The sequence below is a fragment of the Streptomyces sp. NBC_01498 genome (assembly GCF_036327775.1).
Taxonomy (GTDB): Bacteria; Actinomycetota; Actinomycetes; order Streptomycetales; family Streptomycetaceae; genus Streptomyces.
The window spans coordinates 57,672-173,014 of the sequence record NZ_CP109598.1 but is presented as its reverse complement, the minus strand read 5'-3'; the positions used below and the strand labels follow the sequence as shown (position 1 = coordinate 173,014).

At 73.3% G+C, this 115,343-nt stretch carries 61 protein-coding genes (2 of these 61 cut by a window edge); 36 read left to right on the top strand and 25 right to left on the bottom strand.

What is annotated here, in order from left to right; genetic code table 11:
• Both OG875_RS00540 and OG875_RS00535 read right to left on the bottom strand, forming a co-directional pair.
• Nucleotides 1-417: the start of a hypothetical protein gene (locus OG875_RS00540; RefSeq protein ID WP_330172203.1), read on the bottom strand. The gene continues 531 nt to the left of window position 1, outside the view; 417 of the gene's 948 nt are visible here — the first part of the coding sequence; the start codon lies at nucleotides 415-417; its stop codon lies beyond the left edge, outside the window.
• A 554-nt stretch (nucleotides 418-971) separates the two neighbouring features.
• The gene (locus tag OG875_RS00535) at nucleotides 972-1,352 is read right to left on the bottom strand and encodes a winged helix-turn-helix transcriptional regulator (protein ID WP_330172202.1); all 381 of its coding nucleotides are present in this window, start codon (nucleotides 1,350-1,352) and stop codon (nucleotides 972-974) included.
• A gap of 119 nt (nucleotides 1,353-1,471) precedes the next feature.
• Here OG875_RS00535 and OG875_RS00530 point away from each other — a divergent pair, with 119 nt between their 5' ends.
• Entirely contained in the window at nucleotides 1,472-2,332 is an 861-nt protein-coding gene (locus OG875_RS00530) for an SDR family oxidoreductase (protein ID WP_330172201.1), read from the top strand.
• Nucleotides 2,333-2,932: 600 nt separating this feature from the next.
• The gene (locus OG875_RS00525) at nucleotides 2,933-3,700 is read left to right on the top strand and encodes an NPP1 family protein (protein WP_330172200.1); all 768 of its coding nucleotides are present in this window, start codon (nucleotides 2,933-2,935) and stop codon (nucleotides 3,698-3,700) included.
• Between the two features lie 185 nt (nucleotides 3,701-3,885).
• Here the strand turns inward: OG875_RS00525 and OG875_RS00520 are convergent, their stop codons facing one another.
• The 6 genes from OG875_RS00520 to OG875_RS00495 form a co-directional block, all read right to left on the bottom strand.
• On the bottom strand, nucleotides 3,886-6,705 hold the full coding sequence (locus tag OG875_RS00520) for a hypothetical protein (RefSeq protein WP_330172199.1): 2,820 nt from the start codon (nucleotides 6,703-6,705) through the stop codon (nucleotides 3,886-3,888).
• On the bottom strand, nucleotides 6,702-7,814 hold the full coding sequence (locus OG875_RS00515; protein WP_330172198.1) for an ATP-binding protein: 1,113 nt from the start codon (nucleotides 7,812-7,814) through the stop codon (nucleotides 6,702-6,704). Before OG875_RS00515 ends, OG875_RS00520 begins: the two co-directional genes overlap by 4 nt.
• A gap of 12 nt (nucleotides 7,815-7,826) precedes the next feature.
• A complete protein-coding gene (locus OG875_RS00510; RefSeq protein ID WP_330172197.1) occupies nucleotides 7,827-9,338 on the bottom strand; it encodes a VWA domain-containing protein in 1,512 nt (503 codons plus the stop codon).
• Nucleotides 9,335-10,756: a hypothetical protein gene (locus OG875_RS00505; protein ID WP_330172196.1), complete on the bottom strand. Its 1,422-nt coding sequence runs from the start codon at nucleotides 10,754-10,756 to the stop codon at nucleotides 9,335-9,337. Before OG875_RS00505 ends, OG875_RS00510 begins: the two co-directional genes overlap by 4 nt.
• A complete protein-coding gene (locus OG875_RS00500; RefSeq protein ID WP_330172195.1) occupies nucleotides 10,726-11,229 on the bottom strand; it encodes a hypothetical protein in 504 nt (167 codons plus the stop codon). The genes OG875_RS00505 and OG875_RS00500 overlap by 31 nt, the downstream gene beginning before the upstream one ends.
• A 253-nt stretch (nucleotides 11,230-11,482) precedes the next feature.
• The gene (locus OG875_RS00495) at nucleotides 11,483-12,412 is read right to left on the bottom strand and encodes an SDR family oxidoreductase (protein ID WP_330172194.1); all 930 of its coding nucleotides are present in this window, start codon (nucleotides 12,410-12,412) and stop codon (nucleotides 11,483-11,485) included.
• Nucleotides 12,413-12,714: 302 nt separating this feature from the next.
• On the opposite strand from OG875_RS00495, the gene OG875_RS00490 reads away from it, so the two are divergent.
• The 4 genes from OG875_RS00490 to OG875_RS00475 all read left to right on the top strand — a co-directional run bounded on the left by OG875_RS00490 (nucleotide 12,715) and on the right by OG875_RS00475 (nucleotide 42,707).
• Entirely contained in the window at nucleotides 12,715-18,138 is a 5,424-nt protein-coding gene (locus OG875_RS00490) for an SDR family NAD(P)-dependent oxidoreductase (protein WP_330172193.1), read from the top strand.
• Nucleotides 18,138-22,904 carry a type I polyketide synthase gene (locus OG875_RS00485; RefSeq protein WP_330172192.1) on the top strand — a complete coding sequence of 1,589 codons (4,767 nt, stop codon included), beginning with the start codon at nucleotides 18,138-18,140 and terminating at the stop codon, nucleotides 22,902-22,904. Before OG875_RS00490 ends, OG875_RS00485 begins: the two co-directional genes overlap by 1 nt.
• 64 nt (nucleotides 22,905-22,968) lie before the next feature.
• Nucleotides 22,969-38,631 carry a type I polyketide synthase gene (locus OG875_RS00480; RefSeq protein WP_330172191.1) on the top strand — a complete coding sequence of 5,221 codons (15,663 nt, stop codon included), beginning with the start codon at nucleotides 22,969-22,971 and terminating at the stop codon, nucleotides 38,629-38,631.
• A gap of 128 nt (nucleotides 38,632-38,759) precedes the next feature.
• Complete coding sequence (locus OG875_RS00475) at nucleotides 38,760-42,707, top strand: type I polyketide synthase (protein ID WP_330172190.1); 3,948 nt, start codon at nucleotides 38,760-38,762, stop codon at nucleotides 42,705-42,707.
• A gap of 66 nt (nucleotides 42,708-42,773) precedes the next feature.
• Here the strand turns inward: OG875_RS00475 and OG875_RS00470 are convergent, their stop codons facing one another.
• Complete coding sequence (locus OG875_RS00470; protein ID WP_330172189.1) at nucleotides 42,774-42,932, bottom strand: hypothetical protein; 159 nt, start codon at nucleotides 42,930-42,932, stop codon at nucleotides 42,774-42,776.
• A gap of 469 nt (nucleotides 42,933-43,401) precedes the next feature.
• Between OG875_RS00470 and OG875_RS00465 the strand changes: the two genes are divergently transcribed.
• The 4 genes from OG875_RS00465 to OG875_RS00450 are packed head-to-tail and all read left to right on the top strand — an operon-like array spanning nucleotide 43,402 to nucleotide 48,741.
• Nucleotides 43,402-44,205: an ABC transporter ATP-binding protein gene (locus OG875_RS00465; protein ID WP_330172188.1), complete on the top strand. Its 804-nt coding sequence runs from the start codon at nucleotides 43,402-43,404 to the stop codon at nucleotides 44,203-44,205.
• On the top strand, nucleotides 44,205-46,730 hold the full coding sequence (locus OG875_RS00460) for an FtsX-like permease family protein (RefSeq protein ID WP_330172187.1): 2,526 nt from the start codon (nucleotides 44,205-44,207) through the stop codon (nucleotides 46,728-46,730). Before OG875_RS00465 ends, OG875_RS00460 begins: the two co-directional genes overlap by 1 nt.
• Nucleotides 46,727-48,133 (top strand): sensor histidine kinase, encoded by a 1,407-nt coding sequence (locus tag OG875_RS00455; protein ID WP_330172186.1) that lies wholly within the window; start codon nucleotides 46,727-46,729, stop codon nucleotides 48,131-48,133. The genes OG875_RS00460 and OG875_RS00455 overlap by 4 nt, the downstream gene beginning before the upstream one ends.
• Complete coding sequence (locus tag OG875_RS00450; protein ID WP_330172185.1) at nucleotides 48,097-48,741, top strand: response regulator transcription factor; 645 nt, start codon at nucleotides 48,097-48,099, stop codon at nucleotides 48,739-48,741. Before OG875_RS00455 ends, OG875_RS00450 begins: the two co-directional genes overlap by 37 nt.
• A 112-nt stretch (nucleotides 48,742-48,853) precedes the next feature.
• On the opposite strand, the gene OG875_RS00445 is transcribed toward OG875_RS00450, so the two are convergent.
• Genes OG875_RS00445 through OG875_RS00430 form a run of 4 tightly spaced genes read right to left on the bottom strand, consistent with a single transcriptional unit; the run spans nucleotide 48,854 to nucleotide 52,403 of the window.
• Complete coding sequence (locus OG875_RS00445) at nucleotides 48,854-49,615, bottom strand: thioesterase II family protein (RefSeq protein ID WP_330172184.1); 762 nt, start codon at nucleotides 49,613-49,615, stop codon at nucleotides 48,854-48,856.
• Between the two features lie 28 nt (nucleotides 49,616-49,643).
• Nucleotides 49,644-49,835, bottom strand: coding sequence for a ferredoxin (locus tag OG875_RS00440; protein ID WP_330172183.1), 192 nt, complete (start codon nucleotides 49,833-49,835; stop codon nucleotides 49,644-49,646).
• A gap of 46 nt (nucleotides 49,836-49,881) precedes the next feature.
• Complete coding sequence (locus OG875_RS00435; RefSeq protein ID WP_330172182.1) at nucleotides 49,882-51,117, bottom strand: cytochrome P450; 1,236 nt, start codon at nucleotides 51,115-51,117, stop codon at nucleotides 49,882-49,884.
• A gap of 59 nt (nucleotides 51,118-51,176) precedes the next feature.
• Complete coding sequence (locus OG875_RS00430; RefSeq protein WP_330172181.1) at nucleotides 51,177-52,403, bottom strand: cytochrome P450; 1,227 nt, start codon at nucleotides 52,401-52,403, stop codon at nucleotides 51,177-51,179.
• 384 nt (nucleotides 52,404-52,787) lie between these two features.
• Here OG875_RS00430 and OG875_RS00425 point away from each other — a divergent pair, with 384 nt between their 5' ends.
• The 10 genes from OG875_RS00425 (at nucleotide 52,788) to OG875_RS00380 (ending at nucleotide 83,087) form a co-directional block, all read left to right on the top strand.
• The gene (locus OG875_RS00425) at nucleotides 52,788-53,684 is read left to right on the top strand and encodes a proline iminopeptidase-family hydrolase (protein WP_330172180.1); all 897 of its coding nucleotides are present in this window, start codon (nucleotides 52,788-52,790) and stop codon (nucleotides 53,682-53,684) included.
• Nucleotides 53,685-53,815: 131 nt separating this feature from the next.
• Nucleotides 53,816-54,799, top strand: coding sequence for an ACP S-malonyltransferase (locus OG875_RS00420; protein ID WP_330172179.1), 984 nt, complete (start codon nucleotides 53,816-53,818; stop codon nucleotides 54,797-54,799).
• Nucleotides 54,800-54,848: 49 nt separating this feature from the next.
• Nucleotides 54,849-55,100 carry a phosphopantetheine-binding protein gene (locus OG875_RS00415; protein ID WP_330172178.1) on the top strand — a complete coding sequence of 84 codons (252 nt, stop codon included), beginning with the start codon at nucleotides 54,849-54,851 and terminating at the stop codon, nucleotides 55,098-55,100.
• A 14-nt stretch (nucleotides 55,101-55,114) separates the two neighbouring features.
• Nucleotides 55,115-56,812, top strand: coding sequence for an AMP-binding protein (locus tag OG875_RS00410; protein WP_330172177.1), 1,698 nt, complete (start codon nucleotides 55,115-55,117; stop codon nucleotides 56,810-56,812).
• The gene (locus OG875_RS00405) at nucleotides 56,809-58,356 is read left to right on the top strand and encodes an AMP-binding protein (RefSeq protein ID WP_330172176.1); all 1,548 of its coding nucleotides are present in this window, start codon (nucleotides 56,809-56,811) and stop codon (nucleotides 58,354-58,356) included. The genes OG875_RS00410 and OG875_RS00405 overlap by 4 nt, the downstream gene beginning before the upstream one ends.
• Nucleotides 58,353-59,600, top strand: coding sequence for a type III PLP-dependent enzyme (locus tag OG875_RS00400; protein WP_330172175.1), 1,248 nt, complete (start codon nucleotides 58,353-58,355; stop codon nucleotides 59,598-59,600). The genes OG875_RS00405 and OG875_RS00400 overlap by 4 nt, the downstream gene beginning before the upstream one ends.
• Nucleotides 59,601-59,602: 2 nt before the next feature.
• Nucleotides 59,603-60,082, top strand: a complete 480-nt coding sequence (locus OG875_RS00395; protein WP_330177541.1) for a cobalamin B12-binding domain-containing protein — start codon at nucleotides 59,603-59,605, stop codon at nucleotides 60,080-60,082.
• Nucleotides 60,079-61,389, top strand: coding sequence for a methylaspartate mutase (locus tag OG875_RS00390; protein ID WP_330172174.1), 1,311 nt, complete (start codon nucleotides 60,079-60,081; stop codon nucleotides 61,387-61,389). Before OG875_RS00395 ends, OG875_RS00390 begins: the two co-directional genes overlap by 4 nt.
• 91 nt (nucleotides 61,390-61,480) lie before the next feature.
• The gene (locus OG875_RS00385; RefSeq protein WP_330172173.1) at nucleotides 61,481-72,319 is read left to right on the top strand and encodes a type I polyketide synthase; all 10,839 of its coding nucleotides are present in this window, start codon (nucleotides 61,481-61,483) and stop codon (nucleotides 72,317-72,319) included.
• Between the two features lie 118 nt (nucleotides 72,320-72,437).
• The gene (locus OG875_RS00380) at nucleotides 72,438-83,087 is read left to right on the top strand and encodes a type I polyketide synthase (RefSeq protein ID WP_330172172.1); all 10,650 of its coding nucleotides are present in this window, start codon (nucleotides 72,438-72,440) and stop codon (nucleotides 83,085-83,087) included.
• A gap of 162 nt (nucleotides 83,088-83,249) precedes the next feature.
• Here OG875_RS00380 and OG875_RS00375 read toward each other — a convergent pair whose 3' ends face one another.
• Both OG875_RS00375 and OG875_RS00370 read right to left on the bottom strand, forming a co-directional pair.
• On the bottom strand, nucleotides 83,250-86,117 hold the full coding sequence (locus OG875_RS00375; protein ID WP_330172171.1) for an AAA family ATPase: 2,868 nt from the start codon (nucleotides 86,115-86,117) through the stop codon (nucleotides 83,250-83,252).
• An 878-nt stretch (nucleotides 86,118-86,995) separates the two neighbouring features.
• On the bottom strand, nucleotides 86,996-87,976 hold the full coding sequence (locus OG875_RS00370) for a GlxA family transcriptional regulator (protein ID WP_330172170.1): 981 nt from the start codon (nucleotides 87,974-87,976) through the stop codon (nucleotides 86,996-86,998).
• Between the two features lie 112 nt (nucleotides 87,977-88,088).
• Between OG875_RS00370 and OG875_RS00365 the strand changes: the two genes are divergently transcribed.
• From OG875_RS00365 to OG875_RS00355, 3 genes are read left to right on the top strand one after another with little or no spacing between them, the layout of a single operon-like run.
• Nucleotides 88,089-88,268 carry a hypothetical protein gene (locus OG875_RS00365; protein WP_330172169.1) on the top strand — a complete coding sequence of 60 codons (180 nt, stop codon included), beginning with the start codon at nucleotides 88,089-88,091 and terminating at the stop codon, nucleotides 88,266-88,268.
• An 11-nt stretch (nucleotides 88,269-88,279) separates the two neighbouring features.
• Nucleotides 88,280-88,861 (top strand): 3'-5' exonuclease, encoded by a 582-nt coding sequence (locus OG875_RS00360; RefSeq protein ID WP_330172168.1) that lies wholly within the window; start codon nucleotides 88,280-88,282, stop codon nucleotides 88,859-88,861.
• Between the two features lie 6 nt (nucleotides 88,862-88,867).
• Nucleotides 88,868-89,815, top strand: coding sequence for an aldo/keto reductase (locus OG875_RS00355; protein WP_330172167.1), 948 nt, complete (start codon nucleotides 88,868-88,870; stop codon nucleotides 89,813-89,815).
• Nucleotides 89,816-89,858: 43 nt separating this feature from the next.
• On the opposite strand, the gene OG875_RS00350 is transcribed toward OG875_RS00355, so the two are convergent.
• Both OG875_RS00350 and OG875_RS00345 read right to left on the bottom strand, forming a co-directional pair.
• Complete coding sequence (locus OG875_RS00350; RefSeq protein ID WP_330172166.1) at nucleotides 89,859-90,458, bottom strand: dihydrofolate reductase family protein; 600 nt, start codon at nucleotides 90,456-90,458, stop codon at nucleotides 89,859-89,861.
• Nucleotides 90,455-91,420: a metalloregulator ArsR/SmtB family transcription factor gene (locus OG875_RS00345; protein ID WP_330172165.1), complete on the bottom strand. Its 966-nt coding sequence runs from the start codon at nucleotides 91,418-91,420 to the stop codon at nucleotides 90,455-90,457. The genes OG875_RS00350 and OG875_RS00345 overlap by 4 nt, the downstream gene beginning before the upstream one ends.
• 639 nt (nucleotides 91,421-92,059) lie before the next feature.
• On the opposite strand from OG875_RS00345, the gene OG875_RS00340 reads away from it, so the two are divergent.
• A complete protein-coding gene (locus OG875_RS00340; RefSeq protein WP_330172164.1) occupies nucleotides 92,060-93,235 on the top strand; it encodes a macrolide family glycosyltransferase in 1,176 nt (391 codons plus the stop codon).
• Nucleotides 93,236-93,322: 87 nt separating this feature from the next.
• Here OG875_RS00340 and OG875_RS00335 read toward each other — a convergent pair whose 3' ends face one another.
• The 7 genes from OG875_RS00335 to OG875_RS00305 form a co-directional block, all read right to left on the bottom strand.
• A complete protein-coding gene (locus OG875_RS00335) occupies nucleotides 93,323-93,895 on the bottom strand; it encodes a dihydrofolate reductase family protein (RefSeq protein ID WP_330172163.1) in 573 nt (190 codons plus the stop codon).
• A gap of 150 nt (nucleotides 93,896-94,045) precedes the next feature.
• Nucleotides 94,046-94,789, bottom strand: a complete 744-nt coding sequence (locus OG875_RS00330) for an SRPBCC family protein (RefSeq protein WP_330172162.1) — start codon at nucleotides 94,787-94,789, stop codon at nucleotides 94,046-94,048.
• Nucleotides 94,786-95,532 (bottom strand): ArsR/SmtB family transcription factor, encoded by a 747-nt coding sequence (locus tag OG875_RS00325; protein ID WP_330172161.1) that lies wholly within the window; start codon nucleotides 95,530-95,532, stop codon nucleotides 94,786-94,788. The genes OG875_RS00330 and OG875_RS00325 overlap by 4 nt, the downstream gene beginning before the upstream one ends.
• 174 nt (nucleotides 95,533-95,706) lie before the next feature.
• Complete coding sequence (locus OG875_RS00320; RefSeq protein ID WP_330172160.1) at nucleotides 95,707-96,600, bottom strand: S1 family peptidase; 894 nt, start codon at nucleotides 96,598-96,600, stop codon at nucleotides 95,707-95,709.
• Nucleotides 96,601-97,475: 875 nt separating this feature from the next.
• Nucleotides 97,476-98,456 (bottom strand): threonine ammonia-lyase, encoded by a 981-nt coding sequence (locus tag OG875_RS00315; RefSeq protein WP_330172159.1) that lies wholly within the window; start codon nucleotides 98,454-98,456, stop codon nucleotides 97,476-97,478.
• 165 nt (nucleotides 98,457-98,621) lie between these two features.
• Nucleotides 98,622-99,671, bottom strand: a complete 1,050-nt coding sequence (locus tag OG875_RS00310; protein ID WP_330172158.1) for an alpha/beta hydrolase — start codon at nucleotides 99,669-99,671, stop codon at nucleotides 98,622-98,624.
• A gap of 180 nt (nucleotides 99,672-99,851) precedes the next feature.
• A complete protein-coding gene (locus OG875_RS00305) occupies nucleotides 99,852-100,169 on the bottom strand; it encodes a putative quinol monooxygenase (protein ID WP_330172157.1) in 318 nt (105 codons plus the stop codon).
• Between the two features lie 146 nt (nucleotides 100,170-100,315).
• Here OG875_RS00305 and OG875_RS00300 point away from each other — a divergent pair, with 146 nt between their 5' ends.
• The 6 genes from OG875_RS00300 to OG875_RS00275 all read left to right on the top strand — a co-directional run bounded on the left by OG875_RS00300 (nucleotide 100,316) and on the right by OG875_RS00275 (nucleotide 106,212).
• Nucleotides 100,316-101,221: an AraC family transcriptional regulator gene (locus tag OG875_RS00300; protein ID WP_330172156.1), complete on the top strand. Its 906-nt coding sequence runs from the start codon at nucleotides 100,316-100,318 to the stop codon at nucleotides 101,219-101,221.
• Between the two features lie 154 nt (nucleotides 101,222-101,375).
• Nucleotides 101,376-102,125: an SDR family oxidoreductase gene (locus OG875_RS00295; protein ID WP_330172155.1), complete on the top strand. Its 750-nt coding sequence runs from the start codon at nucleotides 101,376-101,378 to the stop codon at nucleotides 102,123-102,125.
• A 489-nt stretch (nucleotides 102,126-102,614) separates the two neighbouring features.
• Complete coding sequence (locus OG875_RS00290; protein WP_330172154.1) at nucleotides 102,615-103,256, top strand: mycothiol-dependent nitroreductase Rv2466c family protein; 642 nt, start codon at nucleotides 102,615-102,617, stop codon at nucleotides 103,254-103,256.
• 54 nt (nucleotides 103,257-103,310) lie between these two features.
• Nucleotides 103,311-104,264 carry an EamA family transporter gene (locus OG875_RS00285; protein ID WP_330172153.1) on the top strand — a complete coding sequence of 318 codons (954 nt, stop codon included), beginning with the start codon at nucleotides 103,311-103,313 and terminating at the stop codon, nucleotides 104,262-104,264.
• Nucleotides 104,265-104,358: 94 nt separating this feature from the next.
• Nucleotides 104,359-105,573, top strand: a complete 1,215-nt coding sequence (locus OG875_RS00280; RefSeq protein WP_330172152.1) for an MFS transporter — start codon at nucleotides 104,359-104,361, stop codon at nucleotides 105,571-105,573.
• A gap of 246 nt (nucleotides 105,574-105,819) precedes the next feature.
• Entirely contained in the window at nucleotides 105,820-106,212 is a 393-nt protein-coding gene (locus tag OG875_RS00275) for a VOC family protein (protein WP_330172151.1), read from the top strand.
• A gap of 1,114 nt (nucleotides 106,213-107,326) precedes the next feature.
• Here OG875_RS00275 and OG875_RS00270 read toward each other — a convergent pair.
• Nucleotides 107,327-107,638: a hypothetical protein gene (locus OG875_RS00270; protein WP_330172150.1), complete on the bottom strand. Its 312-nt coding sequence runs from the start codon at nucleotides 107,636-107,638 to the stop codon at nucleotides 107,327-107,329.
• A gap of 545 nt (nucleotides 107,639-108,183) precedes the next feature.
• Here OG875_RS00270 and OG875_RS00265 point away from each other — a divergent pair.
• The 6 genes from OG875_RS00265 to OG875_RS00240 form a co-directional block, all read left to right on the top strand.
• A complete protein-coding gene (locus tag OG875_RS00265) occupies nucleotides 108,184-108,963 on the top strand; it encodes an alpha/beta fold hydrolase (RefSeq protein WP_330172149.1) in 780 nt (259 codons plus the stop codon).
• A gap of 167 nt (nucleotides 108,964-109,130) precedes the next feature.
• The gene (locus OG875_RS00260) at nucleotides 109,131-109,829 is read left to right on the top strand and encodes a type 1 glutamine amidotransferase domain-containing protein (protein WP_330172148.1); all 699 of its coding nucleotides are present in this window, start codon (nucleotides 109,131-109,133) and stop codon (nucleotides 109,827-109,829) included.
• Between the two features lie 91 nt (nucleotides 109,830-109,920).
• Nucleotides 109,921-110,613: a phosphoribosylanthranilate isomerase gene (locus OG875_RS00255; protein WP_330172147.1), complete on the top strand. Its 693-nt coding sequence runs from the start codon at nucleotides 109,921-109,923 to the stop codon at nucleotides 110,611-110,613.
• Nucleotides 110,614-110,618: 5 nt separating this feature from the next.
• A complete protein-coding gene (gene upp, locus OG875_RS00250) occupies nucleotides 110,619-111,290 on the top strand; it encodes a uracil phosphoribosyltransferase (RefSeq protein WP_330172146.1) in 672 nt (223 codons plus the stop codon).
• 108 nt (nucleotides 111,291-111,398) lie between these two features.
• Nucleotides 111,399-112,073: an NAD(P)H-dependent oxidoreductase gene (locus tag OG875_RS00245; protein WP_330172145.1), complete on the top strand. Its 675-nt coding sequence runs from the start codon at nucleotides 111,399-111,401 to the stop codon at nucleotides 112,071-112,073.
• Between the two features lie 129 nt (nucleotides 112,074-112,202).
• On the top strand, nucleotides 112,203-115,343 hold the 5' portion of the coding sequence (locus OG875_RS00240) for an amino acid adenylation domain-containing protein (RefSeq protein ID WP_443079029.1). The gene runs 915 nt beyond the window's last position; 3,141 of the gene's 4,056 nt are visible here — the first part of the coding sequence; the start codon lies at nucleotides 112,203-112,205; its stop codon lies off the right edge, out of view.

Here is a 115,343-nt window from a genome sequence, read left to right as displayed (position 1 = left end):
GAGGTTCCCGCCGACCGTCGAGTCGACCGCGTAGAGGAAGCCGCCGGTGGCGGTGACCGCCTTGACGTTGGCCTTCTCCAGGTGCGTGCCGAAGGCGGACTCGGTGGTCAGCGTGCCCTTGACGGTGGTGTCGGTGAGGTCGAGGTAGGCGTTCTCCTCGACGGTGACCGCGCCGTTGAAGGTCGCGCCGGCCGCCACGAGGTCGGCGCCGGCCTCGACCGTCACCGAGCCCTTGACTCTGGTGCCGGTGAGGGTGCAGGACTTCCCGGCCGGGACGACCAGGTCGTTGGTGACCGTCACGGCGCCTCCGTCACCGACGCAGGTGGTGTAGAGAGCGGCCTGCGCCGAGCCCGAGAAGGCCACCAGGCTCCCGGATGCCACCAGTGAGGCCGTGGCGATGAACGTACGGATCTTCATGTCGCTTCCCTTCCGCTGCGGTCACGGCAGAGTCGGTGACCCGGCCGGTTTCCCGTCGTGTCGACGGGGGTGCTGCACGGTGCGTGAGCGACGACCGCCGTGACGGCGGTCGCGCGGCGCCTCGTGACGGGCGGGGCCCGGCCATGGGGGGAGAGACGTGGAAAGACTCGTGGGACGAACGGTGTTGATGTGAACTCTGAATGCCTGCGGTGTTACCGAGACGAAACGCATGTCTCGGTGGGCCGAGACATTAGAGCGCCGTGTGAAGGCTGTCCAGAGGTTCGGTACGAATCCCTTCAACTTTCTAATGTTTCATCAAAAGGTGTGCCATGGGGGAGCGCGGGGCGCCGGGCCCGGAGGCGCGCGCGGGGGAGCGCCCACAACGGCGTTGCCGTGCCGACGCGTTCGCGGTCGCGAAACTGAGTTGCCGAAGCGGCCGGTCGGCCCGTCGTCGGGCGCTCGTTGCCGATCACTCGTCGTCGGACGCCGGTTGCCGGACGCGGCGAGGGCTGGTGCTGGGGCGCGCGAGCCCGGCAAGATCTGAACGACGGGCTCTAGGAGTGGGCGTGGTCCTCGTCGTACGCGTCCCGGGCCGCGAGCACCGCGTCCAGCCGCTGCTCGGTCCAGCGCGCCAGCCCCCACACCCGCTCGGCCGCCTCGCGGCCGAGGTCCGTCAGCGAGTAGTCCACGCGGGGCGGGATCGCGGGCAGGGCGTCGCGGTGCACGAAGCCGTCGCGTTCCAGGGTGCGGAGGGTCTGGGCCAGCATCTTCTCGCTGACTCCTTCGATCCTGCGGCGCAGTTCGCCGAAGCGGTACGAGCGCTCCAGCAGGGCGGCCAGCACCAACACGCCCCAGCGGCTGGTGACATGTTCCAGCACGAGCCGGGAGGGGCACGCCCGGCGGTTGACGTCCGGGGAGAGGGCGCTCTGGTCCATATGGGTAGCTTACTTCAAGGTGGGTACTTCCCTTCGGTTAGTGGGAATTCTATGGTTGATCATGCACGCCACGAAACGTGTCAATCCTCGCGAACGCCAACGGAACGGATGGACCTTCCATGAGCATCGTCGTCACCGGAGCGACCGGACATCTCGGCCGGCTCGTCATCGACTCCCTGCTGTCGGCCGGAGTGCCGGCCGGTGAAATCGCCGCCGTGGCGCGGGACGAGGGGAAGGCCGCGCCGCTGGCGGCCCTGGGGACCGAGATGCGGATCGCGGACTACGACAGCCCCGGGACGCTGACGGACGCCTTCCGGGCCGGCGACCGCGTGCTGTTCGTCTCCGGCAGCGAGGCGGGCCGCCGGGTGCCGCAGCACACCGCCGTCATCGACGCCGCGCGGGCGGCGGGCGTGGCCCAACTCGCGTACACCGGCGTCCTCGGCGGCCCCGCCGCCGACTTCGAACTGGCCGCCGAGCACCAGGTCACCGAGCGGCTGATCCTGGACTCGGGGCTGCCGTACACCTTCCTGCGCAACGGCTGGTACAGCGAGAACTACACGGAGAACCTGGGCCCCGTCCTGGAGCACGGCGCCGTTGTCGCCGCCGCGGGCGAGGGGCGGGTGGCGAGCGCGGCACGCGCGGACTACGCGGCGGCGGCAGCCGCCGTCCTGACCGGCGAGGGGCATCTGAACACGGCGTACGAGCTGTGCGGCGACACGGCCTGGTCCTTCGCGGAGTACGCGGCGGAGCTGTCGCGGCAGACGGGCCGCACGATCGTCCACACCGACGTCCCCGGCGAGACCCTCCGGGGCATCCTCGCCGGCGCCGGGGTGCCGGAGCCGATGGCCGGGATCCTCGTGGACGTGGACAGGGCCATCGAACGCGGCCTTCTCGTCGGGACGTCGGGCGACCTGTCCCGTCTCGCGGGCAGGCCCACGACGCCCCTCGCGGACTCGATCGCGGAGGCGCTGAAGAACTGAGGCGCTGAAGAACTGAAGAACTGAAGAACTGAGGGGCCGAGGGGCCGAGCGGCCGAAGAAGCGCCGAAGGGCCCGCGCGGCCGGGTCGTTGACCGGTCTCCGACTGTTCGCGAACGCGAAGTGGTCGGGTCGGTGGGAGGGGGCGGACGCGGCTCCCGGGCATCCTCGGGGGTTCTCGGGGACCCTCGGGGGTTCGCGCGGCGGGGAGACGTGGTGTCCGGCGTCGCGGGCCGGGCGGGGTCGTACCGCCTCCCGGGGGACGGTGAGGCGCGGGAGCCGGTGCCGCCCGGGGGCCGGGCGCGGCGCGGCCCCGGTCCCGGCTCCGCCCGCGTTCCGGGCGCGGCGCGACCTCGGCGGTGCGGCAGGCCAAGTCGACCGCCGGCCGCGCTCGTGTTCCCGGGCGCGGCGCGGCCCCGGTCCCGGCTCCGCCCGCGTTCCGGGCGCGGCCCGGGGCGTCAAGTCGCCTGCCCCCTCTATTGGTTGATCTTTCATCGCACCGACACCTCCTGACATCGGGCATGTCAACAAGAGCCGGAAAAGATGATCCGGCCATGTCAAAATGACCGACGCCCCCACGTTGTGGTCGATCAGGAGGACGCAGTGAAGAAAAGCTCGCGCACCCGCAAGGTCTCGTTCACCCTTGGCAGTGCGCTCGCGCTGGTCGTCGCCTTCCCCGGCAGCGCACTGGCCGATCCCCCCAGCGGGCTGCCCGCCAACGCGGACGCTCAGGAGCAGACGTTCCAGCCCGCCTTCGACTACGACACGGACGGCTGCTACGCCACCCCCGCCATCGGGCAGGACGGGACCATCAACCCCGGCCTCAACCCGAGCGGCGCGCTCAACGGCCAGTGCCGCGACTCCTGGGACCTCGACAACACCAACAGCTACTCCCGGGCCAAGTGCAACAACGGCTGGTGCGCCATCATGTACGGCCTCTACTTCGAGAAGGACCAGGCCCTGCCGGGCAGTTCGCTCGGCGGGCACCGTCACGACTGGGAGCACGTCGTGATCTGGACGCAGAACGACCAGCCCCAGTACGTCGCCACCTCGGCCCACGGCAACTTCAACATCCACACCCGCGACCAGATCCGCTGGGACGGCACGCACGCCAAGGTCGTCTACCACAAGGACGGCATCAGCACGCACGCCTTCCGCGCCGCGAACAACAACGACGAGCCGCCGGAGAACCACCACGGCACCTGGCAGTTCCCGCGCCTCGTCGGCTGGAACGGCTACCCGGCCGGGCTGCGCGACAAGCTGAGCCAGGCCAACTTCGGCAGCGCCACCTTCGGCCTGAAGGACGGCAACTTCAACGCCCACCTCCAGAAGGCCAAGCCCGCCGGTATCCCGTTCGACCCCAACGCCTGACCGCCGGGACACGGGACGCGCACCCCCGACCGCGCGTTCCGTGTCCCGGTGCGGGACTTCCGGCAGACCGTGACGGCCCGCCCGTCACGGTCTCCCGGTGTCCCCGGCCGGGGTGACCACGCCGCTTCCCGCCGGAGTCGTCGACGCTTTCCGGCGGGCCGTCGACGCGCGAGCGCCCGCGGACCTCAGCGGCCGGCCAGCAGGGTGTCCAGCGCCGCCGCCGTCTCCGGGTGACGGGCCGCCAGGACCGCACCCGGCGGGCCGGGGTCGGCGGCCTCCCACCGGCCCTCGCAGCCCAGCAGCCCCGCCGCCGCGTCGCACGTCGCCGGATGCGCGGCGAGCAGCGCGGCGCCCGTACCGCCCCCGCCGCCGGAGACGGTGGACCGGGCCGCGCTCTCCCCGGCGGGCGGCTCCGCCAGCCAGGGCGGTACCCACGCGTCCAGTGCCGCGAGCCGGCCCGGGAAGACACGTCCCGCCTCACGGATCAGCAGCGGCGCCAGCTCGGCGCCCTCGGCGCGCAGGGTGCCGATCAGGGTCGGCAGCCAGGGCAGCAGCACCGGGTCCGGCAGCCGGGCGAACGCGTGCGACACCGCCTCCACCACGAAGTCCGCCAGCTGCGGCACCGGCTCCAGCGCGTGCAGGAACCCGCTGAGATAGCGTGGATAGGCTTGCACCACCAGGGGATTGCCCAGCAACTCGTCGCAGCGCGAGCGCAGTTCGGCACGGGAGAGCTGCCCGAGCTGGACCCGGGCCGCCCACAGCAGCGCCACCTTGGCCGGCTCCCGGGGATGCGACTGCGCGAACGCGAGATCCAGCTGTGTCCGGTCACAGCCCAGCGACAGCGCCAGACCCTCCATGCTGAACAGGAAGCCCAGCATCGCCGCGACCTGCCGCACCGTCGCGTCCTCGTCGGTGACCGCCGTCGGCAGCAGCGTGCAGTAGTGCGCGTACCCCGCCGTGACGAACGACTCGATCCACGGCGGCAGCACCGGCTCGGTGGTGCGGTAGTACGCCAGCAGCCGGCGCACCCGGCGCAGCACCTCAGGCGCCCCGTCGACACCGCGCTCGGTCGCCAGCACCTCCAGGGCGCGGGTGCCCAGTTCGTCGGCGAGGCGGCGGCCCCGCAGATACAGCAGCGCGTCCTCCACCGCCTCCAGCACGTCGGCCGTGGTCGCCCCGGGGTCGTACGCGCGCCGCCGCAGCCGCTGCTCCAGGACCTGCTCGACACTGACGCCCTCGTAGCCCAGCTCGATCAGTGCCCGCTGGTGCGTGCCCAGCGCCAGGTCCCACGACTCCTGGATGGGCCGCTCACCGAGCCGCCGTTCCCCCATGATCGCCCGCGCCGCGCCCGGCGGCAGCAGCCGGCGCAGTATCCACAGCAGGTCGGAGACCCGCGCCAGCTCCGGTTCGGCCGCGATGTCCAGCAACGCCCGCCGCACGCCGCGCTGTTGCGGGTTCAGCTTCAGCGGCGCCAGCCGGTCGTGCACATCGCGCGCGAGTGGCGGCAGGGCGTCGTACCCGACCTGGCCGATCCGGTCGCCGCCCATCATGATCTCGACAATGCGCCGTACGTCGCGGCGGCCCGGCACCGTGTCCTTCTCGACGCAGGTGACCGCCGCGTCCTGGAAGTCGTACGGCGTGGGCCGGGCCCGGTCCCGCATCCCCGCCAGCAGGATCGACGTCTCGAACACGGCGATGGCGTCGGCGGTGGAGGCCGGATAGCCGTTGCGGCGCGCGGCGCGCACCAGCTCCACGGACCAGCCGAGCAGTTCGGCCTCGTCCAGCGGATCGAGCACCGGCGGGCGCCGCAGGAAACCGGACAGCCTGTCCGGGGACACCTCGGCGGCACCCGGGACGGCGGGGAGGGCGGCGGCCTTCGCCGCCCCGGCGGGCTTCTTCGCGCCCGCCTGACCCTGGAGGCGGAACGGCCGGACCTTGGTCCGTCGGACGTTCTTCGTCCACTGGGTCGCGGCGATCGACACCGAGCCCGGGGTGAGGCCGAACTGCGCCTCGATCGCCGCGTGGCTGGAGGGAATCAGTCCGTACCGCCAGGTACTGCCACTGGGCGCGGTGATCCGGAACGTCTCCGCCCCGCCGAGCCCGAACTCCTCGACCCGGCTCGCCGCGTGGAACGCGCCGCAGACGTAGAGACAGTCCGCCGGGTCGGTACCGGACACCGCGAGGTGCTCCCGCATCCGGGTCCACATGTGGCGCTCGCGGTCCTCGTCCTCCCGCACCCGCTCCGTGTCGCCGGGCGCCAGCCGCCGGAAAAGACTCCCGATCAGCAGCATGACCTGCCGGTAGGTGGCGTGGTCGCTGTCGCCGAGCGGCAGTTCGACGTACTGGTGCCACCACTCCGACCAGTGCCGCACCCGGCCGTGCCGCAGCAGACGCTCCTCCAGCTCGGCGAAGCGCGGACGCAGGTCGCCGATCTCCACACCGACGGCGTCGCCGTGCAGCCCGGCCTCCTCCTCGGCGGGCGGCGTGTCCGGACCGCCGCCCCCGCGCGGTTCGGTCTCCCGGGCCCGCGCCTGGAAGACATGGTCCGAGGAGCGGTCCACCAGGACCAGCTCCACCCCGGGCGTGTCCAGCGCGTAGGCGATCGCCTGGTACTCGGCGGACGCCTCGGTGAGCGGGGCGACGACCGACAGCGGCGCCCACGCGGCCGGGAAGCCCTCGACCTCGCTTGCGAACGCCTGCACCGCCACCGGAAGACGGCAGTTGCGCAGCTCGGACAGGAGCGGGGCCAGGTCCTCGCACAGCTCCAGATAGACGACCTTCGGCCGCTTCTCCCGCAGCCTCCGGGCCATGGCGATCGCCGAGGCCGGCGAGTGGTGGCAGACCGGGAAGATCTCCAGGGGCTCGCGGACGGCGCGGTCGACGTCGTCCACGATGCCGAGGAGGATGCCCTCCAGCGCGTCGGGCCCGTCGGCCAGTGCCGTCGCGGCCTCCCGCAACTGGGTCCGCAGGGACTCGAACGAGGTCCCTTCCCCCACCGCGCTCACGAGAGGGTGGCGATCGCGTCCCGACCGCCCTCCAGGAACTCCGGCCAGAAACCGCCCTGTTCCCTGCTGCGTGGCTCCACCACACCGTGCAGGTACTTGTTGAGGATGGCCAGGTCCTCGGGCTCGCGGCGGGCCAGCGAACCGACGAGGGAGGAAGCGAGCGTCCGGGCCGTCAGCTCGCGCTCGCCGAAGAAGTCGCTGTGCAGGATCGCGTCCTCCAGCACACCGATCTGTTCGGCGCTGGACAGCGCGGACTCCAGCTTCTCGTCGTCGCTGCCCGCCGCGGCGGCGGAGGCGCGCAGATCCGCGAAGCTCTGGAGCAGCACGTCCAGCAGGGTCGGCGGCACCTCCAGTTCGATCCGGTGCCGGCGCAGCAGTTCCCCGGTGCGGAAGCGGACGATCTCCGCCTCGCTCCTGCGGTTCGTCACCACCGGGATACGGACGAAGTTGAACCGCCGTTTGAGCGCGGAGGACAGGTCGTTGACACCCCGGTCCCGGCTGTTGGCGGTGGCGATGACCGAGAAGCCGGGCTTGGCGAAGACGATGCCGTCGCTGTCCAGCTCCGGCACGGAGATGTACTTCTCCGACAGGATCGAGATCAGCGCGTCCTGGACGTCGCTGGTGGAACGGGTCAGTTCCTCGAACCGGCCGATCGCTCCCGTCTCCATCGCGGTCATGATCGGCGAGGGGATCATCGACTCGCGCGACTGGCCCTTGGCGATCACCATGGACACGTTCCACGAATACTTGATGTGGTCCTCGGTGGTGCCCGCCGTGCCCTGCACCACCAGGGTGGAGCTGCGGCACACCGCGGCGGCCAGCAGCTCGGCCAGCCAGCTCTTGCCGGTGCCCGGATCGCCGATCAGCAGCAGGCCCCGGTCGGACGCCAGGGTGACGACGGCGCGCTCGACCAGGCTCCGGTCGCCGAACCACTTCTGCGGGATCTTCCGGCCGAGTCCGTCGGCGCGCTCGGACCCCAGGATGAACAGGCGGACCATCTTCGGCGACAGACGCCAGGAGAACGGCTTCGGACCGTCGTCCACCGACTCCAGCCAGTCCAGCTCCTCCGCGTACTTGAACTCGGCGGGGGCGCGCAACAGGTCGGACATGTCAGGGCCTTTCTAAGCGAGAAACGTCTTGAGTTCGTGGACGAGCTTGCGCATATGACCGGATATCACCGGTGTGCCGAGTGCCTTGAAGCGTTCCCGGAACCAGGGGTTGACCTCCTGGCGGCCGGAACTGGTCACCGAGCCGACCGGGATGAACTTCACGCCGGACCGGTGGACCTCCTCGATGCCCTCGAACAGCGGCTGGGAGCGGCCGAACTCGTAGAAGTCCGAGATCCACACCATGGCGGTGTCGCGGGGATCGGTGATCTTCGGGCGGGCCATCGCCATCGCGACCGGTCCGTCGTTGCCGCCGCCGAGCTTGGTGCGCAGCAGCGTCTCGAAGGGGTCGTTCACCCACGGCGTCAGATCGAGCGCCCTGGTGTCGTACGCGATCAGATGGACGTCCACCCTCGGCAGTCCGGCGAAGATGGACGCCAGGATCGTGCAGTTGACCATCGAGTCCGTCATCGAGCCCGACTGGTCGACCACCACGATCAGCCGCTGGGGTGTCGTCCTGCGCGCGGTCCGCCGGTAGAAGAGGCGGTCGACGTAGAGCCGTTCCTCCTCGGGGCTCCAGTTGGTGAGGTTCTTCCAGATCGTGCGGTTCAGGTCGAGGTTGCGGTAGACCCGTTTGGGCGGCACCGAGCGGTCGAGGGCGCCGACCGTCGCCTTCTCCACCTGGGTGCGCAGCACCTCGGCGACCTCGTCCACATAACGCCGGATGAGGGACTTGGCGTTGGCGAGCGCCACCCCGGACAGGTTGTCCTTGTCCCGGAGCAACTGCTCGATCAGCGACATGCTGGGGGTCAGCCGCGCGGCGAGCACCGGGTCGGCGAGGACCTCGCGCAGCCGCATCCGCCGGACCAGCTCCGCCTCGATGGCGCCCAGCTCCGGGCCCAGGGCCGGGAGCAGGCTGCCGAGGTCCGGTGCCGTACCTCCGCCGCCCTTCCCGCCGCCGCTCCCGGCCGCCGGTGCGGCGCGGCCTCCGCGCAGCGCGCCGGGCTCGCAGCCCAGTGCCCGCTCCAGCCAGCCCGCGTCGGACTGCCACTGGGCGAGCCGCCCGGCGGTCACCGTCCCCGAGCCGGTGCCGTACACGTTGAGCAGCACCTTCGACACCAGTGCCGCGCGCCGGATCTCCGCGTCCCGGTCCCGCGTGTCACCGCTGTCACCGCCCTCAGCGGCGTCACCGTCCGTCGGGGAGGGCGCGGAGGGCGCGGAGGGCGCGGAAGCGGCGGATGCCTCGAACGGGCCGGGCAGCATCAGGCCGTCGAACTCGGCGGCCAGCTCGGGATGGCGCTGCACGGTCGAGTCCACCGAGACCTTCGGGTCGAGCAGCGCGGGCGGCAGACCGATGTCCTCCACGACGGCGAGGCTCGCCGACTCCAGCGCCGCCTGCTCCTCGGGGTCGAAGAGCCGGGCGAGCAGGCGCCAGTAGAGCACCTGCCGGCGGTTGTCGTGGGCGCTCTGCACGGGGGCCCGGCCGTCGGTCCCACCGGTGGGGCGTCCGTCGATGTGTCCGGTCATTTCCGCAACAGCCTTCCGGCTCGCTCACGCAGCACCGCCCCGGCGTCGGTGGCGGCCTTCTCGGCCTTCAGCCCGGCCTTGTCGGACGTGCCGCCCGCCCACGCCCCCGCGTGCACCGCGACGCGCTTCTTCCGCACGGTCGTCTCGACGGCGAGCGGCTGCACGGTGAACGCCCCGGCGTCCCAGCGCAGCAGTCCGACGCACGCGCCCGACGCGGCGACGGCCTCGGGCGTCAGCGGCCCGGCGCCCGGAATCCGGTCGGTGTCGACGGCCAGCGGCTGCCCGGCGACGGTGAACGTCAGCCCGTCGTCGTCCCGCCGGGCGTCGTAGCCCTCCAGGAAGACGGGCACGGCGATCCGCGCCGGGTGCCGCTCAAGCGGCGCGACGGCGGACACCGTGGCGGTCGGCAGCGCGACCCGGGCCGTCGTGAAGGGGTCGGCGGGCCCACCCGCGCGTGCCCGTGCGTCGTCCCAGACCAGATCGCCCTCGGCGGTCAGCGGCATGTCGGTGAGGTCCATCGAGCGGCCGTCGCCGACGGCGCCCAGCAGTGCCATGTGCGGGCGCAGCAGCTGCCAGAGGCCGGCGCCGACGACCGTGTCGGGTTTCGGTGCGGAGACGTTCGCCCGCACCAGCCGGGGCGCCCCGCCGTCCGCCGGCTCGAACACCGCGTGCACCTGGGCCTGTACGGCGGTGGCGTGCTCCCGCACGTCGACGCCCAGCGGCAGCAGCCGCCCGGTGGCCGTGTCCGTGGCGGGCACGCCTCCGGCGCCGGGCACGGTCAGGATCATCGCCCGCGACCACAGGTCCGCCCAGCGGCGCACCGGCACCCGGGCCAGGTTCACCCCCGGGCAGGACGCGGCGAGTTCGGCGGCGAAGCCGTCCAGCAGGGTCGCCGGGCGGCGCAGCGCCGGGTCCGGCAGCATCGTGGCGACCACGGGCGCCGCCCCCGCGACCAGATCGTGGTCGATGCCCCGCCAGCCGCAGCGCGCCAGCTCGGCCAGCCAGGACCGGGCGGCGGCGAGCAGATTCCCCGGCGGCCCGCCCGACGGGACCGGCACGCACTCCTCCACGGCCCGGGAGCGTCCGGTCGCGGCGTCGACCCGGGCCGACAGCGCGTCGTGGACGGAGCCGACCAGCGCCGTACGGCCCGCGGCCAGGGCGACACAGTCGTCCTCACCGGCCGACCCCGACGCGGCCTTCTCCGCCGCGCTCGCGACCCGCCCGGCCAGCGGGGTCCCCGCGACCGCGCCGGCCAGCGCCGCCAGACCGGCGGTGCGGTCGGCGTGCGGACGGAGCAGCCCCACGACCAGGGCCCGGTCGAAGGCGTCGACGGCCGCCAGGGCCTCGTCCAGCCCCTCCACGGCGTCGGCGAGCAGATCGGCGCGCATCACGCCACCGCCCTGGTCGGCGGGAACCACTGCATCTCCGGCAACGGCGCGGTCGTCGCGGCGAGTTCGAGATACGCCAGCTGGCGCAGGAACCGGCTGAAGACGGACGCGGCGGTGTCACCGCCCGCCGGCAGCGGACGCGCGCCGGTCATGTCGGCGGTGAGGGACGGTGCGGTCGGCCCGTCGGCGCCCGTCTCCACCCGGAGACAGCGGGCGACACGCTCCGCCCCGTACTGGAGGACCGCCTCGCCGATCAGGGCCCGTATGTGGGCGCAGAACCCGCCGCGCGCGCCGCCGCAGGGGCGGTTGTTGTTCGTACGACAGGCGTACGCGTACGTGCCCGCCGCGACGGACGAGACATAGACCCGCTCGATGTCGGACCCGCTGGACACCACGCCCTGGAGGCGTCCGTCGGCCAGCTCGACGAACGGGACCTTGGCGAGCTTGCGCGGCCGGGCGGGCGGGAGGACCCGCGCCGTGCTCGACCTCTCCCAGTCGGACACCGCATCATCTCCTTCTCAGCAGGGGGAATCGGCGCGCCGCCGTGGTGGCGGAACACGAACGAACCTACTGGTGACCACTGACAACGCCGGTTCCGCGCCCGCGGGACGGGGCGCGTCCGGGGGTGCGGAACAGCGGTCGGCGGAGGGAGCGGAGACGGGCCCGGCGGCAGGGGCCGGGGCAGAAGAAGTTCGCGCGCGCCCGTGCGGGCGCGCGCGAGAACGTCCGGGCCCTGTGCCCGGGGCGGGCCGGGAGTCAGCGACCGCCGCGCGGAGTGGTCGGCATGGCCGGAGTGGCGGGCGTGGCCGGAGTGGCGGGCGTGGCCGGAGTGGCGGGTGCGGGCGGGCGCGGGCCAGCCACGGACTGCGCGTAGTGCACGAACTGCGGGAACCAGTCGTCGTACGAGACCTTGGCCGTCATCTCGACCGCCGCCCGCGCCTCCTCGCCGACCAGCGTGTGCAGCGGCGTCGCCGGGTCCGTGGCCGCCGCGACGATCGCGTCGGCCACCACACCCGCGTCGCCGGCCCCCTCACCGGTGCCCGCCAGGAACGTCCGCACCCACGCCTCGTCGGCGTCGTACGGACCGCCCGGAGTCCCGTCCGTCACCAGGGCGTTGGCGTGCACGTCCGTCGCGAAGCTGCCCGGCTCCAGGCACACGACCCGCACCCCGAACGGCGCCACCTCACCCGCCAGCGCCTCGCTGATCGCGCCCAGGCCCGACTTGCCGGCCGCGTAGAACCCGCCGTACGGCACCGTCCAGGTCCGTCCCGCGAGCGAGCTGACATTGACGACGACCCCGCAGCCCCGGCGCCGCATGGCGGGCAGGACGGCCCGTGCGGTCCGCAGCGCGCCCCAGAAGTTCGTCTCCATCACGGCCCGCGCCTGGTCCAGGGGCGTCGCCTCGACGGAACCCACGTGGTTGACGCCCGCGTTGTTGACCAGGACGTCGACCGCCCCGTGCGCGGCCTCCACCTCGCGGACCGCCTCCGTCACCGAGGCGTCGTCCGTGACGTCCAGCGCCAGGACCCGGACGTCCAGCCGCTCCGCCCCGGCCCGCTCGCGGAGCCGGCCGGCCTTCGCCGGGTTCCGCATCGAGGCGTACGTCGTGTCCCCGCGCCGGGCGAACGCCAGCGCCGTCTGAAGACCGATGCCGCTGCTGCACCCGGTGATCAATACCGTTGCCACGCCGTCCCCTTGTCGCTCGCCCGGAAGTCGTCCCCCGTCCGAGCAGATCAGGAGCGGGGCCGGGAGGCGGATCAGCCCCCACCCACCCCTGACCGGGCCCTTCGAACAGATCCCCGCGCGCGCGAAGGGGGACTCCCCGGCCTTCCGCCGTGCCGCCGCGGGGCCGGGGTCCGCTGGGGGTGTTAGGGGGTGTTGGCCCCCCGGGCCCCCTCCTAGCCTTCGAGAGGCGGGGAGACGTGATCACGAAGCCGTCTCTTCCGCTGTTCGGTGGGCTTCTTCGATTCCGATCGGATGGCGCGTTGGTGAACAACGACGATCAACTCCTCGACTATCTCAAGCGAACGGCCTCCGATCTGCGCGAGGCCAAGGCCCGGCTCCGTGAGTGGGAGCAGCGGGCCCACGGCCCCGTCGCGATCGTCGGCATGGCCTGCCGCTACCCCGGCGGTGTGAGCACGCCCGAGGAGCTGTGGCGCCTGGTGGCCGGCGGCACCGACGCGGTGTCGGACTTCCCCGCGGACCGGGGCTGGGACGTGGACGCGCTCTACGACCCCGAGCCCGGCACGCCCGGCAGGACGTACGCGCGCACCGGCGGATTCCTGCACGACGCCGCCGACTTCGACCCGGACTTCTTCGGCATCAGCCCCCGCGAGGCGCTGGCCATGGACCCCCAGCAGCGCCTGCTGCTGGAGGTGAGCCACGAGGCGTTCGAGGACGCCGGGATCGTCCCCGCCGACCTGCGCGGCAGCCGGACCGGGATCTTCGCGGGCGTCATGTACAACGACTACGCCACCCGCCTCTCGACCGTCCCCGACGACCTGAACGGCTACCTCAGCAACGGCAGTGCCGCCAGCATCGCCTCCGGCCGGGTCGCCTACACGCTGGGGCTCGAAGGCCCCGCCGTCACCGTCGACACCGCCTGCTCCTCCTCGCTGGTCGCCCTGCACTGGGCCGTACGGGCGCTCCAGTCCGGCGAGTGCACCCTCGCCCTGGCCGGCGGGGTGACCGTCATGTCCACCCCCGAGACCTTCGTGGACTTCAGCAGGCAGCGCGGCCTGTCCCCGGACGGCCGGTGCAAGGCGTTCGGCGCGTCCGCCGACGGCACCGGCTGGGGCGAGGGCGTCGGCATGCTGGTCGTCGAACGGCTCGCCGACGCGCGGCGCAACGGGCACCCCGTCCTCGCCGTCGTCAAGGGCAGCGCCATCAACTCCGACGGCGCCAGCAGCACCCTCACCGCGCCCAACGGCCCCTCCCAGCAGCGCGTCATCCGCCAGGCCCTGGCCGGCGCCGGGCTCACCCCCGCCGATGTGGACGTCGTGGAGGCCCACGGCACCGGCACCTCCCTCGGCGACCCGATCGAGGCGCACGCGCTGCTCGCCTCGTACGGCCGTGAACACCCCGCCGACCGCCCCCTGCTGCTCGGGTCGGTCAAGTCGAACCTGGGCCACACCCAGGCCGCCGCCGGGGTGGCGGGCGTGATGAAGATGGTGCTGGCGATGCGCCACGGCACCGTTCCGCCCACCCTGCACGCCGACGAGCCCTCCACCGAGGTCGACTGGAGCGCCGGCGCCGTCGAACTCGTCACCGCCCCGCGCCCCTGGCCCACGACCGGCCGGCCCCGCCGATCGGCCGTGTCCTCCTTCGGCATCAGCGGCACCAACGCGCATCTGATCCTGGAACAGGCCCCCGAGACCGAGGCCGACGCGGAGCCGGACACCGCCTCCGCGCCCCGCCCCGCCACCGTGCCGTGGGTGCTCTCCGGCCGTACCCCCGAGGCGCTCACCGCGCAGGCGCACAAGCTCCGCGCGTACCTCACCCGCCCCGGCGCAGGCCGCCCCGCCCCCGCCGACACCGGGTACGCGCTGGCGGTCACCCGTACGGCGTACGCCCACCGGGCGGCCGTCACCGGCGCCACCACCGACGACCTGCTCGCCGCGCTCGACACCGTCACCGGGCGGCGCGTCACCGACGGCACCACCGCCTTCCTCTTCACCGGCCAGGGGGCGCAGCGTGTCGGCATGGGCCGCGAACTGTGCGCCGCCTTCCCGGTGTTCGCCGACGCGTTCGACGCCGTGGCCGCCCTCGCGGACCCCGGACTGGACCACCCCCTCGCGGAGTTGATCGAGGGCGACGCCGACCGGCTCACCCGCACCGACCACGCGCAGGTCGCGATCTTCGCCGTGGAGGTCGCCCTCTTCCGGCTCCTCGAATCGCTCGGCGTGCGCCCCGACCTGCTCGCCGGGCACTCCGTCGGCGAGATCGCCGCCGCCCACGCGGCGGGCGTGCTCTCCCTGGAGGACGCCGTCACGCTCGTCACCGCGCGCGGCCGGCTCATGCGGGCGCTCCCGGCGGGCGGCGCGATGGCCGCGATCCGCGCCTCCGAGGAGGACGTGGCGCCGTACCTGACGGACGGGGTGTCCCTCGCCGCCGTCAACGGGCCCGCGTCCGTGGTCGTCTCGGGGGCGGAGGCCGAAGTCGACGCCGTCGCCGCCCGGTTCGACAAGAGCCGCCGGCTGACCGTCTCGCACGCCTTCCACTCGGCCCTGATGGAGCCGATGCTGAAGGACTTCGCCCGGGTCGTGGACACCCTCACCTTCCACCCGCCGGTGATCCCCTTCGTGTCGGCGCTCACCGGCGCCCCCGCCGACGCCGAGGTCGCCACCCCCGGCTACTGGGTGGAGCACGTACGCGAACCGGTGCGCTTCGCCGCCGCCGTCGCCGCGCTGCACACGCTCGGCGCCCGCCGTTACGTGGAACTCGGCCCCGACGCCGTCCTGACCGCCATGGCCCGCGACTGCCTCGGCGGCGACATCGCCGCCGTCGCCACCATGCGCCGGGACGGCGCCGAGGAGCACGACTTCGTCACCGCCCTCGGCCGCCTCCACTCGGCCGGGGTCACCGTCGACTGGGACACCTTCTTCGCCCCCTTCGGCGCCCGCCGTACCGCGCTGCCCACGTACGCCTTCCAACGCGAGCGGTACTGGCTGGAGTCGGCCGCCGGCAGCGGTGACGCGGCGGGGCTCGGCCAGCAGGCTCTCGGCCACCCGCTGCTCGGCGCCGTCGGCGAACTCCCCGACTCCGGCGGCCTGGTGCTCACCGGACGGCTGTCCCTCGCCGCCCAGCCCTGGCTCGCCGACCACGCCGTCCTCGGGTCGGTGCTGCTGCCCGGTACCGCCTTCGTGGAGATGGCCGTCCAGGCCGCAGACCGCGCGGACTGCGCCGCCGTCGAGGAACTCACCCTGCACGCACCGCTGTTGCTGCCCGCCGACGGAGACGTCGCGGTCCAGGTCGCGGTGGGCGCGGAGGCCGACGGCCGCCGCACCCTGACCATCTGGTCCCGCCGTACCCGGACACCCGGCGCCGCCTGGACCCGTAACGCCGACGGCGTACTCGCCACGGACCACGACCCGGACGGCACGCCGCCCGCCGCACAGGAGGTGTGGCCGCCCGAGGGCGCCGAGCCCGTCCCGCTCGGCGACCTCTACCCGCGCCTCGCCCGTGTCGGCTACGGCTACGGCGCGTCCTTCCAGGGCCTGCGGGCCGTCTGGAAGCGCGGCGACGACCTCTTCGCGGAGGCCGAACTCCCGCAGGACGCGGGCACCGACGCCGCCTCCTTCGGCCTGCACCCGGCCCTCCTCGACGCCGTCCTCCACGTCAACCTGGTCGAACTCGCCGAGGGCGAGGCCGTGTTGCCGTTCTCCTGGAACGGCGTCACCCTGCACGCCTCCGGAGCGCGCCTGCTGCGGCTGCGCATGACCAGGGCCGACGGCGACGCCGTCGCCCTCGCGCTCACCGACGGCCGGGGACAGCCCGTCGCGACCGTACGCGGACTCGTCGCCCGCCCGGTCAGCGCCGCCCAACTCGCCGGCGACGCCGACGAATCGCTGTTCGCCCTGGAACACGTCCCGCTGCCCGGCGGCCCGTCCGGCACCGCCCGCGTCGCCGTCTGGGGCGCCGACGACCTCGGCCTCGGCGTGCCCGCCCACCCGGACCTCGCCGAGATCGCCGCCCTCACACCCGTGCCCGAGGTCGTCGTGCTGCCCGCCGCCCCCGGGCCCGGAGCCGCCCCCGTACCGGACGAGGCACGCGCCGAACTCCACCGGGTCCTCGGCGCCGTCCGCGCCCATCTCGCCGACGAACGGCTCGCCCGCACCCGGCTCGCCGTCCTCGTGGACGACGACGACCTCACCCACGCCCCGCTGAGCGGTCTGCTGCGCGCGGCCGAGTCGGAGAACCCCGGCCGGTTCCTGCTCGTCCACACCGACGCGCTGCCGTCCGGAAGCGCCGAACCGGCCGACACCGGGCGCCTGTTGGCCGCCGCCCTCGCGAGCGACGAACCCGAGGTCCTGGTCGCGGAGGGGGAGATCCGCGTCCCGCGCCTGGCCCGCGCCAAGACGGGGGAGGGGCCCCGCTGGGACACGGCGGGCACCGTCCTGGTCACCGGAGGCACCGGCGGACTCGGCGGCATCATCGCCCGCCACCTCGTCACCGCCCACGGCGTCCGCCGGCTGCTGCTCACCAGCAGGCGCGGCGACGGGGCCCCCGGCGCCGCCGACCTGAAGGCCGAACTCACCGCGCTCGGCGCCGAGGTGGACATCGCCCGCTGCGACGCCGCCGACCGCGCCCAGCTCGCCGCGCTGTTCGACACCTACGACATCCGGGGCGTCGTGCACGCGGCCGGAGTCGTCGACAACGCCACCCTCACCGGCCTCACCACCGACCAGATCGACCGGGTACTGCGGCCCAAGGCCGACGCCGCCTGGCATCTGCACGAACTCACCCGGGACCGGGACACCGTCGCGTTCGTCCTGCTCTCCTCGACCGCGTCGCTGCTCGTCGGCGGCGGCCAGGCGGGCTACGCCGCGGCCAACTCGTTCCTCGACGGACTCGCCGCCCACCGCGCCGCCCGGGGGCTGCCCGCCGTGTCGATGGCCTTCGGGCTGTGGTCCGGCACCGGCGGCATGGCCGACGAGATGGACGCCGCCGACCTGGAACGCATGGGCCGCCTCGGGCTGCCCGCGCTGCCCGTCGCCCAGGGACTCGCCCTCTTCGACGCCGCCGCCGGCGGCGTGGATCCCGTGCTCGTCCCCACCCGGCTCGACACCGCGGCCGTCGCCGCCCGCGCCGACGGCGTCCCGCCGCTGCTGCGCGGCCTGGTCCGGCCGGCCCGCCGCCGCGCCGCCACCACCGGCGGCGCCGAGGACAGCACCCCCTGGCGCGAGCGGCTCGCCCCGCTCGCCGACGACGCCCGCGACCGCGCCCTGCTCGCACTCGTCCGCGGCCAGGTCGCCGGAGTGCTCGGACACACCTCCGAACGCTCCGTCGAACCCGGCCGCGCCTTCCAGGAGATGGGCTTCGACTCGCTGGCCGCCGTGGAACTGCGCAACCTCCTCGGTACGGCGACCGGCCTCACCCTCCCGGCGACGCTGGTCTTCGACCGGCCCACGCCGCTCGCCCTGGCCGCGTACCTCAAGGAACAGCTCGTCCCCGGCCCCGCCGACCTGGTCCGGGTCCTGCTCGTCGGGGTGGACCGGCTGGAGGCGGAACTCGCCGCCCTGCCCGACCACGACGACGCGCACACCCGCGTCGGGGCACGCCTGGAGGCGCTGCTGCGCACCTGGCACGACACCCACGCCGCGGCGGCCGGCGGTGCCGGGCCCGCCGACCTGGGATCCGCCACCGACGAGGAACTCTTCGCGAAGATCGACAACGAACTGGGAGCCCGGTAATGGAAGAGTCCGCCACTCAGGACAAGCTCCGCGACTACCTCAAGCGGGCCACGACCGAGCTGGAGCGAAGCCGCCTGCGGGTGCGCGAGCTGGAGGAGCAGTACAGCGAGCCGATCGCCGTCATCGGCATGGGCTGCCGCTACCCCGGCGGCGCCCGCACCCCCGAGGAGCTGTGGCGGATCGTCGCCGACGGCACCGACGTCGTCACCGGATTCCCGGTCGACCGGGGCTGGGACATCGACGCGCTGTACGACCCCGAGCCCGGCAAGCCCGGCAAGAGCTACGTACGGCACGGCGGGTTCCTGCACGACGCCGCCGAGTCCGACCCGGCGTTCTTCGGCATCAGCCCCAAGGACGCGGCGGGCACCGACCCGCAGCAGCGGCTCCTGCTGGAAACCTCCTGGGAGGCGTTCGAGCGCGCCGGAATCGACCCGCTCTCCGTGAAGGGCACCCCCACCGGTGTCTTCGTCGGCCTCATGCACCACGACTACGTCGGCGGCACCATCTCCGGCAGCATCGTCTCCGGACGCATCGCCTACACCCTGGGCCTCGAAGGCCCCGCCGTCACCATGGACACGGCCTGCTCGTCCTCGCTCGTCGCCCTGCACAACGCCTGCCTGGCGCTGCGCCGGGGCGAGTGCACCCTCGCCCTCGCGGGCGGCGCCGCCGTGATGGCGAGCCCCGAGATGTTCGTGGAGTTCAGCGAACGCCGCGCCCTGTCGCCCGACGGCCGCTGCCACTCCTTCTCCGAGGACGCCGCCGGCGCCGCCTGGGCCGAGGGCGCCGGCATGCTCCTCGTGGAGCGTCTCTCCGACGCCCGCCGCAACGGCCACGAGGTCCTCGCCGTGATCCGCGGCAGCGCCATCAACCAGGACGGCGCCTCCAACGGCATGACCGCCCCGAGCGGGCCCGCGCAGATCCGAGTCATCCGCCAGGCCCTCGCCGACGCCCGCCTCGCCCCGCACCAGATCGACCTCGTCGAGGCGCACGGCACCGGCACCACCCTCGGCGACCCCATCGAGGCACAGGCCGTCCTCGCCACCTACGGCCAGGACCGCCCCCAGGGCCGGCCCCTGCACCTCGGCTCCATCAAGTCCAACATGGGCCACCCGCAGGCCGCCGCCGGGGTCGCCGCCGTCATCAAGGTCGTCATGGCGATGCGCGCCGGGGTGCTGCCCAAGACGCTGCACGCCGAGCGGCCCTCCACCGCCGTGGACTGGACGGCCGGCGACGTCGAACTGCTCACCGAGTCGCTGCCCTGGGACGGGGACGGCGCACCCCGCCGCGCCGGCGTCTCCTCGTTCGGCATCTCCGGCACCAACGCCCACGTCATCGTGGAGGAAGCCGCCGGGACCGAGGCCGAGCGGCCCGGGTCCGGCGCCGAACTGCCCGTGGTGCCCTGGGTGTTGTCCGGCCGTACCGCGGAAGCCGTACGCGCCCAGGCGGGCCGGCTCCTCGACGCCCTCGACACGTACGACACCGCCGACCCGGCCACCCCCGCCGACATCGGCTACTCCCTCGCCACCACCCGCTCCGCGTTCGCCCACCGGGCCGCCGTCACGGGCACCGACCTGGCCGGGCTCCGCGCCGGGCTCCAGGCGCTGGCCGACGGCCGGGAGAAGCCGCGCACCGTCGCCGAGGAGGGCCGGCTCGCCGTCCTGTTCTCCGGCCAGGGCTCCCAGCGCCCCGGCATGGGACGCGACCTGTACGCCGCGCACCCCGTCTTCGCCCGCGTCCTGGACGAGATCTCCGACGCCTTCGACGAACACCTCGAACAGCCCCTGCGCGAGGTCATGTTCGACACCGGGTCCACGCTCCTGAACCAGACCCAGTACACCCAGGCGGCGCTGTTCGCCTTCGAGACGGCCCTCTTCCGGCAGCTGGAGAGCTGGGGTGTACGGCCCGACCTGCTGGGCGGCCACTCCATCGGCGAGATCGTCGCCGCCCATGTCGCGGGTGTCCTCACGCTGACCGACGCCGTCGCCCTGGTCTCCGCGCGCGGCCGGCTCATGCAGGCCCTGCCCGAGGGCGGCGCCATGATCGCCGTCGCCGCGCCCGAGAGCGAGATCGTTCCGCTGCTCACCGACGGCGTCGACATCGCCGCCGTCAACGGCCCCCGCGCCGTGGTCGTCTCCGGCGACGAGGAGGCCGCCCTCGCCGTCGCCGCGCGGTTCGAGAAGACCAACCGGCTGAAGGTGTCGCACGCCTTCCACTCCCGGCGCATGGACGGCATGCTCGACGCCTTCCGCGACATCCTCTCCACCCTCACCTTCCACGCCCCGACGGTCCCCGTCGTCTCCAACGTCACCGGCCTGATCGGCGGCGACGAACTCGCCACCCCCGAGTACTGGGTGCGGCACGTACGCGGCGCCGTCCGCTTCCACGACGGCGTCACCACCCTCGCCGCCGAGGGCGCCACCCGCTTCCTGGAGGTCGGCCCGGACGCCGTCCTCACCGGCATGGCCCAGGACGTCGTCCCCGACGTCATCGGCACCCAGCGCCGCGACCGCGAGCCCACCACGGCGCTGATCGAGGCCCTGTGCCTGCTGCACACCAGCGGCGGGGGACCGGACTGGCACGCGGTGTTCGCGGGCGCCCGGCGCGTCCCGCTGCCCACCTACCCCTTCCGGCGCGACCGCCACTGGGAGAACGCCCCCGCGCTCGGATACGGCGCCCCCGGGCAGCCGGACGCGGAGTGCGGCGACGCCTTCTGGCAGCTCGTCACCGACGGCGACGTGCCCGCCGTGGCCGCGACCCTCGGTGTCACGGACGAGAACGCCGTCGGCGCCGTACTGCCCGCGCTCGCCGGCTGGCACTCGCAGCGACAGGCCAACTCCGAGGTGGACGGCTGGCGTCACCGCGCCGGCTGGCGCCCGGTGTCCGTGTCCGACACGGCCGTACGGGGACGGTGGCTCGCCGTCGTCCCCGAGACGTCCGCCGACGACTCGTGGCTGAAGACCGTCCTGACCGGCCTCGCCGACCGGGGACTGGACATCGACACCCTCACCGTGTCCGACGAGGCGCGGGACCGCGCGGCGCTCGCCGCGCTCCTCACCGCCCGCGCGGACACCGCCCCCGAGGGCGTGCTGTCCCTGCTGGCCGTCGAACACCCCGTCACCACCACCGCCGCGCTCGTCCAGGCCCTCGGCGACGCCGGGATCACCGCGCCCCTGTGGTGCGCCACCCGGGACGCCGTCGCCCACGGCCCCGGCGACGTGCCGACCGGCCACCGCCAGGCCGCCGTGTGGGGCCTCGGCAGGGTCGCCGCGCTCGAACACCCCGACCGGTGGGGCGGCCTGGTCGACCTTCCGGCCGAGCCCGGTCCCCGTACCCCCGCCCTGTTCGCGGGCGTCCTGACCGCCGGCAAGGGCGAGGACCAGCTCGTGGTGCGCGAGTCCGGCGCGTACGCCCGGCGCCTCGAACACGCACCGCACCGCCCCGGCGGCGACCCCTGGAAGCCCGCCGGCACCGTCCTGGTGACCGGCGCCACCGGCGCCGTCGGACAGCACGTCGCCCGCGCGCTCGCCGCCGACGGGGCCGACCACCTGCTGCTCGTCAGCCGGCGCGGCCCCGACGCGCCCGGCGCCCGGGAACTCGCGGACGAACTCACCGCCACCGGCGTCCAGGTCACCCTCGCCGCCTGCGACACGTCCGACCGGTCCGCGCTGGCCGCGCTCCTCGGCACCGTGCCCGCCGCCCACCCGCTCACCGCCGTCTTCCACCTGGCGGGCGTGCTGGACGACGGCGTACTCGACGCGCTCACCCCCGAGCGCTTCGACACCGTCCTGCGCTCCAAGGCCGAGACCGCGCACCACCTGCACGAACTGACACAGGACAGCGACCTGAACGCGTTCGTCCTCTTCTCCTCGCTCACCGCGACCGTCGGCGGCGCCGGCCAGGCCAACTACGCGGCGGCCAACGCCTCCCTCGACGCCCTCGCCGAGTACCGGCGCGCCACCGGACTGCCCGCCACCTCGGTCGCCTGGGGCCCCTGGGGCGGCGGCGGCATGGCCGCCGACCACACCGTCCGCGACGCCGGACGCGCCCTCGGCATCCGCCAGCTCGACCCCGACCGGGCGCTCACCGCGCTGCGCCGCGCCCTGGACAGCGGCGACACCGTCGTCACCCTCGCGGACGTCGACTGGTCGGCGTTCGCCGCCGCGTTCGCCGCCGGGCGGCCCGCGCCGCTCTTCGGCGACCTGCCCGAGGTCCAGGCGGCCCCCGCCGCCGACAGCGCCGTGCCCGACGACTTCGCCCGCACACTCGCCGGACTGACGGCGGGCGAACGCGACCGCGCCCTCCAGGACCTGGTCTGCGGCCAGGCCGCCACCGTGCTCGGGCACAGCGGGCCCGACGGAGTCGAGGCCACCACCGCCTTCCGCGACCTCGGCTTCGACTCGCTCAGCTCCGTCGACCTGCGCAACCGGATCAGCGCCGCGGCCGGTGTCCCGCTGCCCGCCACGCTGATCTTCGACTACGCGACCCCCGCCGCCCTCGCCAAGCACCTCGGCACCGAACTCGGCGGCGCCGAGGAGTCCGTGGACTCCGTCCTGGCCGAACTCGACCGGCTGGCCGCCCGGTTGGCCGAACTGTCCGCCGCCGACCTCCAGGAGGGCCGGGTCCCCTCCCGCGTCCGCGCCGTACTCAACGGCCTCGACGAACGGGTGGCGCGCCAGGACGACACGGGCGCCGTCGCGGGACGGCTCGAAGAGGCGTCCGCCGACGACGTGTTCGCGTTCATCGACCGAGAACTCGGCTCGGCGTGACCCGGACCCGCCCGTCCGGCACGACCACGGCCCCCTCCCTTCCGCACAGAAGTGGCGACATCCGATGACAGACGATGACAAGCTGCTCAGCTACCTCAAGCGGGTCTCGGCGGAACTCCACGAGACGCGCAGGCGGCTGCACGAGGCCGAGTCCGAGAACCAGGAGCCGATCGCCGTCGTCGGGATGAGCTGCCGCTTCCCCGGCGGCGTCAGCACCCCCGACGAGCTGTGGCGGCTGCTGTCCGAGGGCACGGACGCCATCACGGAGTTCCCCGGCGACCGGGGCTGGGACGTGGAGGGGCTGTACGACCCCGATCCGGACGCGGCGGGCAAGAGCTATGTGCGCAGGGGCGGGTTCCTGGAGTCCGTCGCGGACTTCGACCCCGACTTCTTCGGGATCTCGCCCCGCGAGGCCGTCACCATGGACCCGCAGCAGCGGCTGCTCCTGGAGACGTCCTGGGAGGCGCTGGAGGACGCCGGGATCGCACCCGGTTCCGTACGCGGCACCCGCGTCGGCGTCTTCACCGGCACCAACGGCCAGGACTACCGCGACCTGCTGGCCCGCTCCGCCGACGAGGGCGAGGCGCTGGGCACCGGCACGCTCGCCGCGGTGATCTCCGGGCGCGTCTCCTACACCCTGGGCGTCGAGGGCCCCGCCGTCACCGTCGACACCGCCTGCTCCTCCGCGCTGGTCGCGCTCCACCTCGCCGCGCAGGCCCTGCGGCAGGAGGAGTGCACCCTCGCCCTCGCGGGCGGCGTGTCGGTGATGACCACCCCGGGCTCCTTCGTCGCCTTCAGCCGCCAGCGCGGGCTCGCCCTCGACGGCCGCTGCAAGTCCTTCTCCGACGACGCCGACGGCACCGGCTGGGGCGAGGGCGTCGGCGTACTGGTCCTGGAACGGCTGTCCGACGCCCGCCGCAACGGCCACGAGGTGCTCGCAGTCGTACGCGGCTCCGCCGTCAACCAGGACGGCGCGTCCAACGGGCTCACCGCCCCCAACGGGCCCTCCCAGCGGCGTGTCATCCGCCAGGCGCTGGACAGCGCGGGCCTCACGCCCGCCGACATCGACGCCGTCGAGGCGCACGGCACCGGCACCCCGCTCGGCGACCCCATCGAGGCGCAGGCGCTGCTCGCCACCTACGGCCACGACCGGCCGCAGGGCCGGCCCCTGTGGCTCGGCTCCGTCAAGTCGAACATCGGGCACACCCAGGCCGCCGCCGGAGTCGCCGGCGTCATCAAGATGGTGCTGGCGCTGCGGCACGGCGTCCTGCCGAAGACGCTCCACGCCGACCAGGCGTCCACCCGCGTCGACTGGACGGCGGGCGACGTCCGGCTGCTCGGCGAGGCCCGCCCCTGGCCCGGGTCGGACCGGCCGCGCCGCGCCGCCGTGTCGTCCTTCGGCGTCAGCGGCACCAACGCGCACACCATCATCGAGGAGGCGCCCGCGCCCGAGCCCGCCGTCGCGGCCGACGGCCCGGCGCCCGAGCCGCGTACCGCCCCGTCCCCGCTGCCCTGGCTCGTCTCCGGCCGCACCGAGGAGGCACTGCGCGCACAGGCCGCCCGGGTCGTCGCCGCCGTCGCCGAGGAGGACCCCGCCGACGTCGCCCACGCCCTCGCCACCGCCCGCACCCCGCAGGAGTACCGCGCCGTCGTCCTCGGCGCCGACCGCGACGCGCTCCTGCACGGCATGGCACAGGTCGCCGACGGCGCGCCCGGCACGCTCACCGGCCGGGTCGTCAAGGGCCACACCGCCTTCCTCTTCACCGGCCAGGGCTCCCAGCGCCCCGGCATGGGCCGCGAACTGTACGACCGGTTCCCGGTCTTCGCCGCCGCCTTCGACGACATCTGCGCCCGCTTCGACGACGGACTGCGCGACACGGTCTTCGGCACCGACCCCGAGCCGCTGAACCGCACCGCCCGCACCCAGGCCGCGCTCTTCGCCCACGAGGTGGCGCTGTACCGCCTCGTGGAGTCCTGGGGCATTACCCCCGACTACCTCGCCGGACACTCCGTCGGCGAGATCACCGCCGCCCACGTCGCCGGGGTCCTCACCCTGGACGACGCCTGCGCGCTCGTCGCCGCCCGCGGCCGGCTGATGCAGGAACTGCCCGCGGGCGGCGCGATGATCGCCGTCCGCGCCACCGAGGCGGACGTCCTGCCGCTGCTGTCCGAGCGGGTCGGCATCGCCGCCGTGAACGGACCCGACGCCGTCGTCGTCTCCGGCGCCGAGGCCGACGTCACCGAACTGGCCGCGCACTTCGAGAAGACCAGGCGCCTCGCCGTCTCGCACGCCTTCCACTCGCCGCTGATGGAACCGATGCTGGCCGAGTTCCGGGCGGTCGCCGAAAGCCTCACCTACCACCGGGCCACCCTGCCCGTCGTGTCCAACCTCACCGGCGCCCTCGCGGGCGACGCCCTCGCCACCGCCGACCACTGGGTGCGGCACGTACGGGACGCCGTACGCTTCCACGACGGCGTCCGCACCCTCGAACAGGCCGGTGTCACCCGCTTCCTGGAACTGGGCCCCGACGCCGTCCTCACCGCCATGGCCCGCACCGGCCTGGCCTCCCCCGACGCCGTCCTCGCCGCCGCCGCGCGGCGCGACCGCCCCGAGACCGAGACCCTCCTGGCCGCCGTCGGCCGGCTCCACACCGCCGGACTCGACGTCGACTGGTCCGCCCTCTTCCGGGGCGCCCGCCGCGTCGCGCTGCCCACCACCGCCTTCCAGCGGCAGCGCTACTGGGCCGACCCCGCCACCGGCGGCGGCGACGTCTCCTCCGCCGGGCTCGACTCCGCCGACCACCCGCTGCTCGGCGCCGCCACCCTGCTCGCCGACACCGACGGGGCCGTCCTCACCGGCCGCCTCTCCGCCCGCACCCACCCCTGGCTCGCCGACCACGTCGTCGGCGGCCGGATCGTGGTGCCCGGCACCGCCATGGTCGAACTCGCCGTCCGCGCGGGCGACCAGGTCGGCAGCGGCCGGCTCGACGAACTCGCCCTCGAAGTACCCCTGGTGCTCCCGGCCGGCGAGGCCGTCCGCGTCCAGGTCACCGTCGGCGCCCCCGGCCCCGACGGCACCCGCACCGTCGCCGTCCACGCCCGCCCCGAGGACGCCACCGCCGACCGGCCCTGGACCCTGCACGCCGCCGGACTCCTCGCCGATCCCGCCACCGCGCACACCGCGCCCGGCGAACCCCTCACCGCCTGGCCCCCGCCGGAGGCCGAACCCGTCGACCTCACCGGCCTGTACGAGCGGCACGCCGCCTCCGGACTCGACTACGGCCCCGTCTTCCGCGCCCTGCGCGGCGCCTGGCGCCGGGGCGACGAACTCTTCGCCGAGGTACGCCTCGACGAGCGCCCCGCCGCCGACGCCGCCTCCTTCGGCCTGCACCCCGCCGCCTTCGACGCCGCCCTGCACTCCCTCGCACTGCTCGGCGACGGCTCCGACGACGACACGGCACGCCTGCCGTTCATGTTCGCGGGCGTGTCCCTGCACGCGGTGGGTGCCTCGGCGCTGCGCGTCCGGCTCGCCCCCACCGGCACCGACACCTTCACCCTCGACCTGGCCGACGCCACCGGCGCGCCCGTCGCGACCGTCGACTCGCTCGCCGCCCGCCCGCTCACCCACCTGCGGGACGCCGGCACGCACGGCGCCCGGCCCGACGACGCGCTGTACCGCGTCGGCTGGCAGCCCGTGCCCTGGCTCGGCACCGACACCACCGACAGCGACTACGACACCCAGGACCCCGCCGCCGACGGCGCGGACGACGCCCGCGTCCTGCACAGCGTGCCCGGCGCGGACCCCGGCGCCGTCCGCGCCGCCACCCGCGCCGCCCTCGAAGCCCTCCAGGACGACGACCCCCGCCCGCTGGTCGTCGTCACCCGCCGCGCCGTGTCCACCGACGGCGAGGAGGACGTGGCCGACCTCGCGGGCGCCGCCGTCTGGGGACTCGTACGCTCCGCGCAGTCCGAGACACCCGGCCGGTTCACCCTGCTCGACCTCGACCCGGCGGCCGAAGCCGACCTCGCGGTGCCGCTCGCGCTGGCCTCCGGCGAACACCAGCTCGCCGTCCGCGCGGGCACCGCCCACGCGCCCCGGCTGCTCGCCGCGGGCACCCTCCCGGCCACCGGACCCCTCACCCTCGACCCCGCGGGGACCGTGCTGCTCACCGGCGCGAGCGGCGGTCTCGGTCCGGTGATCGCCCGGCGGCTCGTCTCCGAGCACGGCGCCCGGCACCTCATGCTGGTCAGCCGGAGCGGGCGCGCCGACGAGGCGCTGGTCGCCGAACTCACCGCGCTCGGCGCCGACCCCACCGTCCACGCCTGCGACGTCGCCGACCGCGCCGCGCTCGCCGCGCTGCTCGCCGGCGTGCCCGACGCGCACCCGCTGACCGCCGTCGTCCACGCCGCCGGCGTCCTGGACGACGGCGTGGTCTCCGCCCTCACCCCCGAACGCCTCGACACGGTCCTCGGACCCAAGGCCGACGGGGCGCTCCACCTGCACGAGCTGACCGCCGGACTCGACCTGCGCGCCTTCGTGCTGTTCTCGTCCGTCGCCGGTGTCGTCGGCTCACCCGGCCAGGGCAACTACGCGGCGGCCAACGCCCTCCTCGACGCGCTCGCCGCCCACCGCGCCGCCCACGGCGCCGCCGCCCTGTCGCTCGCCTGGGGCCCCTGGGCCCCGCTCGGCGGGATGACCAGCAGCCTGCACGATGCCGACCTCGCCCGCATGGCGCGCGGCGGCATGGCCCCGCTCGCCGCCGACGACGGCGCGGACCTCTTCAGCCTCGCCCTCGGCTCCGGGCTGCCCGCCCTTGCCCCCGTCCGGCTCAACACGGCCGCGCTGCGCGCCCAGGGCGCCGCCGTGGCGCCCGTCTTCCGCGCCCTCACCGGCCGCACCGTCCGCCGCGAGGCCCTGGCGGAGGGCGCCGACGTGTCCTTCACCGACCGGATGGCCGCCCTCGGCGACCAGGACCGCGCCGACGCCCTGCTGCGCACCGTACGCACCCATGTCGCGGCCGTCCTCGGCCACGCCTCGCCCGACGCCGTCGACCCCGAACGCGCCTTCAAGGACTCCGGGTTCGACTCGCTCGCCGCCATCGAACTGCGCAACTCGCTCGCCGCCGAGACCGCCCTGCGGCTGCCCGCCACCCTCGTCTTCGACTACCCGTCCGCCGCCGCGCTCGCCGCCTTCCTCGGCACCAAGGTCGGCGACACGCCGGCCGTACGCCGCCCGGCGGGCCGCGACACGCGGCGCCGCACCGACGAACCCCTCGCCATCGTCGGCATGGCCTGCCGCTACCCCGGCGACGTCCGCACCCCCGAGGACCTGTGGCGACTGGTCGCCGAGGAACGGGAGGCGATCACCACCTTCCCGGTCAACCGGGGCTGGGACACCGACCGCGTCTACGACCCCACCCGGCAGCGCCCCGACACCAGCTACGTGCGCAAGGGCGGATTCCTGCACGACGCGGGCGAGTTCGACGCCGCGTTCTTCGGGATCTCACCCCGCGAGGCCCTGGTGATGGACCCCCAGCAGCGGCTGCTGCTGGAGACCTCGTGGGAGGCGCTGGAGAGTGCCGGCATCGACCCCGGCTCGCTCAAGGGCAGCCGGACCGGTGTGTTCGCGGGTGTCATGTACCACGACTACTTCGGCAGCTTCGGCACCGGCTCCATCGTGACCGGCCGCGTCGCCTACACCCTCGGACTTGAGGGCCCCACTCTCTCCGTCGACACCGCCTGCTCGTCGTCGCTCGTCGCCCTGCACCTGGCGGCGCAGTCGCTCAACCGGGGCGAGTCCGACCTCATGCTCGTCGGGGGCGTCGCCGTCATGGCGACCCCGGAGACGTTCATCGAGTTCAGCAGGCAGGGCGCGCTCGCGCCCGACGGCCGGTGCAGCGCCTTCGCGACCTCCGCCGGCGGCACCGTGTGGGGCGAGGGCGTCGGCGTCCTGGCCCTCGAACGGCTCTCCGACGCCCGCCGCAACGGCCACGAGGTGCTCGCCGTGCTGCGCGGCTCCGCCGTCAACCAGGACGGCGCGTCCAACGGCCTCACCGCGCCCAACGGCCCCTCGCAGGAACGCGTCATCGAACAGGCCCTGGCCAGCGCCCGGTTGCGGCCCGCCGACGTCGACGTGGTCGAGGCGCACGGCACCGGCACCACCCTGGGCGACCCGATCGAGGCACAGGCGCTGCTCAACACGTACGGGCAGAGCCGCACCGACGAGCCGCTGTGGCTCGGGTCGGTCAAGTCGAACATCGGCCACACCCAGGCCGCCGCCGGTGTCGCCGGCGTGATCAAGATGATCATGGCGATGCGACACGGCGTACTGCCCCGGACCATCAACGTCGACACGCCGTCCGACCAGGTCGACTGGACCACCGGCGAAGTCGCGCTCCTCACCGAGTCACGCGCCTGGCCCGACCGGTCCCGGCCCCGCCGCGCCGCCGTCTCCTCGTTCGGCATCAGCGGCACCAACGCCCACGTCATCATCGAACGGGCGACCGAACCGGCGGTCGTACGGGACGAGACACCCGGCACGGACACCCCCGCCACCACCGGGGAGACCCCCGCCGCCCCCGTCCCCTGGGTGCTCACCGCCAAGTCGCCCGCCGCGCTGCCCGCCCAGGCCGCCCGGCTCCTCGCCCACCTCGACACCCACCCCGAGGCGCGCCCCGCCGACATCGCCCACTCCCTGGCCGCCACCCGCGCCCGCTTCGCCCACCGCGCCGTCGTCGTCGGCGCCGACGCCGCCGAACTGCGCGACTCCCTCACCGCCCTGGCCCGGGGCACCACCGCCCCCGGCCTCGTCGAGGGCACCGCCCCCGGCACCGCCAGGCCGCTGTTCGTCTTCCCCGGCCAGGGCTCCCAGTGGACCGGCATGGCCACCGAACTCCTCGACACGTCGCCGGAGTTCGCGGCCAGGATGCACGCGTGCTTCGCCGCCTGCGCCCCGTACGTCGACTGGGACCCGATGACGGAGCTGAGCGGCCCGCTCGACCGGGTCGACGTCGTCCAGCCGCTGCTGTGGTCGGTCATGGTCTCCCTCGCGCACACCTGGGCCGCCCACGGCGTACGCCCCGCCGGAGTCATCGGCCACTCCCAGGGCGAGATCGCGGCGGCCGTCGTCGCCGGGGCGCTCTCCGTCGAGGACGGCGCCCGGATCGTCACCCTGCGCAGCAAGGCCATCGCCGAGGACCTCGCGGGCAGCGGCGGCATGATGTCCGTCGCCCTGGCCGCCGACGAGATCGGCGAACGCATCGCCGCCTGGGACGGCCGGATCTCCGTCGCCGCCGTCAACGGCTCCGCCTCCGTCGTCGTCTCCGGCGACCCCGGGGCACTGGACGAGCTGAAGGTACGGCTCAAGGCCGACAACATCCGCGCCAAGCGGCTGCCCGTGGACTACGCGTCGCACTCCGCGCACGTCGAGACGCTGCGGGCCCGGCTGCTGACCGACCTGGCCGACGTCACCCCCCGGCCCTCCGACGTTCCCCTGTACTCGACCGTCACCGGCGAGCTCCTCGACACCACGACGATGGACGCCGCGTACTGGTTCACCAACCTCCGCGAGACCGTCCTGTTCGAACAGGCCACCCGCGCCGCCGTCGCCGCCGGCCACACCCTGTTCGTGGAGTCCAGCCCGCACCCCGTCCTGACCATCGGCGTCCGCGAGACCGACGAGTCCGTCACCGCCGTCGGCTCGCTGCGCCGCGACGAGGGCGGCCCCGCCCGCTTCGTCACCGCGCTCGGCGAGGCGTTCACCGGCGGCGCCGCCGTCGACTGGGACACCGTCCTCGCCCCGCACCGGCCGCGCCGCGTGCCGCTGCCGCCGTACGCCTTCCAGCACGACTGGTACTGGCTCGACAGCGTCTCCGGCGACGGCGACGTCACCTCCGCCGGGCTCGACAGCACCGGACACCCGCTGCTCGGCGCCGCCATGGTGCGCGCCGACGGCCAGGGCCTCGTCCTGTCCGGCCGGCTGTCCGCCGGCACCCACCCCTGGCTCACCGAGCACGTCGTCGGCGGCCAGGTGCTCTTCCCCGGCACCGGCCACCTCGAACTCGCCCTGCGCGCCGGCGAACAGGCCGGCTGCGGCCGGGTCGCGGAACTCACCCTGGAGGCCCCGCTCGTCCTGCCCGAGCAGGGCGCCGTACAGCTCCAGGCCGTCGTCGGCGCCGACGACGGCCACGGCAACCGCCCCGTCTCCCTCCACTCCCGCCCCGAGAACTCCGACGACGACCTCGCCTGGACCCGCCACGCGGAGGGCCTGCTCGCCCCGGCCGTCCCGGTCGCCGACCCCGGCCTCGCCGTCTGGCCGCCCGAAGGCGCCCGACCGGTGCCGCTGGACGGGCTGTACGAGCGGCTGCTCGACGTCGGCCTGTCCTACGGGCCCCTCTTCCAGGGCCTCAAGGCGGCCTGGCGGCACGGCGCGGACCTCTACGCCGAGATCGCCTTCGACCAGCAGACCGACGGCTACGGGCTGCACCCGGCCCTCGCCGACGCCGCCCTGCACACCGTCGGCCTCACCGACGCGGCGGGCGACGCCGCGCTCCTGCCGTTCGCCTGGACCGACGTTCAGCTCCACGCGACCGGCGCCACCGCCCTGCGGGTACGGCTGCGCCCCGCCGGCGACGGCGCACCCGAGGGCGCCGTGACCCTGGACCTGGCCGACCCGACCGGCGCGCCCGTGGCCACGGTCGGCTCCCTCGCGCTGCGCACGATCTCCACCGAACAGATCGAGGCCGCCGCGCGCGCCAACCTGGCGGGCTCACTGCACCGCGTCGCCTGGGAGCCCGCGCCCGCGCCGTCCGCCGCCCCCGACGACCGGCCCGTGACCGTCCTGCGCGCCCCGGCCGGCACCGACGCCGCCGCCGTCCGCGCCGCCTTCGACACCGTCCTCGCCGCACTCACCGGGGCCCTCGCCGACGAGACGACCGCCGACCACCGGCTCGTCGTGGTCACCGGGACCGACCTCGCGGGCGCCGCCGCCGGCGGCCTCGTCCGCTCGGCCCAGACCGAGAACCCCGACCGGATCGTCCTCCTCTCCTACGACGGCCCCGCCACCGACCCCCTTCCCGACGGCCTGGTCACCGCCGCCCTCGCCACCGGCGAACCCCAGCTCGCCGCCGCCGGGGACGGCACCCTGACCGTGCCGAGGATCGTCAGGTCCGCGCCCGCCGACGGGACGCCGGACGCGCGCCCCGACCTCACCGAGGGCACCGTCCTGGTCACCGGCGCCGCCGGCGCGCTCGGCCGGGTCGTCACCCGCCACCTCGTCACCGACTGGGGCGTACGACGCCTGCTGCTGCTCAGCCGGCGCGGCGCCGACGACGCCCTCACCGCCGAACTCACCGCGCTCGGCGCCGAGGTCGACACCGCCGCCTGCGACGTGGCCGACCGCGACGCGCTCGCCGCCGTCCTCGCCGCCGTCCCGGCCGACCGGCCGCTGACCGGCGTCGTGCACGCGGCGGGCGTCCTCGCCGACGGCGTCCTGTCCTCCCTCACCCCCGAGCGGGTCGACACCGTCTTCCGGCCCAAGGTCGACGCCGCCTGGCACCTGCACGAACTCACCGCCGGTCTCGGCCTGCGGGCGTTCGTCCTCTTCTCCTCGGCGGCGGCCACCCTCGGCTCGCCCGGCCAGGGCAACTACGCGGCGGCCAACGCCTTCCTCGACGCCCTCGCCACCCACCGCCGCGCCGCCGGACTGCCCGCCCACGCCCTGGCATGGGGCCTGTGGGAGCAGGCCAGCGGCATGACCGGCGCACTCGACGGCACCGACAAGTCCCGTATCGCGCGCGGCGGTGTCTCCCCCCTCGCCACCGAGGAGGGCCTCGCCCTCTTCGACGCCGCCCTCGCGGGCGAGGACGCCGCGCTGCTGCCGGTCAAGCTCGACCTCGCGAGCCTCCGCGCCCAGGGCGACGCGCTGGCGCCGCTGCTGCGCCGGCTCGTTCCCGTACGGCGTGGCACGGCCGCGGCGGCCGGGACCGGCCAGAGCGCCGACTCGCTGCGCGGCAGGCTCGCCGCGCTCCTCGACAGCGAACGCGAACCCCTGCTGGTCGACCTCGTCCGCTCCCAGGTCGCCGCCATCCTCGGCCACCGCTCCGCCGACGCCGTCGAACGCACCGCCCCCTTCAAGGAGTTGGGCTTCGACTCGCTCGCCGCCGTCGAACTGCGCAACGGACTCAACGCGGCCACCGGCCTCCGGCTCCCCGCGACACTGGTCTTCGACCACCCGACCCCCACCGCCCTGGCCGGCTTCCTGCTGACCCGCCTCACCGAGGGCCTCGACACCGGCGCCGCCCCCGCCACGGCTGCCGCGGCGACCGCCCGGCCCGCCGCCGACCCCGACGAACCCATCGCCATCGTCGGCATGGGCTGCCGCTTCCCCGGCGGCGTCGAGTCCCCCGAGGACCTGTGGCGGCTCGTCGCCGACGGCACCGACGCCATCGGCGCCTTCCCCGACGACCGGGGCTGGGACCTGGACGCGCTCTACGACCCCACCCTCGACCGGCCCGGCACCAGCTACACCCGCGAGGGCGGATTCCTGCGCGGCGCCGCCGACTTCGACGCCGAGTTCTTCGCCATGGACGGGGAGGAGTCCCTGGTCAGCGACCCGCAGCAGCGGGTCCTGCTGGAGACCTCCTGGGAGGCCCTGGAGCGCGCCGCCATCGACCCGGCGACCCTGCGCGGCTCACAGACCGGGGTCTTCGCGGGCGTCATGTACCACGACTACTTCGGCAGCTTCGGCTCCGGCAGCGTCGTCTCCGGCCGTATCGCCTACACCCTCGGCCTGGAGGGCCCGACCCTCTCCGTCGACACCGCGTGCTCGTCGTCCCTGGTCGCCCTGCACCTCGCCGCCCAGTCGCTGCGCCAGGGCGACTGCTCGCTGGCGCTGGCCGGCGGCGTGACGGTCATGGCGACCCCCGGCGTGTTCGTCGAGTTCAGCCGCCACCGCGGGCTGTCCGGCGACGGACGGTGCCGCTCCTTCGCCGACTCGGCGGGCGGCACCGGCTTCAGCGAGGGCGCGGGCGTCCTCGTCCTGGAACGGCTCTCCGACGCCCGCCGCAACGGCCACCGGGTCCTCGCGGTGCTGCGCGGCACGGCCGTCAACCAGGACGGCGCCTCCAACGGCCTCACCGCCCCCAACGGCCCCGCCCAGCAGCGCGTCATCCGCAAGGCGCTCGACGCCGCCGGGCTCACCGGCGCCGACGTCGACGCCGTCGAGGCCCACGGCACCGCCACCACCCTCGGCGACCCGATCGAGGCCCAGGCCATCATCGCCACCTACGGCACCGGGCACAGCGCGGACCGGCCCCTGTGGCTGGGCTCCGTCAAGTCCAACATCGGCCACACCCAGGCGGCGGCCGGTGTCGCGGGCGTCATCAAGATGGTGCAGGCCCTGCGCCACGGCGTCCTGCCGGGAACCCTCCACGTCGACGAGCCGTCCCGGCACGTCGACTGGGAGGAGGGCAACGTCCGCCTGCTCACCGAGTCGCGGGAGTGGCCGTCGTACGACGAACGGCCCCGGCGCGCGGGCATCTCGTCCTTCGGCCTCAGCGGCACCAACGCGCACGTGGTCATCGAGGCGGCGCCCGAACCGGCGCCGACGGCCGGGGGAGCGGACCCCGGGGACACCGTCCCGGCGGACCCGGCCACCGTGCCGTGGGTGCTCTCCGGGCACACCGGGGACGCGCTGCGCGCCCAGGCCGCCCGGCTGCTCGACCGCTTCGACACACTGACGCACACCCGTACCGACGCCGACGCCGACGCCGACCCCGCCGCCGGGGCGGCCACCCCCCTCGCCGCCGCCCTCCCCGTGGCGGGCGCCCTCGCCACCACCCGCGCCCACCACCCGCACCGCGCCGCCGTCCTCGGCAGCACCCCCGCCGAACTCCGCGACGGCCTGCGGGCCCTGGCGGACGGCACCGGCGCGGCCACCGTGCTCACCGGCACCGCCACGGACGGCAAACTCGCCTTCCTGTTCTCGGGCCAGGGCTCGCAGACCGCCGGCATGGGACGCGAACTCGCCGCCGCGTTCCCGGCGTTCGCCGCCGCCTTCGACGCCGTGCGCACCGTGCTGGACCCGCTGCTGTCCCGCCCGCTCGCCGAGGTCATGGACGACGAGGAGGCACTGGCCCGCACCGAGTTCACCCAGCCCGCCCTGTTCGCCGTCGAGGTCGCCCTCTACCGCCTCCTCGAATCCCTCGGGGTGAGCCCGGACCTCGTCACCGGCCACTCCATCGGCGAGTTCGCCGCCGCCCACGTGGCCGGCGTGCTGGACCTGGGAGACGCCTGCGCCCTGGTCGCCGCCCGCGGCCGGCTGATGCAGGAACTCCCGCCCGGCGGGGTCATGACCGCCGTCAAGGCCACCGAGGACGAGGTACGGCCGCTGCTCACCGACGGCGTCGGCATCGCCGCCGTCAACGGGCCCGACGCCGTCGTCGTCTCCGGCACCGCCGACGCCGTACGCGCGCTGGCCGCCCACTTCGGGCGGACCCGGGAGCTCGCCGTCAGCCACGCCTTCCACTCGCCGCTGATGGAACCGATGCTCGCCGCCTTCGAGGACGTGGCGACGGCCGTCACCTACCACCGGCCGACGCTGCCCGTCGTGTCCGCGCTGACCGGCGCCCCGGTCACGGACGACGACCTCCGTACGCCCGGCTACTGGGTACGGCACGCCCGCGAGGCCGTACGGTTCCACGACGCCGTCCGCGCCCTGGAGGCCGCCGGGGTCCGCCGGTTCGTCGAGGTCGGACCCGGCGCCGCCCTGACCCCCATGGCGATGGGCGCCCTCACCGGCGACGCGCTGGTGGTCCCCGCGCTCCGCAAGGACCGCGACGAGCCGTCCTCGGTCGTCGCGGCGCTCGCCGCACTGCACGTGCGCGGCGGCCGGGTCGACTGGGCGCGGCTGCTGCCCGACGGCGCCGGGGTCGACCTGCCGACGTACGCCTTCCAGCGCCGCAGGTACTGGCTGGACAGCGAGCCGCAGGCGGCCGGCGCCGCAGGCGGGCACCCGCTGCTCGGCAGCGAGGTGGCACTCGCCGGATCGGGCGGCACCCTCTACACGGGCACCCTCTCGCCGCGTGAGCGCCCCTGGCTCGCCGAGCACGTCATCGGCGGCGCCACCCTGCTGCCGGGCACCGCGTTCGTGGAGATGGCACTCGCGGCCGGGGCGCGCGCCGGATGCGACACCCTGGACGAACTCACCCTCGCCGAACCGCTGTTCCTGCCCGAGAAGGGCGCCGTCCCCCTCCAGGTCACGGTCGGCGCGCCCGACGACAGCGGCGCGCGGCCGTTCCACGCGTACTCCTCCGCCGTCCCCGGCGGCCCCTGGACCGAGCACGCGGCCGGTCTGCTGCGGCCCGGCACCGGACCCGCCCCGCGCTCCACGGCCGTCTGGCCGCCGGAGGGCGCCGAACCGGTCGACCTGACCGGTCTGTACGACCAACTGGCCGCACTCGGCGCCGACTACGGCCCGGCCTTCCAGGGGCTGCGCGCCGCCTGGCGCCTCGGCGACGAGGTGTTCGCCGAGGTGACGGTCGATCAGGACCCGGACCCGGTGGGCCCGTTCGGGCTGCACCCGGCGCTGTTCGACGCGGCGCTGCACGCCGTCGGACTGCGCGAGGGCGCCGCCCGGACCCTGGCGCTGCCCTTCGTCTGGAGCGGCGTCGGCCTGCACGCCACGGGCGCGACCGCCCTGCGGGTACGGATCGGTCCGGGCGGACCCGGAGCGGTACGCGTCGAGGCCACCGACACGGTCGGTACCCCCGTCGTACGCGTCGAGTCCCTGGCCCTGCGCGAGCCGCCGCGCGACCTCGCCGCCCGTGCGGCGGGCGGCGACGACGCGCTGTTCGCCCCGGCGCTGGCGGATCTGCCGGTCGCCGGCGTGCCGTCCGGCGGGCACTGGGCCGTCCTCGGGTCCGCCCCCGGGGAGCTGGCGGACGCCCTGGCGGACCACGGCGGCCGGGTGACGGCGGTGACCTCGCCCGACGAGGCACCGGACGCCGGCACCGTCGTCCTGCCGTACGCCACCGGTCCCGCGCCGGACGACGTCCGGGCCGGACTCGCGTCCCTGCTGGGCCGGCTGACGGCCTGGCTCACCGACGACACGCACACCGACACCACCCTGGCCGTCGTGACCTCCGGGGCCGTCGCCCGCGACGGGGGCCCGGCGGCCGATCCCGGCGCGGCGGCGGCCTGGGGCCTCGTCAGGTCCGCCCAGTCCGAACACCCCGACCGGATCGTGCTGGTCGACACCGACCCGGCGGACCCGTCGTGGCGCCGGCTGCCCGAGGCGGTCGCCGCCGCCCTCGCGGCCGGTGAACCCCAGGTGGTGGTGCGCGACGGGGAGTTCGCCGTGCCCCGGCTCGTCCGGGCACCGCGCCCCGCCGAACCCCGCACACCCGACTGGCGCGGCGGCGTCCTGATCACCGGCGGCACCGGCGCGCTCGGCCGGCTGGTGGCCCGCCATCTGGTCACCACGCACGGCGCGGACCGTCTGGTGCTGCTCAGCAGGCGCGGCCCGGACGCCGACGGGGCGGCCGAACTCGTCGCGGAACTCGGCGTGCTGGGGGCGGAGGCGACCGTCGTCGGCTGCGACGCCGCCGACGCGGCGGCCCTGGCCGAGGTGTTCGCCGCGCATCCGGTCACCGCCGTGGTGCACGCGGCGGGCGTCCTGGACGACGCGACGCTCACCACGCTCACCCCGGAGCGCCTGGACACGGTCCTGCGCCCGAAGGTGGACGCCGCCTGGAACCTCCACGAACTGACGAAGCGTCAGAACATCGCGCACTTCGTCCTGTTCTCCTCGGCGGCCGGTCTGCTCGGCAGCCCCGGGCAGGCCAGCTACGCCGCGGCCAACGCCTATCTGGACGCGCTGGCCGGCCACCGCTCGGCGCTCGGACTGCCCGGCGTCTCACTGGCCTGGGGCGCCTGGGCGGGCGGCGGCATGGCCGACCGGCTCGGCGACACCGACAGCCGACGGCTGGAGCGGGGAGGGGTGACCGCGCTCGACGAGACGGCCGGGCTCGCCCTCTTCGACGCCTGCGCCGCCCGCACCGAACCGGTCCTGATGCCCGCCGCCCTGGACCTGGCGGCGATGGCCCGCAGCGGCCGGGTCCCGCCGCAGCTGCGCGGACTGGTCCGGCCCTCCCGCCGGCTCGCCCGCGCCGCGTCCTCCGCGTCGGCGGCCCTGCGCACCGGCCTCGCCGGGCTGACCCCCGACGAGCGGACCGCCGCGCTGCTCGACGTGGTCACCGACGAGGCGGGGACGGTGCTCGGGACCGGCGAGATCGATCCCCAACTCGCCTTCAGCGAACTGGGCTTCGACTCGCTGACAGCGGTCGAGTTCCGCAACCGGCTCAACGAGGTGAGCGGTCTGAGGCTGCCCGCCACGCTGATCTTCGACCATCCCAGCCCGGCCGTCCTCGCCGCCCATCTGGCCGACCGGCTCGCCCCGGAGACACCGGACACCGCCACGGCGGCCAACGGCGGCACGAACGGCACCGACGAGGACTCGGTCCGCCGGGTCTTCGCCACCATCCCGTTCGCCGACCTGCGGGAGTCCGGCCTCATGGAAGGCCTGCTCCAGCTCGCCGGCCTGCGTACCGGCGGCGCGGGAGAGCCGGAGCCCGCGGAGGACGGCCGCGCGTCCATCGACGCGATGGACGCGGAAAGCCTGATCAGCCTCGCGCTCGACGACCTCGTCAAGGACGACGACACCCGGTGACGAGGCGACCGTGACCGTGGCCGGGCGGCGCTGCCCGGCCACGGCCGCGGCGGACCCCCGGGGGCCGCGCCGAACGGACACCCGCGCTGATCCACGGGGATCGACCGGACAGACCCAGAAGGAGAGACGTGGCCGAGCCCGCGAAGCCCGACACCAGGATGCTCGAAGCGCTGCGCGCTTCGCTCAAGGAGACCGAGCGGCTGCGCGAGCAGAACCGCGCGCTCACCGCCGCGCAGCGCGAGCCCGTCGCGATCGTGGGAATGGCCTGCCGCTACCCGGGCGGTGTCAACTCCCCGGACGAACTGTGGGAGTTGCTGGCGGACGGCCGGGACGGGGTCACCGCGTTCCCCGCCGACCGGGGCTGGGAGCGGGCCCTGCACGACGACGCCGGGGAGAGCCGGTCGGTGACCGGCGAGGGCGGGTTCCTGCACGACGCGGGGGAGTTCGACGCCGCGTTCTTCGGGATCTCACCCCGCGAGGCCCTGGTCATGGACCCGCAGCAGCGGCTGCTGCTCGAAGGGTCCTGGGAGGCGCTGGAGCACGCGGGCATCGACCCGGCGACCCTGAAGGGCAGCCGGACCGGGGTCTACGCCGGGGTGATGTACCACGACTACTTCGGCAGCTTCGGCACCGGCAGCATGGTCGCCGGCCGGGTCGCCTACACCCTGGGCCTGGAGGGCCCCACCCTCTCGGTCGACACGGCGTGCTCCTCGTCGCTGGTCGCCCTGCACCTGGCGGCGCAGGCGCTCCAGCAGGGCGAGGCGGACCTCGCGCTGGCCGGCGGTGTCACGGTGATGGCGTCCCCCGGCACCTTCGTGGAGTTCAGCCGGCAGGGCGCCATCTCCCCGGACGGGCGCTGCAAGTCGTACGCCGCCGACGCGAACGGCACCGGTTTCGCCGAGGGCCTGGGCGTCCTCGTCCTCGAACGGCTCTCCGACGCGCGGCGGCTGGGCCACGAGGTGCTGGCCGTCGTACGCGGCTCGGCGGTCAACCAGGACGGCGCGTCGAACGGCCTGACCGCGCCCAACGGCCCCTCGCAGCAGCGGGTGATCCGTGCCGCGCTGTCCCGGGCCCGGCTGTCCGCCGCGGACGTGGACGTGGTCGACGGACACGGCACCGGCACCACGCTCGGCGACCCGATCGAGGCCCAGGCACTCCTCGCGACGTACGGCCAAGGACGCCCCGACGGGGCGCCGTTGCTCCTCGGATCGGTCAAGTCCAACCTCGGCCACACCCAGGCGGCCGCCGGTGTCGCGGGCGTCATGAAGATGGTCCTCGCCATGCGGCACGGCGTCGTGCCCGCGACGCTGCACGCCGACGAGCCGTCCCGCCAGGTCGACTGGACCGACGGCGCGGTCGAACTGGTACGGGAGCCACGGCCGTGGCCCGAGGCGGACCGCCCGCGCCGCGCCGGGGTGTCGTCCTTCGGCATCAGCGGCACCAACGCCCACGTCATCATCGAACAGGCCCCGCCCGCACCCCCGGCCCCGGACCCCGAACCGGCCGAACCGCCCGTCGTCGTCTGGCCGTTGTCCGCCCGCACCCCCGAGGCCCTCACCGCCCAGGCCGCCCGGCTCCGCGACTTCGCCGCCGCGCGCCCCGCGCACACCCCCGCCGCCGTGGCGCGCGCCCTCGGCACCCGCCGTACCGCCTTCGCCCACCGGGCGGCCGTCACCGGCACCGACCGGACCGCGCTCCTCGCCGCGCTGGACGCCCTCGCGCGCGGGGAGAGCACCCCGGCGGTGGTCCGGGGCCGTACCCGCGCCAAGGCCCGCACCGCGTACCTGTTCACCGGCCAGGGCGCGCAGCGGCTCGGCATGGGCGCCGAACTCCGCGCCCACCACCCGGTGTTCGCCGCCGCCTTCGACGAGGCGGAGGCGGCGCTGGGCATCGGACTGAGCGAGGTCCTCGCGGGCACCGACAGCGCGGCGCTCGACCGCACCCGGTACGCGCAGAGCGCCCTGTTCGCCTTCGAGGTCGCCCTCTACCGCCTGCTGGAGTCCTGGGGCCTGCGGCCCGACCACCTCGCCGGGCATTCCATCGGCGAACTCGCCGCCGCGCACGTGGCGGGCGTCCTGTCCCTGGCCGACGCCGGCCGGCTGGTCGCCGCCCGGGGCCGGCTCATGCAGGCGCTCCCGGAGGGCGGGGCGATGGTCGCCGTCCAGGCCACCGAGGACGAGATCCGCCCCCTGCTCGGCGCGGGCACCGACATCGCCGCCGTCAACAGCCCCTCCTCCGTGGTCGTCTCGGGCGAGCGGGAGGCCGTCCTGGCCGTCGCCGGGCACTTCGCCCGGACCAGGCGGCTCACCGTGTCGCACGCCTTCCACTCCGCCCTGATGGACGGCATGCTCGACGACTTCCGCGCGGTCTGCGAGACCGTCGTTCTCCACGAGCCGCGCATCCCGCTCGTCTCCGGCGTCACCGGTGAACTCGCCGGACCCGGGCTGCTCACCGACCCCGCGTACTGGGTCCGGCACGTGCGCGAGCCCGTCCGGTTCGCCGACGCCGTCAGGACCCTCACCGGACGCGGCGTCGGCCGCTTCGTGGAGGTCGGCCCCGACGCGGTCCTGACCGGCATGGCACGCGAGTGCGCGGTCGCCGACGACGCCGTGTTCGTCGCCCTCGGCCGCCGCAAGGGACCGGAGAGCGCCGCCCTCGCGACCGGGATCGCCCGCCTGTACGCGGACGGCGCGGCACCCGACTGGACCGGACCGTTCCCCGGTACGGCGGTGGCGCCGCTGCCCGCCTACGCCTTCCGCCACGAGCGCTACTGGATCCCCGCGGACGTCGCCCTGAACGCGCCCGCCCTCGACACCCCGGGGCAGGCGCCGCAGGACCCCGCCGCCGGGCCGGAGCCGCTGCGCGACCGGCTCGCCGGGCTCGGCCCCGCCGAGGCGGCCGAGGCGCTGACCGCACTGGTGAGCGCCGAGGCCGCCGCGCTGCTCGGCTACGCCCCGGACGGCGGCATCGGCGCCGACACCCCCTTCCTCGAAGCGGGCATGGACTCGGTGACCGCCGCCGAACTGCGCGGCGCGCTGCGCGCCGCCACCGGCGTCGCCCTGACGACCGGAGCCGTCTTCGACCACGGCACGCCCGCCGGGCTCGCCGCCGTCCTGCACGAGGAGTTCGCCCGGGGCGGCCCCGCCCCGGCGGACCGGGGGAGCGACACCCCCACCGGGGAGCCGGAGACGGCCCCCGCCGCTCCCGCCGCCCCGGACCGCGAGTCCGTCAGCGGACTGCTGCGGATGGCCGCCGCCGGTGGCCGGATGGCGAAGGGCCTGGACCTGCTCGGCGCGATCGCCGCGATCCTGCCCGGCTTCACCACCGTCGCCGAACTGGGCCGGCTCGCCCCGCCCGTGCGCCTCTCCCGGGGTCCCGCGCCCCGCCGCCTGATCTGTGTGCCCTCGCCCATGGCGCTCGGCGGCGCCCATCAGTACGCCCGCTTCGCCGCGCACTTCCACGGCCGTACCGAGGTCGCGGTGCCCGCCGTCCCCGGCTTCGGCCGTGACGAGCCGCTGCCGCTCTCCTTCGACGCCGTCGTGGACGTCCTCGTGGAAGGGACCCGGCAGGCCGCCGGTGACGCCCCGTTCGTGCTGCTCGGCTACTCCTCCGGGGGCCAGTTCGCGCACGCCGTCGCGGAGTCCCTGGAGAAGGCCGGCACCCCGGCGGACGGCGTCGTCCTGCTGGACACCTATCTGCCGGACGCCCCTGGCCCGGACGGCGCCGGGAACGACGGCCTGTGGCGGGAGATGTTCGCGGGCATGCTCGACCGGGAGGACAGCTTCGGCGGGTTCAGCGCCCCGCGCCTCGCCGCCATGAGCCGCTACAGCGAACTCATCCTCGACCGGTCGCCCGGCGCGCTCACCGCCCCCGTGCTGTTCGTGCGCCCCGCCGAGTCGTTCGCCTCGGGCGCCGCCACCGACAACTGGCGTGCCACCTGGGAGGCGGAGCACACCCTGCGCGAGGTCCCCGGCGACCACTTCACCCTGCTGGAGGACTCCGCGACCGCGACGGCGCGGACCGTGGACGACTGGCTGACGGGGCTGCCGGACGGCGGCCGTGCGCCCGGCAGTTGACCCCGGACCGGGCGACGGGCCGGCGTACCCCCCTCGGGAGGTACGCCGGCCCGCACGGCGTTCAGCTCACGCCGTGCACCGGCGCACCAGGCCCTCGTCCTGGAAGTGCGTGACCCACGCGTCCACCTCGGGACGCAGCGACTCGGAGGCGATTCCCCACTGTTCGGCCAGCACCTCCGCGGCGCGCCCCGGCTCCCAGTCCTGCCGCTGGAGAACGATCCACATCAGCGTGCCCGTGGGGCCGCAGCGATGTCTCAGACCGGTCCGCGGAAGAAAGAAATCAACCTTGCCGTCGGGCAGAACGTGTGTTTCCAAGCCGCTTTCCGATCGCATGGCGACTTCATCCTCCAATTACTGTGGGGGGCATTCCTCTGTTGCGCTGCGAGCCTATTGTCGAGCGCGTCGCCACGAAATACAGCCGACTCCCGAAATTCGGGTGCACGAAACGTCACCGGGCGTAGTGGACCTGCGTGCACCTTGACTGCGAGCCCCCCGGATGTCCTTGGAAGGGATGGCCGAAAACAGCTCCGATCAGGCGTGATGTAGATCATCGGGAGATTCTTCCGGCCAGGAGGTAGAAGAACTTCTACTCCCGATACACCGCCTGGGGCCAATGTCCCCGACCCGTCCGTTCCTTAGGCTTCAGCATGACGACACGTCACCCGACGACACATATTCAGTAGGGGGAGTCCCTGTGCACGCGAATGAACACACCCACCGGGAAACGGCGGTACGGCTCGAATCCGTCGCCAAGACCTACGGCGACGGCGACAATCGGGTCACCGCGCTGAAGGAATTGAGCCTGAGCTTCGGCGCGGGGACGTTCACGGCCGTCATGGGCCCCTCCGGTTCCGGCAAGAGCACCTTCCTGCACTGCGCCGCCGGCCTGGTGAAGCCCACCTCCGGAGCGGTGTACGTCGGCGGCACCGACCTCGCCCACATGGACGAGGTCGCGCTGACCAAGCTCCGCCGGGACCGGATCGGCTTCATCTTCCAGGCGTTCAACCTGCTGCCCGCGCTGACGGTGACCCAGAACATCCTGCTCCCGCTCGAACTGGCCGGCCGCCGCCCCGACAAGGAGCTGATCCGCTCCGTCGTCGACCGGGTCGGCCTCACCGACCGCACCGGCCATCTGCCGGGCGAACTCTCCGGCGGCCAGCAGCAGCGCGTGGCCATCGCCCGCGCCCTGGTCACCCGGCCCGACGTGGTCTTCGCCGACGAACCGACCGGCGCCCTCGACACCCGTACGGCCGGGGCCGTCCTCGCCCTGCTGCGCGAGTCGGTCACCGTGGCCGGCCAGACCCTGGTCATGGTGACCCACGACCCGGTCGCCGCCTCGTACGCGGACCGGGTGGTCTTCCTCGCCGACGGCCTCCCGGCGGGCGAGCTGCACCGCCCGACCGCCGACGCGGTCGCCGCGCGCATGACCCGCCTGGGAGCCTGGGAGAGCGACGCGCAGACGCCCGCCTCGCCGATCGTGACGGGCGGCCGGTACTGATGGGTCTCCTCGCTTTCCGTACGCTCAAGTTCCGCAAGGCCAGCTTCGTCGCGACCTTCTTCGCGATGTTCCTCGGCGCCGCGATCGTCATGGCCTGCGGCGGTCTCATGGAGACCGGGATCCGCATGGACGCCCAGCCGCAGCGGCTGACCGGCGCCCCGATCGTGGTCACCGCCGACCAGACCTCCGACGCGGGCGCCCTGTCCGAGCGCGGCCGTCTCGACCCCGGACTGGTCGCCGCCGTGACCGACGTCCCCGGCGTCGCCGAGGCCGTGCCCGACGTGTCGTTCCCCGCCGTGGTGGTGCCCGGCGGCGCCGGAGCCGCCGACATCGACGCCGCCGACGGCGGATCCACCGCCGGTCACGGCTGGACCTCGGCCGCCCTGGCGCCGTACACCCTCGACGTCGGCGCCGCCCCCACGGGCGCCGACGAGGTCGTACTCGACAAGGCCCTCGCCGAGCGCGCCGACGCGTCCGCCGGCTCCCGCGTCGTCCTCGCCGTCCAGGGCGTCTCCCGGTCCTACCTGGTCAGCGGAATCGTCTCGCGCCCCGGCTCGGGCGGCGACCCCGCCGTCTTCGTCTCCGACGACCAGGCACACCGACTGACCGGCGGCCGGGTGGACTCCATCGCCGTACTGCCCGAGGACGGCGCCTCCCTCGCCACCGTCACCGCCGCCGTGACGGACGCGGTCGACGGCGGGGCGAGCGTCCTCACCGGCGAACGCCGGGGCCTCGCCGAGGCGCCGGGCGCGCTGACCGCCCAGCGCACCGTCGTCATCCTCGCCGCCGTCTTCGGCAGCTGGGCCGTCCTCGTCGTCCTGTTCGGCGTCGCCTCCACCCTCGGCCTCACCCTCCAGCAGCGCACCCGCGAGATGGCCCTGCTGCGCTCCATCGGTACGACGTCGAGCCAGCTGCGCCGGATGATCCTCTGGGAGACGTCCGTCCTGTCCGTCGTCGCCACCGCCCTCGCCGTGTTCCCCGGGTATCTCCTCGGCCGGCTCATCTGCTCGATCCTCACCGACAGCGGTGTGCTGTCCCCGGTGATCGTCTTCCACCAGGGGCCGGTCCCGACGCTCGTGGGTGCCGTCACCGCCGTCCTCGCCGCGGCCGGCGCCACCCGCTTCGCCGGGCGTAAGGCGGCCCGTACGGAACCCGTCGCGGCCCTCTCCGACAGTGAGGTCCGGCCCCGCTGGTTCACCCGCAACCGGATGCTGCTGTCCCTGTTCTTCCTCACCGTCGGCCTCTCCCTGTCCGCGACCACGGTGCTGGTCATGGAGAACGGCCCGACCCTCGCCAGCACCGCCGGACCCGCGTCCGTCTTCTTCAGCATCGGCATCGCCCTGCTGGCCCCCGGCATCTGCGCGGCCGTCGTGGCGGTCCTCGGCTGGCCCGTACGGCTGCTGACCGGTCTGCCCGGACGGCTCGCCGTACGCAACACGGCCACCAACCCGGTACGCATGGCGAGCGCCGCCGCCCCCGTGATCATGCTGATCGCCATCGCCACCGGCACGCTCTACATGCAGTCCACCGAGGACGTCGTCTCCGCCCGCAGCTACGAGGAGGGCATCAGCGCCGACTTCGTCCTCGACTCCGACGCGGGCGGATTCCGCCCCGAGGCCGTCGAGCGGGTCGCCGCACTGCCCGGCGTCGCCGCCGCCTCCGGACTGATCACCTCGCGCGGCTACGTCGAGGCGGAGTCCGGCACCACCGACACCGCCCTGCGCGGCGTGGACGCCGGCGGAGTGGGCGGGACCCTGGCCCTGCGCGACGTCACCGGCGCACTCGACGCGCTGAGCGGCGACACCGTCGCGCTGTCCGCCGCACGCGCCGAGACCTTCGGCGTCACGGTCGGCGACCGGCTGCCCGTCCGGCTCGGCGACGGCACCGGAATCAAGCCGGAGGTCGTGGCCCTGTACGCGGGCGACCCCGACGAGGAGTTCCTGCTGCTGCCCGCCGCCACGCTCACCGCGCACACCACCGCGGGCCTCGCCGAGCACCTCCTCGTCCGCGCCGACCCGGACACCGACCCGGGCATCCTCAGCAGTGAACTGGCTTCCTTCGCGGCCGAGTTGCCCGGTGCCTCGGTGTCCGACAGCTCCACCCTCAGCGGCTCCAGCGACTCGATCCAGCAGATCCTGGTGACCGCCAACTACACCGTCGTCGCCATGATCGTGGGATACGCCGCCATCACCGTCATCAACACCCTGGTCGTGGTGACCCGCAAACGGCGCCGGGAGATCGGGCTGTCCCGGCTCACCGGAGCCACCCGCGCGCAGGTCTTCGGCATGCTGAGCGTCGAGGGGGCACTGATCTCCGTGGTCGCCGTCCTGCTCGGCACCCTCGCCGCGGCCACCACGATCGTCCCGTACGCGATGGTGAAGAACGACTCGTTCCTGCCCGCCGGTCCGGTCTGGATCTACCTCGCCGTCGTCGGCGGATCGCTGCTGCTGATCTTCGGCGGTACGCTCTACCCGTCCTGGCGCGGCATGCGCACCCCGCCCGTCGAGACAGTGGCCGCCGAGTGAGAGAGCAGACCATGGTCGCCGAGGGACCGGCCACCGGCCGGCCACGGCCGGACGCCGGACCAGCACCGGCCCCGGCTCCGGCCGACGGGACGACGCCCCCGGGCCGGGCGGTCCTCGCGGCGGGGCGCCGCCGCGCCCGGCGGGCCGTCCGCGACACCGGCACGGGCGTCCTCGTCGGACTGAGCACCATGCCGTCCCTGGCGTTCTTCCTGGTGACCGCGTACTTCGTCGGACTGTTCGTGATCGGCATCGGCGCCGTCGCGCTGCCGATCTGTGTGCCCGCCGTCCGCCGGCTGTGCAACTGGGCCCGGCGGACGGCCGGCCGGGCCGGTGTCCCGGTCGAGGTGCCGTACCAGCCGGAACCGGCCGAGTTCGAGAAGGACATCGTCGGATGGATGCGCCGCTGCAAGTGGATCCTCACCGACCGGGCGACCTGGCGGGACCTCCTGTGGCTGCTCCTCAACACCGCCGTCGGCATGGTCGGGTTCGTCCCCGCCGCCCTGCTCTACTACGCCGGTGAGGGACTGGTCCTGGCGGCCGGCCTCGGGCGGGGTCTCGCGGGCGGCCACGGCGCCGGACGGATGTACTGCGGTGTGGTGGTGGACAGTTGGCCCACCGCCGTCGCCGCCGGGTTCCTGGCCCTCGGCGTCCTCGCCGTCTGGATCGCCACCACCCGCCACGTCCTCCTCGGCCACGCCTGGTTCACCCGCTACCTGCTCGGCCACACCGACACCACCCGGCTCGCCTCCCGCGTCCGGCACCTGGCCGAGAGCCGCTCCGGCGCGCTGGACACCCAGGCCGCCGAACTGCGCCGGATCGAACGCGATCTGCACGACGGCGCCCAGGCCCGGCTCGTCGGCCTCGGCATGACCCTCGGCGCGGCCGACCGCCAACTCGACAAGGACACCGAGGAAGCCCGCCGGCTGCTGCGCGAGGCCCGCGCCTCGTCCGTCCTCGCCCTGCGTGAACTGCGCGATCTGGTACGGGGCATCCACCCGCCCGTCCTCGCCGAACGCGGCCTGGCGGACGCGCTGCGGGCCCTGTGCCTCGCGAGCCCGCTGCCGTTCGAGGCGTCCGTGACGGTCCCCCCGCGGCTCTCGGCGCCGGTCGAGTCCGCCGTATACTTCTCGGTGTCCGAGCTGCTCACCAACGTGCTGAAACACGCCGGAGCGAGCCGCGGCGAGCTGACCGTCCGTCATGAACGCGGCGTGCTCCACGTCCGTGTCACCGACAACGGCCGGGGCGGCGCGCGCATGAGTGACGGGTCCGGCCTCGCCGGAATCCGGCGGCGGCTCGCCGCCTTCGACGGCACCATCGACATCAGCAGCCCACCCGGCGGCCCCACCGTGACCGAGTTGGAGATTCCGTGCGCGTCGTCCTCGCCGAGGACCTTTTCCTCCTGAGGCAGGGGCTCGTGCAGCTCCTGACATCGTTCGATTTCGAGGTCGCGGCGGCGGTGGACAACGGCGAGGATCTCGCGAGAGCCGTGGCGGAGCACCGTCCCGACATCGCCATCGTGGACGTCCGGCTGCCGCCCACCTTCACCACCGAGGGCTTACGGGCCGCGCTCCAGGCCCGCCGCGACATGCCGGGCCTGCCCATCCTCGTCCTGTCCCAGCACGTCGAGCAGATGTACGCGCGGGAGCTCCTCGCCGACGGCACCGGCGGCATCGGCTATCTGCTCAAGGACAGCGTCCTGGACGACGAGCAGTTCGTGGAGGCGATCCGCCGGGTCGCCAAGGGCGGTACGGCCATGGACGCCGCGGTCGTCGCCCAGCTGATGGTCAGCCACTCCCTGGACGCCGGCATCGAGAACCTGACGCTGCGCGAGCGGCGGGTGCTGGAACTCATGGCCGAGGGCTGCTCGAACGCGGCCATCGCCGCCCGGCTCACCGTCAGCGAGGGAGCGGTCGCGAAACACATCTCCGGCATCTTCACCAAACTGACGCTCCCTCAGGACAGCGACGTCAACCGCCGGGTGATGGCCGTGCTCACCTACCTCAACGCCTGACAAGTCGCCCGACAGGCCGTCAGATCGACACGGACGGTGCACGGGCGAAGGCCCCGGGGGGACGGTGAACTCACCGGCCCCCCGGGGCCTTTCACGATCGCGCCGACAGGACCTACGCGCCGCTGGGCACCAGGCCCGCCAGCCGTCGCTTCAGACTGGCCGTCAACTCCTGGCGCCGGTCGGCCAGATAGAAGTGGCCGCCGGAGAAGATCTCCAGGGAGAACTCCGCCGTGGTGTGCTCCCGCCAGCGGGCCGCCTCCTCGGAGGTGACCTTCGGGTCGTCGTCACCGATCAGCGCCGTGACGGGGATGTCCAGCTCGGGCCCCGGCCGGTGCGTGTACGTCTCCACCGCCCGGTAGTCCGCCCGCAGCGCCGGCATGATCATCGCGACGATCTCCTCGTCGTCCAGCAGCGTCCCCACCGTGCCGTCCAGCGACTTGAGCTCGGCGATCAGGGACGCGTCGGGCTTCAGATGGAGACGTTCGTCCCGGTGCGTCGAGGGAGCCCGCCGGCCCGAGGCGAACAGGGCCAGCGGACGGTGGCCCGCCGACCGGAGCCGGCGCGCCACCTCGTACCCCACCAGCGCCCCGTAGCTGTGGCCGAACAGCGCGAACGGCCGGTCGCTCCACGGTTCCAGGGCCTCGGCGACCCGGTCCGCGAGCAGACACAGGTCCTCCACCGCCGGCTCGTGCCGCCGGTCGTGCCGCCCCGGATACTGCACGGCCAGCACCTCGACGTCCGGGGCCAGCGCCGCGGACAGCGGGTGGTAGTACGACGCCGCGCCGCCCGCGTGCGGCAGACACACCAGCCGGGTCGGGCTGCCGGAGTTCCGGTGCGGGACGCGCACCCAGGTGTCGTCGGTCGAACGGGTCATGAAGCGATCCTCCGCTGGTTCGTGCAGGTCAGCCGGTGAGGGTGATGACCTGCGTCGGACAGGTGAGGGACGCCTGGAGCACGTCGTCGTGCGTCTCCTCCGGCGGCTCCGGCGCCAGAAGCACGGTCAGACCGTCGTCGGCCTGGTCGAAGACCTCGGGCGCGAGCAGCGCGCACTGGCCGGAGCCGGTGCACCTGTCGCGGTCGATGTGGACGCGCATGATGATCCTCCTCTGAAGCGCGAACAGGGCCTGCGGGCGGGGCAGCTCACCAGGTGACGGGCAGTTCGTAGACGCCGTAGACCATGGCGTCGTCCTTGAACGGCAGGGAGTCCACCGGCGCGGCCGTCCGCAGACCGGGAATGCGGCGGAACAGCGTCTCGTACACCACTTCCAGTTCGACCCGGGCCAGGTTCTGCCCGATGCACTGGTGGATGCCGAAACCGAACGCGAGATGGCCGCGCGCGTCGCGCCGCACATCCAGCGTGTCGGGGTCCGGGAACACGTTCTCGTCGTGGTTCGCCGCGTTGTTGAGCGCCAAGATGCCCTCGCCCGCGCGGATCACCGTGCCGTCGAGGTCGATGTCCTCGACCGCGACCCGCGCCGTGCCCGAGTCGGAGATGCTGAACAGGCGCAGCAGCTCCTCCACGGCCTTCGGCCACAGGGTGGGGTCCTCCTGGACGACCGCGAGCTGCTCGGGGTGCTCCAGCAGGGCCAGCACACCCAGGGCGATCATGTTCGCCGTCGTCTCGTGCCCGCCCACCAGCATGAGCCGGGCCATGGTCACCACGTCGAGGTGGTCGCACGCCCCGGTCACCCGGTTCTTCGCGAGGAACCGGCTGAGCAGGTCGTCGCCCGGCTCGTTCTCCTTCGCCGTGACCAGTTCGTCCAGGTACGCGTCCAGCGTGGCCACCGCCGCGCCGTACTCCTCCTGGCTGAGGTCACGGTTCATCAGCCGCGCCGACCACTCCTCGAACTTGGCGTGGTCGTCGTACGGCACGCCCAGCAGCTCACAGATGACCAGCGACGGCAACGGCAGCGCGAGGGCCGACACCAGGTCGACCGGACCGCCGGCCGCCAGCATCGCGTCGATCCGCTCGTCCACGATCTCCTGCACCCGCGGGCGCATCTCCCGGGCCCGCCGCGCCGTGAACTCCGAGAGGAGCATGGAGCGCTGGGCGGTGTGCTCCGGCGGGTCCATCGACAGCAGCATCAGCCGGATGTGCTGGAGCATCTCGTCGGGGATGTGGAACTGGTGCGGATACCCCGGCAGTTTGAGGTTGGAGCTCGCGCGCGAGTCCCCCAGGACCTTGCGGACGTGGTCGTGACGGGTCAGCAGCCAGGTCGGCTTCCCGTTCACCTTCAGCTGGGCGCGCGAGACGGGCTCGCTCGCACGCAGCTTCGCGTACTCCTCCGGCGGCGCGAAGGGGCAGGTGCGCCGCATCGGGAACTCCGGCAGGCCGGTGACGTCCGTGTCCGCGTTCTGTTCGGCTGGCTGGGTCATGGTGCCCTCTCTGACTCTCGCTCTGGTTCTCGTCGTACGGCGGCGGGGGAGGGACGGACCTACCAGTTCACCGGCAGCTCGTACAGGCCCCAGACGATGGCGTCGTCCTTGTAGCGCAGCTCGTCGGACGGCTTCTCCAGCCGCAGGGTGGGAATCCGGCGCAGCAGGGTGCTGTAGACGACGTCCAGCTCCAGGCGCGCGAGGTTCTGCCCGATGCACTGGTGGACGCCGTAGCCGAACGCCAGATGGCTGCGGGTGGACCGGCGCACGTCGAGCCGGTCCGGGTCCGGGAACACGTTCTCGTCGTGGTTCGCCGAGTTGTTCAGCGGCATGATGCCGTCACCGGCCCGGATGATCTTTCCGCCGATCTCAATGTCTTCCGTCGCCACCCGCGCGGTGCCCGCGTCGGAGATGCTGAAGAACCGCAGCAGCTCCTCGACGGCCTGCGGCAGCAGCGCCGGTTCCTCCTTGACCGCGGCGAGCTGCTCGGGGTGCTCCAGCAGCGCGAGCATGCCCAGGGCGATCATGTTCGCCGTCGTCTCGTGGCCCGTGACCAGCATCAGCCGCGCCATGCTCACGATGTCGGAGTGCTCGACGGCCGGCTCGGCCCGGTTCAGCTCGATCAGCCGGCTGATCATGTCGTCGCCCGGCTCGGACTCCTTCAGGGTCACCAGGCCGTCGACGTACTTGTCCAGCTCGTAGTGCGCGAGACCGCGCTCCTCGTCACTGATGTCGTGGTTCATGATCCCCCACGCCCAGTGCTCGAACCGGTCGTGGTCCTCGTAGGGCACCCCGAGCAGTTCGCAGATCACCAGCGAGGGCACCGGCAGCGCGAGCGCGGCCACCAGGTCGACCGGACCGCCGGCCGCCAGCATCGCGTCGACCCGCTCGTCCACGATCTCCTGCACCCGGGGCCGCATCGCCCGCATCTGGCGCAGGCCGAACTCCGGCGCCAGCATGCGCCGCTGGACCGTGTGGTCCGGCGGGTCCATGGACAGGAACGTCAGCGGCACCGACTGGAGCATCTCCTCCGGCACCGGCACCTGGAGCGGGTAGCCGGGCAGCTTCAGATTGGCGCTGACCCGCGAGTCCGCGAGGATCTGCTTCACATGGTCATGACGGGTGATCAGCCATGCCGGCTTGCCGTTGACCTTCAGCGACGCCCGCGAGACGGGCTCGTTCTCCCGCAGCTCCGCGTAGCGCGCGGGCGGCGCGAAGGGGCAGGAACGGGTCATCGGGAACGGCGGGTGCTCGGCCTCGCCGGAACGATCGGCAGCAGGGTTCATGGTGCCCTCTCGAACTCGATACATGGGTGGGGCGCGGATTTCCGGGTACGCGGTCCCCGGCGCGGAACACGGGGCCCGCTCCGGGGGAAGCGCGGACCCCGCGCCCGTCAGTGGCCCGCGGTTCGCCGGTGCGAGGCGATCCGGCCCGGCCGCCTCCCGCACAGTAATTCGCCCCCCGCGCGGCCGAACCCCCCTACCTCCCCCTGCCGCGTCCCCGCCCCGGACCAGCACGGGAACCGCCGCCGGGCCCCGTCCGGCCGGCCCGCCGGGCGCCGCTTCCGTAGGGGCGGTTAGGGGGTCCAGATCGGCGGCCGGAGGGGTTTAGCGTCGATACCGATCACGCTTCCGTGGTCCCTCCCAAGCAACTGGAACGGGGTGCGCACCGTGTCACCGCATGCCAGCGACAAGGGCACCGTCCCCTTCGGGGAGTACCGGACCTGGTACCGGGTGACCGGTGACCTGGGGGCCGGCCGGCCCGCGCTCGTCGCGGTGCACGGAGGTCCCGGCAGCACGCACGACTACCTGCTCGCGCTGGCCGCCCTCGCCGACGAGGGCTGGCCCGTCGTCCACTACGACCAGCTCGGCAACGGCGGCTCCACCCATCTGCCCGGCAAAGGCGCCGACTTCTGGACCGTGGACCTGTTCCTCGCCGAGCTCGACAACCTCCTGAACCGGCTCGGAATCGCCGACGACTACGTCCTGTTCGGGCAGTCCTGGGGCGGTCCGCTCTGCGCGTCGCACGCCATGGGCGCGCCCGCCGGACTGCGCGGACTCGTCGTCGCCAACGCGCCCGCCTCCATGCCGCTGTGGCTCAGCGAGATGGCGGCGCTGCGGGCCGAGCTGCCCGCCGGTGTCCAGGAGACCCTGCTCCGCCACGAGGCCGCCGGCACCACCGACGACCCCGACTACCTGGCCGCCATGCGGGTCTTCTACGACCGCCACGTGTGCCGCGTCCAGCCGTGGCCGCAGGACTTCCTCTCCTCCTTCATGGAGATCTACAACGACCCGACCGTCTACTACACGATGAACGGGCCGAACGAGTTCCACGTCATCGGGACCCTCCGCGACTGGTCGATCATCGACGACCTGCACCGGATCACGGCCCCGACCCTGCTGATCAGCGGCCGTCACGACGAGGCGACGCCCGCCGTCATGCGGCCGTACGCCGACCGGGTCCCCGGCGCGCGCTGGGAGGTCTTCGAGGAGTCGAGCCATCTGCCGCACCTGGAGGAGCCCGAGCGGTTCCGGGACGTGATGGTCGACTTCCTGAAGAGCCTGTAGCGCACACCGCGCCACGCCCGTACGGCGCCGGACGGCACCACGCGTCCCGCCGCGGTCCGGTGTGCCCGAACCGTCCCGAGCCATCACACGAGCCGGCCCGCGCTCCGACGCGCGCCCGCCAAGGGGAGGCCATGAACAGCACAGCGAACGACGGCACGGCCGGGGCGGACGCCACCGCGATGGTGTTCCCCGGCATGGGACCGTCGCCCTTCTCCGACGTGGGCCGCTTCATGGTGGTCAACCCGGAGGCCAGGGAACTGGTCGCCATCGCCGACGACGTCCTCGGCTACTCCCTCGTGGACACCTTCCGCGAGGCGGAGGGCGACTACTCCGAAGCCGCCCAGGTCGCCTTCCTGGTCAACTGCCTGGCCTCCGCCCGCTGGGCGGAGCGGGAACTCGGCATCGTCCCCTCGGTGGTGACCGGACCGAGCTTCGGCGAGAAGGCCGCACTCGCCTACTGCGGCGCGCTCACCGTCCCCGAGGCGATCCGGATGACCGCCGAACTCGCCCGCTGCATGGACGACTACTTCCGCACCGCCCACCAGGACATCGTCACCCTGTCCTTCGTCCGCGCCCCCGAGGAGGGACTCGCGGCGATCTTCGCCGACCTCGACGCCGAGGGCGAGTGGCACGACATCTCCTGCTACATCGACGACGGCTTCTACATGGTCTCGCTCAGCGAACACCGGGTGGACTGGTTCCGCTCCCGGCTCCGCGACGTCGGCGCGCTCTCGCTCTACACGATGCGCCCGCCCATGCACTGCCCGGCGTTCGCGCCGCTGCGCGAGCGCGCCGAGCGCGAGGTCCTCGCGGGCCTCGACTTCGCCGACCCGAGGCTGCCGGTCGTCGCCGACCAGGACGGCGCCCTGCTGAAGACCGGACCGGAGCTGCGGACGATGCTGCTCGACAGCTTCACCCGCCCGCTGAACTGGCCCGACGTCATCGACGGACTGCGCGCCGTCGGCACCCGCCGGGTCTGCGTCGCCGGCCCCGACAACCTGTTCGGCCGGGTGGCCCGGACGACCGAGGCGTTCGAGGTCGTCCCCGCCAACCCCCGCGCGGCGATGACGCCGCGCCGCGCGCCCGGCCGCCGTACCCGTGTCCGCGCCGCCTGACGGCGGGCCACCGACGGACGACCACCCCTCACCCCACCTTGGAGTCACCGTGCCGGACGACCGTTTCGCCCCGCTGCTGCGCCAGTTCCTGCCCTTCGCGGCCCCCGACGAGCCGCTCGACGACGACGTCAAGCTGCGCGACCTCGGACTCGACTCGCTGGGCATGGTGCAGCTCCTCGGCGCGCTGGAGGACACCTACCAGGTCCGCTTCCTCGGCGACGAACTCACCATGGGCTCCTTCGAGACGCCGGGCATCCTGTGGAAGACGGTCGACACCCTGTCCCACCGCGACGCGGGCTGAGGGCGGGGCCCACCGTGAACCCCACCCTCACCACGGACACCACACTGCCGGGACGGTTCCTGCGCGGCCTGGCACGCTCCGCGGACCGTCCCGCCGTGCGGGCGGGCCGGCAGACCCTCACCTACCGGGAACTGTACGAGCGGGCGCTGGGCCTCGCCGGCTCGCTGCTCGCCGAGGTGCCCCGGCCCCGCGCCGTCGGCGTCCTCGTCGGCAAGGGGATCTCGGCCTACCCGACCCTGCTCGCCGGACTGTGCACCGGCGTCACCACGGTGCCCCTCCAGCAGACGTTCCCCGCCGCGCGCACGCTCGGGATGATCGAGGCGAGCGGTGTCGACGCGATCATCGCCGACGACGACTCGCTCCCCGCGCTCCTCGAACTCGCCGAGGCCGGGGCCCGGCTGCCGGTCCTGCTGCGCGCCCACACCGAACTGACCGCCGGCACCGAAGGACTCGGCGGCAGCGAGGGACCCGGCGGGTGCGAGGGTGTCGGGGGAGCGGAGGTACGCCCGGCCCTGATGCCGTGGATCCCCTACCGCACCGCCGCCGCGCTGACCCGGCCGGTCGCCGCGCGGCCCGAGGACACCGCGTACGTGCTGTTCACCTCGGGCTCCACCGGCCGCCCCAAGGGCGTTCCGGTCACCCACGCCAACACCGACCACTACTTCCGGCTGCTCGACGCGCGCTACGCCTTCGGGGCCGACGACGTCTTCTCGCAGAACTTCGACCTCAACTTCGACTGCGGCATGTTCGACCTGTTCTGCGCCTGGGGCTCCGGCGGCACCCTCGTCACCCCGCCCGCCGCCGCCTACCGCGACATGCCCGCCTTCGTGGCCGAACACGGGCTGACCGTCTGGTTCTCCACCCCCAGCGCCGTCGCCCTGGTCCGCCGCATGGGCGGACTGCGCCCCGGCGCCCTGCCCACCCTGCGCCACAGCTTCTTCGCCGGCGAGGCACTGAGCTGCCGCGACGCCGACGACTGGGCCGCCGCCGCGCCGCGGTCCGCGGTGGAGAACCTGTACGGCCCCACCGAACTCACCATCACCGTCAGCGCCCACCGCTGGACCCCCGGCCAGGAACGCGGACTCAACGGCATGGTGCCCATCGGCACCGTCCACGAGGGCCACGGCGTGCTGCTCCTGGCACCGGACGACGACGGCGGCCCGGCCGCCGCAGCCGCCACCGACGAGGGCGAACTCTGCATCGCGGGGCCCCAGTTGACCGCCGGATACCTGGACCCCGAGGACGACCGGGGCCGGTTCTTCGAACGCGCCGGACAGCGCTGGTACCGCACCGGCGACCGGGTCAGACGCGACGCGGACGGTGTCCTGCACTACCTCGGCCGGGGCGACTCCCAGGTCCAGGTGCACGGCGTACGCGTCGAACTCGCCGAGGTCGAGGCCGCCCTGCGGGAGTGCGACGGGGTCCAGGACGCGGTCGCCGTGCCCGTCCCCACCGACGGCTCGGTCGAACTGGCCGTCTTCTACACCGGCCGCCCGAGCGCCCCGGCCGAGCTGGCCCGGCAACTGCGCCGGACCCTGCCCACCGCCGTCGTACCCAGGCGCTACACGCATCTCGACGCTTTCCCGCTCAACTCCAACCGGAAGACGGACCGCAGGCAACTCACCGTCCTGGCGACGGGCGCCCCGGCGCCGGGCACCACGGGCGGCGGGGCGCGCGCGGGAGACCAAGAAAGGTCGTACGGGGCGAAGTGAACACACAACGGAGCATCGGGGCCCGCACGGACGTCATGGTCCACACCCTGCTGGACGAGGCGGTGGACCAGGCCGCCGACAGCTGGGCCGTACGCGACGCGGCCGGCCGCTGGACCTACCGTCAACTCGACGAACACAGCCGCGCGTTCGCCGCCTGGCTGACCGGGCACGGCATCACGCGCGGCGAGCGCGTCCTGGTCCAGGTGCCCAGCACCCGGGAACTGGTCGCGCTCTTCTACGGGGCCGCCCGGCACGGCGCCGTCCTCGTACCGGTCAACACCGGCATGAAGGACTTCCATCTGCGCTCGGTGATCGAGAACTCCGAACCGGCCCTGGTCGTCGTCCCGGACGCCGCCGCGGAACGGATCGGCGCGCTCTCGGCCGCACCGCTGTTCGCCCTGGAAACCGTCTGGGACGACGTCACCGCCCTGCGGGAGCGGGGCGCCGGCGGCCCGGCCGACGGGGCCGAGCCGGACGGCTCGCCCGAGGACATCGCCGTCCTCGTCTACACCTCCGGCAGCACGGCCGCGCCGAAGGCGGTCGTCTGCCCGCACGGCCGGATGGTCTTCGCCTCCGAGGCCATCCAGCTCGAACTCGGCTACCGGCCCGACGACGTCGTCTTCTGCCGCTTCCCCATCTCCTGGGACTACGGCCTCTACAAGATCCTGCTCGCCACCCTCGGCCGCAGCGAACTGGTCCTCGCCGACGGCGAGTCGGACCTCGTACTGCTCGACCGCATCCGCGAGTGCGGCGCCACGGTCGTGCCGATCGTGCCGTCCCTCGCCGCCATGATCTGCGCCCTCGCCGAGCGCGAGCCGTACACCGGACCCGCCGGGCCCGCCCGGGTGCGGATGTTCACCAACACCGGCGCCGCGCTGCCCAAGACCACCGCCGACGGGCTGCGCTCCGCGTTCCCCGGAGTGGACGTCGTCCGCCAGTTCGGCCAGACCGAGTGCAAGCGGATCTCCGTGCTGCCCCCGGCGTTCGAGGACAGCAAGGCCGCCTCCGTCGGCCGGCCGCTGCCCGGCACCCGGGTCCGGATCCTCGGCGAGGACGGCGCCGAACTGCCCACCGGCGCCACCGGCGAGATCGTCGTCGAGGGACCCCATGTGATGCCCGGCTACTGGCGGGCCCCCGAGGTCACCGCCCGCACCTTCCGCACCACCCCCGCGGGTGAACCCCGCCTGCACACCGGCGACTTCGGCCACCTGGACGAGGACGGCTTCCTCTACTACGAGGGCCGCCGCGACGACATGTTCAAACGCCGGGGCGTACGGATGAGCACCCTGGAGATCGAGGCCGCCGCCACCGACATCCCCGGGGTCCGCGCCGCCGTCGCCGTACCGCCCGACGGGGACCGCGACCTCGCCGTCTTCGCCGAGGGCGAGATCGCGCCGCACATCGTCCTGCGCGAACTCTCCCTGCGCCTCGAACTCGCCAAGGTCCCCGCCACCTGCCAGGTCCTGGACGAGCTGCCGCTCACCCAGCACGGCAAGCACGACCGCAAGCAGCTCGCCCGCCTCCTCGAAGGGACCCCCCGGTGACCACCGGCACCGACTTCCACGAGCTCGCCAAGCACTTCGGCACCCCGAGCTACGTGTACGACCTCCGGCGCGTCGCCGCCGCGCGCGACGACCTGCACGCCGCGCTGCCGGAAGAGGTCGTGCTGTACTACGCGGCCAAGGCCAACCCGCACCCGGAGATCCTGCGCGAGATGCGCGGCGACGGCGGCCGGGCCTGCCGCGCCGAGATCAGCTCCACCGGAGAACTCGACGCCGTCCTCCAGGCCGGCTTCCCCGGCAGCGACATCCTCTACACCGGTCCCGGCAAGACCGACGAGGAACTGACCGAGGCGCTCGCCCGCGGCGTCCGGACGTTCTCCGTCGAGTCGCTCGGCGACCTGCGGCGGATCGGCGCCCGTGCCCAGGCGCTCGGCGTCGTCGCCCAGTGCCTGCTGCGGGTGAACAGCGCGGCGGCGAGCGCCCCCACCAGCATCCGGATGACCGGGGTGCCCTCGCAGTTCGGCTTCGACAGCGAAACCCTGCCCGACCTCCGGCACGAGGTGACCGACGTCCCCGGCACGGTCGTGGAGGGACTGCACTTCTTCCCGCTCAGCAACGCGGGCGACGAGGCCAGCCTCGTCGCAGAGTTCCGCAACACCATCGAGACCGCCGCGCACCTCCAGCGCGAACTCGGCGTGCCCCTGCGCTTCCTGGACATCGGCGGCGGGTTCGCCGCCCCGTACGCCGTGAGCGGCGAACGGCCCACCTACCCGAACCTCCGCGCCGAGCTGTCCGCCGCCCTCGACGAGCACTTCCCCGGCTGGCGCGAGGGCGCCCCGACCGTCGCGTGCGAGTCGGGCCGCCATCTCGTCGGCGACAGCGGCTCGCTGCTCCTCGGCGTCGTCAACCTCAAGGAGAGCCGGGGCCGGCGCTTCGCCGTGCTCGACGGCGGCATCAACGTCTTCGGCGGGATGTCCGGCCTCGGCCGGATCTTCCCCGTCACCGTCGGCCCGCTGGAGACCGACCCCGCCGCCGAGCACACCACCAGCCTCGTCGGCCCCCTCTGCACCCCCGGCGATCTGCTCGGACGCGATCTGCGGCTGCCGGACCTGGCACCGGGCGACCTCGTCACCATCCCCAACTCCGGTGCCTACGGGACCACCGCGAGCCTGCTGATGTTCCTCGGCAGACCGGCACCCAAGGAAATCGTCGTACGCGGCACGGAGCTGGTCTCCGTCTCGCGCATCGAACACATACGCGGCTACGAACACGGACAGGCCCTGTGACCATGATGAGAACCACCACCGGCACCACCGCCCCCGCGCCCGGCGCGCACGCCTCCGACGACCGCCCGACGGCCGTCGTCGCGGGCGCGCTGTCCGACTCGCACACCTGGGGGCTCGTCTTCCTCCAGCTGCTGCTGGAGGAGCACGGCCACCGCGTCGTCAACCTCGGCCCGTGCGTCCCCGAGGACCTGATCATCAGCACCCTGCGCGCCGAACGGCCCGCGCTCCTCGTCATGAGCAGCGTCAACGGCCACGGCTACCGCGACGGCATGCGCGCCATCACCGCCCTGCGCGAGTGCCCCGACCTGGCCCGGGTGACCGCCGTCATCGGCGGCAAGCTCGGCATCCACGGCGAGCAGAGCGCCGACGAGACCGTCGGACTGATGCGCGCCGGCTACGACGCCGTCTTCGACGACAGCGCCGAGGGCGTCGCCACCTTCACCCGCATGCTCGCCCCGGTGGCGCAGCGGGCCGCGGTGTGAACGACGCCGGGTCCGGCGCGCACGGCACCGGGTTCGGCGCGTTCGTCGGCCGGGCCCACGCGGCCGGACACCTCGTCGTACAGCCGCGCATGGGCATGAGCGACCCGGCCGTCATGCGGGCCGGGCTGCTGGCCACCCGCGAGGCGCACGCCACCACCGTCGGGACCCTCACCCTGGACAGCTACACCAGGGTGGGGGACCTGGAATCCGCCGAACTGGCCCTGCTCGAAGGGGTCGCGCTCAACGGCTACCCCCTCGTCAGCCACGGCCTCGACACCACCCGCTCCATCCTCGACGGCGTCCTGGACGCGGACTTCCCCGTCCAGGTCCGGCACGGCTCGGCCGTCCCCGAGGACATCTTCAAGGCCCTCATGGCGGCGGACCTCGACGCCTCCGAGGGCGGCCCGGTCTCCTACTGCCTGCCGTACGGACGCACCCCGCTCGCCCAGTCCGTTGCCAACTGGGCACGCTCCACCGCCCTGTTCGCCTCCGCCCGGCGCCCCGGCCTGGAGCCGCACCTGGAGACCTTCGGCGGCTGCATGCTCGGCCAGCTCTGCCCGCCCAGTCTGCTGGTCGCCATCAGCGCCCTGGAGGCCCGGTTCTTCTACGAGTACGGGCTGCGCAGCATTTCCGTCAGTTACGCGCAGCAGACCCACCGGGGCCAGGACAGGGAAGCCGTCGCCGCGCTGCGCCGGCTGTGCACGGAATTACTGCCCGACGCGCAATGGCATGTCGTCGTCTACGCCTATATGGGGCTGTATCCGCAAACCCCCTCCGGCACCTTCGCATTGCTCGGACAAGCGGCCGAACTGGCCGTCGCCACCGGCGCGGCGCGGCTCATCGTGAAGACGGTCTCGGAATCCCTCCGCATTCCGACGATCGAGGAGAACGTCAGCGCGCTGGAACACGCCTCGGCGGTGGCCGCGCGCACCGTACGCGGTACGCCGCCCGACGCCGACTCCGAGACCTACGCGGAGGCGTCCGCGCTGGTCGAAGCGGTGATGAACCTCGGGCCCGACGTCGGACACGGGCTGTTGACGGCGTTCGCCCGGGGCTATCTGGACGTTCCCTACTGCCTCCATCCGGACAACACGGGGCTCAGCAGGAGTTATCTGGACGAGGACGGGCGGCTGCGCTGGGCCGTCACCGGGAAAATGCCGCTGACCCGGACATCCGGAGTCGCCCCGGCCCGTTCGGTGTCGTCCGCGGAACTCCTCTCCTCGTTGTCCTACATTCGCCGGACGTTCGACTCCGGGCCCGCCGGTGATTCCTCCGCCGAGGAGCGGATCGCGCCTAGGGGGGCGTAAGGGGTTATGGACTTTTCTGTTGCCTGATTACGGTTCACGTCATACGGGTGTCGACCGATGGGGACATGCGTCGATGAATGGAGATGCGTCGATGAACACGACCGGTTCGGACTCGGCACTGGCCCGACTGCTGGCCGCCACCGCGCCGTCGGAGCGCCGCAGGCTGGTCCTCGAACGGGTGAGCGACCACCTCGGCGCGGCGCTGCGGGCCGCCCGCCCCGAACTCGGCCGGGTCGACACCTCACTGCCGTTCGCCGACCTCGGCCTCGACTCGCTGGCCGCCGTCGACCTGCACCGCAGGCTCACCGAGGAGACCGGGCTGCGGCTGCCCGTGACCGTCGCGTACGACTGCCCCACCGCCGAGGTCCTCGCCGACCGGCTGATCGCCGAAGCCCTCGGCGCCGTTGCCGAGGCACCGGTCGCCGCCGAGCACACCGGCGACGACGAACCGGTCGCGATCGTGGGCATCGGCTGCCGCTTCCCCGGCGGCGTCGACACGCCCGACGACCTGTGGCGGCTGCTCGACCGGGGCGGCGAGGTGCTGTCCTCGTTCCCCGACGACCGCGGCTGGGACCTGGACGCGCTTTTCGGGGACGACCCCGACACGCCCGGCAGCAGCTACGCGCGCGCCGGCGGATTCCTCACCACCGCCACCGGGTTCGACGCCGACTTCTTCGGCATCAGCCCGCGCGAGGCGCTCGGCATGGACCCCCAGCAGCGGCTGGTGCTGGAGACCGCCTGGCACGCGCTGGAGGACGCGGGCATCGACCCGCGCACCCTGCACGGCAGCTCCACCGGCACGTTCGTCGGCGCCGAGATCCAGGAGTACGGGCCCCGCCTGCACGACGCCCCCGATGGGCTCGACGCCTATCTGCTCACCGGCAACGCCTCCAGCGTCATCTCCGGACGTGTCGCCTACGTCCTGGGCGCCGAGGGCCCCGCCGTCACCGTCGACACCGCCTGCTCCGCCTCCCTCGTCGCGCTGCACCTCGCCTGCCAGTCCCTCGCCCGGGGCGAGTCCTCCCTCGCGCTCGCGGGCGGCGTCGCCGTCATGGGCGGGCCCGGCGTCTTCACCGCGTTCAGCCGGCAGCGCGGACTGGCGCCCGACGGCAGGTGCAAGGCGTTCGCCGCCGCCGCCGACGGCACGGGCTTCGCCGAGGGCGTCGGCATCCTCGTCCTCGAACGGCTCTCCGACGCCCGCCGCAACGGCCACCGCGTCCTCGCCGTCGTCCGGGGCTCCGCCATCAACCAGGACGGCGCGTCCAACGGACTCACCGCCCCCAGCGGCACCTCCCAGCAGCGCCTGATCCGCCAGGCCCTCGCCAACGCGGGCCTCACCGCCGCCGACGTCGACGTGGTCGACGCCCACGGCACCGGCACCCGGCTCGGCGACCCCATCGAGGCCGACGCCATCCTCGCCACATACGGCCAGGACCGGCCCGAGGACGCCCCGCTGCTGCTCGGCTCCGTCAAGTCCAACCTCGGGCACACCCAGGGCGCGGCGGGTGTGGCCGGTGTCATCAAGATGGTCCTCGGCATGCGGCACGGCCGGGTGCCCCGGACCCTGCACATCGACGAGCCGACCCCGCACGTCGACTGGACCGGCGGCGCGGTGGAACTGGTCACCGAGGCGCGGCCCTGGCCCGAGACGGGCCGGCCCCGGCGCGCGGGCGTCTCCTCGTTCGGCGTCAGCGGCACCAACGCGCACCTGGTCCTGGAGGCCCCGGAGGAGGCGACGCCCGAGCCGGTGGCGGAGCCGGTTGACGGCGGCCTGCCCGCCGTGGCCGCCGTCCTGCCGTTCGTGCTCTCCGGCCGGGGCGAGGAGGCGCTGCGCGCCCGCGCCGCAGACCTCCTCCCGCTGCTCGGCCACACCGACCACCCCGACCACACCGACGGCGCCGAACCCGCCGCGCTCGCCGACCTCGCGCTCTCCCTCGCCACCACCCGCACCGCCCTGGACGAACGGGCCGTCGTCGTCACCGACGACCGCGAGGAACTGCGCGCCGCGCTCGCCGCCCTCGCCGACGGCGCCGCCCCGGTGACCACCACCGTCGCCGGAAAGCTCGCCTTCCTCTTCACCGGCCAGGGCAGCCAGCGCCTCGCCATGGGCGCCGAACTCGCCGACGCCCACCCGGTGTTCGCCGACGCCCTGGACGACGCCCTCGCCTACCTCGACATGCACCTCGACCGCCCGCTCGGCGACATCCTGTTCGCCGACCCGGACGGCCCGGACGCCGCCCTTCTGCACCGCACCGAGTACGCGCAGCCCGCGCTCTTCGCCGTCGGGACCGCGCTGTTCCGCCTCGCCGAGAGCTGGGGCCTGACCCCCGACTACCTCGCGGGCCACTCCATCGGCGAGATCACCGCCGCGCACGTCGCCGGAGTCCTGTCCCTGGAGGACGCGGCCATCCTCGTCACCACCCGGGGCCGGCTCATGAGCGAACTGCCCGCCGGAGGCGCCATGGTGGCCGTCCGCGCCACCCCCGACGAGGTCGCGCCGCTGCTCACCCCCCGTACCGGCATCGCCGCCGTCAACGGCCCCGACTCGGTCGTCGTCTCCGGCGCCGAGGACGACGTCCTCGCCGTCGCCGGGGAGCTGGCGGGCCGCGGCCGGGACACCAAGCGGCTCAGGGTCTCGCACGCCTTCCACTCCCCGCTGATGGAACCCGTGCTGGAGGAGTTCCGCCGCGTCACCAAGACCCTCGCCTACCGGACACCCACCCTGCCCGTCGTGTCGACCGTGACCGGCCGCCTCGCGGGCGAGGAGATGCTCGACCCCGAGTACTGGGTCGAGCACGTCCGCGCCCAGGTCCGCTTCCACGACGCCGTCGGCGCCCTGGAGGACTCCGGGGCCCGCACCTTCCTCGAACTCGGCCCCGACGCGGTCCTCAGCGTCATGGGCCAGGACGGCGCCCGCCACGAGGACACCGCCTTCGCCCCGCTGCTGCGCCGCGACCGGCCCGAAGTGCCCGAGGCCATGGGCGCGCTGGCGTTCGCGTACGGCAGGGGAGTGCCCGTCGACTGGCGGCGCTTCTTCGACGGCACCGGGGCCCGGCCGGTCGCGCTGCCCACCTACCCCTTCCGGCGCCGGCGCTTCTGGCTCGAACAGGGCAGCGGCACCGTCGACGCCGCCGGACTCGGCCAACTGCCCGCCGGACACCCGCTGCTCGGCGCCGTGGTCGCCGTCGGCGCCCAGGGCGTCGTCCTCACCGGACGGCTCTCCACCCGCACCCACCCCTGGCTCGCCGGCCATGTCATCGACGGCCGCATCCTCTTCCCGGGCACCGCGTTCGTGGAACTCGCCCTGCACGCCGCCGGACAGGCCGGCGCCACGTCCGTGGAGGAACTCACCCTCGGCGCGCCCCTCGTGCTCCCGCCCGACGGCACCGGCGTCGCCGTCCAGGTCGCCGTCGGCGAACAGGACGCGAGCGGCCGGATCCCGCTGACCGTCCACTCCCGCCCCGAGAGCGCCGGCACCGGCCCCTGGACCCAGCACGCGGCGGGCGTCCTCGCCACCGCCCCGGCCCCCGCCCCCGCAGGACCGGAGAGCTGGCCGCCGCCCGGCGCCGAACCCGTCGACGTGAGCGGCCTGTACGACACGCTGGACGGGCGGGGTTACGCGTACGGCCCCGCCTTCCGGGGCGTCACCGCCGCCTGGCGGCACGGCGACGTCACGTACGCCGAGGTCGCCCTGCCCGCCGGGACCGCCGACCCGGCAGGCTTCGGCCTGCACCCGGCGCTGCTCGACGCGGCCCTGCACGCCTCCGACGACGACACCTCCCCCGACGACCCCGACGGCTCCTCCCCGGCCCGCCGGGGCGAGATCCTCGTCCCGTTCGCCTGGACCGGCGTCACGCTCCACGCCTCGGGCGCCGCCGCCGTCCGCGTACGCCTCACCCGCACCGGTCACGACTCCCTCGCGCTGCTGCTCACCGACGCCACGGGGGCGCCCGTCGCCGAGGTCGCGGGCCTGGTCTCCCGGCCCGTACCGGGCGCCGACACCCTGTACACGCTGCGCGCCCACCCCGTCGCGGCGCCCTCCGGCGCGGACGCCGGACACCTCGCCGAACTGGACGACCCGGCGGCGGACGGCGCCCCGGAGCCCACCGCCGTGGTGTTCCGTGTCCCCGTCGGCGACGAGGAACCCCTCACGGGAGCCCGCGCCGCGACCGCCCGCACCCTGCGGGTCCTCCAGTCCTGGCTCACCGAGGACCGGTCCGGCGCCGCGCCGCTCGCCGTCGTCACCTCCACCTCCCTCGCGCACGCGCCCATCGAGGGCCTGGTGCGCTCCGCGCAGGCCGAGAACCCCGGCCGCTTCGTCCTCGTCCGGCACGACGGCGAACTGCCCGACCCCCTGCTCGCCGCCGCCCTGGCCACCGGGGAACCGGAAGTGCTCGTCTCCGGCGGCGAGTTGACCGCCCCCCGGCTGACGGCGCTGCCGGCCGGCACCGGCACCCCGCCCGTCTGGGGCCGGGTCCTGATCACCGGCGGCACCGGCGGACTGGGCGGACTGCTCGCCCGCCACCTCGTCACCCGGCACGGCGTGCGCGACCTCGTCCTCGTCGGCCGGCGCGGCAGCGCACCCGAACTGGTCGCGGAACTCGCCGGGGCGGGAGCCACCGCCACCGTCGTCGGCTGTGACGTCGGCGACCGGACCGCCCTCGCCGACCTGCTCGACCGCCACCCCGTCGACTCCGTCGTCCACGCGGCGGGCATCGTCCACGACGGGGTGATCGGCACCCTCACCGACGAACTCGTGGACGAGGTCTTCCGCGCCAAGGCCGACGGCGCCTGGCATCTGCACGAACTCACCCGCGACCGGCCGCTCTCCGCGTTCGTGCTGTTCTCCTCACTCGCCGCCGTCCTCGACGGCGCCGGCCAGGGCAACTACGCCGCCGCCAACGCCTTCGTCGACGCCCTCGCCGAACACCGCGCCACCCTCGGCCTGCCCGCCACCGCCCTGTCCTGGGGCCTGTGGGCCACCGACACCGGCATGGGCGCGGCCCTCGACACCACGGCACTCGAACGCATCGCCGGCCACGGCATGCCCGGACTCAGCGCCGCCCGCTCCCTGGAACTCTTCGACGCCGCCGTGCGGACCGACGAGACCCGCGTCGTGCCCGTCGAGGTCGACGCCGCCGCCGTCCGCGGCCGGGCCGGGGGAGTGCCGCCCCTGCTCAGCCGTATCGTCCGGCCCGCCCCCCGGCACACCGCCCCCGTCGCCGCCCCCGCCGCGCACGGCGCCCCGTCCGCCGCCTCCCTGCCGCCCCGGGAACGCGACCGCGCCCTGCTGGACCTGGTGCGCACCGAGGTCGCCGCCGTCCTGCGGCACGACAGCGCCGCCGCCGTCCCGCCTGCCCGCGCCTTCACCGAACTCGGCTTCGACTCGCTCGCCGCCGTCGAACTGCGCAACCGGCTGGGCACCGCCACCGGGCTGCGCCTGCCCTCCACCCTGGTCTTCGACCACCCCAACTCCAAGGCCCTCGCCGCCCATCTGCGCGAGACGCTGTACGGACCCGAGGACAGCGCCACCGACGCCACCGCCCCCGCGCCCGGCACCGCCAGGACCGACGAACCGATCGCGATCGTCGGCATGAGCTGCCGCTTCCCCGGCGGCGTACGGTCCCCCGAGGACCTCTGGCGGCTGGTCGCCGACGGCACGGACGCGATCGGCGGCTTCCCCGCCGACCGGGGCTGGGACGCCGAGGCACTGTACGACCCCGAGCCCGGCAAGCCCGGCCGGACGTACGCCCGCGAAGGCGGATTCCTCTACGACGCCGCCGAGTTCGACGCCGACTTCTTCGGCATCAGCCCCCGCGAGGCCGCCGCCATGGACCCGCAGCAGCGGCTGCTGCTCGAAGTGTCCTGGGAGGCGTGCGAACGCGCGGGCATCGACCCCGACGCGCTGCGCGGCAGCGCCACCGGCGTGTTCGCGGGCGTCATGTACCACGACTACGGCAGCTGGCTCACCGACGTACCGGACGACGTGGCCGCGTACCTCGGCAACGGCAGCCTGGGCAGCGTCGTGTCCGGCCGCGTCGCCTACGCGCTCGGACTGGAGGGCCCCGCGCTCACCGTCGACACCGCGTGCTCCTCGTCCCTGGTCACCCTGCACCTGGCCGCCCAGGCGCTGCGCGGCGGCGAATGCTCCCTCGCGCTGGTCGGCGGCGTCACCGTCATGTCGACCCCCGACACGTTCGTCGACTTCAGCAGACAGCGCGGACTGGCGAGCGACGGACGCTGCAAGTCCTTCGCGACCGCCGCCGACGGCACCGGCTGGGGCGAGGGCGTCGGCATGCTGGTGATGGAACGCCTCTCCGACGCCCGCCGCAACGGCCACCAGGTCCTCGCCGTGGTCAGCGGCTCCGCCGTCAACTCCGACGGCGCGTCCAACGGACTCACCGCGCCCAACGGCCCCTCCCAGCAGCGCGTCATCCGCGCCGCCCTCGACGCGGGCGGACTGAAGCCCGGCGACGTCGACGCCGTCGAGGGACACGGCACCGGCACCACCCTCGGCGACCCCATCGAGGCCCAGGCGCTGCTCGCCACCTACGGCCAGGACCGGCCGCTGGACCGGCCGCTGTGGCTCGGCTCCGTCAAGTCGAACATCGGGCACACCCAGGCCGCCGCCGGAGTCGCCGGCGTGATCAAGATGATCATGGCGATGCGGCACACGACCCTGCCCCGCACCCTGCACGTCGACGCGCCGTCCGACCAGGTCGACTGGGACGCCGGCGCGGTACGGCTGCTCACCGAGGACCAGGCGTGGCACCGCCCCGAGGGACCGCTGCGCGCCGGCATCTCCTCGTTCGGCATCAGCGGCACCAACGCCCACGTCATCATCGAACAGCCCGCCGCCGACCCGCGGGGGCCCGCCGCCGCACCGCGGCCGGCCGCCGACGAGCCCGGCCTGCCGACGCCCACCCCCGTGCCCGTCTCCGCGCGCTCCGCCGACGCGCTGCGCGGCCAGGCCGCCGCCCTGCGCGCCGTCGACGCCCACCCCGCCGACCTCGGCCACGCCCTCACCACCCGGCGCGCCACCCACCCCCACCGCGCCGTACTGCTCACCGCCGACCGCGCCGGGACCACCGCCGGACTCGACGCCCTCGCCGGGGGCGCCGACCACGACGGGCTGATCACCGGCACCGTCACCGACGGCACCACCGCCTTCCTCTTCTCCGGCCAGGGCGCCCAGCGCCCCGGCATGGGCCGCGCCTGGTACGACACCTGGCCCGTGTACGCCGAACACTTCGACGCGGCAGCCGCCCTGCTCGACCGGGACCTCGAACACCCCCTGGCCGACGTGGTGTTCGGCGACCGCTCCGACCTGCTGGAGCAGACCGCCTACACCCAGGCCGCGCTCTTCGCGACCCAGGTCGCCCTCTGCCGTCTGCTGGAGTCCTGGGGCGTGCGCCCCGACGCGCTCGCCGGGCACTCCGTGGGCGAGTTCGCCGCCGCCCACGTCGCGGGCGTCTGGTCCCTGGAGGCCGCCGCCACGGCCGTCGGCGCCCGGGGCCGGCTGATGGGGGCACTGCCCGAGGGCGGCGCCATGGTCTCCGTCCGCGCCACCGAGGACGAGATACGGCCCCTGCTCGACGCCCGCACCAGCATCGCCGCCGTCAACGGCCCCCGCGCCGTGGTGGTCTCCGGCGACGAGGACACCGTCCTCGCCCTCACCGGGGGCCTGGACTCCGCCAAACGGCTGCGCGTCTCCCACGCCTTCCACTCGCCGCGCATGGACGCCATGCTCGACGACTTCCGCGCCGTCGTCGCCGCCCTGCCCACCGCCGAACCGCGCGTCCCCGTCGTGTCCACCCTCACCGGCCGCACCGCGAGCGCCGACGAACTGCGCTCCGCCGACTACTGGGTCCGGCACGTACGGGAGACCGTCCGCTTCGCCGACGCCGTCACCACCCTGCACACCCAGGGCGTCGACACCTTCCTGGAGATCGGACCCGCCGCCGTCCTCACCGCCCTCGGCCCCGACTGCCTGCCCGAGACGGCCGACAGCGCCTTCGTCCCCGCCGCCCGCAAGGACCGCGACCCGCTGCGCGACCTGCTCGGCGCCGTCGCCGCCCTGCACACCCGGGGCACGGACGTCGACTGGCCCGCCCTGTACGGCGGACGCCCCGCCGAACCCGTCGAGCTGCCCACGTACGCCTTCGCGCACCGCCGCTTCTGGCTCGACATCCCCGCCGTCCGGGGCGACGCCGACGGCTTCGGCCTCACCCCCGTCGACCACCCGCTCGTCAGCGCCGTCGTCCGGCGGGCCGGCTCCGACGACATCCTGCTGACCGGACGCGTCTCCACCACCACCCACCCCGTGCTCGCCGAACACGCCGTCCTCGGCACCACCCTGCTGCCCGGTACCGCCCTGGTGGACCTGGCCGTCCTGGCCGGCGACCTCGTGGGCCTGCCCGTCCTCGAAGAACTCACCCTCCAGGCACCCCTGGTGCTGCCCGGCACCGGCGCGGTCAAGCTCCAGGTCGCGGCGGGCGCCGACGGCACCGTGGAGATCTTCTCCCGACCCGAGAGCGAGGGCGACGCCGCCGAGTGGACCCGCCACGCCACCGGCGTCCTCGGCCGCGAGGCCACCCCCGCCGAACCCGTAGGCACCTGGCCGCCCCCCGGCGCCACCCCCGTCGACACCACCGCGCTGTACGAGCGGATGAGCGCCGACGGTTACGACTACGGCCCCGTCTTCCGGGGCGTCGGCGCCGCCTGGCGGCGCGGCGGGGAGGTCTACGCCGAACTCGCGCTCCCCGCCACGGCCCGGTCCGACGCCGCGCGCTTCGGTATCCACCCCGCGCTGCTCGACGCCGCCCTGCACGTCTCGTCGTTCCTCGACACCGACGACGACCGGCCCGGCGGCGAGGGCGACGGCGTCCACCTGCCGTTCGCCTGGAACGGCGTCACCCTGCACGCCGCCGGAGCCCACACGGCCCGGGTCCGCCTCGTACGCGGCGCCGACAAGGAGATCCGGCTCGACCTCGCCGACACCGACGGCGTCCCCCTCGTCTCCGTCGCCTCCTACCTGACCCGCCCCGTCACCGCCGGCGGACTGAACGGCGGCGACGACTCGCTGTACACCGTCGTCCCCGTACCGCTGCCCCCGCACACCGGCACCCGCCCCGCCCCGCGCTACGCCGTCCTCGGCGACGACGACCTCGGGCTCGGCGCCCCGCTCGCCGCCACCCCCGCCGACCTCACCGAGCCCGCCGACGTGGTCGTCCTGCCCGTACCCGAGACCCACGGCGTGCCGAGCGACGTCCCCGCCGCGCTGCGCACCGCCCTCGACACGGTGCTCCCCGTCCTCGGCCGCTGGCCCGCCGACCCCCGCCACGCCGACGCCACGCTGGTCGTGGCGACCGGCCCCGGACTCGTCGGCGCCACCGTGCGCGGACTGGTACGCGCCGCCCAGGCCGAGGAACCCGGCCGCACCGTCCTCGTCCGCGTCGACGAGGGCAGCCTCACCCGCGCCGCGCTCGCCGCCGTACTCGCCACCGGGGAACCCGAACTGATCGTGCGCGGAGCCGAGTTGAGCGCCCCCCGGCTGACCAGGGCCCGCCCCGCCCCGGCGGCCGAGACCCCCGACTGGGGCACCGTCCTGATCACCGGCGGCACCGGCGGCCTCGGCGCGCTCGTCGCCCGCCACCTGGCCGCCCGGCACGGCGTCACCCGCCTCGTCCTCGCGAGCCGCAGCGGCACCGCCGCCCCCGGCAGTGACCGGCTCGTCGCGGACCTCGCCGAACTCGGCGCCCGCGCCCGGGTGGTGAGCTGCGACGTCGGCGACCGCGCCGCACTCGCCCGGCTCCTCCAGCGCCACCGCGTCGACAGCGTCGTCCACACGGCGGGCGTCCTCGACGACGGCACCGTCACCTCGCTCACCCCCGGGCGCGTCGACACCGTGCTCCGCCCCAAGGCCGACGCGGCCTGGCACCTGCACGAACTGACGAAGGATCAGGACCTCGCGCACTTCGTGCTGTTCTCCTCGGCGGCCGGCACCCTGGACGCCGGCGGCCAGGGCAACTACGCCGCCGCCAACGCCTTCCTCGACGCCCTCGCCGAGCACCGCGCCTCCACCGGCCTGCCCGCCGTGTCCCTCGCCTGGGGCCTGTGGTCCGAGGGCGGCGGCATGGGCGCGTCCCTCACCGACGCCGACCTCCGCCGTATCGAGCGCTCCGGCATCGGCGCCCTGACGGCCGACGAGGGACTGGCCCTCTTCGACACCGCCGTCGGCTCCGGACTCACCACCCTCGTCCCCGTACGGCTGGACACCGCCGCCCTGCGCCGGCGCGGCGACGACCTGCCCGCCGCCCTGCGCGGCCTCGTGCCCGCCGCCGCGCGCCGCGAGACACGGGAGACACCCCGGCTCACCCTCGCGGAGCGGCTCGCGACCACCCCCGCGGCCGACCACGGGTTCACCGTCCTCGAAGCGGTACGCACCGAGGTCGCCGCCGTCCTCGGCCACGACGGGCCCCTCGCGGTCGAGCCCCGCAAGGCGTTCACCGACCTCGGCTTCGACTCCCTGGCCGCCGTGGAACTCCGCAACCGGCTCAACACCGTCAGCGGACTGCGGCTGCCCTCCACGATGATCTTCGACCACGCGACCCCGGCGGCCCTCGCCGACTTCCTGCTGGCGACGATCGCCCCCGGGCCCGGCCCGGCGGAGCGGGGCGGGGCGGCGGGGGACCACGACGAGTCCACCGTCCGTGACCTGCTCGCCCGGATCCCGGTGGAGAACCTGCGCCGCTCCGGGCTGCTCGACACGCTCATGGCGATGGGCCGCGACGCGGGCACCCCGCCCGCGCCCGGCGGCACGCCGACGCCCGCACCGGCGGCCCAGGCCCCCGACCGGACCGACGCGATCAAGGACATGGCCGTCGCCGACCTCGTCCGCGCCGCCCTCGACCGGGGCGCCTCCGGCTGACCCCCGACCGCCGCACGGCGCGGCACGCCCGTACGGCCCCACGCCGCATGACCCACGCCACACGACCCGCGGCCGCGCGACACAGGCACGGTCGAGCAACCAGGGAGCGACCCCAACCGTGGACACATCCGTCGAACAGATCGTCGAGGCGCTGCGCGAGTCGCTCCTGGAGAGCGAGCGGCTGCGCCAGGAGAACGAGAAGCTCACCGACGCCGCGCGCGAACCCGTCGCCATCGTCGCGATGAGCTGTCGCTACCCCGGCGGTGTCACCTCGCCCGAGGAGCTGTGGCGTCTCGTCGACGAGGGGGCCGACGCGATCGGCGACTTCCCCGCCGACCGGGGCTGGGACGTCGACGGGCTGTACGACCCCGACCCCGACGCACCCGGCAAGACCCATGTGCGCGAAGGCGGATTCCTCCACGACGCCCCCCTGTTCGACGCCGAGTTCTTCGGCATCTCCCCGCGCGAGGCCCTCGCCACCGACCCCCAGCAGCGACTGCTGCTGGAGACGTCCTGGGAGGCGTTCGAGCGCGCGGGCATCGACCCGGAGACCGTACGCGGCAGCCGTACCGGCATCTTCGCGGGCGTCATGTACCACGACTACGGCAGCTGGCTCACCGAGGTCCCCGAAGAGGTCGAGGGCTACCTCGGCAACGGCAGCCTCGGCAGCGTCGCCTCCGGCCGCGTCTCCTACACCCTCGGCCTGGAGGGACCCGCCGTCACCATCGACACGGCCTGCTCCTCCTCACTGGTCGCCCTGCACCTCGCCGTGCAGTCGCTGCGCCAGGGCGAGTGCACCCTCGCGCTGGCCGGCGGCGTCACCGTCATGTCGACCCCCGACACCTTCGTCGACTTCAGCAAGCAGCGCGGTCTCGCCCTCGACGGCCGCTGCAAGTCCTTCGCCGCCTCCGCCGACGGCACCGGCTGGGGCGAGGGCGTCGGCATGCTCCTCCTGGAACGGCTCTCCGACGCCCGCCGCAACGGGCACCGGGTGCTCGGGGTCGTCCGCGGCAGCGCCACCAACCAGGACGGCGCCTCCAACGGCCTCACCGCGCCCAACGGCCCCTCGCAGCAGCGCGTCATCCGACAGGCCCTGGCCGGCGCCGGACTGACGGCACGTCAGGTGCACGCCGTCGAGGCCCACGGCACCGGCACCCCGCTCGGCGACCCCATCGAGGCGCAGGCGCTGCTCGCCACCTACGGCCAGGACCGGGGCGACGCGGAACCCCTGTGGCTCGGCTCCGTCAAGTCGAACATCGGGCACACCCAGGCCGCCGCCGGCGTCGCCGGTGTGATCAAGATGGTCATGGCGATCCGCCACGGCCGCCTCCCGAAGACCCTGCACGCCGACGACCGCACCCCCCAGGTCGACTGGGAGGCCGGAGACGTACGGCTCCTCACCGAGAACCGGCCCTGGCCCGAGACCGGCGAACCCCGGCGTGCCGCCGTCTCCTCCTTCGGCATCAGCGGCACCAACGCGCACGTCATCGTCGAGGCGGCCCCGGACGAGACCGCCGACAGCCCCGCCGCCGACGGCACCCCGGAACCCGCCCCCGCCGCCGGGGACACGGCGCACGGACCCCTGCCGCTGGTCCTGTCCGCCCGGGGCGAGCACGGACTCGCCGGCCAGGCCGCCCGCCTGCTGGACCACCTCGACACCACCGGCACCTCCCTGCCCGGCCTCGCGCACGCCCTCGCCACCACCCGCGCCGCCCTCGACCGGCGCGCCGTCGTCGTCGGCGCGGACCGGCCCGCCGTCACCGCCGCGCTCACCGCCCTCGCCGACGGCGAGGGCGCCCCCGGCCTCGTACGCGGCGAGCGCCGCAGCGAGTCCCGCACCGCCTTCGTCTTCCCCGGCCAGGGCTCCCAGTGGACCGGCATGGCCGCCGAACTGATCGACGCCTCACCCGAGTTCACCGCCTCGATGACCGAATGTGCCGAGGCACTGGCCCCGTTCACCGACTGGGACCTGCTGAAGGTGCTCCGCGCCGGCGAACCCCTCGACCGCGTCGACGTCGTCCAGCCCGCCCTGTGGGCGGTCCTCGTCTCCCTCGCCCGCCTGTGGCAGGCCCACGGCGTGCGGCCCGCCGCCGTGATCGGCCACTCCCAGGGCGAGATCGCCGCCGCCGTCGTCGCCGGCGCGCTGTCCGTCGACGACGGCGCCAAGGTGGTGGCCCTGCGCAGCCGCGCCATCGCCGACGAACTCTCCGCGCGCGGCGCCATGATGTCCGTCGGACTGCCCGTCGAGGAGGTGCGGCCCAAACTCGCCGCGTACGGCGGCAGACTGTCGGTGGCCGCCGTCAACGGCGCCTCCTCCGTGGTGCTCTCCGGCGACGCCGACGCCGTGGACGACCTGCGGGACGCCCTCGTCGCCGAAGGCGCCCGCGCCAAACGGCTCCCCGTGGACTACGCCTCGCACTCCGCCCAGGTGGAGACCATCCGCGAACGGCTGCTGACCGACCTCGCCGGACTACGCCCCCGCGCCGCCGAGGTGCCGTTCTACTCCACCGTCACCGGCGCGCTCCTCGACACCACCACCATGGACGCCGAGTACTGGTACACCAACCTGCGCGGCAGCGTCCTGTTCGGCGACACCACCAAGGTCCTGCTCGGCGCCGGCTACGGCGTGTTCGTCGAATGCAGCCCGCACCCCGTCCTGCTCCACAGCATCGAGGAGACCGCCGACGCGGCCGGCACCGGGATCACCGGGGTCGGCTCCCTGCGCCGCGACGAGGGCGGCCCCGCCCGGTTCCTCACCTCACTGGCGGAGGCGTTCGTCCGGGGCGTCCCCGTCGACTGGTCGCCCGCCCTCCCCGCCCCCGGCGACCCGACCGCCGAACTGCCCACGTACGCCTTCCAGCGCGAGCGCTACTGGCTCGGCGCCTCCGCCGCCACCGGCGACCTGGGCGCCGCCGGCCTCGCCGCCACCGGCCACCCCCTGCTGGCCGCCGCCGTCACGGTCGCCGACGGCGGCACGCTCCTCACCGGCCGGCTCTCGCTCGCCACCATGCCCTGGCTCGCCGACCACGGCGTCGGCGGCACCGTCCTCCTGCCGGGCACCGCCCTCGTCGAACTCGCCCTCGGCGCCGGCCACCGGGCGGGCTGCGGCCACCTCGAAGAACTCACCCTCCAGACCCCGCTGCCCGTCCCGGCCCGCGGCGCCGTCCAGCTCCAGGTACGGCTCGCCGAACCCGACACCACCGGCCGCCGCGACCTGACCGTGCACGCCCGCCCCGACGACCACGACGCCGACTGGACCCCCGTCGCCACCGGCCTGCTGGCCCCCGAGACGGCCGAACCCGGCTTCGACCTGGCAGCCTGGCCCCCGGCGGGGGCACAGCCCGTACCCCTGGACGGCCTGTACGACGGACTCGCCGCACAGGGCTACGACTACGGCCCCGCCTTCCAGGGCCTGCGCGCCCTCTGGCGGCGCGGCGACGAGACGTTCGCCGAGGTCGAACTGCCCGCCGGTGTCGAGCCGGACCGCTTCGGCCTGCACCCCGCCCTGTTCGACGCCGCCCTGCACGCGGTGGGCGCCGGCATCCCCGACGACGGCCCCGCCCGGCTCCCGTTCGTCTGGAACGACGTGGCGCTCCACGCCACCGGCGCCCGCGAACTCCGCGTCCACGTCGTCGGCGGCGACACCCCCGCCCTGTACCTCGCCGACACCACGGGCGGCCCCGTCGCCACCGTGGGCGCCCTGCACGCGCGCCCCGTCGACACCGGCGCCCTCGGCGCCGCGGCCCGCCCGGACGCCCTCTTCACCCTGGAGTGGGTCCCGGCCCCCGCCCCCGGCCAGGCGTCACCGGTCCCGTACACCGTCCTCGGCGGTACGGACGCCGCCCCCGGCGACGCCGACCCGGCCACCGCCCTGACCCAGCTGCTCGACGGCACACACGACCTCCCGGACATCGTCGTACTGCCCGTGCGCACCGACCCCGCCGCCGACGGCGTGACCGCGCTGCGGACCGCCACCCGCACCGCCCTCACCACCCTCCGCACCTGGCTGGCCGCGCCCGAACGCACCGGCTCCGCCCGCCTGCTCCTCCTCACCGACCACGCCGTCCCCGCCGGCGGCGACGAGGTCCGCGACCCGGCCGCCGCCGCCGTCTGGGGCCTGGTCCGGGCCGCCCAGGAGGAGAACCCCGGCCAGTTCGTCCTCGCCGACGCCGACCGGGCCACCCCGGTCGACGCGGCCGTCGCGGCGGCCGTCGCCTGCGGCGAACCCCAACTGGCCCTGCGCGCGGGCACCGTGCTCGTCCCCCGGTTCGCCCGCCCCGCCTCCCGTACCACCGGCACACCCGACAGCCCCGCCGCCGCGCCCGACCCCGCCTTCACCGCCCACGGCACCGTCCTGATCACCGGCGGCACCGGCGTCCTCGGCCGGCTCGTCGCCCGCCACCTCGCCCGGACCTACGGCGTACGCCACCTGCTGCTCGTCAGCCGGAGCGGCGGCACCGCCGACGACCTCGCCGAACTGGCCGACCTCGCGGAGCTCGGCGCCCAGGTGACCGCCGCCCGCTGCGACGTCGCCGACCGGGACCAACTGGCCGCCCTGCTCGCCTCCGTACCCCCGGAAACACCGCTGACCGGAATCGTCCACCTCGCCGGCGCCCTCGACGACGGACTCGTCAGCGCGCTCACCGACGACCGGCTCGCCGCCGTCCTCGCCCCCAAGGCGGAAGCCGCCCGGCATCTGCACGACCTCACCCGCGACCTTGACCTCTCCGCGTTCGTCCTGTTCTCCTCCGCCGCGGGCACCCTCGACGGCGCCGGCCAGTCCGGCTACGCTGCCGCCAACGCCTACCTCGACGCCCTGGCCCACCACCGCCGGGCCCTCGGCCTGCCCGCCCTCTCCCTCGTCTGGGGCTACTGGGAACAGCGCACCGGCCTCACCGGACACCTCACCGACGACGACGTCGACCGCATGCGCCGCTCCGGTGTCCGCCCGCTGCCCACCGCCGAAGGGCTCGCCCTCCTCGACCGCGCCCTGGCCGGCGACGACCCGGTCGCCCTCCCGATCGGCCTCGACCTCCCCACGCTGCGCCGCGCCGACCGCGTCCCCGCCGTCCTCAGCGGCCTCGTGCCCCCGCCGGCCCGCCGCCGGGCCGCCGCCCGCAGCGGCGGCACCACCCTGCGCGACCGCCTCGCCGCGCTCGCCCGCACCGAACAGGACGCGCTGCTCCTCGAACTCGTCCGCACCCACGCCGCCGACGTCCTCGGCCACGGCCGGGACATGGTGCTCGACCCGCGCCGCTCCTTCCGCGAGACCGGCTTCGACTCCCTGACGGCCGTCGAACTGCGCAACCGCCTCGGCGCCGCCACCGGCCTGCGGCTGCCCGCGACGCTCGTCTTCGACCACCCGGACGCCACCGCCCTCGTCGGCCTGCTCCGCACCGAACTCGTCGGCCCCGACGACGACGTACCCGCACCCGCCGCGGTCACCGGCGCCGACACGGACGAGCCCGTCGCCCTGGTCGCCATGAGCTGCCGCTTCCCCGGCGGCGTCCGCACCCCCGAGGACCTGTGGGCCCTGCTCGCCGACGGCGGCGACGCCATCTCCGCCTTCCCCACGGACCGGGGCTGGGACCTCGACACCCTCTACGACCCCGAACCCGGCGTCCAGGACCGCACCAGCACCCTGCACGGCGGATTCCTGCACGACGCCGCCGACTTCGAACCCGACTTCTTCGGCATCGGCCCGCGCGAGGCACTGGCCATGGACCCGCAGCAGCGCCTGCTCCTGGAGACGTCCTGGGAGGCACTGGAACGCGCGGGCATCGACCCGCACGCGGTACGCGGCAGCCGTACGGGCGTCTTCACCGGCGTCATGTACCACGACTACGGCAGCCGTCTCACCCGCGTGCCCGACGCCGTGAAGGACTACCTCGGCAACGGCAGCCTCGGCAGCGTCGCCTCCGGCCGGGTCGCCTACACCCTCGGCCTCGAAGGCCCCACCCTCTCCGTCGACACCGCGTGCTCCTCCTCCCTGGTCGCCCTGCACCTCGCCGTACAGGCCCTCCAGCGCGGCGAGTGCGACCTCGCCCTCGCCGGCGGCGTGTCGGTCATGTCCACCCCGGACGCCTTCGTCGACTTCAGCAGGCAGCGCAACCTCGCCGCCGACGGCCGCACCAAGTCCTTCGCGGCGGGCGCCGACGGCACCTCCCTCTCCGAGGGCGCCGGCATGCTCCTCCTCGAACGGCTCTCCGACGCGGAGCGGCTCGGCCACGAGGTGCTCGCCGTCGTACGCGGCTCGGCCGTCAACCAGGACGGCGCGTCCAACGGCCTCACCGCGCCCAACGGCCCGTCCCAGCAACGGGTGATCCGCGCGGCTCTCTCCCGGGCCCGGCTGTCCGCCACCGACGTCGACGCCGTGGAGGGACACGGCACCGGCACCACGCTCGGCGACCCGATCGAGGCCCAGGCACTCCTCGCCACCTACGGCCAAGGACGCCCGGACGACGCCCCGTTGCTCCTCGGATCGGTCAAGTCCAACCTCGGCCACACCCAGGCCGCCGCCGGTGTCGCGGGCGTCATGAAGATGGTCCTCGCCATCCGGCACGGCGTCGTCCCCGGAACCCTCCACGTGGACGAGGCGTCCGGCCAGGTCGACTGGACCGCCGGCGCCGTGGAACTGGTCCGCGAGCCCCGCGACTGGCCCGAGACCGGCCACCCCCGCCGCGCCGGTGTGTCGTCCTTCGGCATCAGCGGCACCAACGCCCACGTCATCATCGAACAGGCCCCGCCCGCACCCGCGACCCCGGACCCCGAACCGGCTGACACCGAGCGCCCGTTGCTGCCCCTCCTCCTCTCCGGAAACACCCCCGAAGGACTCGCCGCCCACGCCCGGAGCCTGCTCGCCGTCGCCGACACCCCCCTGCCCGACCTCGCCCACGCGCTGGCCACCGGCAGGGCCGCCCTCGCCCACCGGGGCGCCGTCGTCGCCCGCGACCGCGACGAACTCGTCACCGCCCTCACCACCCTCGCCGACGGCGGCACCTCCCCCCTCGTCGTACGCGGCAAGCCCGCCCCCGGCGCCCTCGCCTTCCTCTTCACCGGCCAGGGAGCCCAACGCCCCCGCATGGGAAGGGAGTTGTACGACACCTTCCCCGCCTACCGCGACGCGCTCGACACCGTCTGCGCCGCCTTCGACCGCCACCTCGACCGCCCGCTCCTCGACGTGATCCACGCCGAACCCGGCTCCGACGAGGCCGCCGCCCTCGACCGCACCCTCTACACCCAGAGCGCCCTGTTCGCCGTCGAGACCGCCCTCTTCCGGCTCCTCGACTCCCTCGGCGTACGCCCCGGCCTGCTCGCCGGACACTCGATCGGCGAGCTCACCGCCGCCCACGCGGCAGGCGTCATGTCCCTGCCCGACGCGGCCCGCCTCGTCGCCGCCCGGGGACGGCTCATGCAGGACCTGCCCGAGGGCGGCGCCATGCTCGCCGTCGACGCCACCGAGGCCGAGGTCCTGCCCCACCTCACCCCGCTCGTCGGCATCGCCGCCGTCAACGGACCGAGCGCCGTCGTCGTGTCCGGCGCCGCGAACGAGGTCGAGAAACTCGCCGCCCACTTCACCGGCCGCCGCACCAAACGACTCCGGGTCAGCCACGCCTTCCACTCCCCGCTCATGGACCCGATGCTCGCCGCGTACGAAGAGGTCGCACGCGGCATCACGTTCACACCCCCCACCGTGCCCGTCGTCTCCGCCCTCACCGGCGCCCGCGCCACGGACGACGAACTCACCTCACCCGCCTACTGGGTACGCCACGCCCGGGAAGCCGTCCGCTTCCACGACGCCGTCCGCACCCTGGAGGCCGACGGCGCCCGGACCTTCCTCGAACTCGGCCCCGACGCCGTCCTCACCGTCATGGCCACCCAGAGCCTGGCCGACCCCGAGCGCTCCGGCCTCGTCCCCGCCCTGCGCCGCGACCGCGACGACTCCGCAGCCCTCGCGACCGCCCTCGCCACCCTCCACGTACGCGGCGTCCCCCTCGACCGGGAGCGCGCCTATCCCACGCCCGGCGCCCGCCGCGTCACCCTGCCCACCTACCCCTTCCAGCGGCGGCGCTTCTGGCTGGACGACGCACCGGCCCTGCCCGCCGACGCCCGCGGCCTCGGCCAGGACCCCGCCGCCCACCCCCTGCTCGGCGCCGCCCTCACCCTCGCCGACAGCGACACCACCCTGCTCACCGGGCGGCTGGCCCTCGACACCCACCCCTGGCTCGCCGACCACACCGTGGCCGGGGTGACCCTGCTGCCCGGCAGCGCCTTCGTCGAACTCGCCGTCCTGGCCGCCGACCGGACAGGCGCCGGCGGCATCGACGAACTCACCCTGGAACGGCCCCTCGTCCTCGACCCCGACACCGCCGTCCGGATCCAGGTCACGACCGGCGCACCGGACACCACGGGACGCAGGACCGTCGCCGTCCACGCCCGGCCCGACATCACCGACACCGCCGCCGCCTGGAGCCGGCACGCCACCGGATACCTCACGGCCGCCACCACCCCCGTACCCGACCCGCTCACCGCCTGGCCGCCCCCCGGCGCCGAGCCCGTCGACGTCACCGGCACCTACGCCCACCTCGCCGAACAGGGCTACGACTACGGCCCCACCTTCCGCTGCCTGCGCGCCGCCTGGCGCCTCGGCGACGAGGTGTACGCGGAACTCGCCCTGCCCGACAGCACCCCCGCCGACACCTTCGGCCTGCACCCCGCGCTCCTCGACTCCTCCCTGCACGCCATCGACCTGCTCGCCGGGCAGGACCCGACCGTGATGACCCTGCCGTTCTCCTGGGAGGGCGTCACCCTGCACCGCACCGGCGCCACCACGCTGCGCCTGCGCCTGACCCCCCACGGCACCGAGCGCATGGCACTGAGCCTGTACGACGGCGACGGCGCCCCCGTCGCCGAGGTGGCCGCGCTGCGCATCCGCCAGGTCACCGCCGAACAGCTCGACGCCGCCTCACCCACCCGCGGCGGCGGCCTCTACGCACTGCGCTGGACCCCCGCCCCCACCCCGACGGCCCCCGGACCCGACACCCCCGCGCCCCGTCTGCTGCGCCTCGACCCGGCCACCGGCCCGGCCGCCGCCGCACCCGCCGCCGCACGGGAGGCCGTCACCCGCGCCCTCGCCGCCCTCCAGGAACGGCTGGCCGACGAGGACCAAAGCGCACCGCTCGTCGTCGTCACCACCGGCGCCGTCGGAGTCTCGGAACCCGCCGACCCGGCCCAGGCCCCCCTCTGGGGCCTCGTCCGCTCGGCCGCCGTCGAACACCCCGGCCGCCTCGTGCTGGTCGACACCGACGGCGACCCCGCCTCCGAGACGGCGATCCCCGCCGCCGTGGCCACCGGGGCACCCGAGATCGCCCTGCGGGCCGGCCGCGCGTATCTGCCCGAACTCACCGAACCCGCCCTGCCCGCCACGCCGTTCACCGGGTTCACGCCCGACGGCACCGTCCTCGTCACGGGCGGCACCGGCAGCCTCGGACGGCTGCTCGCCGCCCACCTGATCACGGAGTACGGCGTCCGGCACCTGCTGCTCTGCGGACGGAGCGGGGACGACTCCGGTGCCCGGGAACTGCGCGACCTCGGCGCCGAGGTCACCGTCGCGGCCTGCGACGCGGCCGACCGCGAGGCCCTCGCGGCCCTGCTGGCGGGCATCCCGGCGACCCACCCGCTGACCGCCGTCGTGCACGCCGCCGGAGTCCTCGACGACGGCCTCGTCACCGAACTGACCCCCGAGCGGTTCGACACCGTCCTGCGGCCCAAGTCCGACGCGGCCTGGAACCTGCACGAACTGACCCGTGACCTGGAGCTGTCGGCGTTCGTCCTGTACTCGTCGGCGGCGGGCACCCTCGGCGCCGCCGGGCAGGCCAACTACGCCGCCGCCAACGCCTTCCTCGACGCGCTCGCCGCCCGGCGGCGGGCCGCCGGCCACCACGCGCTGTCCCTCGGCTGGGGTCTGTGGAACACCGGCACCGGCATGGCGGGCGGACTCGGCGAGGCCGAACTGCGCAGGCTGGCCAGGGACGGCATCGAACCGCTGACCGCCCCGCACGCCCTCGCCCTGTTCGACCGGGCCCTCGCCACCGACGCGCCGGCCCTGCTGCCCGTACGGCTGCGCCCCACCAAGGACGCGCCGCCGCTCGTCCGCGCGCTGCTGCCCGCCCCGTCGCGCCCGGCGGCGAAGGCCGCCGAGATCACCGCCGAACCGGCCGCCGACACCCGGCCGCTGCCGGACCGGCTCGCGTCCCTCGGCGCGGCCGACGCCCTGCGACTGCTGCTGGACACCGTGCGCGGCCATGTCGGAGACGTCCTCGGCCACACCGGGGCGGACGCCGTCGACACCGACCGCGGCTTCGGCGAACTGGGCGTCGACTCCCTCTCCGCGCTCGAACTGCGCAACCGCCTCGGCGCGGACACCGGTCTGCGGCTGTCGACCACCCTCACCTTCGACTACCCGACGCCGACCGCCCTCGCCGCCTACCTCTTCGACGAGCTGGGCATCACCCCGGACGACGCGCCGGACACCCCCGACGCGGAGGCGGAGGTCATCCGGCTCGAAGCCCTCGTCGACCCGGAGTCGGTCGACGCCGACCAGCGGTCCCGGGTGGCCCTGCGACTGGGCGCCCTGGCGGCCCGGTGGGCGGGGTCCGACACGGCGGGGGCCGGCGCGCCGTCCGGTTCCGGCCCGGCCGAACTCAGTTCCGTCTCCGCCGAGGAACTGCTCGGCATCCTGGACGACGAGCTGGGAAGCTTCAACTGACCGACCCTTCCCGACGACCGAACCCCCCGCGCCGGTGGCGCGGGGGGTTCGGTCGTACGCGGTCGTACCCGCCGGAGCCGTGACCGCGACGCCGTACACGCCTCCGGTCACGCGTCTGCCGCGCCCACGGGGGCGCGGCAGCGGGGACGGTCCCGGCCGGGATCAGCCGCGTGACAGCGCGGACGCGGACGTCCCCCCGGCGGAGAAGTGGTCCGACAGGGTGGGGATGCGGTGCTCCAGCATCTTCGACGGAAGATCCGCCCGGCTCGCCACCTTCAACTTCCGGTATACGCGCGTCAAATGCTGTTCAACTGTGCTCATCGTGACGTGGATGCGCCGGCTGATCTCGCGATTGCTGTAGCCGAGCGCCGCCAGTCCGGCGACCCGGCACTCGGCGTCCGTCAGCAGCATCGCCGTGCCGGGCTCCTCCGGCAGTCCGAGGTGTTCCAGCGCCACGAGCCTGCTTCCGACGGCGGACTCGGCGGGGCCGGTGGCCGCCACCTGACCCGCGTGCCGGGCGACCAGCCGGGCCCGCGCGTAGTCACCCAGTTCGTAGTGCGTGGCCGACAGGTCCGAGAAGGCCACGGCCAGTTCACGCCGGTCGCCCGACGCCCGGAGCAGGTCGATCGCCTCGTGCAGCAGCGAGGTGCGTACATTCGGCCTGCTCATCTGGGCCAGCAGCCGCAGCGCGACACCTCGCGCACGGGAACTGGGCCGGCTGCCGCCCACCTCGACCTGCGCCTCCGCCCACTCGCGCGCCGTCTTCGTCCGGCCGATGCGCAGATTCGCCTCGGCGAGGTCGGCCCGCCACGGAATGCCCTTGTGGAGTTCGGCGTTGGCGTCGCGCATCAGCCGGCCGCACGTCTCGAAGTCGCTGAGCCCGGCGAACGCCCGGTCGGTGGCGAGATAGTGATGCCCGCGGGCACGGAGGTACTGCACCCCGAAGACCGTACGGAACACCGCGTCGGGCAGTTCGTGCTCCAGCAGTTCGGCCGCCCGGTCGTGCCGGCCCAGTGCGGTGTTGGCGAACACCGCGGTGCCCAGCGGCAGACCGATCAGGACGCCCCAGCCCCGGGTGTGCATCATGTCCAGGGCCCGCGCCGACATGGCGTCCGCCGTCTCGATGTCCCCCTGCAACAGGGCGATCTCCGCGCGGACGGCGGTCAGCAGCGCGTGCCAGGTGGTGGCCTTGCGCCGCTCCACGTAGGCGAGCAGCGTCTCGCACACCTCCGCCGCGGTCCCGGTGCGGTCCGTGTGCGCGATGGCGAGCAGTGACATGGCCACCAACTCGGGCTTCATCCGGTCGAGTTGGAGCCCCTGGAGGGACTGCACCACGGCGGCGACCACCTCGTCCGACGCACCCGCGATCAGCTGGGTCAGCTTCGGACTGAGCCCCGCCAGACCGGACTCGCGCAGCACGTACCCGGTCGCCGGTCCGCCGGCCGGTCCGTCGGTGACCGCCCCGTCGTCACCGCGTTCGCCGGGCCGGCAGACCCGGGGGACCCCGTAGAACCACTGCCGGATGAACTCCACCTCGGCGATGGACTGGTTGTCCCGCTCCGAGCGGGCGGGGCCGCTGAGCGCGCCGATCGCGAGGGCGACCTCGTCGGAGTCCTCACCCTGCCAGAGCATGTGCCGCAGAACGGTGGCCGCGTCGTCCGCCTCCAGGCAGTCGTCGAACACCGCTCGTCGCAGCTGGGCCAGGGACGCCTCCGCCGCGGCGGGGTTCACCCGCCAGGCCGCGCGGCCCATCGCCGCCAGCAGCCGGTGGCGGTCGTGCTCGTCGGTGTGGTCGCGCAGGGCGAGCCGCAGATAGCTCATCGACTCCCGTACGTTGTCCGCCCCGAGCGCGAGATCGGCGGCGCCGCGCAGCACCTTCGACCCCCAGGGGCGGACGACCTGGTCGGCGGCGAGCAGCCGGCCGGCCACCTCGCGTTCGGGCGCCCCGGCCTGGTAGAGCAGCCGCGCGGCGTCCGCGTTGAGCCGGGCCAGCTCCTTCGGCGGGAGCTCGTGCAGCACCGCGTCGGCGGCGGCCGGATGCCGGAAGGTCCAGTCCGACAGCAGCCCGACGGAGTTGAGCACCGACGCGCCCTCGAGGACCGTCGTCAGGGACTCGCCGGTGACCAGGGCCACGGTGCGGGCGGAGGCGAAACCGTCGCCCAGCACGGCGACCGCGGCGCCGATCCGGGTGTGCGCGGGGCTCGTGCCGCCGAGGCAGCTGAGCACCGCCTGCCGGTAGGCGGAACTGGCGACGGGCCTGCCCGGTTCCGAACCGAAGCGGGTGCTGTCGTCGAGCAGCGCGTGCACGAGCATCGGATTGCCACCGGTGGCCCGGTGGTAGGCGTCGGTCGTCTCGCGGTCGACCGCCCGTCCGGCGTGCTCACCGAGCAGGGCGGACACACCGTCCTCGGTGAGCGGCGCGATACGGACGCGTTCGTGCGGCTGTCTGATGAGCTGCCGGTGGACGTCCGGCCCACGGATTCCCGATTGCTCCCAGCTGACGCAAAGGACCAGGAATCGTTTCTTCCGTATTCGGTGGAGAAGAGTCAGCATTGCCGCGAGGGAATCGTCGTCCATCAGATGCGCGTCGTCGACGGCGAGAACCAGCGGACGCTCCGCCGAGAGGTCGAGCAGGGCGGCCACGGCTTCCTCCGCAGCACGGGCGACGGCCCTTTCCCTGTCCGAATCCTGACTGTCCTGTTCTGCAATTACCCTCTTCTCGTCGGCGTTCCCCTGATACCATCCGGGGTGAGACGACGCCAGACGTTCGAGCGTGTCGCAGGGCACTTCCGCATCCCGCAGTAATTGACGAAAGACGCTGAGCGGCTGCTTTGCCCCGGTCGGTGACGCGGTGGCGAGGAGGACGGTCGCCCCGGCTTCACCAGCCGTTCTCAGCGAGTCGTGGACGAGTTCACTCTTACCTGAACCCGGTCCGCCGGTGATGATTACGAATTGCCCTATTCCGGCCGAGCAGGCGTCAAATGCTTTTGCGAGTGCCTTTACTTCCCTGGAACGTTCGAACAGACGCATACTGGCCCTTTGAGTAGGTCCGACGATGGCACTGACGGCGAGGCCGTGACTACGGCGCCCGGTGGGGGAGTGCAGTGGTGCGGTGGAGGCCGACTGCCCTGACGTGCCTCGTTCCTCTGCCCGTACCGCATGCGCCGCGACCGGTCCGCGGAACGGGACCCGCCGGCCGGTTGGCATGTGCCGTCGGTATCTTCACCGGCCGGTAATGCCGAGGCGCTGGATTGCGGAGCGCGGTCCGGTCGACCTGCGCGGCGCCCTCCTGTTAAGGAGAGATGGCGGCATGCTACGTCTGTGTGAATTTTCCGTACCATCGGCGAGTTCACAATACTTCGACCATGCGTGGGTGGGGGATTTCAGCTGCCGAGCTGCAATCGAAAGAGTATGGATGACACTAATGAATGTCAACGTCGACCCTCGACATCCCATTCCGATGGGGCAGACATTACTCTTTGCTCAGAAATTACCCATGGCCGTTGTTTGTCGTGAGTGCCACGTGTTCCGGGTGCGGCGGAGCCCGTAAGCGGGCAGGTCCCTGCCCGTTTGAGGACCCGAATAAGCGGAATCCCCGGCACCGCCCGGGAACGGTGAGTCCGATGTCACAGCGGGGAACGCCCCGTCATTTCCGTCACGTACCCGTTCGCGAACGGGCACCCGGGTCCCATTAGGTCCGGTTCGCACGATCCGCACCGCCGAAGACCCTCCGGCCGCCCGAGTCGTCCGACATCGGACACCGTCCGGAGGAATTCATACGGCGGTTACGTGCGTCACAAGGGCCCGCGCGCCCTCGCCCCGCCGCCCGCACGCGTGAAAGGGGGCGGCGGAAGCGGTGCCATTCACCCGTTCCACGGCGTTCCACGGCACCGGCGCCGCGCGCGCCCTCAGTCGGGACGGGCGCCGGTGAACGCCCGGCGGTAGGCCAGGGGAGAGGTGCCGAGCGCCCGGCGGAAGTGCTGCCGCAGAACGGTGGCGGTACCGAACCCCGCGCGGGAGGCGATCTCCTCGACCGACAGCCCCGTGGTCTCCAGCAGGTGCCGCGCGCGTTGAAGACGTGCCCCGGTCAGCCAACGCAGCGGCGTGGTACCGGTCTGCGCGCGAAAACGGCGGCTGAGGGTGCGTACGCTCATCGACGCCTCACGCGCCATGCCGGCGAGCGTGTGCGGCTGACCGAGCGACTCCTCCGACCGGTGCATCAGCGGCCCGAGACCGCCCCGGTCGTCATGGGTCTGTTCATGGGCGATGAACTGCGCCTGCCCGCCGTCACGGCGCAGCGGCATCACCGTGTGCCGGGCGGTGCCGGCCGCGACGGCGGCCCCGTGGTCCTTGCCGACCAGATGCAGGCACATGTCAAGCCCGGCCGCGCCGCCGGCCGAGGTCACCACATCGCCGTTGTCCACGAACAGCACGGCCGGATCGACCTCGACGGCGGGATACCGGGCGGCGAGCTCACGCGCGTGGGACCCGTGGACGGTGGCCCGCCGCCCGTCGAGGAGACCGGCCGCCGCGACGGTGAACACGCCGTTGCAGATCGACGCGACCCGGGCACCGGACGCGTGCGCGGCGCGCAGCAGGTCCAGCACGGCGGGCGGTGGCGGCGCGGCGTAGGACGCGAGACCGGGCACGACGACGGTGTCCGCCCCCGCCGCGTCCGCCCACGAGTGCGCGGTGCCCACGTCGAACGCCGCGCCGCCACCGGTCGCCGTCCTCGTCCCCGCCTCCGGACCGCAGACCCGCACCTCGTACAGCGCGCGGCCACCTCCTGTCGCGTCCCGCGCCGCACAGGCGGAACCGAACACGAAGGCGGGGACGGCCAGATCGAACGCCACGGCGGTGTCCAGGTGGAGAACGGCGACGACGTGCATGGCCAGAAGTTACCGGACAACGGCACTTCTGCCCTGGGCACCCCGACCGCGCCGCTCCAGCATGGAGTCCTGGCCCCGCAGCCAACTTCCGCGCCTGCCAAAGGAGTTCACCGTGACCGGGACAAGCATGCCCAGCACGCCGACGACTGCCGCGCTCCTGGTGGCAGCGGCGGCGCTCGCCCCGGCCGTACTGGTCCTCCTGGGACGCCTGACCGGGCGCCGACTCGACGCCCTGCCGCGCCACCGCGCCGCCGAACGAGATCCGGATGACCCCGCGCGAGGTCCTTTCTAGGCTTCCTGGTCATGAACGCCGCCGAGCACCTGCTGAACGTGGTCGATGTCGGGGCGACCTGCTGGGAGGGGCAGCCGCCGCCCGGTCAGGCGAGCGAGATCATCGGGGTCGGGCTCACCGTGGTCGAGCTGCGCGCGGGCGAACGCCTCGCCAAGCACCGGCTGCTGGTAAGGCCCGCCCGGTCCACGATCAGCCCGTTCCGCACGGAGCTGACCGGGCTGACACCGACCGAGGTCGACGGAGGCCTCTCCTTCGCCGAGGCGTGCCGGACCCTGGCCGCGCGGCACCGGACGGGCCTGCTCCCTTGGGCCGGTTGGGGCGACTACGACCGCGACCGGTTCACCCGCCAGTGCCGGCGGACCCGCGCCGCGTACCCCTTCGGCCACCGTCACACCAACGCCAAGGTCGCCTTCACCGCCGCCCACGCCCTGCGGGGGCGCCCCGGTATGGCGCAGGCTTTGAAGATCGCCGATCTCCCCCTGGAGGGCCGCCACCACCGGGGCGCCGACGACGCCTGGAACATCGCCGCGCTCGTCCTGGATCTTTCGGGGCGCGGTGCCTGGCCCGGAATAGCTGATCCAGATCGTTGTTGAACGGGCATGACCTCTCTCAACACGCTGGGCCGGTCCGACCTGACGGTGTTCCCCCTCGCCCTCGGCGGGAACGTCTTCGGCTGGACCGCCGACCTCGACCAGTCCTTCGCCGTGCTCGACGCGTACACCGCGGCGGGCGGCAACTTCGTGGACACCGCCGACTCCTACTCGACCTGGGTGGAGGGCAACTCGGGCGGTGAGTCCGAAACCGTCATCGGCAAGTGGCTCAAGGCACGCGGGCGCCGCGACGACGTCGTGATCGCCACCAAGGTCGCCCGCCACCCCGACTACCGGGGCCTGCGCGGAGAGACCATCAAGGCCGCCGCCGACGCGTCCCTGCGCCGGCTGGACACCGACCACATCGACCTCTACTACACCCACTTCGACGACGACCCGACCATCCCGGTCGAGGAGATCATCGGCGCCCTGGACGAGTTGGTGACGGCGGGCAAGGTGCGGGCCATCGGTGCCTCCAACATCTCCGCCGAGCGCCTCCAGGAGTCCCTCGACTTCTCCGACCGCGAGGGTGTCGCCCGCTACGTCGCCCTCCAGCCGAACTACAGCCTCGTGTCCCGGGACACCTACCAGGGCCCGCTCCAGGACGTCGCCTCCCGCGCCGGACTGGCCGCCGTGCCTTACCACGCCCTGGCCTCGGGATTCCTGACCGGCAAGTACCGCCCCGGCGTGACGGTCGACAGCGCCCGCGCCCAGGGCGCGGGCGCGCACCTCGGAACGGAACGGGGTGTGCGCGTCCTCACCGCTCTGGACGAGGTGGCGCGGGCACACGACACCGAGGTCGCGACCGTGGCCCTGGCCTGGGTCGCCGCACAGCCGACCGTGACGTCCACCCTCGCGTCGGCCCGGACCGTGGAACAACTGCCGGCCCTGATGGCGGTGGCCGACCTGGAACTGACCGAAGCGGAACTCACCCTGCTCACCGAGGCTTCGGCGTAGGGCGCCGCCTGTCGACGGGGCCGGTCGACAGGACCCGATCCGATCAGCGGACCCGGTCGTAGATCAGCGACAGGGTGCCGTGCTCGCCGGCCGCCTGGTGGGTGAGGGCCCACCGGCCGGCGGGCAGGCCGTCGTCGAAAAGCCGGGGCCCGGCGCCGAGAACGATCGGGAAGACGTTGACGGCCAGGCGGTCGACCTGGTCGGCCGCCAGCAGCGCCTTGATCACACTGGCGCTGGAGAGGACGAGTATGTCCCCGCCCTCGGCCGCCCTGAGATCCTCGATCACGTCGGCGGTCGGCTTGTCGACCATCGTCGTCCGCTCCCACGGCGCCTCGTGGAGGGTGGACGAGAGAACGACCTTGTCGGTGTCGACCAGCCACTTCGCGAAGCCCTCGTCACGCGGGTCGACTCCCTCCCCGCCGATGACGGTGGGCCAGAAGCCCAGGAAACCCTCGGCGTTCACCCGGCCGAGCAGGGCGGTCGTGGCCGACTCCCACAGGCCGGCCAGATGGTCGCGGGCGACATCGGTCACGGCGTACGGCATCACCCAGCCCATGTCGAGAGGGTCCGTCCCCGCGTAGCGGCCGTCGATGGACAGGCTCATGTTGGTGACGACCCTCCGCCCGGCGGTCTGCTCGTTCACTTCGTGCTCCTTGCGTCGTCACCGGCGCTGCCGGTGTTGGTCCTGTCCGGGCCACGGCCGCTGTCGTGGCTGTGGCTGTGGTTGTTGCTGTTGTCCGTGGTGGCCGTGTCGCCGGGAACAGCGACGGCGACGGCTTCGTGCGGGTGCGTGCCGAGAAGGGCCGTGAGCTTGTCGAGGCTCTGGCCGAAGCCGATCTCGACGCCCGCCACGAAGTCCGCCGAGTCGACCGTGCTGTCCGTGATCCGGTAGTGGACGTCGAGCTCCGTGCCCGTACCGGCTCCGAGGGGCCGCAGATCCAGGTCGACATGGGCGGTGAAAGCGATGCCGCCGTCGGGCAGGAGCGGCGAGAGCCGGTACGCCAGCCGTTCCCCCGGCCGTACATCGTCGACAACACCCTCCGCCCGGCCGACGACCGGGTCCGAGCCGTCGACATCCTCGGCGTCGCGGTACTCCTGCACGATCCGCCCGCCCGGCCGCGCCTCGAAGACCAGCTCGGAGACCCGGAGGTCGTCGGGCGTCCACCACTCCGAGAGCAGCGCGGGCTCGTGCAGATGGCGCCAGACCAGCTCGGGATCCGCCCGCGTCGACCGGACGAACCTGAACGCGCGGCCGTCGGCCCACCCCGCCGCGTCGGCGGCCAGCCGCTCACCCGTGACGTTCTCCCGGTGGCGGTCGTAGGTCACCGGCAGACCGCCCGCCTGGTCCGTGAAGTCCGCGAGCCGGACGAGCTCGGCCGCCAAGTCCCGCAAAGGGGCGGGCCGGAGCGCGTAGACACGGCGCTGGCCGGTGCGCTCCGAGGCGACGACACCGGCACGCTCCAGGGTCTGCAAGTGCTTGGTCGTCTGCGGCTGTCGTGCCCCGGCGAGGTGCGCCAGGACCCCGACCGAACGAGGCCGCTCGGCCAACAGTCCCACGAGCCGCCAGCGGGCCGGATCTGCCAGTGCGATGAGGAGTGCGTCCATGCCGAGAAGTATTCACCACTACGAATATTCGTGTCAAGGAATATCTCTGGCGTGCTGGACGGCGGGATCGCTGGACCACTGGGCGGCACGGGCACTGAGCCGCAGGTGTCCGGGTCGGCAGGCCGCCCGTCAGGCGCCCCGTCGGGCGACCCGTCCGTCGACCCGGAGTCGCCCTGCTCCCACAGCCTGGCGCGAACCAGCCAGATCCCGCCGACTTTCAGCCCGCCGGAAGCCTGCGCCGCGAAGGCCCGGACGTCCGCGCGCGACAGCGCCCACGCCGACAGGCCGTCCCCGCACGGCCCCTCGGCGGACCCCACCTGCGAAAACGATCGACGGCGCGGAACGCGACCGGACCCCTGAGGCCCCCTCGCACCCGCGCGGAACGGCGACCCGCGGCACTCCGCCGCACCACCGGGCCCGGCTAATCTCCGGGGCATGGCTCATTCCCAGATCTACGGCTGACAAGGACCGGACCGGACGATCCGGACCGCGCCCAACCGTCATCGGTGCGCGCCGTCCCGGTCCGTACGTCCCTCCGCCCCCCGAGGGCCTTTCCGCCCTCGGGTCGTTCCGCTGCGCCGCTCTCAAGGCGCAGGGGTCTCTGTCGGCACGCCGTAGAACTGAAAAGAGCACTCTCCTATGTCTCTGTCCCGTCGCCATGTCGCGATGATCGGGAGTCCCGTCGTCAGCCACGTCCTGCCCGGCCTTGAGGTCATCCGTGAACTCGTCCGGCGCGGGCACCGGGTGACGTACGCGGACGCCCCGAACGTCGCCGGGCTCGTCGCGTCCACCGGCGCCGAGTTCGTTCCCCGCACCACCACGCTGCCCGTCGCCGACAACAACTGGCCGGACGACCCGATCGCGGCCATGACCCTCTTCCTCGACGACGCGATCCACGCCCTTCCCCAACTGCGCGCCCACTACGACGAGGACCCCGCCGACCTGTACCTCTACGACATCGGCTCGTACCCGGGCCGCGTGCTCGGCGAGGCGCAGAACCGCCCTCTCGTACAGCTCTCCCCGACCTATGTGGCGTGGGAGGGCTACCAGAGGGAGGTCGCCGACCAACTGATGACGCTGCCGGGCGCCGACACGTACCGGCGGAAATTCGCCTCCTGGCTGGCCGCGTCCGGAGCGACCACGCTGGACGTGGACGCCTTCAGCGGCATGCCCCCCCGGGCCGTCGCGCTGATCACCAAGGCCATGCAGCCCCACGCCGACCGGGTGGACACGGACGTGGTGACCTTCGTCGGCCCCTGCCTCGGGGACCGCTCCGACCAGGGCGGCTGGACCCGGCCCGCCGGTGCCGAGAAGGTGCTGCTGGTCTCCCTCGGCTCCGCCTACACCCGCCGGCCGGACTTCTACCGCGCGTGCCTGGCGGCGTTCGGCGGTCTGGCCGGCTGGCACATGGTCCTCCAGATCGGCAAGTACACCGACGCCGGGGAGCTGGGGGACATCCCCTCCAACGTCGACGTGCGCGACTGGGTCCCGCAACTGGCGATCCTGGAGCAGGCCGACGCCTTCGTCACCCACGCCGGCATGGGCGGGAGCAGCGAAGGGCTCTGCACGGGCGTACCGATGATCGCCGTGCCGCAGGGCGCCGAGCAGTACGCCAACGCCGACCAACTGGTCAACCTCGGCGTGGCCCGGCGGATCGACACCGCCGACGCCACCCCCGAGGCGCTGCGCACGGCACTGCTGGAACTCACCGCCGACCCGGAGGTCGGCCGCCGCACGGCGCAGCTGCGCGCCCAGCTGCTGGCCGAGGGCGGCACACGTCGGGCAGCAGACCTCATCGAGTCCGCTCTCGGCTGAGCCGGCGCGTAAGGCCCTCGGCCGGGTGGCTCCGCAAGATGGCCGCCCGGCCGAGGGCGCACGGACCCGATCCGGGCGGGCCGCCGGTCAGTGGACGACGTCGAACACGTTCTTCTGGAGACCGTTGGCGTACGCCTCGTGCTCGACCAGCCTCAGCTTCTGGGTGTCCTTGTCCGTACCGCTGAACAGCCGCTTCCCCGCGCCGAGCAGCAACGGGAAGACCAGCAGGTGGTACCGGTCGATCAGGCCCGCGTCCGACAGACCCTGATTGAGGGTCGCGCTGCCGTGCACGATGATCGGGCCGCCCTCGGTCGCCTTCAGCGCGGCGACCTCGTCGAGGGAACGCAGAATCGCGGTCGGGCCCCAGCCCGGGACGAGAGCGTCGTCGGTGAGCGTGGTGGACACGACGTACTTCGGCATCTCCTTGTACTGGGCGAACTCCTCCATGCCGGGCCAGACCTGACTGAACGCCTCGTAACTGGTCCGGCCCAGCAGCATCGCCCCGGCCTCCCGCTGCTCCCGGCCCTTGATCTCGAACGCCTCGGGGACGAACTCGACGTCCTTGAAGGTCCATCCGGAGTTGCGGTAACCGGGTTCGCCGCCCGGAGCCTCCACCACGCCGTCGAGCGAGACGAAGGCGGTACTGATCAAGGTACGCATGGGTGTTTCCTCACTGTCTTGCTGTTACGTGCTTGCTGTCTCTTGCTGTGTGTTGTCGTTTCCTGCCGGCTTCTGCGGCTTGTGCTGTCTTCTGATCGTCCGGTGCTGTGCGTGGTGCCGATCATGGGCTGTCCCGTCGCGTGCCGCCCGTCACGGTCGGGCGAGAAGGTCACTCAGCCACCGCTGCCACGCGCTCTCGGCCCCGTCCGTGTCCGGTCCGAACAGGTGATGGAACATCAGCGCCACTCCGGAGCCGTGGTGGAAGGTGTAGATCCCGTCCGTGGTCCGGACCCCGATGCGCTCGTCGTCCGCCCACACCACGTCACCGTCCAGCGGTGCCAGACCGGTCGGTCGGGCGTACGCCCGCTCGCCGGCGCTCGCCGGGGCCGTCAGCGACAGCCCGTGGGCGAGAGCCGCACCCAACTCGCGCGGTGTCTTGCCGGGTGAGGGCACGATGGCGAAGACGGGAACCGCTGTGCGGCCCGGGAAGTACGACAGGTACTCGCGGAGCGTGTGGAGATGGAAGGGCCAGCCCCGGCGCAGCGCGTCGTACTCGTCCTGCCAGTCGTCGCCGAGCAGTCCGCTGTGCACGACACGGAGTACGGTGCTGCCGCCCTCCCGCCCCTCGATCAGATACTCGAAGGCCATGAACCGGCCGTCGTCGCCGGTGGCCGTGCGGCTCGCGAAGCGCCTGCCGGGCTCGTACGCGGTGACCACCGCCTCCTCCCGGTGCCCGCCGGTGTCCATCGCGGCGACGCCGCCCTCGCGGGGCTCGACCTCGTTGCGGCCCATGAACCAGGAATCGATCCCCGGTCCTGTCGCGATCGCCTCCCAGACCTCTTCCGGGCTCGCCGGAAGAAGTGTCTCCAGCTCGATCTCGAACGGGTGCGTCATGGTCGGCGTTCCTGTCGTGCGTCGGGTCCGGGTCCCGTGTCGGGCGCCTGACCTGCGTCCGCTGCGGATTCCCCGGTGGGTTCGTGTCCGGCGTCCGGTCCGTGTTCTTCGGTGGGTTCGTACCCGGCGCCGGGTACGTGTGGGGACGGCCCCGGGGTTCCCGCCGGGACGGGGATCTGATGCAGCCCGACGATCACACGGTGGGTTCGTCCCCCGGGGGCGGACTCGTCGTGGTAGCGGCCGACGAGGTCCGCCACCGTCCGGGCCAGTTCGTCGGCGAAGGCCGCACGGTCGGCGGCGGAGGCGAAACGAACCTCGGCGCCGATGCCGAAGGTGGCGATCCGCCGCCGGGCCCGTGCCGCGCCCGCCAGAAGGGTCCCGAGCTCCTGCACCAGCCGGGCTCCCAGCGCCAGCAGCCAGTGCGCGGAGAGCTGGTCGGGCGACCGGTCGGGATCCGGACTGACCGCACCGAGGGCGCTGGGGGAGATGACGTAGGAGGCCGCGGTGGCGCGGTACACCCGCTCGGTGACGTTGCCGCGCCGTCGCTCCTCGGCGAGCTCGACCAGCCGGTGCCGTTCCAGTTCCTTGAGGTGGTAGTTGACCTTCTGCCGGGGCAGTCCCAGGCGGGTGGCCAGCATGGTGGCCGAGCCGGGCTCGGCGAGGGCGGCGAGGATCCGGGACCGTATCGGGTCCAGGGACGCCTCGGCCGCGGCGGGTTCTTCGATGACGGCGATGTCCAGCACGCCCTCAGGATGCGACCGACAGAAAAAATTGTCAAGACAAGAAAATTAGTCGGTCGGTCGGGCACTGCGAGCACTGCGAGCGCTTCGGGTGCTGTGGGCGCACGACAGCGGCGGACCGTGAGGTGCCACGGTCCGCCGCTGGAGGGTTGGTGTCCCCGAGTGTGCCGGGTGGGGTTAGAGGACCGTGGCGCCGTAGACGCTCAGGGCCTCCGTGACGGGCTGGTAGAACGTGGTGCCGCCGGTGCGGCAGTTGCCGCTGCCGCCGGAGGTGAGACCCAGGGCGACGCTGCCCGCGAAGAGCGAGCCGCCGCTGTCGCCGGGCTCGGCGCAGACGTTGGTCTGGATCATGCCGTACACGATGCCGCTGGCGCCGTAGTTGACCGTGGCGTTGAGGCCGGTGACCGTACCGCCCCAGACGCCCGTGGTGCTGCCGCTGCGACGGACGGACTGGCCGACGAACGCGTTGCCCGCCGACGTGATGTCCTGGTAGGTGCCGTTGTACAGGTAGACCCGGCCGTCGGCCGCCGCCGGGTTGGAGTGGCGGATGATGCCGTAGTCGTTGGTCGGGAAGCTGGTACCGGTGCGCGTGCCGATCGACCAGCTGGCGCCGATGTTGGTGCAGTGACCGGCGGTCAGCGCGTGGGCCACGCCGCCGACCGACACGTTGAAGCCGAGCGAACAGCGGCTGCCGCTCGTCGTGATGGCTTCGCCGCCGGCGATCAGCGGGGTGAACTTGCCGTTGGTGCGCTTGACCGTCAGTTCGGCCTTGGAGTCGGCCAGCGCGCCCTTGACCTCGGCCAGTTCGGCCTTGGACACGGTGCTGTCGACGGTCACGACGATCTTGCCGGTGCTCGCGTCGGTGTACCAGGCGGTGCCGGCCACGTCCGCTTTGAGCACGGCGGAGCTGGCGGCGGCGAGCTGCGAGACGGTCGCCTTGGCCTCGGGGGCCGGCGCGGCGACGGCCGAGGGGGCCGCGAGCGCGACGGCGGTCACCAGGCCGGACGTCACGGCGAGGAGCCGAGCGCGTCTGGACGTGCCGTTCAGCGGCGAGAAGCGCTTGAAGTTCACTAGATCCTCCGGAGATATGGGGGATGGACAGCCCGTTGGGTGGGGTGGGGCAGTCGGTGCGTGCAGGTCCCCGACCAGCGGTTACTGGGCGTGGACCTGTCAAGCTGCACGGATGGAATCGTTGACCGCCACGGCTCCGGATGCAAGGTCGACTTCCGGTCCACGGGCGGAGGGTCTCCGCGCGTCACTTCTGGCGCGGACGGGCCGCCTCCGGCTCACGAGCCGGCGTGCGCCCGCACTCCAAAAGGGCACGTCAGGGCTTTGCTGCAAAGCTCCCGCAGACTGCCGGACTTGTGCCGTCCGTGCCGAGAACTCCCGTGACGTACAACGAGTTTGAGCCTGCGCGCAGTCTGATTACAGACCGTCGCGCCGGGTCACACCATGAACACGCGCGGTCCGCGAATTCTTCGGCGGCGCGGCAAGGCTGGTGCGTGCCGAGCCTGATGGGGTTCCTGCTCCGGGCGGTACGGCTTCCCCGACTGGGGCATTTGCATGATGCTCAAATGAATTGCCCGTGCATGCGAGATGGCCGAATCTTTGCCTCCGCCCCCTGGACGCTGTCGCTCTGAGACACGAATGCGTCCGGAGAGGCGCTCTTGAAGGGGCCTCCGGAGTGTGCTGCGGGGGTCGGGAACGAGTCGGTGGCTGCCGCGCGCCCGTCGCGAGGGCCGTCGTACGGCGCCCGGAACGGCAGAACGGCAGAACGTCGGAATGACGGAACGGGGTGCGGGGGGTGAAGGAGGAATGGGTGAGGCGGCCGGGGACAGCGGGGCGGGGGATGACGGCCACCCGCTCGCGTCCCGGGTCGGCGGCCCGGCCCCGATCGCGACGGCACTCGGATGTCGGGTCCACCGGTGGGGAGTCGTACCGGTCCCTCAGGTTCCTCGGTGGGGAGCCGTGCCGGTCCAGCGCCGATGGGCGTCCATGTCGACGTTGCTGCCACATACGACGGTGACGACGTGTCGGCCGGCGAAGCGGTCGCGGTCTTCGAGGAGCGCCGCGATGCCGAGCGCGGCCGACGGTTCGACGACGAGGCCCGCGTGGTCGAGGAGCAGCCGCATACCGGCGACGATGGACTCCTCCCGGACCAGGACGGCGTCGTCCGCCACCTGGAGAAGGTCGTCCAGGACCTCGGGGAGGGGACGCCGGCCGGCGACACCGTCGGCGATGGTGTCGGTGAAGTCGGTCGTCACGACCCGCCGTCGGTGCCAGGAGCGGGTCATCGCCGGTGCGCCGAGCGGTTGTACGCAGATCACCTCGACGTGGGGCACCACGGCCTTCAGCACACGTCCCACGCCGGTGGCCAGCGCCCCGCCCCCGAGAGCGATCAGAATGGTGTCGAACGGCGTTGCGGCGTCCGCCAGTTCGAGCCCGATGGTCGCGGCGCCTTCGCAGGTCTCGATGTCCAGGCTGTCCTCGACCAGCCGGATGCCGTGGTGCCGCGACAGTTCCGAGGCCCTGTCACGGGCCAGTTCGTGATCACCGTCCACGAGCTCCAGGCGGGCACCCAGCGCGCGGATGCGATCGAGCTTGGCCGTGGTCGCGAAGCGGGACGCCACGACGGTCACGTCCAGCCCCCTGCCGCGACCGGACCAGGCGAGGGCCTGGCCGAGGTTGCCCGCGCTGGCGCACACCACGGCCCGGGAGCCGCCCGCGGCGAGCTGGTGCGCGACGACCTCGGTGCCGCGCCCCTTGAAGCTGCGGACCGGGTTGGCCGTTTCGAGCTTGACGCTCACCGCGCACCCGAGCTCCGGCTCCAGCGCCTCGCACCGATACAGCGGAGTGTCGAGGAAGACCGGGTCGATGACCTGGCGAGCTGCCCTTGTCCGAGCGAGGTCGAGGCGCGTTCTCTGCACGGCACAGAACCGTACGCCACCGGCATCCCCCGGGCCCAGCGCCGGAGGGCGCGGACCGGCACGGCGACCCGGCACGAGGGCGACGCACCGCCCGGTCCCGGGTCCGGCCGCCCGGCTGCGGAGACCCCGGTCCCTCCGCCGCCTGGTCCGCTCGGTTCACGCGTCTCATCGAGACGATGCGGCGCGCTCCTCGTTCAGGGTTCTGGCGAGCCAGTCGGTACGGGTCCGGCGGGCCGTGACGGAGAGGGGCGCCTGCGGGAACAGGGCGTCGAATCCGTGGAACCCGCCCGCCCAGACGTGCAGTTCGGCCTGGCCTCCGGCCGCCCAGATCCTGGTGGCGTAGGCGACGGCCTCGTCACGGAAGACCTCGGCCGACCCGGCGTCGATGTACGTGGTCGGCAGGCCCGACACCTGGTCGGCGACCGCGGGGGAGAGGTAGCCGGTGACCTGCTCGTCCTCGATGCCGCCGAGGAGCGACCGCCAGCCGAACGCGTTCATCTCGCGGGTCCAGACCCCGGGTTCGCGTGCGTACTGCTCGCTGGAGACGGTGATGCCGCGGTGGTCGAGCATGGGGCAGATCAGCACCTGGGCGGCGAGAGCCGGGCCGCCTCGGTCGCGGGCCAGCAGCGCGACCCCGGCGGCGAGACCGCCGCCCGCGCTGGCACCGGCGACGACGATCCGGCCGGGATCGACACCCAGTTCGGCGGCGTGCTCGGCGATCCACAGCAGCCCCTGGTAGCAGTCCTCGACCAGGGTCGTGCCGGTGGCCTCCGGCGCGAGCCGGTAGTCGACGGACACGACGACGGCGCCGAACTCGTCCAGCCACTCCAGCGGGATGTCGATCTGCGAGAAGCGGTCGCCCATGACCATCCCGCCGCCGTGCATCCAGTAGACGCACGGCGCCCCGGCGGGACTCTCGCGGTCGGTGGAACCCTCGTGGTCGGCGGGACTCTCGCGGTCCGTGGAACTCTCGTGGTCGGCGGAGTTCTCGGCGCGGGCGGGGCCGAAGACGGAGAGCGGTATCCGGGCGCCGTCCCCGGCGGCCACCATGACCTCGCGCCGGTCGACGGAACGACCGGCGAGCAGCGGTTCGACAGGTGCCGAGGAGAACGGACGGATCTGGGCGAGCGCCTCGGTGTCGAGGTCCGTCCGCAAGGGCATGCCGGCGAGCAGCGTACGCAGTTCGGGGTCGAGACCGGGGCGGGGCGAGGTCATGGTGGAGCCCTTTCTTCGTCGGGTGGTGACTGTTCGTCAGGTACGCAACGTGCGTGAGGAGCCGGGCGGGAGCCGGCCGGGAGTCAGGCAGGACCCGGGCAGCGGCCGGGAACGAAGCGAAGGAGGGCGGCGAGCAGGCGCCCGCCGTACCGGCGCCGTACTCCGCCGGTTCGCCCGCCCTCAGAAAGCGGCCTTGCCACGGACCGGGACGTAGTCGGTGTACTCGGGCTCCCCGGCCAGCAACTCGCCGATCCGCGCCACCATGCTCTGCGCGGCCTCACCGGCGAAGATCCGGTGGTGCTCCTCCTCGCTCGTCCAGCCCTCGGTGACATGGACGATGTCGGGGGCGGACGCGGACCGGGACACGAGGTAGACGACGCAGTGCTCGCTCGCACCCGGGCTCCCCTCGTCCAGACCGGTCAGCAGGAGGTCGACCAGCCGGTCGCCCCTTCCGGTGGTGGCGGTCAGGGTGGCGCTGAATCCGTACGTGAGGGTCATGACTGTCCTCTTCTTCCGAGGTGGTGGAGTGAAGTGATTTCATTCAACCCCTCTGACCTGCGGAGACGTTAGAGCGATCCTCTCGCGTGCTTGCACGATCCTCGCGTCCTCGGGAACACGGCACGCAACGGTGCTGCAATGGACCCATGGATCTGACAGAGCTCCGCACGCTGCTGGCACGGCACGCCCGGCCCGACTGGACCACCGCCATCGACGGCGTCCTCATCTCCAGGGTCGACCGCCCGGACCCGCCGGCACCCTCGACGTCCGGCACGGTGCTGGCGGTCATCGCCCAGGGCGCCAAACGGCTCGCCCTGGGCAACCGCGTCTACGAGTACCGCGCGGGGCAGTACCTGGTCGCGTCGGTCGACCTCCCCGTCACCGGACAGTTCACCCAGATCGATCCCGGGCGACCGGCCCTCGGGTTCGGACTGACACTGGAACCGTCCGCCGTCGCCGAACTGCTCCTGGAGGCCGGACCCGGAGACACACCCCGCACGGCCGGGGGAACGCCGTCGGGCATCGTCGTCAGTGACGCCCCGGCGGCGCTGCTCGACGCGGTGGTACGGCTCCTGCGGCTGCTCGACGAGCCCCGGGACCGCGCCGTACTGGCGCCGCTGATCACGCGCGAGATCCTGTGGCGCCTGATCACCGGTGAACAGGGCGCGACCGTGCGGCAGTTCGGCCTCGCCGACAGCAGTCTCAGCCACGTCTCGCGCGCCGTGCGCTGGATCCGCGAGCACTACGCCCAGCCGTTCCGGGTCGAGGACGTCGCGCGGCTGTCCGGCATGAGTGTCTCCGCGTTCTACCGCAACTTCCAGGCGGTGACCGCGATGAGCCCCATCCAGTTCCAGAAGCAGATCCGGTTGCAGGAGGCCCGGCTGCTCCTCGCGACCCGCCCGGGTGATGTCACCGGTGTCGGTCTTCGGGTCGGTTACGACAACCCGTCGCAGTTCAGCCGCGAGTACCGCCGGCAGTTCGGCGCACCGCCCAGCCTCGACGCCACCCGTCTCCGGGACAGCGCGGGTGCCTCCGCCGCTGTCCTTCCCTGAGCGGAGAGTGGACGACGAGGGAGGATCGTGCAAGGGGAAGCGAGGATAGTTCTACTGTTTGCGCAGGTCAGAGCCGTTCAATGGGAGAGCGCACTATCCCGGAGCGGGAAAACCGAACCCGCTCACGGTTCCCTTCCCCTCGCGAGGACTCCTCATGAAGACCGTTCTGATCACCGGCACCTCCTCCGGCTACGGGCGGGAGACCGCCCGCTGGTTCCACGCACGCGGGTGGAACGTCGTCGCCACGATGCGTACGCCGCGCGCCGGCGTCCTGCCCGAGTCGGACCGCCTCCGCGTCGTCGGGCTCGACGTGACCGAACCCGACACCATCGGCGCCGTGTTCGAGGCGGCGGGCCCCATCGACGTCCTGGTCAACAACGCGGGCATCCCCTCGATCGGCGTGTTCGAGGGCACCTCCGCGGCCCGGGTGCGGGAGGTCTTCGACACCAACACGTTCGGGGTGATGGAGACGACGCGGGCGGTACTGCCCCAGTTCCGCGAGCGGGGCTCCGGCGTGATCGTCAACGTGACCTCCAGTGTGGTGCTGGGCCACATGCCGCTCTCGGCCGTCTACAAGGCGAGCAAGATGGCCGTCGAGGGATTCACCGCGTCCCTCGCGCTCGAACTCGCCCCCTTCGGCGTACGGGCGAGGACCGTCGAGCCGGGCGCCTGTCTGACGACGAACTTCGCCGCCGCCGCGACCAACGGCGCCTCGCCGGACGAACTGGTCCCGGCGCCCTACGCGGCGTGGGCGAGGAAGGCCATGGAGGCGTTCACGGCCCAGGACCTGTTCACCGAGGAGAGCGACGTCGCCGAGACGGTGTGGCAGGCCGTCCACGACACGACCGGCCGGCTCCGTTTCCCCGCCGGCCCCGACGCGGTCCACCTCGCGCAGGCGAAGTGAGCGACCCACGGGTGAGGTGATGTCGGGGACACCATGGACACCGTACCGACGGGCCCACCACGGCACCGGCCGCGTCAACTCCCCCGTCGGTACGGCCTCCTCGCACGCGCGGCCGGCGCACGACCGCCGTTCCACCGCTCGTACGTCCGCCGCTCCACGGCCCGCGCGTTCCCCCGATCGCCGTGCACGCGTACCGCGGGTACCGGGCCCCGAGGATCCATCGCGATATGAGATCGATCGTGTGACAAGCATGTGTTGGACTCATCAATAGCCTCGGTCCGATACTGATGACGAACGCACGTGGCAGGAACGTCTTCGGGCCGACCCCGCCGGACGGGCCCCTGATCGAGGCCCCTCCGGCGTGCCCGGAAGCCGCGCCGCCGCTGCCTCTCCTCGTATCTCCCCTACCTCCCGCACCTGGGCACACCGCGCCGAGGCATACCCGCGCGCGCCCTCGCGCCCATGACACCGAAAGGACGAGCGACCGCCATGAGCGCCACGCCCGCACGTTCCGAGACGACCGTCGCCGACATCTGGGTGGACCCCCGCTGCCCCTGGGCGTGGATCACCTCACGCTGGATGCTGGAGGTCGAGCAGGTCAGGCCGCTGGAAACGCGATTCCACATCATGAGCCTGTCGGTCCTCAACGAGGGCCGCGAGGTCCCGGAGAAGTACCGCCAGGGCATGATCGACGGCTGGGCCTGCGTACGCGTGTGCGTCGCGGCGCAGCGGCAGCACGGCAACGAGGTGCTGCGCCCCCTCTACAACGCCATGGGCCGCCTGATCCACCACGAACAGGCCGGGCTCGGCCACGACATGATCAGCGCCGCCCTCGAAGAGGCGGGTCTGCCGGCCGCGCTGATCGACGCGGCCGAGGACACCTCCTGGGACGAGCCGCTGCGGACCGAGCACCACGAGGGGATGGACCCGGTCGGTTCCGAGGTCGGCACCCCCGTGATCCACGTGCCCGGCCCGGACGGGAAGCCGCTGGCGTTCTTCGGCCCGGTGCTCACCCCCGCCCCGCGTGCCGAGGCCGCCGGAAGGCTCTGGGACGGCGTGCTCGCCGTGGCGGGCACGGACGGCTTCTTCGAGCTGAAGCGCGGCCGTGACCGCGACCCGATCTTTGACTGAGCCGGCCGGACGGACGACGGGAACCACCGTTGTTCCCACGGGATGTGAGGCAAGATGAACAACAGACAGAAGGTACTCACGGCCGGTCTGACCGGCCTGGCTCCGGCCGTCTGGGGCAGCACCTACCTGGTGACCACCGAACTGCTGCCCCCGGACCGTCCGCTCCTCGCGACCACCATGCGCGCCCTGCCCGGCGGCCTGGTCCTGCTGGCCCTCGGCCGGACACTTCCCGTGGGCGTCTGGTGGTGGCGCGCCCTGGTGCTGGGCGTCCTGAACATCGGCGCCTTCAACTTCCTGCTCTTCGTCGCCGCCTACCGGCTGCCGGGCGGCATCGCCGCCATGATCATGTCGGCGCAGCCGATGTTCGTGGTCATCCTCGCCGCTCTCTTCCTCAGCGAGAGGATCAGAGCCGTTCATGCCCTGGCCTGCGTCATGGGTGCCGGGGGAGTCGTCCTGCTCGTCTTCAAGGGCACGGCGGCGCTCGACGCCGTCGGAGTCCTCGCCGCGGTCGGCGGTGCGCTGTGCATGGCGTCCGGCATCACACTGACCAAGCGGTGGGGCCGGCCGGAGGGCGTCGGCCTGCTCACGTTCACCGGATGGCAACTCACGGCGGGCGGCCTGGTCCTGCTGCCGTTCTGGCTGGCGCTCGAAGACATGCCCGACGGACTCACCGGCTCCAACGTCATCGGGTTCGCCTACCTCATCACCCTGGGCGCGGTCCTGAGCTACATCGTCTGGTTCCGGGGCATCGAACGCCTGCCCGCCGTGGCGGTCTCCTTCCTGGCGCTGGGCAGCCCGATCGTCGCGACCCTGCTGGGCTACGTCGTCAAGGACCAGGGGCTGTCCGCCCTCCAGATCGTCGGTGTGGTCGTCATCTTCCTGGCCATCGTGCTCGGCCAGCTGCGTCCGACCCGACCGAAGCCGGAGAAGCCCGCCCCGGCCCCGCCGCCCGCCACCGCCGCCCACGTCCCCGACCGGCCCTCCCTGGAACAGGAACGCAGCGGCTAACGGCGCACGCACCTCCGCACGTCCCGACTTCCCCGCCCATCCCCGAGCCACGACCCATTCGCCCACCGCGCCCGACCACATCCGGAGAAATGACATGACCACGCAGGAAGAGACGAACACCCCCTTAACGACGCCACCGAAGCAGATCTCCCCGACCCGGGGATGGCTGGGCGTCGCTGCCATCACCGCCAGTCTGTTTGTCTTCCTCACCACCGAACTGATGCCGATCGGTCTGCTCACCCCGCTCAGCGAGAGCCTGGGAGTGTCCGTGGGCTCGGCCGGCCTCATGGTCACTGCGCAGGGTGTCGCGGCCGGTCTCGGCGTGCCGTTCATCGTGGCGTGGACCCGGCGCGTCAACCGGCGGCGGCTGCTGACCACGCTGCTGGCCGTCCTGGCGGTCGGCAACCTGATCACCTCGATCGCTCCGAACTACCCGCTGATCCTCGGCACCCGCCTGATCATGGGCTTCGCCAGCGGCGTCTTCTGGGCCATCGGCGTCAGCATGGCCATGCGCATCGTCCCGGAGAAGCACGCCAACCGGGCCGCCGCCGTCGTGATGTCCGGGATCTCCATCGCCACCGTCGTCGGCATTCCGCTCGGCACCCTGCTGGAGAGCGCCACCGACTGGCAGACCACCTTCCTGATCTGGTCCGGTCTCAGCGCCCTGGTGTTCCTCGCGGTCGCCCTCACGATCCCGTCGCTGCCGTCGGCCAACGCGATCTCGGTCCGCGAGGTCTTCGAACTGCCCGTCAAGAACGTGCAGTTGCGCGTGGTCCTGGTCATGGTCGTGTTCTTCGTCCTCGGCCACTTCGGCGCCTACACGTTCGTCCGGCCCTACCTCGAGGACAGTACGTCCGCCACCGTCGGCTTCATCACCGTCATCCTCATCGTCTTCGGCGTCGGCGGCGCGATCGGCAACTTCATCGGCGGACAGACCGTCAACAAGAGCCTGCGGGGCAGCTTCATCGTGGGCGGCCTGATCATGATCGCCGCACTCGTCATGCTGCTGACCGTCGGCTCCAGCAACGTCGGCGTGATCGCCGCCATGGTCCTGTGGGGCCTCGCCTTCGGTGTCGTCCAGCTCAGCCAGATCAACATGACACTGTCGGCGGCCCCCGACACCTTCGAGGCCGCGATGTCGCTCAACACCATGGCCTACAACACCTGCATCGCCGCGGGCGCCCTCATCGGCGGCCTGTTCGCGGACAACGTGGGTGTCACGAGCGTCGTCTGGTTCGGCATCGTCATGGTCGCCCTCGCCGTCATCCTCCGCGCCTTCACCGGCAGGCGGACGCCCGCGGCGGTCTGACCCCTCCTGACCACCGAGGTACGGTCCCGGCTCCGCCCTCACCCCGAGGGCGGAACCCGGGGAACGGACGTCGTGCGAATCCCCCGCCGCGACGATCCGCGCCGCCTCCGGTGTGTGGGCGTGTGCTCCGCCGGCGACGGCGGAACACACGCCCACTGTGAATGCGACGCGGCGCGGTCTCCCGGACGGCCTCCGGTAGGCTCGGCGCCCGGAATTCAACAGGCCCTATCACCGGGAGGTTGTTCCATGCGAGTGCGAGTCAAAGAATTCGACCACTTGGTGCTCAACGTGCGCGATGTCGAGCGCTCCCTGGAGTTCTACTGCGGACTGCTCGGCCTGGAACCGGTCCGGGTGGAGGAGTGGCGGGCCGGCAAGGCGCCGTTCCCGTCGGCACGGGTCAGCCCGTCCATGATCATCGACCTGTTCAACCTCCCGCGCACCGAGTCGAACGTCGACCACTTCTGTCTGAGCGTCGAGCCGCTGGACTGGCAGGACATCATCGCCACGGGTGAGTTCACCGTGCTGCGGGGCCCCGTCGGCCGCTTCGGCGCGCGAGGTGACGCGCAGTCGATCTACGTCGAGGACCCGGACGGCAACACCATCGAGTTGCGTTGGTACCCGCAGGACGTACAGGACTGAACTCCGCGACGCCGCCCGTGCGGTGACGCGACGCACCGGAAACGGCGCACCCGACGTGCGAGGGCTTCCTCCCGACCGCTCCTGTCCTCCAGGAGCGGCCCGGGGAGGGAGCCCTTCGCGCGTTTCCCGGACCCGCTCCATGAAACAGAACACCCCTGGCCCGCCCGACGCGCGACACCACACCCGGCGACCGATACGACCGTCCGGCCCGCACGGGGCGGCCGAAATCCCGGAGCTTCCGCCATCCATCTCGGATCACGATGGATGAGGTGACGAACAGGTGTTGGACCGGTGGACCGTCGCCAGGTGAGGGTGTGAGCGTGACAAGACCAGCACAGCGGTTTCCTGACGGGGGCGACGGCGGTGTTCACCACCGCCGGGGAGGACGCCCGGGGCCGGTTGCCGCACGAAGACCGACCACCGCACCTCCAGGTCGGCCGCCTCCGCCGTGAACTCCGGGGGCCCGCCCGACCGCGGGCGCGCACCGGGAACACCTCGACGGCCGGAGCCTCTTCGCCGGGCGGGCGCGCGGGTGTTCGCGAGGGCCGGGGCCGTACGGCATCAGGACCTTCTGCCCACCGTCGCGGGACCCGTGGCCCTGCGGGTCGCGGGCCGCTGATCCGTACGGTGCGACCGGCCCGGCGGCCTTCCGTGCCGGGCGGTGGTACCGGAACGGGCACGTCGTCGACGACGTGCCGGTCCCTCGGCCACGGTCTCGGTGCCGGCGCTTTCACGCGTCGGCGGCCCGCGTGGTGGAGAAGGTCCGGGTGCTCCGCCTGTCGCCGCCCCGTGTTTTCACACCGAACAGGCACCCGCATTTCGTGAGCGGGCCACGCGCGCGTGGAAAAGCGTGCGCGCACCACTTTTCGGAGCACGAGTGCGTCCCTGTCGCCGACCGGTTCCGGGGAGAAGACATCCCTCCGCTCGCCGGCCGCCGAGGCAAGGCGCGTTCCCGCGGGAAATCGGTCGTGAGATCCGCCACACCCGCGTTGTCACCCCGATATGTCCAACCGCCCTCTCCCGGTCGGCGAAGACATGAAGTTCGGGACGGGAATCGTTGACTTGCCCGCAGAAAGTGCCTTCCGTTTGTACCCGCATAACCCCTGGGCAGGGTTCATCGTCCCAGCTCAGAAGATGATTTCTTTGTGCCTGCCCGACTTCCGGGATCATCATAATCGAAACGGAATTCAATATTCGCGGGTTGTGGTGGTGGGACGGGAGAGATAGAGTCCGATGTCATCGGGTCGGGGGCCGAAGTGACGGGCAGATCAGAGAAGCTGACCGAGGTAATTGCCTCGCGGATCGGGCATCTGCTCGCTAAAATCAGTCGCGTGCCTTCTGCCGCCGAGAAAATCGAGCTGGATACCGAGATGACGTGGCCGCCGAATGACCTCCGGTCGGCCACCGGCACGAATGCCGTACTCATGGAGCGGCATCATCGCTGAGATCTACTGTCGAACGGGCGCGTCCGCCCGGTCGGACAATTTCGACCGGGTGTTCCTGGCCGGCATCGCCGACAATGGTGCGAGCTGCCGGACAGCGAAATGATTGCTGAACTGACACGGGGGATTTTCGTGAGCTGCACGCTTTGTATGCCGATTCCGGCCTCACTCATGGGCGACATCGTAGAGAAGCGGACCTGACCCTCCGCTCTCCGAGCCCTTTCATTCTGTTGTCACGGCTGCTCCGGCATGCCGGCACAACATGACGCCCCCGATCGAACGGGTGGCTCCGACGTGCGCCGGGAAAGCTGAAATATCGGCCGCCGGCGCCGGGCACGAATAAATGCGGCGCGTTGTCGGCGCATGCCACCGACGACTCTCGATTCCCTGAATGCGAAAACAGGCGGCGATCCGGCCGACGACCCATGTCGGATCCGGGTGCGCTCAAGCCTGCCCCGCACATGCCCACCGCTGCGAGAAAACGGCGGATCAGCGATCCGCCCGACATCCAGAAGGAGAATGATCGTTCATGCCTACGATTTCCGTGGGAAACGCGCGCATCAAGTACGAGGTCACCGGCTCGGGCCCCAGCCTGGTACTGGTGCACGGTGTCGGCAAGGGTGGTCACAGCGCCTTCGGCCACCTGGTCGAGGAGTTCGCGAAGCGCAACACGGTCATCGTGCCCGACCTCTCCGGCAGCGAGGCGGCCGAGGACGACGGCGGTGACCTGACCATCGAGGGGCTGGCCGAGGAGGTCTCCGCGGTCATCGCGGACGCCACGACCGAGCCGGTCGACCTGGTGGGCTTCTCGCTCGGCGGGGCGGTCGTGGCCGCCGCGGCGGCCCTCCACCCCGAGCAGGTACGACGCCTGATACCCGTGGGCGGCCTGGTGCACGCGGACACCTACATGAAGAACCTGATCGGTCTGACGCTCAGTCAGAAGCACGACCCCGTCGCGTTCGGGCGGGTGCTGACCACCACCGCGTTCAGCCCGAAGTACATCAACAGCCTGGACGGCGTGGACGACGTCCTCAAGCTCGGCGCGGAGCTCAGCCCGTCGAACGGACGCATCCGGCAGCTGGAGCTCCTGGTGCGGGTCGACATCCGCGACCTCGTCGGCAAGGTCCGGGCCGAGACCCTCGTCGTCGCCGCCAACCCGGACGCCGCGGTCCCGACCGAGCACTCCCGGGAACTCCACGCCGGAATTCCGAACTCCTCGTACCACGAGTTCGACAGCGGCCACATGGTGCTCTTCGAGCAGCCTCTCGAATTCGTGAAGCTCGTCAACGAATTCATTCACCGGCCCTGACCGCGGTCCGGCGGACAGGTCGCACGGTGGGTGCGGCGCGGCCCGGGAAACACACGGTCCCGGGTCGCCGCACCCACCCGCACCGTCCGTGACCGGGGTCGGCACCTGAAGAAAGCCATCCCGGCGGAAGTCCACACTCGGCTCAATCGAGATATTCAGGAGTGGAAATGTCCAAGATCCTGCTCGCGGTCAGCAGCCACGACGTCCTGGGGAATACCGGCAACAGGACGGGCTACAGCGTTTCGGAAGCGGCCCATCCGTACAACGTCTTCACCTCCGCCGGCTACGAGGTGGACTTCGTGTCCGTACGGGGCGGCGAACCCCCGGCCGTGGTGTTCGACGGTGAGGAGAACGACCCCGACATCACGGGCTTCCTCGCCGACGAGACCGTGCGGGCGAAGCTCCTGGCGACCCGGCCGGCCGCCGAGGTCCGCTCGGCCGGATATTCCGCGATCTTCTACGTCGGCGGGCACGGCGCCATGTGGGACTTCCCCGAATCGCCGGAACTCGCCCGGCTCGCCGTCGAGATCTACGAGCAGGGCGGTGTGGTTTCCGCCGTCTGCCACGGTCCGGCCGGTCTCGTCAACCTCCGGCTGTCCGACGGCTCCCTCCTCATCGAGGGAAAGCGGGTCGCCTCCTTCACCAATGAGGAGGAGGACTCCCTCGGACTTGTCGACGTCATGCCCTTCCTTCTCGAGGACCGGCTGAAGGAACGCGGCGCACTCCACAGCAAGGCGCCGAATTACGTCGCCCACACGGAGAACGACAATCGCGTCGTCACGGGCCAGAACCCCGCGTCGGCCGCCCCCGTCGCCGAGATCGTCGTCAATGAGCTCAAGAGCGTGGCGGACAGCCGCCAGAACTGACCGGTGAGACCCGCACCGACCGTGTGCGGTCCGAAATCAAATCTCCGACACACATCCGTCGTGAACGGCTCCAAGAAAAGGGACAACAATCATGCAGGGATTGATCCAGGTCGCGGGAATCATCGACCAGGCCGAGGCCGACATGATCATCGAGGAGGGCGCCGACTGGCTCGGATTCGCGCTGCGCCTCCCGGCCAAGAACGAGGACCTCTCCGAGGCGGCCGCCGCCGCGATCGTCAAGGCGATCCAGCCGCAGCACAAGGGCGTCATCATCACGTACCTGACGGACGCCGACGAGATCAAGGGGTTCTGCGCCGAGATGGGCGTCGGTGCCATCCAACTGCACGGTGACGTGAGCCCGTCCGAGCTGCGCAAGCTGCGGAAGATCGACCCGGACCTCTACGTGCTGAAGAGTCTGGTGGTGAAGACCGACAACATCGGCGAGCTCACCGGGGTCGTCGAGGGCGCCGCCGAGTGGGTCGACATGTTCATCACCGACAGCTTCAACCCGGCGACCGGCGCCAAGGGCGCGACGGGCCTGGTGCACGACTGGTCCATCAGCGCCGAGCTGGCGCGGATCTCGCCCCGGCCGTTGATGCTGGCCGGCGGCCTGACCCCGGACAACGTCGCCGCGGCGATCGAGCACGTACGCCCCGCCGCCGTGGACGCGCACACCGGCCTGGAGAACTCGACCCGCCGCAAGGACCGCCTGAAGGTGCGCAGGTTCGTCGAGGAGTCGCGCAAGGCCTTCAGCCGGATAGCGGCCGAAGCCCAGCAGGGGTGACCCGGATGACCACCGAGACCAGGCCGCTCCAGGACGCCGTACACCTGCTGCCGCAGACCGAGCAGCTCCGCGCACTGCACACGATCATCCGTGACCGGCACGCCGACCGGGCCGACTTCGTCTCGAACGCGAGCAGGATCTTCCGCCAGGTGCTGGAGGCCGGCCTGGAGCAACTCCCGTACGAGCCGCACGAGGTGCAGACCCCGGTGGGCAGGACCTACCACGGCCTGCGTCTCACCTCGCAGGTGTGCGGGGTGTCCGTCGTCCGCGCGGGGGACAGCATCGAGGCCGAGCTGCGGGTGATGATGCCGGGGATCCGGCTCGGCAAGATCCTCATCCAGCGCGACAAGGTGACGAAGCTTCCGCACCTGTACTACTCCGCGCTGCCCCTGGACATCGCCGACCGCCATGTCCTGCTGGTCGACCCGATGCTGGCCACCGGCGGGACCGCGCTGGCCGCGATCCAGCTCCTGCTCGACAAGGGCGTGCCCGAGGAGCACATCGTCTTCGTCAACCTGCTGTCGGCGCCCGAGGGCATCAGAGCCGTACGTGAACGCTACCCGGCGGTGCGGATGGTGACCTCGTCCATCGAGGAACGGCTGGACGAGAACGCCTACATGCAGCCCGGCATCGGCGACTTCGGCGACCGGTACTTCGGGACGGACGCGCCGCAGTGAGCGGCGCCCCCGCCCCGACGGAGTGACCCCGGGCCGCGACACGCGGCCCGCCGCCGACGTCCCGCGCGTCAGGGACATCCCACGACCACCCGAGGAGCACCGCACCCCATGTCCACCACGGACTTCAACGGCGCCACGAAGGTCGCCGTCGTCTACTACTCCGGCACCGGCAACGTCCACAAGCTCGCCACGGCCGCCGCGGAAGCCGCCGAGAAGGCGGGCGCGGAGACACGCCTGCGCCGCGTACCCGAATACGTCAACGAGTCGCTCGCGCCCCAGTTCACCGAATGGACCGAGGCGTGGGCGGAGAACGCCGAGGCGATGAAGGACGTTCCGACCGCCGGGGTCGACGACCTCGAGTGGGCGGACGTGATCCTCCTGGGCAGTCCGGGCCGCTTCGGGCTCATCGCCGCGCCGCTCAAGCACTTCATCGACCTGGCCTGGCCGCTGAACGCGCGCCGGGGACTGGTGAACAAGGTGATGTCGTCCTTCACCTCGACGGGCTCCCAGCACGGCGGCCAGGAAGGCACGATCCTGTCGCTGAACAACGTCTTCTACCACTGGGGCGCCATCATCGTGCCGCCCGGCGTGACCGACGACATCCAGATGGCACCGAGCAACGGCAACCCCTACGGGGTGAGTTCGGTCTCCGGCCGGCAGGCCGTCCCCGGGCGGCTCGCGGAGAACGTCACCGAGGACAACCTGGCGGCCCTCGCGTACCAGACCCGCCGGATGATCGAGATCGCCACCGCGCTGCGCCACGGCTTCGCCGCCGCGCGGTGACCGCACCGCGATAGCGACGGCTTCTCGGCACCCGCGACCACGGGTGCCAGGAAGCCCTCGCGGCCCGGTCGGGCTCGCGGTCGCCCTTCCCGCGAAACAGATGATCGCCACATATTCATTGGGGGATGAATGCAACCGCTCCATCATGCGAGGTTGAATCCGTTACCACCCGTGTGTCTTCCCGACCTGCTCGACGCACAGGCCCTGGCACGGCCGGACGACACGGCGGTCGTCTCCGACGGCGACCGGCTCACCTACCGTGAGCTCGTCCGGCGCAGCTCCGAACTGTCCGGTCTGCTGGAACAGCTCGGCGTGGCCGCCGACGACCGGGTCGGCCTGTTCGTCGAGCCCTCGACCGACCTGATGATCGGCGTGTGGGGGATCCTCTTCGCCGGCGGCGCCTATGTGCCGCTGTCGCCGGAGTACCCCGAAGAACGCCTGCGCTACATGATCGAGGACTCCGGCACCAAGGTCATCGTCGCGCAGTCGACCCTCACCGACCGGCTGGCCGCGCTGGCGCCCGAGGGCACCAGGATCGTCGTGCTGGAGGACGCCAAGGGCTTCGACCGGGCCACCACCGGCCCGGCCCCCGACAACCTCGCGTACGTCATCTACACCTCGGGCAGCACCGGCAGGCCCAAGGGCGTCATGATCGAACACCGCAGTGTCGTCAGCCAGTTGCGCTGGCTCGCGGCGGTCCACGGGCTGGACCGTGAGAAGACCGTGCTGCAGAAGACACCCATGAGCTTCGACGCGGCGCAGTGGGAACTCCTGGCACCCGCCTGCGGGGCCACGACCGTCATGGGCGCTCCGGGCATCTACCGCGATCCCGAGCGCCTCATCGACACCATCGACGCGCACGGCGTCACCACCCTCCAGTGCGTACCCACCCTGCTCCAGGCGCTGCTGGACGGCGGACTGAGCGCGTGCGCGTCGCTCACCCAGGTCTTCACCGGCGGTGAGGCGCTGTCCAAGCCGCTCGCGGGGCTCTTCCTGGACGCCCTGCCGTGGTGCGACCTGATCAACCTGTACGGGCCGACGGAGTGCACGATCAACTCGTCCGCGTTCGCCGTGGGCCGGGCCGCGCTCCACGACGGGACGAGCTCGATCTCCATCGGCACCCCCGCGCACGACGTCGAGTACCGCATCCTGCGGGCCGACGGGTCCGAGGTGGGCGTCGGCGAGATCGGCGAACTGCACATCGGCGGAATCCAGTTGGCGCGCGGCTACCTGCACCGGCCGGAGCTGACCGCGCAGCGCTTCGTGGACAACCCGTTCGGGGAAGGGAGACTGTTCAGGACGGGCGATCTGGCCCACTGGAACGCCGACGGCACCGTCCAGTTCATCGGCCGCGCGGACAACCAGGTGAAACTGCGCGGTTTCCGGGTCGAGCTCGACGAGATCAAGCTGGCGATCGAGACCCACGACTGGGTCCGGCACGCCGCGGTCATCGTCAAGAACGACCCGCACACCGGATTCCAGAACCTCATCGCCTGCGTGGAGCTGAGCCCCAAGGAAGCCGCCCTGATGGACCAGGGCAACCACGGCGCCCACCACCAGTCCAAGGAGAGCAAGCTCCAGGTCAAGGCGCAGCTGTCCAACGCGGGCACCCGGGACGCGGCGGAGACCGGCGGCCGGGCGGTGATCGACCTGCCGGGAAGGACCGCCACGGAAGCGCAGCGGCGCCAGGCGTTCGCGCGTAAGTCCTACCGGTTCTACGAGGGGGGCGAGGTCACCTCGGCCGACATCCTCCGCCTGCTCGGACGGCGGATCTCCGGAGCCGAGCCGATCGCCCCGGCCGACCTCGGCCGGGCCGGACTGGGCGGGATCCTGCGGCACTTCGGGCAGCACCTGAGCCCGGAACGACTGCTGCCGAAGTACGGCTACGCGTCACCCGGATCGCTCTACGCGACGCAGCTGTACCTGGAGATCACGGGATTCGACGGCCTGCGCCCCGGGTTCTACTACTACCACCCGGTCTCCCACCAGCTGGTGCTGATCACGGAGACGGCCGGCGCCGGCGAGCCGGGGGTGGCACTGCATTTCGTCGGCAAGAAGCGGGCCATCGAGCCGGTCTACAAGAACAACATCCAGGAAGTGCTGGAGATCGAGGCCGGCCACATGGTGGGCCTGTTCGAGGAGATCCTGCCCTCGTACGGACTCGACGTCAGGGGCCGGGACTTCACCCCGTCGGTCAAGGACCGCCTGGAGGTCGCGGGGGAGGACTACTACCTCGGCGCGTTCGAGCTGGTGCCCTACGCCGGGCCGCGGCCGGACGGCACGGTCGACGTGTACGTGCAGACCCACCCCGGCAAGGTCGCCGGCCTGCCGGCGGGCCAGTACGCCTACACCGGCGGCGAACTCGTACGGATCTCGTCCGAACTCGTCCAGCGCAAGCACGTCATCGCCATCAACCAGGCCGTGTACGAGCGGGCGAGCATCGGGATCTCGGTGATCAGCCGGACCGGCGAGGACTGGCGGCGGTACATCGACCTCGGGCGCACGCTCCAGCACCTGTCGATGAACGACGAGAACCTGGGCTTCATGTCGTCCGGGTACAGCTCCAGGACCGGCGACGACCTGCCCTCGGCCACCCGGATCGACGACGTCCTGCGGGGACTCGGCCGGGACACCGGCCCCTCGTACTTCTTCGTCGGCGGGCGGGTGAGCGACGAACAGCGGCTGCACGAGGGCATGAAGGAAGACGTCGTGCACATGCGGGGCCCGGCGGAGCTGATCCGGGACGACCTGGTCAATTTTCTGCCGCACTACATGATCCCGAACAAGGTCGTGATCCTCGACCGGCTGCCGACCACCGCCAACGGCAAGATCGACACCAAGGCGCTCGCCGCGTCCGACACGACGAACGTGGACCGGGACGACCGGCCCTTCGTCGCGCCCCGCACCCACCTGGAACGCCGGATCGCCGACCTGTGGACCAAGGCGATGAGACGGGAGACCGTCTCGGTGCAGGACGACTTCTTCGCCGTCGGCGGCAACTCGCTGATCGCCGTCGGACTGATCAACAGGATCAACCGGGAGTTCGAGGCGGCGCTGCCCCTACAGGTCCTGTTCGAGGCGCCCACGGTCGAGAAGCTCGCCCGGCGGCTCGGCGGGGCCGAGACGGAACCGTCCTCCCGGCTGGTTCCGCTGCGAACCGAGGGGACGTCGACACCGGTCTACTGCTGGCCCGGACTCGGCGGCTACCCCATGAACCTGCGGCTGCTCGCCGAGGAGACGGGAACCGGCCGGCCGTTCTACGGGGTGCAG

Excerpts from the sequence above, each read along its gene's own strand:
- OG875_RS00535 (WP_330172202.1), bottom strand. The coding sequence starts at position 1,352 with ATGGACCAGAGCGCCCTCTCCCCGGACGTCAACCGCCGGGCGTGCCCC.
- OG875_RS00530 (WP_330172201.1), top strand. The coding sequence starts at position 1,472 with ATGAGCATCGTCGTCACCGGAGCGACCGGACATCTCGGCCGGCTCGTC.
- OG875_RS00515 (WP_330172198.1), bottom strand. The coding sequence starts at position 7,814 with ATGTCCGACCTGTTGCGCGCCCCCGCCGAGTTCAAGTACGCGGAGGAG.
- OG875_RS00510 (WP_330172197.1), bottom strand. The coding sequence starts at position 9,338 with ATGACCGGACACATCGACGGACGCCCCACCGGTGGGACCGACGGCCGG.
- OG875_RS00485 (WP_330172192.1), top strand. The coding sequence starts at position 18,138 with ATGGAAGAGTCCGCCACTCAGGACAAGCTCCGCGACTACCTCAAGCGG.
- OG875_RS00480 (WP_330172191.1), top strand. The coding sequence starts at position 22,969 with ATGACAGACGATGACAAGCTGCTCAGCTACCTCAAGCGGGTCTCGGCG.
- OG875_RS00470 (WP_330172189.1), bottom strand. The coding sequence starts at position 42,932 with ATGTGGATCGTTCTCCAGCGGCAGGACTGGGAGCCGGGGCGCGCCGCG.
- OG875_RS00460 (WP_330172187.1), top strand. The coding sequence starts at position 44,205 with ATGGGTCTCCTCGCTTTCCGTACGCTCAAGTTCCGCAAGGCCAGCTTC.
- OG875_RS00445 (WP_330172184.1), bottom strand. The coding sequence starts at position 49,615 with ATGACCCGTTCGACCGACGACACCTGGGTGCGCGTCCCGCACCGGAAC.
- OG875_RS00440 (WP_330172183.1), bottom strand. The coding sequence starts at position 49,835 with ATGCGCGTCCACATCGACCGCGACAGGTGCACCGGCTCCGGCCAGTGC.
- OG875_RS00435 (WP_330172182.1), bottom strand. The coding sequence starts at position 51,117 with ATGACCCAGCCAGCCGAACAGAACGCGGACACGGACGTCACCGGCCTG.
- OG875_RS00430 (WP_330172181.1), bottom strand. The coding sequence starts at position 52,403 with ATGAACCCTGCTGCCGATCGTTCCGGCGAGGCCGAGCACCCGCCGTTC.
- OG875_RS00420 (WP_330172179.1), top strand. The coding sequence starts at position 53,816 with ATGAACAGCACAGCGAACGACGGCACGGCCGGGGCGGACGCCACCGCG.
- OG875_RS00395 (WP_330177541.1), top strand. The coding sequence starts at position 59,603 with ATGATGAGAACCACCACCGGCACCACCGCCCCCGCGCCCGGCGCGCAC.
- OG875_RS00385 (WP_330172173.1), top strand. The coding sequence starts at position 61,481 with ATGAACACGACCGGTTCGGACTCGGCACTGGCCCGACTGCTGGCCGCC.
- OG875_RS00375 (WP_330172171.1), bottom strand. The coding sequence starts at position 86,117 with ATGCGTCTGTTCGAACGTTCCAGGGAAGTAAAGGCACTCGCAAAAGCA.
- OG875_RS00370 (WP_330172170.1), bottom strand. The coding sequence starts at position 87,976 with ATGCACGTCGTCGCCGTTCTCCACCTGGACACCGCCGTGGCGTTCGAT.
- OG875_RS00360 (WP_330172168.1), top strand. The coding sequence starts at position 88,280 with ATGAACGCCGCCGAGCACCTGCTGAACGTGGTCGATGTCGGGGCGACC.
- OG875_RS00355 (WP_330172167.1), top strand. The coding sequence starts at position 88,868 with ATGACCTCTCTCAACACGCTGGGCCGGTCCGACCTGACGGTGTTCCCC.
- OG875_RS00345 (WP_330172165.1), bottom strand. The coding sequence starts at position 91,420 with ATGGACGCACTCCTCATCGCACTGGCAGATCCGGCCCGCTGGCGGCTC.
- OG875_RS00340 (WP_330172164.1), top strand. The coding sequence starts at position 92,060 with ATGTCTCTGTCCCGTCGCCATGTCGCGATGATCGGGAGTCCCGTCGTC.
- OG875_RS00335 (WP_330172163.1), bottom strand. The coding sequence starts at position 93,895 with ATGCGTACCTTGATCAGTACCGCCTTCGTCTCGCTCGACGGCGTGGTG.
- OG875_RS00330 (WP_330172162.1), bottom strand. The coding sequence starts at position 94,789 with ATGACGCACCCGTTCGAGATCGAGCTGGAGACACTTCTTCCGGCGAGC.
- OG875_RS00310 (WP_330172158.1), bottom strand. The coding sequence starts at position 99,671 with ATGACCTCGCCCCGCCCCGGTCTCGACCCCGAACTGCGTACGCTGCTC.
- OG875_RS00305 (WP_330172157.1), bottom strand. The coding sequence starts at position 100,169 with ATGACCCTCACGTACGGATTCAGCGCCACCCTGACCGCCACCACCGGA.
- OG875_RS00300 (WP_330172156.1), top strand. The coding sequence starts at position 100,316 with ATGGATCTGACAGAGCTCCGCACGCTGCTGGCACGGCACGCCCGGCCC.
- OG875_RS00295 (WP_330172155.1), top strand. The coding sequence starts at position 101,376 with ATGAAGACCGTTCTGATCACCGGCACCTCCTCCGGCTACGGGCGGGAG.
- OG875_RS00290 (WP_330172154.1), top strand. The coding sequence starts at position 102,615 with ATGAGCGCCACGCCCGCACGTTCCGAGACGACCGTCGCCGACATCTGG.
- OG875_RS00285 (WP_330172153.1), top strand. The coding sequence starts at position 103,311 with ATGAACAACAGACAGAAGGTACTCACGGCCGGTCTGACCGGCCTGGCT.
- OG875_RS00280 (WP_330172152.1), top strand. The coding sequence starts at position 104,359 with ATGACCACGCAGGAAGAGACGAACACCCCCTTAACGACGCCACCGAAG.
- OG875_RS00275 (WP_330172151.1), top strand. The coding sequence starts at position 105,820 with ATGCGAGTGCGAGTCAAAGAATTCGACCACTTGGTGCTCAACGTGCGC.
- OG875_RS00270 (WP_330172150.1), bottom strand. The coding sequence starts at position 107,638 with ATGAGTACGGCATTCGTGCCGGTGGCCGACCGGAGGTCATTCGGCGGC.
- OG875_RS00265 (WP_330172149.1), top strand. The coding sequence starts at position 108,184 with ATGCCTACGATTTCCGTGGGAAACGCGCGCATCAAGTACGAGGTCACC.
- OG875_RS00260 (WP_330172148.1), top strand. The coding sequence starts at position 109,131 with ATGTCCAAGATCCTGCTCGCGGTCAGCAGCCACGACGTCCTGGGGAAT.
- OG875_RS00255 (WP_330172147.1), top strand. The coding sequence starts at position 109,921 with ATGCAGGGATTGATCCAGGTCGCGGGAATCATCGACCAGGCCGAGGCC.
- upp (WP_330172146.1), top strand. The coding sequence starts at position 110,619 with ATGACCACCGAGACCAGGCCGCTCCAGGACGCCGTACACCTGCTGCCG.
- OG875_RS00245 (WP_330172145.1), top strand. The coding sequence starts at position 111,399 with ATGTCCACCACGGACTTCAACGGCGCCACGAAGGTCGCCGTCGTCTAC.